Raw genomic sequence first — 90,052 nt, forward strand, 5'->3', positions numbered from 1 at the left:
CTTCATTTTATCCAATAGAAACAAGACGATCATAGCTGATCGCCTTTTCTAAACTGCCCTGGTGTAATGCCCTCATAGCGCTTAAACACGCGAATAAAGGTATTGCTGTTCGAGAACCCGACCTTTTGTGTAATATCCGTAATCGTGTCATCGGTGTCCATCATCAGCTTTTTCGACAATTGGACGCGCTGCTTATTGACGTAATCAATGAAGGTTTCGCCAGACTGCTCCTTGATGAAGCGTGACAAATACGGCGCATTCACTTCGAATTTTAACGACAGCGAAGTCAGACTCAAATCCAAATCTGCCAAATGCTCATCGATATAGCTCAGTACATGATCCTTCAGATTCGTATTATGGCTTTTCTTCTTGGAGTCCACATAATCGCAGACGGTTTTCAAAAATTTATAAATTTCATCTTCAATTTCCGCGAACGATTCACATTGTGTCAATTGTTTGATTAACGCATGCTTTTCAACCGCCAGCTCGTTCGGTCCCTGATCCAGATGCTCAATTGCTTTCAAAATCGTGCCGATCAGTTCAAACATAAGAAGCTTGCCTAGCTGCAGCGACAGCGTGCCGTCGGACACATTCGTGACGATCAACTCGCTAACCGCCTCCATGGCCTCCTCATACTGCCCTGTCCGTATATGATTGATAAGCTGACGCTCCATATCCAGCGGATAATACAGCTCATTCTTCGGCCGTTTAATCCGTTCAAAAGGGATGATTTGGCTCGGACCGATGACGAATTTGTATTCAAGCGCCTCCAGCGCCTCATCAAATCCGTGCGGAATTCCGGTCAGCGTTGGATGAATATCACTGATGCCAATCGTCAGCTGGATATAAAATTTCCCCTGAATAACTTCCTGAGCCTCTTGCGCAGCTTCGATAAGATCCTGCTTCGCCTGCGCTTCATCCTCATTTTGGATATTAACGAGGAAGGCAATCATGCCGTCCACTTCGGTCGTAAACACCGTATGCTTGCGGCCAAGCAGCTCTTCCGTGATGTTCGTCACAATGTAATACACATATTGCAGCTTGGATTCGCTATCCCGTGACCCGTTGTCATTAAACAAAGCGGTATAATCGCCGACATGAAAAAGCAGAACAGCAAAGCGGTTCGTTTCAAACCGCAGATCGAACGATGTCATCGACTGCACGAGGGCTGAGCCGCTCTCGACTCGGCCTTTGAGGAGTCGCGCAAGAAAGTGGCTGCGCAGCACGTCCTGCTGCTTCTGGATGGTCGTATTCGCCGTATCCTGAAAGGCGGCATTCTCCGACATGAAGGACTGCAGCAGCAGGAATTCGTCTTTACTGCCCTGCATGTTCGATTTAACCTTGGGCGACACCAAGTCCACCATGCGGCGAATCGGCATATAGTGCCTGCGCGTCAACCAAATGGACATCGGACCGCCGACGAAAATGCACATAAATAAGCCCGCATAAATCCAGCTGCGCAATTGGCTGACTTTCGCCGCATATATTTTCGTAGGTACGATAGAGACATATTTCCACTCATTTTCGACCGAGGAAACGTAGGAAACCGTCACCTCTTCCTTGTCCCATTTCTGGCTAAATGAGCCCTCAGCAGATGATGAAATCTGCGCCAAATCAAGGTCGGAAACATGCCCCGGCTCGCCTGCAATCATAATCGGCTTATTGCTGGAATCCAGAATCAGCACAATGCCGGCCTGGGCAAGCTGAATGTTCGAGATGGCTGCTTTCAGACGCTCCGCATTGAGCATGACCACAAGTGTCGCCGGTGCTTCATCGACATTCTGAATAGGCAGAGACTGCATATACACCATGTCATCTTCGGCTAATTGCAGAAAATTACCGAAATAGATCTTCTCCATGCTGTCGCTCCACTTCTTGAAAGTCATCCCTTTGTTACTTTCGTGAAGCAATTGGAACAGCAGGTCGTCCTGGTTCATCGTTGAGGTGGTTACACCGAAATGCTGCTTTTTCATATATACATACAAATCGTTGATATCCCCATTCGATGCCGCATAGGAACGAAGAGATGTGATAAGGTCGAGCGTGTCAATTTTCACTTGTGAGCTGTTGAATTCCGTTTGATTCACATATTTAATAACTTTTGGGTCCAAAGAGAGCTGCAAACCCATCCGTTTAATATCCTTAAATTGATTATCTAGAGATTGCTTCACCTGATTCAGCAGTGCTTTATTGGAACGGATGACCTCCGAGTGGAGCAAATGCTGCGATTGGAAGAGCACCAACATCGTGATGACAATAGGGATACAAAGTATGGTTAAGTTCGAATAAAGCCAAAAAAGAAATACGCTCCGCTTCATGAAAGAAGCCCCTCCCCTACTCATGCTGTATGCGCATTATCCCATCTTCTACCGCTGATGTACATCTACGATTCTTGCAGCATCATCATTTTTTACCGTTTTCGTGCTCATTAGGCTGAAAATCCAAATATCCCGCCCCCTTTTTCGAACATCCAAAAAGAGAACAGGCTCTGGTTTTTTTTATTCTTTGATTGCTCCGACCATAACACCTTTCACAAAGTATTTCTGTAAAAATGGGTAGGCAATGAGGATCGGTAACGTCGCAACCATGATCGTTGCATATTTAATGCTTTCTCCAATCGCTTGCGTGTCGTTCGCGTTACCCGTTCCTGTGGTCATCGAATCTGTGCTGTTCTGAACGAGAATCTCGCGAAGAATGAGCTGCAGCGGGAACTTCTCCCGATCATGAAGGAAAAGCATGGCATTAAACCAAGAATTCCAGTGCGCAACACCGTAGTATAGCACCATGACGGCAATAACCGGCATCGACAGAGGGACCACGATCTGGAACAAAATACGCCACTCGCCTGCGCCATCAATCTTGGCTGACTCCATCAGCCCTTCTGGGATCGCTTCGAACGATGTCCGCATGATAATTAAGTTCCAGGTGGATATAGCCACTGGCACGATCAGCGCGAGATAGCTGTTGCCCATGTGCAAGTAATTATTGATGAGCAAATAGGTCGGGATCAAGCCCCCGCTGAAATACATCGTGAAAACAATGCTGATCATTAGGAATTTACGCAAAGCAAACTTTCTGGACAGTGCGTAAGCACCAAGCGTTGTAAAAAACAAGTTAAACGCCGTACCCAGAATCAAGATGAAAAGCGTATTCCCATAACCGGTCAAAATGTTCGGATTCGCAATCACCTTTTCAAAGGCGCTCAGGTTAAAACCTAACGGCTTAAGAAGCAGCCCTGTATGCTGAATCAGCAAGTTCGAATCACTGATAGAAGCCATGAACACGTAGTAGAACGGGTACACGGTGCAAATAATTAGCAAGATCATAAGAATCGCATTACCGATATCGAATAGACGCTCAGATGCGCTTAATTTCATCGTTCGTTTCCTCCTGAGAGCTTCTCGTAAGAAAAGCTGACGTCGTAAGATTAGGCTACCACAATCGGCTGCCCGAGAATCGGCGGGATATGCTGTTAGCGCTAATAAGTAAGGCAAAGTTAATCATCGATTGGAACAGTCCTACAGCCGTCGTATAGCTGTAATCATTTCCTTGGGCAAGCCCTTCTCTGTAAACAAACGATGAGATCACATCCGCCGTTTCATACGTATTTGGATTATAAAGCAGCACAATCTTCTCAAAGCCGACCTCCATCAAGCCGCCAATCCGGAGAATGAGCAAGATCATGATCGTTGGGATGAGTCCTGGCAGCGTTACGCTCCAGATTTGACGGAATCTTCCCGCTCCGTCAACACGAACAGCTTCATACAGTTCAGGGTTGATGCCGCTAAGAGCAGCCAAATAAATAATGGATGACCAGCCAAGCTCTTGCCAAACCGATGTGGAAACGAAAATGGTGCGGAAATTTTCCGCATTATTCATGAGTGCTGAGTCCTGACCGCCAAAGAACATAATGATAGAATTCACAATGCCGCCGCGGTTTGTAAAATCTATAATCAACCCGGAGATAACGACAATCGAGATAAAATGCGGCAAATAGGAGATCGTCTGCACGATCGATTTGAACATCTTCTGGCGAATTTCATTGAGCAAAATCGCGAGAATAATCGGTGCCGGGAAGCCGAAAATCAGATTATAAAAGCTAATTAAGAACGTATTGCGCAGCACGCGAACAAAATAATAGCTTTGAAAAAAATCTTTGAAATGTGCAAAGCCGACCCAATCACTGCCCCAGATCCCTTTGGCCGGGCTGAAATCCTTGAAAGCGATCACCGCTCCGTACATCGGGAAATATTTAAAAATGAAGAAGTACAGCGCAACCGGCAATACCATCAGGTAGATGGCGCGATTTTTTCTAATGTCGTCGAGTAGACCCCGAATGGAATTCGCCATGTTCTCACTTCCTTACTGATGTGTTAAAAAAGGGGAGGCTGAGCTCCCCCTACTCCAGCCATATATTAACGTTTGTTATAACGATCCGTCGCTGTTTGATAAATCTCAACCGCACGGTCAATGTTCATCTTTTTCACTTGCTCCATCGTCTTGTCGTAGTCTTCTACTTTCGCAGCGCCCATCACGACTTTCGTGATTTGCTCCGTCAGCAGTGTGCTTACATCGTTAAGAATCTTCGCAGACTCTTTGGCTTCATCGGTCGAGAGGACAACTGGCGGAAGCATGACTTTATAAGCGTTGTTCGCATATTTGGCATATAGCTTCACTGCGTCTTTTTGTGCTTGCAATTGGTAGTACTGATCGTTGTAACGGTCATCATCCAAACCGGAGAAGCCGTAGTTGGCGATAAAATATTTGGCCATTGCCTGGGAAATCGGCAGGTTGTCCGGGTTCTTCAGAATCAAGTCCGTGTACTTCGGCTGACCGTCAGCTTTGGTATACGTTTGGCCTTCTACGCCAAAGTTTTTGAGCATAGCCCCTTCATCGCTGTATAGATAGTCGATGGCTTTTACCGTTTCAGCCGCATGTTTATTGGAACTTGTAATGACCGTTCCGATATTGTCATATTCCCATGACGCTTGCACGAACTTCGGCTCGTCGCCTTTTTTCAGAACCGGATACTGCACAGCCGCCAGCTTCGCTTTCGGGTCTGTTTTCTGCAGAGCCGGTGTGTACGTCCCGATGCTGCCGCCGATGAAGCCGTAGAATGCGCCTGCTTTACCAGACGTGATTTTGGCATCCATCGTTTTCGTATCATTCGAAGCGAAGTCTGGATCGATCAGACCTTCTTTGTACCATTTTTGCATCGTCGTCAAATATTGCTTAAACTCCGGCTGCGTAGGGCCGAATTTCACCTTGCCGCCATCGATATAGAAAGAACTTGCATTGGCAATCGTCGACATGCCCGCAACGCCGTATGCGCCTGCGAAATCAGCAAAGGAAAGCGGATAGCTTTTGTTCAGTGTGAAAGGAATTACGCCTTTCTTCTCTTTGAAAGCTCTTAGCACCGTTTCCCACTCATCAATCGTTTCCGGTGCCTGCAAACCAAGCTCCTCGAGCCAATCTTGACGGACGACCATACCGCTAAACGTCTTATATTGACCGTATTGACCGACCTTCAAGTGAGGCAGCGCATAAATGTCGCCGTTATCCGCTTTAATTTGCTTGGCGATTTGCGGATTAGCGTCCAAGATCTTTTTCAAATTTGGTGCATTTTTCTCAATTAAATCATTGAGTTTAATGATCGTGCCGTCTTTGAACATTTTCGCGGTGCCGCCCTGCACGCTATTCCAGTTCCAAAGCATCGAATCCGGCAAGTTGTTAGAAGCAACCATAACGCCGTACTGCTGTACATCGTCCTGTGGCGTGTTTCCGGAGGAATGCTGGAAGTCAAATGTCACATTTGTCTTTTTGGCCCATTCCTGGACCATAGGAAGCTCGTTCAAGCTTTTGACAACCGCTTTCGCATTCGGATTCATCGGTGTCCACAATGTTACTTTTACAGGATCTTTAGAAACGGATGCCGTTGCAGCTGGCGCTGCGCTTCCATTTGCTTCTTTGGTTGTACCTGAATTGCCGCAAGCTGTTACTAAGGATAGTACGAGCGCGGAGGCAAGTACAGGAAGCACCTTGAATGCTTTATTTCTTTTCATAGAAACACTCCCCTAGATGATTATTGATGACTTGGCGCTAATGCCGTAAGCGGATTAGCCTGTGAATGAAGTATACAGGGTGCAGAGGGAAGCCGTATATCGCTTATTTTTCAGTCGTATTGTTTTCTTAAGAAAGGGCGTCGCCGCTTTTTGTAACATCTTCATTTTATGAGAATTCCCCGAAAAACAAAGGAAAAATCGCCACCTCGCCGCTTTAAGCAAGCGGTTCAGTAGCGATTATGAGGTGACTCTGCGCTATTCGCTGATGAGCACGTCAATGCCCAGCGCTTCGATGGTATCGATCCATTCTTTCGGACAGCCTGAATCCGTGATCAGCATTGAGATTTCGTCCAGCTTGGCTACTCGGGCAAACGTAGACATGCCGAATTTGGAATGATCCGCAACCAGAATCGCCTCCTCCGCCCGCTGCATCATTTTTCGCGAAATGACCGCTTCGGCCAAATGAAAGTCGGTGATCCCATCGGCAAGCGATATGCCGCCAACTGAGATGAACGCTTTATTCACCTTAAATTGGTCCAGCATCTGATCCGTAAGGGAGCCCGTGGCAGCTTTGAGTTCCAGATTGACTTCTCCGCCCAAGAAAATAATTCTGCCGCCAAAGGTCTCCATCGCCAGATTAAGGACAGGGACAGAGTGCGTGATCAAGGTGACATTCGTATGATCCTTCAGATAGGGCAATATCTCGAGCGTTGTCGTGCTGTTATCCAGCATGATCGTTTCCCCGTCCTGAATGATGGAGGCAGCTGCCTTACCGATCGCTGTTTTCTCTTTCTTCATCATTTGCGTCCGTCTCAGAAAAGGCGGCTCGACAAGCTCCATACGCATTTTGACTGCGCCTCCGTACACTTTGCGAAGCTTGCCTTCCTTCTCCAAGCGATCGAGGTCCCTCCGGACCGTTTCGGTCGAAACGCTGAGGAGCTCAGACAAGTGAAGAACCTGGACTTTCCCTTCCATCTCCAAATGGTTCAGGATCTTCATTCTGCGATCCTCGAATGTTAATGACATAAATAACCTCCTGCCTATGACCGAAGATAGCAACATTGTGATGTTTCATGTTGTTTTCATCTAGTGTATAAGCAGGAGGTTAGCCTGTCAACGCGATGCTAGCAGACGATTGATCTTCTCGCGCTTCTCGATGATCCATTTCGGATCCTGTGAGTATTCACTGAAGGTAAGCGGCGTGTCGAGATCCTCTTCAATCAACGCGATTACGCTCTCCTTACCAATCAAACTCTCTAGCCCTTCCAGCGCCCTTAAGTCTTGCAGAGCTTCATAGAAGACGACCATCCTTATAGATTCGATTGGCCCTTCTTCCCCCGGATAGACGAGGAATGCATCCCCGGAAGGAAAAGCCCGGTTCGCATCTGTTTGGATGAACGGGTTCAACATTTTACGAGCGTATTGCGAATACCAGAAGTTATATCCCCAATGTAAAAATCCTTTGATATTAAACTTATACAACTGAAAGCCAATGATCCGATTCCGCTCGGAAGGAAAGACAAAGAAACGATTGGATACCTGTTTATACTGCGCACAGCAATAATAGGCCCATAGATTGTCGACGCCACGGCTGATGAATTCATCGATATGATTATTAGCCACGACAGGCGTATTCACCAGACCATGCGCATAAAATTCATAATCGGACAGCGCATCAAACGTCGGATAGCTGCCAAGGAACTTGCTGATTTTGCTGGCAGCCGTTCGGTACGATGCCAACTGATCCACAGTCGGTTCATCGGATACGTGGAAAAATACGCGATCCCCAAGCCCTCTCTCTTGAATAAATCGATCTAGCTCAGGCAGCAGTGCCTCCAGGAACTTTCCGTATGTATCTCCAGATGCATCTGTTTCCCAACCAAAAATCCGCTTCAACTGCCCCTGCTCAGTCGCCATAATTTTGGGAGCATACTTCGCACCCCACTGCGTAAATAAATGAGAAAACTCATAATAGTGAACCCCGCAGCGTTCCCCCAGAGAGATCCATCTCTCCAGCAAGCTAAAATCAAATCGGTATTCCTGCTCATCCCGTTCCACACTCACAAGCTGCACAGTCGTTCGCTCACCGCCAACTTCTGTATCCAGCGGTGGCGTGAACAGCGGTGTTAGCAGCATGTTCACACCTTGCTTGACCGCCGTTTGGACATACTGCTCAATCCTTCTCCAATGTTCCTCACTAAAGACGTCCACTTGATAATGATTGGCCAAGCAGTCCGTGTGAAACCATTCCGTCCGAATGAGCTTCTGTTTGGGCAAGGTAGCGTTTAAAATCTGCAAATGGATGCGCTGCGATCCAACTTGAACACCATCCACAGCCGACAGCGTAACATCAATCGGATGCGCCCCTTCCGGTTGAGGCTGATCCCGCAGATCGACGGTCACCCAGAAAGAACCCCAGCACTTGGGAAGCGCAATCTCGCCGCCAACCTCCAAAGGCAGCAAGGGATCTGGGTACAGCCCCGGTTGATCGCTGATTATGTATCCGTCATGATCCCCATACATCGTAAGTTCACTTGGAGCCAGCCCTACCTTCCGAATCGTGATGGAATCAGATAGTGGACTCGCAATCTCGAGGCGCAATCCTTTGACGAGCTGCTCAGATCGGTACGCGACCTGAAACGAGTACACCTCGCCTCTGAGAACTGTCGCGCTTTCTAGCGTATAGCGGGAATCGGGTTCCTGATGAGCAATCACTTTGGCTAATGAATTCAAACAGCGCAATTCAAACTTCGCATCTGGCACGTGGGGAGACTCCCTTCCTATCTAAAAATGTTGCGTATATCTTAAAGGTATGTGGATTCCGCCATTTAGTAAATCATCTTTTTTTACAGGCATGTTCAATTCTTATGATTGAGTGAAACGTAAATAAAATGTAAATTGCTCATTGACAGTTCAAGCATACCAGATATACAATTGTCAACAAACAACAACATATTAATAAAAAACCACATGAAAACAACAACCCCAAGAACATGGAGGGCTACATTTATGCAGCATCAACTTTTCTTTCGTGAGGATCAGACCTTTACGATTACCCAATTTACAGATTTACATTGGAAAGATGGCGGTACCCTCGATCAGCAGACGCGAAAGTTGATGGAAGATGTGCTGGATGAGGAGCAGCCTGATCTGGTCGTATTTACAGGCGACGTCATCTACACCGGGTATGTGACTCCCGGCGAACCCGTTTGCGAACAGCCGCTGGACGCGTTTCGGGAAGCCGTCCAGGCTGCAGAAAAGCGTGGCATTCCATGGGCGGTTGTATTCGGCAACCACGATACGGAAACAATGATTACGCGCGAGGACCTCATGCGAACTGTGCTCAAACAACCGCATACCGTAACACAACGCGGCCCGCATGACATTCATGGCGTAGGCAACTATACGTTATACATTCAAAGTTCTGGCGGGGAAGCCGCTGCGGCACTGCATTTTTTTGACTCGGGCAACCAATCCCCCGTACCCCATATCCAAGGATATGATTGGATTCGCAGCAACCAAGTCGCTTGGTACGTAGAAACCTCGAGAAATCTGTACGCCGAAAATGGTGAGATAACCTTGCCTGCACTGGCTTTCTTCCATATCCCGCTCCCGGAATATAAGCAGGTCTGGGATACAGAAACCTGCTATGGCAGCAAGCATGAGAATGTGTGCTGCGCGCCTGTTAACTCTGGCCTCTTCGCAGCCATGGTAGAAGTCGGCGATGTCATCGGCACCTTCTGCGGCCACGATCATGTCAACGACTATCGTGGCAAGCTGCATGGCATCGAGCTTTGTTATGGCCGTGCCACTGGCTATAACACGTACGGTAAAGAAGGCTTCCCACGCGGCGCACGGATAATCCGACTCCGCCAAGGGGAGCGTAATTTCGAAACCTGGCTGCGTTTAGCCGACGGCATGGTAGTAAGCGAGCAGCCTGCGCACACGCCTGGCGATTAATTTTACCGAAATTGTTTGGAGATGATGGCTTGGTTATTGTATCAATCTTACTTGTCATAGCTTCCGGCTTAACCCATGCCATCTGGAGCTTATTCACCAAAAGCAGCCACAACAAAAGTGTCTTCCTCTGGTCGATCATTATGGTCACCACCGTGGTCCTGCTTCCTTTTTTGATCAGAGAATTATGGCTTCATCCTTTATCTTTATCTTCTTACGGACTTCTACTCTTGTCAGCGGCTTTTCAGAGCGTCTATGCGCTACTACTAGCACGCACCTACAATATGGGCGATTTGTCTCAAATATATCCAATTATGCGAGGCACCAGCACCTTATTCATTCCCATCGTCGGCGTTCTGTTCCTAAGAGAATCCTTATCGATATTCGGCTGGCTTGGGCTTCTCTTCATGGTCACCGGCTTCATGGCACTCAGCGGCATCTTCACGGGTAAAAGGTCAGGAGCAGCCTCGCGTTCAAATATTAAGCCTTTCCTGATGGCTCTTTGCGTAGGCTTATGCACAACCTGCTACGTCTTCGTCGATAAGCTGAATCTGCAGCACATTTCGGCGATCTCCTTGCTCGAGGTGACGAATATCGGTTTCGTTGCGGCGCTGACGCCGATTGTCATCGCCTCTAAGCAGCTGCGGCTTGAATGGAAAATGAACTATCGAATTATTTTGCTCGGAGCCGTACTGAATCCGGGGTCCTATTTGTTGTTTTTATTCGCCATGAAACATGCCCCTGTCGCCCATATCTCACCAATTCGGGAAGTAGGCACTGTTTTTGCCACCATCTTGGGCATTGTCATCCTCAAAGAAAAGCAAGGCAAGAAGCGGATCACCTGCTCCATTCTCATCACAATTGGTATTCTGCTCATTGGATTCTTCGGTTGACTTTCTCATCGACGTCCCTTAAGATAATGTCAGTGAGTACTGACATTGTTTCGGAAGAGGGATGGCCATGAACAGCACCAGCAGCAAGATTGGCAGCAGCGATAAACTGCTTTTATCAGCGCTCAATTTGATTGCAGAAAAGGGCTACAACGGGGTAACCACCCTCGAAATTGCCACCGCGGCAGGCCTCAGCGAGAAAACTTTATTTCGTCATTTCGGCAGCAAGCAGAAGCTGCTTGAAGCTGCTTATGACCGCTATCATTATGCGGAAGAAATGAAGAAGCTGTTCGCCGAAAAGCTGGTATGGGAGCTTGAAACCGACTTGCTGCTCATTACGAAGACCTACCACGAGATCATGAACCGCAATCGGACAATGATTCAGATCTCGCTCAAAGAAGACGGGCAGCTGCCGGGATTCCGCGAGCGCACCCAGAAGCACCCACAGCAACTTCTCGAATTTCTAACCGATTATTTCACAACGATGGCCGAGAAAGGCAAAATAATCCCCGATAACCCGGAGCTTCACGCCTTCTCTTACATGATGATGCAATTCGGCGCATTCATGAACGATCTTGACAGCCGTACGAATTACTCCAATATTAGACTAGAACCCTTTGTACATGAGAGTGTAAAAGTTTTTACTAGGGCATTGCGGCCCTAGTTTTTTTATCACGTGTGTGTCAGTCAGTACTGACAGTCATTTATTTTAGAAAAGGACGTGATTATCGCATGATTAACTCTCCTGCAACAGCATCTGCGAATGCGGCCGAAACGCAGCCAAACAGCAACAGCAAAAGCAAAAGCAATAGCAATAGCAATAGCAATAACAACAGCAACAGCAACAAATTAATGCGTGTTCTGATGTTCACTTTGACGATTTCCATGATGACCGGCATCATGTTCAATATTGCTCTGCCGAAAATCAGCGAGCAATTCTCGCTGAGCCTCTCCCAAGTAAGCTGGCTGTCCTCGGCTTATATTCTCATCTACGCGATCGGCGCTGTCACTTACGGTAAGCTGGCTGACCGCTTCACCCTGAAAAGCATCGTCACCTTCGGGCTTCTCCTGTTCGCGGCCGGCTCACTTATCGGGCTAGCCTCGCAAACCTTCGCGATGGCGCTCATCGGCCGATGCCTCCAGGCCGCAGGAGCCGCCGTCATTCCCGCGATTGCGATGATCATCCCGCTGCGTTACTTCGCTCCCGAGCGCAGAGGTGCCGCGCTGGGCATGACGGCCGTTGGGCTAGCCTTCGGCAACGCGCTGGGCCCTGTGGTAGCTGCTTTGATTATCAGCACCGTCCATTGGCGGTGGCTGTTCGCGGTGCCGCTTCTGGTTCTAGCGGTACTCCCTTTGTACCGCAAATACTTGCGCGATGAGCAGCCTAGGGGAACTGGCGCGTTTGATTGGCTTGGCGGCGTAATGCTCGCCGTTGCCATTGCTTTGCTTTTGATGAGCGTATCCAAAGGATTATGGCTTGCTCTTGGTGCTTTGCTCGCTTTGGCGTTGTTCCTTGTTCGAATCAACAAGACGGAGGAACCCTTTATTGCGCCGAGGCTTTTTAGGAATGCCAAATACACATTGGGGCTTACGATTTCCTTCCTTGTGAATGGCACCTGCTGCTCCCTCTACGTGCTCAGCCCACTGTTGTTGGCCAACGTTCACAAGCTGCCTTCCATATGGATCGGTTTCGTGATGATCCCGGCCGCCGCTGCTGCGGCTATATTCGGGCGCAAAGGCGGCAAGCTTGCGGATGCCAAAGGCAACTCCTTCGTCGCTTATTTGGCTGCCGGTTTATTAGTGAGCTGCTTCCTGCTGCTCTCCACTTTCACAGGCAGCTCTCCGCTGCTCATCGCCGGTTTCCTAATTCTCGGCAACGTGGGACAGTCCTTCCTCGTCATCGCTGTGTCCAACTCCGTTTCCAGAACCTTGCAGGCGGAGCAGGTTGGCGTCGGCATGGGCATGCTCGCCATGGTTAACTTCATTGCGCAAGGCATCGCAATTAGCGTTTACAGCAAAACCGTTGATCTGGGTAGTCTACTGGGCTGGAACCCGCTGTACCGTTATTCCTCAGGCTTTGTTTTCAGCAATATTAATCTAGTGCTGGCTGGTTTGTCGTTTGTGATTTGGGTTGTGTTTTACTTGGTGTTTGGTAGGGTGCGTGGGGTGGATAAAGCTATACTTGCTGCGGCTAATGCTCAGAGGGCTTCGAGCTCTGTTTCGACTGGATGAGCTTACTAGAAGCTAGCTCCACACAGTGGGTATTCGCGTATATTACACCGATTAAGGTTGCTTAATCTGCTTCCTGCCACTAAACAGCGCAGAATAACGGTAGATTTTCCAGCAATTTCAGCTAAACCTCCTAAATGGTGCGTCCCCCTGAAACTGGGCACCTGAGTAGCTAGATGACTTGGAATTAACGCCGATTCCTCCTGCTATTTTCCGCTGCTGATCCATTTTTTCGCAATTAACTGGATTTTATACCACTAATATTGAATTATCTAGCAAATTATAGGTAGATGCTAGCGATTTAGATGGAGTTTCTACCGTTAATCTGCTTCCTGCCACCTAGCAGCGCAGAATAACGGTAGATTTTCCATTTATTTCAGCTGGCAGTTTAATAGCCCGAACCCTTGGAACATGATGAGGAGTTAGCGTTGATAAACAACGTTAACTCCTGCAGGTTGAAGAAACTAGCTACTGTAAGGATGTTTTTCATCGTTAAAGTGGCAGTGGTGCGTGAAACGGTTGTGTGCCGAGGAGTTAGCGTTGATAAACAACGTTAACTCCTGCAGGTTGAAGAAACTAGCTATTGTAAGGATGTTTTTCAGCGTTAAAGTGGCAGTGGTGCGTGAAACGGTTGTGTGCCGAGGAGGTTAGCACTCCGCAGCTCCGCAACCTCCAAAAAAACAAGGACCTCCCAGAGGTCCTTGTCTCATTCCCTGCACGCTACTCCGTTCCGCTCCCAGCCGAAGCCGCCTCCCGCATCGCGGACAGCGCCTCATCCAGCGAGTCGTTCCCCGCCGAAGCGGAAACCGCGCTCGCCATCTCAGCGCTGTACGCCCACCAGCGCACGCGCACATTCGACGGCTCGGACGTTTGCTGCACCTTCACACCGATCCGGAAGGTACCCTTCTGCGGATAAGCGATCGTGCCGATCTTCACTTCCGGCGCGTCCGGCTCGAACTCCGTGCCCTTGAACACATCGGATGCTCCGCCATACACTCGCTCCCCGCTGGACAGTATGTCGGAGAAAGCATCCGAGCTGCTCTCTTCCAGGCTCGTGATGATCAACACGTTACCCTCGCCAAGTCCGTGCAAGATCTCGCCGGAGAAGAAGCTCTTGGTCGCCTTCCCGAACGGCGACACCGAAATCTTCGTGAACGGCTCCACCGGAATGTTCACGACGCCGCTCACGATGCCGGCAATGCCGCTTCCGCCGCCTGCCGGAATCCCCAAATCAAACGAAAGCTCGCTAATCGCTTTATTGAAATTGACCTTAAACTCCGGAGGCTGCCCCGGCGCCAATGTTTTCACTTTGGACTTCGTCACAAACTGACCCGACGTTTCGTCGCGGTACTCGTTCGTTCTAGCCAGTCGATACATCACCGATGAATTGTACACATACTCGCCAAACGGCACTTGCTCAACACTCTCAATGACATAAGTCGGCCCCACTTGAATGAGGCAGATTTTGGCCAAATATATGCAAGGTTCCGACGGAGCCTCCAAGGATGCTTCCAACGATTGTTTCACGAAATCCATCATCAAACGTTCCCGAACGGCATCGCCAATAACTTGAATTTCGCCGACAGATTGCGGCTGCAGTTCAAGCTGCTTGTCGTCAAGTTTCAAGACAGCTGTACTGCCCACCACGCCGATCGTCGCCTTCACGCCAACACTGCTGTCCGCACGCAAAAGCACGCTCATTTCGTATTCGCTCTCTTGCAGGTCCTGCGGCTCTTCGAACGAGATCGAATTGCCGTCAATCGCTTCAACACGATCAGCTGCAAGCTCATACTGGAAAGAAATCCGCCCTACTCGCAGCGTCTTCTCAAAACGCAGCTTCATCTCAAACAGCTCACCCGGATTCACATAACGAGGCGTTGTCTGAAGCACGCGCACATGCGCATCCTGATAGAGCACAATCGTTTGGTCCGTCAAATTCGCCAAAGGCAGCTTCGCAGGTTCAGGCGCATCCTCACGAATGAATAGCCGATAGCTCTCGAGCACGCGGTTATAATCATTAATTTCATCCGAACGAACGGAGGAGTTGGCTACGGCGTGAACGGGTTCTTTTTCCTTTTCGTCATAGGCAATGCAGAGGTATACGTTCTTCGCGTACTCGTTGTTGCTGAACCCGTCCATCATCGAAAGCTTCAATGTCATGGGGGAAGGGACGACAATTTCTCGGCCAAGCGCATCGATGGCAGCTCCCATTTCAACCGAAACCGACTTCTCATCAACAGCGACAACTTGCAGGCCCGTAAGCACACCAGACCCATGCAGGAGACGATTCATCATTCTGCGCTTGTCATTGAAATACTTTTGCTCAGACTCAAAATCCCTGACCGTCAGCAGCTTTCCATAGAAATACCGATTGCGCTCAAACGGGTAATAGCGTGTTTTTTTCATAAGTATCCCCTCACCTTCCAAGGCTCATTTCGTTTATTCGATTTCGGAATCCAGTTCCAACCGGGTATGTATATCCATGCGTTTATCGCGATCCACATCGATCAGCACCGTGTTGTAAGGCATCGAGGAACGCTGGTCGAGCGTTAATAACGTAGGCTCAGATAAGTAAGTGTTAATCCCCAGATACGTGTGCATATCCGCGTACATCCACGGCTGTAGAACGATCAGTTTGCCTTCGGTGTAGGCAGGTTTTTGATCTTCAATGATTTGCTCTATCGTGAGCCGCTGTGCGTCGGTACGCACCACTTCGGGCTTCAGCATAATGCAGAAGCAGTAAGGATTATCCCCGTATAATTGGGCAAAAAGCTGCCGCAACTCCGACGTCTCCTGCATCTGTTTGAATTGAAAATACTCCAGCAAAAAAGGTTCCGTGCCCGTATAAATCTTCAGCATGTTAATCAAGCCCTCGCGAGTGCCACGCAGTTTATACAGCTCAGGCGCCTGCTTCATCAATTCCCTTAGCTTCTTCTCGCCCCATGCCTCATGATCGGTAATCGCCAGCCAGCGGCCCAGCCATTCGAGATAAGTGCCTGTTACCGCATCTGGATCAAAGTGAGCGGAAATATGATCGATTTTATCCTCCATATCATCGAAAAACGTGCTGAACATCGCCAGAAAACGCTCTAGAAAAGGGCTATGCTCCTCATCCTGCTGATAGATCGGTGGCAGATAGTCAATCAGGGATGCTCTGGGGTAGTAAACGCGCAGCTTGCGAATGTACGGCGACTTTTGCTCGCTGCCGATCAATTCCATTTTGAACCAGAGATAACGGCCCCTCGCTCTCAGCAGCGCATCTTTCGGATTGAGAAGCGGTTCTGACCACAAATCGCGAGTAGCTGCCAGCTTTTCACGCACCCCAATATCCGGATCCGTCAGGTAGCTTGTATAATTCACATAGTCGCCATCTACCAGCCCTTCACTTTCATCTGAGGCAAAATAGGAAAAGCGAACCTGTGTCTCCTCTGGAATGTCGGCTTCGAGCCGTATTTTGTGCCACTGCGTTTCGGTTTCTGTCGTATCCAGGTCTCCCGAGAAATACACCGCCTCCGGCAGCTGAGTACCCTCAAGCAGCATCGTCCGAGCACGAAGATCAAGCAAGCTAATCTGACCGCTGATCCGGTCAAACACATACAGCCGATTCCGGCTGTCATGCACCAGCGTGTCCGCTCGACCGCGGAAATTCGTAACTTTATCGAATAACTCGCCATTTCCGCGATATTTGAGAATAAACCGCTCGGTAACTCCCTCTTGCTGTGCGTATCCGCTGTCCCCTATATAGAGATTATGATTCGTATCAATGGAAATGCCAGCAAAGCGTCCTTCCTGCTCCAGTTTAAAATGTATCGGCTCCCGGCCATCCTCATGGAAAACTGTAACGGTTCTGAGGTGCGCATCCAGTAAAGCCAAAGTGCCATCTGCCGCAGCGGTGAAATACCGCCCCTTCAGGGCAGAAACATCAACCGCTTCTTCCATACGGTGCCTGTCATGCTCATATACGCGCACGACCTCGCCTGCAGAGCTCCACTGAAGGATGCCAATCCTGCCGCCCTTAGGAACTTCTGGACTTCCATTCATACCAACCGCAATATCCAAAGGAACTGTTGTAAAAAACGTATGCTTCGCTGCTAATTTGGAATTGACCGAGAGCGGAAACAACTCCAGCCCCTGCCACGCATCAACCGCCCACATGGTCTGTCCATTGGAGAGAGAATACACAGCAATTCTTCTTTCAGTCGCTTGCTCGCTATCCGCAATCACCAGAAGATCCGACATGGATGCCAGCATCGCTTGGTGGCTGAACAGCCCATGCCCGTGCCGAAATAACGACTCGAGATGGCGGCTTTGATCATCATAGATCCACACATTCGAGGCCTCATCCAGCAAAATCAGCTTCCGTCCAGCGCCAACCGTCATCTCATGAACCGGATGAATGCCTTCCAGCTCGTTTGTGCGAACGATGCGATGAATGCTGTACTTCTCTGTTTGCCGAATCGAAAAGCCCTTCTCCCGCATGTCGATGTTGGCTTCATAGCCCTGCTCCCAATCGAGCGGTTTGTTCAATGAAAAAAACGTTTGTCCATCCTGCATCGTTCGTCACCTCTTTTCTGTCGTAAGACCTTAAACCTCGCCTTCGCACGGCAAAAGCAGCCAACACCCTTCAAACTCGCCGCCCGAGCAGCATAAGGGAACTACGGTACGCTATTACTCGCATGCCGATCTTTTTCGGCTATCAATGGGAACTACAGTCCGCTATTTGTCCGCTAGCGCTCAATTTAGTCCGCTCCGGGTCCAAATAAGACCCTGTAGTTCCGCTTACTGTCCCATTTCGCAGCAAATCGCATAAATAAGGGATCACAGTTCCCACTCAAGCGCCCAGTGCCGTATTTGCACTTGCTCATGCACTTGCTGGAACTGCTCCTACACCCAACAAGGCGCCCAGCAGCTATAAATCCGTCTGGCTAATCGTCTCCACCTCATGATTGCCGGAGTAGACCAATGCATAAGGCGGAATATGAATATCACCGGCGCCATCCTTCTGAAAACCAGTACCTTCGGCGTCCAGCCAAAGATCCTGCACATAGACCACGCCTTTGATCCGGGAAATAACCCCGTATATATCGCCTTTGTACACCGTCCGGCCGAAACGCCAGCCCTCCGAGCCCTGACCATGATCCATGGGCTGGAGCAGCATTCTCAGCTCTTGTGTAATGCGGCGCTGCTCGTTTTTGTACTTTGGCTCCATGACAACCACGGCGTGAACCGTGATTTTGATATATTCCGCTGGAATCACGTGGAGCTCTGTCGTCAAAAGCCGATGCCGATCCAGATGCCCCTTGATCGTTTGCAAAAAGCCCTTGCCCGCCTTCGGCTTATCGCTCTCGCTATAAGGCACAACCGCGACGGTCATCTGCGCCGGCGCCTTGACCTTGGGATAATCCCGCATCCCCGGCTTGTACAGCGGAATCGCCTTCACCCGCGCGACGCGCAGACCCGGCGTCGCCTTGGCGATGCGCTCGTAGTCCTCGCCGGTCACCGCTCTTGTCGGCGTGTCCAGCTCGCGCCGCACGCGCAGCTTCGCCTGCGTGAGCGTCTCCGCTTCCAGGCCGCCCCGCGCCGGGAACGGATTCGACACGCTCACGCCGGGCTCTTCCGTGAAGCCGGTCACGAGGCCGTCCTTCACGTTGCCCCGCTCGCCCCCGCCCGCCTGCAGCGCCAGGAACCGAATATTCGGTTCCACCGACTTGGGCGGGACAAGCCCCGCTTCGTTATTGCCGAAGCGGATCGTTCCAGCCTCAGCGTCGTAGACGTAATGCCGGTCCGTGGACTTCGAATTGTCGAAGTCATCCACGGACTGCCAGTCGTCCCACAAGACGCTGCCTCCCCCACGCGGCCAGTAGCCCACCTGCAGCAGCATGCTGCTAGGTTTGAACGTGCGGCCGCGAGCGACCTCAAAGGTCTGCCCCGGCAGACCTTTGCTGCCTCCAATATAACGGCCGTAGTCGAACTCGGCCGTGTAGGCAATGAGCCGCACCCGCTGCGCGCCTTGCGGCGGGATGCTGCCGTTCACCCCGTCGCCGAAGCGCAGACGGGTTATGCGGCGGGCCGAATCTTGCAGCAGCTGACAGACGAGATCGTCCGGTCCGTGGTCCTTCAGCTCAGCGACGATGTGCCAGTCTCGCCAGCGGCCCTGCTCATTCTGCACCTGCACGGTGTGCAGCCCGCCAAAGGCGAGATAAGAGCTGACCTCGAAACGCTGATTAGGCTCTCCCGTACTGCTAATTGCGGTCACTTCACTGAAAGTTTCCTGCTCCGCCGCCTGCACGCTGTTCAGGCTGACCTTCTCGATTTTTGGCGGAAGCTCGTAACCGTCCTCCTCCAGTGTACAGCAGATCCAATATCGGCTGCGGTCATCGGCTGGATAAAGTGCCATTGGCTTCATCTCAGATGTAATGCGGAAACGCACTTCACCGCTCTGAGACAGGTGAACCGTCGTGTCGCTTACCGCCTCGACCGGCAACCAGCTTTCGCTTGGTCCATGCTGACCCTGTCCCGCAATTTGTCCTGCTCCAGCGAACGTCCAGCCCACCTTCGCAGATGAAATGATTGGCTCTGCCGCATCCTGCCGATGACTCACACGGACTGGATAACGATCATACAGCTGAAAAGCCAAGGAAACCTCTGTTTCCACCGGCAGCGCTCGATCGAACCCTAGATACAGATGAGCTCCTTTGATCGCATCTGACCCAAAAGCGTAATAGGCAATCTTCGCCTGGTTATTGGATGTAAAATCCCCAGCCGCCGTCTCCGTGCGCACCAGCACCTTCTCCAGCGTCGAAGGTACGAGCTGTACCGTGCGAGTCGTCTCGAAGCGCTGATCCATCGCTTGCAGTGGAGTCCCCTTCGGAAGCACAAGCGGCTGATCCACGTTGGAGAATGCCACATCACAAACAGCCGACACCGCTTCTCGCGGACGAATGCCGAGCAGCTTCAGAAACTTCCGCTCATTTTTCTCCGTTACACGGTTTAAGTAATACTGCTGCATCTCGGTCATCCATGACATCAACTCCAGCAGCGTAATCCCGGGGTCATGTTCATTCTCATCCGTCCACTCGGGAAACAGCTTCGGAATCGACTTCCGCGCCTCCATCACCATCTGTTCAAACATTCGGTCATCCAAATTAGGGATTGGCAGCACTTGTGCTCACCTCCTTCGATAATTATTACAAAGCGTTCACGACCACTTTATGCTTGCCGCTCACAATAATGCCGTGCGGGAGCGCCGGGAGTCGGTTCACATCCAGCTCGACGCGCTCGCCATCCTCCAGCTTATATACTGTCATGTAGAGCTTCTCTACATGGCTAATTGTTCTGATCGTTTTAAGCAGCGCATAAAAGACAGATGGGTGAATTTGCTGGCCGATGGCCCAGCCCTTGCCGTCGAAATTACCTGTCAATGGGTCCAAGAAACGGTTCAGCTTGTCCATTGCCTGTATTTCCGTCGTGACGACAGCATCCATACTTTCTACAGCCACGATGGCCGAAACGGAAATTTCCATATATACGGGCTCGATCACTTGAAGCCGCTCCGGGAAAGCCACGAGACTCGATGCGCGCTCGATGATATAACGCTCAACTTGCTTCTTAAGCATAGGAAACGCAAGGCTTCCCTGCTGGCCTTCTTTTGGCAAAATGACAAGTGTCATGGCGCCGATCTCTTTTTGCATATAAGCGTTCCGATTGGCGATACAGCTCACTTTGGCGATGTTCGGGTAGGCTTCGCGCGCGAGCCATTCGTAATCTTTGGCAGAAACCGCACGGTTTCTGTGCTTTAGCATTTCAGGCCCGCGCTCTAGGGCAGACTCCAACTTCTCGGCTTGGCAGCCGCCAGAGGCCGGCTCCGGATTATACACTTCGCCGACAAATGCAATAGAATCCTGCATCTGATTAATTTCACGCGCACCTACATTGCCTACTTGCCCCGAAGTCACTTGATACGTAACTTTGAGCTGCGCCAATCCGCCTTTTGGCGGATGCATGCCATGAACGCCGTCGCCAACACGAATGCGGCCAAACGTACGGTCGATCATGTAATGGCGATCCTTATTGCCTGAATCAGCCATTTGCCCTACGGCCATCCAGCGAACCCATAGCTGCAGCAGATTACCTTCCGAATCTCGGCTAATTTCCATCAGCGGTGTGCCAGCTCGTTCGTACTCGGCAATCTCTTCTTCCGTCACGAACTCCGTCTCATCGACCCATACTTCTTCCGATACGATACCGTTTCGGCTCAGCTGGTATTCGAGTTCCTCCAGCCCCTTGGCTTCAGGAACTTCTCCGATAATCGTCTCCTGTTGGAGAACTTGAACGGTATTCATATAGAGCCCATGAAGAGTAGGAATCTGAATCCTTCCTGTCGTATCATCATATTTATCGTCGCGATTCACGGCACGAATCCAGAATCCCTCTTTGCCAAACAAGGATTCGCCTGCAAAGTCAGAAGGGCCAACAAACTGCACGGTCCCGCTCTGCGTCAAGCCGTTTGTATCGTCGATCACTTTAAGCGCTGCCCATTCGGAAGCATGTCCATGCATTAAACCAGCACGCAAATATTCCCACTCTAGCAGTGGCAAATCCTGCTCTGCAAACCGCTGCTGCTTCACCGAAACATAAAGCGAGATTGGGCCTTTGACAGGCGGCGAATCAAAACATAGATGCAGAGCCGGATGACTGCCCGCTAACGGCTGAAACGGCTCAAAGCCCCCTTCGAGCTGCTTGCTGTGCCGCGTCCGATCCTCGAACACCGTATTATTCAGCGCCAAACAACGCTCAGCAGGGTAAAGACGATCCTCGTATTCATAAGTCATAGAGACCTCATCGATCCAAGGCGATAAGTAAAGCGCCTGCGCCACATACGCATTCTCGATATGCAAAATCCTTGCCCTTATCCAATGGTTTTCGTTGCCGTTCACATAAGTAGCTTCGAGATCAAGCGGACAGCGGAAGCGGATGTCTTTGCGCACTTTCTCTTCCTTCGGATAATAAAATAGCTTCTCCGCTTCTTTGCCTACCTCTAAACGCACCCAAGTTGTGCCATTCCAATACTCCCAAGCGACCTGCAGCACCGTAATATGGATGACAGGAGGCTTATCGAATTTGGACTTTTTCATCACCATTTTCCAGTCGATATTTTCCGCTAGTTCCGCTCCAAAACGGTTCTCAATGGCTTGCAGCCCAAAGCTCAGCTTAATATCGCCGTCTTTTTTCGTGAACACCTCTTGGCTCCCGATATAAAAAGAACCATACAGCGCAAACTGGTCGCCAAACGGATAGAAGCCACTCGGGTCCGCAGCAATATCATTGTAAAACATGAGATCCGGCTGAATCCCGCCTTGTTCAAGCGAATCCGTGTAATCGGTTTTGAACGAGATATGGTCCATGGACAGCTGGCTGTCCGCCAATGTTTTCCCGCCAGGCAGAAGAGGCTTCAGACGACACTGAATCCATCGGCCTTCTCTTCCGTTTACTTCCTTCTCGGCAAGTTCCCCCTCGTGCGCTTTCGAAAGGATAACCCGATTCCCCTTAGCTGCTACTTGGTCAAAAGGCATCCATCCGTCCGCTGTGGCATACAGCCACTCGGTTAATTGCGGGTCAGCCAGTTGGCTGGACAGCGCAAGCTCTTCAAACCGTCGTTTGGAGTTGCGGAATTCAATCTCAATCCGCGCCGTGCTAGACAAGGTGAAGAGAGCGCTGTGCTCCAAGAAAATCGCATGCTCCTGCAAATTGTCGCCCTGCAGCCGGAAAAGCACTGTCGGGGCTGCCAAGCCTTGCCGGGATGCGGTCAGAAACTCCTCCGCGATGCGAATAATCTTGTCCTGCTTACGGCTTGTTACGTATGCATCCGTCAGCAGGGCAGGCGTTAACAGCGCGCTGCGGGCCGTTTCATACAGAATATTACTGCCTTCGGCTGCAGCAGCAACCTGCGTACCCGCCGATATAAACACGGACTCCTTCGTCCCCTCGTTCAACGCGAAAGTCAAATAACTGCTGGCTGGTCTTGCCGGAAGCAGCGTAACATCGAACATGTTGAGGAACGAAATGAGGTTTTTCGTAGGCACTCGGTTCAAACGTTTGATGTTGTCATGAAACATGTCCGCGAACATGAGGAATAACGCCGAACCCGGGTCCGGGTTCTCAGGCGTAAAACGCCATTCCGGCGTATAATAAGGCGCCATTTCCTTCATTTGCGCTATGAGATCTGGTATATCTCTAGGATCAATTTTGGGAGGTTGCATCGCTCAGCTCCACCTCCTCTCTTGCACGTATCATCATCGTTTCCGCTGCCTCTTTCTATTTAGAACCTTCATATAAGTAAAAAGGATACACTTGGTTAAACAAGTTATTCGTCGTACGCACTAGATACGAGATGCGAATCATCACTTTACCCGGATCATCTGCTTCCGGCACAGCCTTCACGTCCACCTCATGGACCCTCGGCTCCCAATTGCGAATCGCCTCTTGAATATTGCTTTCTAGCAGATGCAGCGATGTATCGTCCGTTAGGCCAAAAATAAACTCTTGCACGCCGCACCCAAAGCTCGGTCGCATAACCCGTTCTCCCTGTGTGGTGCCCAAAATAACGCGGATCGCTTCAGCGATGTCTTCCTCATATTCGGACATCCGAATTCGCCCTGTTGCAGGGTCGACCTGAATCGGGAATTTCCAGCCTCGCCCCAAAAATGCTTCCGACATCCGTCCACGCTCCTTCGTTAGTTGATTTTGACCATACTGCCTTTAATATTAATGATGCCGTCCGATTTCAAATCCAGCGTGGCCCCTGCCTTAAGCGCCATCGTCGCTGATGCTTCTATGTTAATTTGCGTTGATTTAATTTTGATTTCTTTCGAGCTTTCAATGGCTACATCGCCTTTGGCATTCAGGGTGATCTTCGACGTTTGGCTGACGACCGAAATCTCATTAGCTGATCCGCCTTTGATCATGATCTTATTGTTCCCGCTTTGATCGGCAATCGAAATGCTATCGTCTTTATCCTTCAACTCGATAATTTGACCTTTTTTAGTCTTTATCGTGATGCTCTCGTCACCGCTTTTATCATTGAACGATAATTCATGGCCTGAACGCGATTTGATCATTCGCAGATCGTTCTTCTCGGCTGGTGCCGGCGGCTTGTTCTTCGGATTCCACAGCATGCCGATCACGAAAGGCTGACGCAGCTCACCGAGATGGAAAGCGACTAACACCTCATCATTCACTTCCGGGATAAAAAGACTGCCCATTTCCTTGCCGCCCATCATCGTGGCAATGCGGACCCAGTCCGTTTCGGTCTCCGTCTCTTGCAGTGGCAGCTTCAGCTTCACCCGCCCGAGCTTATCGGGGTCGTTATTGTTGGTCACAACTGCGACCATAACCCCGCCGATTTTCTGGGAAGCGAAGTTGGCAACACCGCCTAGGGTGATATCAGGAAGTTTGAACATTATACCGCATTCCCTCCTATCTGAAAGCGCGTCGTATAACCGTCATCATTAATCAGGTGCGTAGCGCCTGTCACATAATAGGGCTGATCAAACTTTTTGCCAACACCATCAAGCTTGATGTACCGTCCAGCCCTAATTTCCGGAATACCGATGCATTCTCCGGAACCGCTGACCAGCTTCATCGCCCGTCTGTTCAACAAGGCACTGGCATACGTTTTGGCTTCCTCCACAGAGGTAACATTCGTATAAACATGTTCCACGAAATCCCCTTTGGATGCGAGTATATCTTTACCAGTCTTGGAATTACCGCCAAGCTTCGAAATGGTGGCCGACTCTCCTTCGATCACTTTCAACTCTTTGTTATCCCATGCCCGCACTTTCACGCTAGTGATTTGCTCGGCAAGATTCATGTCGAGTGTTAGATTACGGAGCGTTTTTCCCATTTCCAGCGTCAATACAGGCGACATATCGGTAAGCGGCTTGCGGAAATACAAGTTCTTCCCTACAACAAAGAAATCATAGTTAACCAAATTGGCCAAATTTTGAATAAAATGAAAGTCATTAATCTGGCTTTGGGCAATCACCGGATATTCCGTCGTCGTCGCATCCACATGAACTTTGGCGCCGTAGGTTTTGGAGATTTCCTCTACAATATCGCTATATTTCTTTTTGTTCCACGAGCGGGACTTCGTTCCCTTCATCATCAAATACGAGAAATCCATCCCTCGTACAATGAGACCAGGCGCCCCATCCTCAGGGAAATCGACGACGACAGATGTGATAAATCCAGTAAATACTGGCGTGAATTTATCCACGTAGCCGAGACTGATGTCGATGGCTTTTCCCAAAGTAAATTCAGTAAGCCACTGAAAATCGTTTTTCGTCACATCGTAAGCGTTCGTAACTCGGAATGAAAAAGAGTCCGCTGTTCCATCAATCGAGGTCTCCACGCGTATCGTGGAAATGGCCATATTATCAGAAAGCTTCGCCCCATCAACCGTAATTAAGTAAGCTGGCGCGAAAAATTCTTTGTACTTCTTAGCTAAATCATCATAAGTGAATGTGCTTGATTCCAAGCTTAAAGTTGCCATCCGATCAGTCCAATCTTGGGACAGCAATACGTCGTCCCGTTACGACTTTAAGCGGATTATCGATCTGATTGGCTTTGGCGATTTCCCGCCATAAGCTTGGATCTTCATATTCATGAGCAGCAATCATCCAGAGCTGCTCCCCTTGCTTCAGCATCTTCTGCTTCGTTCGGTCCGCCGAGTGGCGGGGAATGGTCTGCAGCTGCTCTTTCTTCGTATGCCAGGAGCGAAAGGTCACTTTCAGCTTGGCACGAACCGGCACTCCTGTATCGAGAAACATTGTGAACTGTTGATTCACTTTTTCGACAACGCCTTTGAAGTCTAGGGAACCCCAGACAAATCGGCAAATCGGAGGCGCATGCAGTTCCTTCTCTACATCCAGAAGGCCGGATATTTTCTTCGTATATTCACGGACGTCCGTCCCTTTTTCGTAGGTGTCAAAATAAAAATCCATGGAGAGCGTGGTCGTCCCACCACTCACGAATTGACCGATAGGCATGGACAGACCCGGCACCGTATTCCAAGAATAGCTATTGGTCGTATCAAGTGTATACTCACCCGGATTAAACAAAACTTGCACATTCTCTTTGCTGTTTCCCTTGTCTACGATAATCATGGCTTTCTTGAGTGCCACAGGTGTCAGTCCTTTCCTCTTCATCTATGTAAAAAGTTAAAATCCACGTCGCTGCTGCTCGAACTTCATTCTTTTCTCGATTTCGCGGAATACCTTATCCGCAATCTTGGAGACATCCAGCTGCGGAATCTGCTTCATGAGCTCCTGCAGCTGCTCGCTAGTCAGTTCCGGCGGCGCTTGTGGAACCGGCGCTGCTGGGGTTTGGGCCTCGTCTGCGCCGGCTTTGGCGCGCAGCCAGTCCATTTCCAGCGGGGCATCCGCCAACGCGCTGTTTGGTATTGCAGCCTGTGGAGCCTGCTTGTGCTCCAGCGTTGGCAGCTGCGAGGCTAAGTGCTCCTGTCTCGCGGATGTAATGCTGCTGCCTAGATTAGGAGGCAGCGTGCTGTTGCTCATGCTGGCGCTGCGCTGAGCATGTGTGGCGGCGGCTCTGCCAATGGCAGCCGCCTGTGTGAAGCTGCCCGTCCCGTGGGCGGGCAGCAGGTGTACCGCTGCGGCAGGCGAAGCCGCAGCGGTTCCCGCAGGAGCAGCGATGCGCGCTCCTGCGCTGCTCGCCAGCAGCGGCATGACACGCGGTGTCATGCTGGCGGGCTGGCGAGCCATTGACGCGCGGGTCATGCGCGCGTCTGCTCTTGCCGCTGCCCGCGAATCGGCAGCGGGCTCATCTTGAGCGCGCGCTTCTTCCAGCGCGCTCAGGGCCCTGGTGGTTCGCTCTGCGGAATCAGATTGGAAGCCGGCGGCTTCCGACTGATTGAGCGAACCAGACCTCGCGCGAAGCGCGAGTTCGCTTTTGGCGGCGATGTTGTGCCGCTGAATATGCTCCACTTGCGCACCGCGCCTAGTTCCCATGGCAGGCTGCTTCCGCGATTGCATAGCGCTCCCTGCCTGTAGTTGAAGCCTCGCGCGTGCCTCAGTCTCTATTAACCGATGAACTTCAGTTGATCTACTTGCATCAATTAGATGCGAACCTAGCACCCCTACTTGGCCTGAACTAGCTGAAGCTCCCTCACTTGGAAAGGCCTTGGTCGCTCTACTTACCATTGGAACTGAAGTTGCTATTCCTCTAGCGGTGCTGGAAGGCCTACTCTGAGCGATTCCAGAAGACGACCCACTTACAGATGCGGCCGATTCTGTTAATTCTTTAACGTATCCTGTACGGATACTGCTTTCCGGTTCCAATTTTCTATCCCGAGAAGACAGTTCCTCTCTTTGTCTCCAAATGGAAGTCACTGGCGACTGCTTTCGCAGCACTGTATCTGCTTGCCTATTCCGCAGCATCCCGATTTCTGCTGCTGCCGGTGCAAGGCTTGGCCCCATGCTTTTCAAGCTGTTCTCCGCTATTTTCGAAGCAATCTCAGCTGCAAAACCTCCCGAAGACAGGCTGCTTTGAGTCCAATTATTCGATCCTTTTTCACTCGTGTCTGTTGTTAAGTGGTTTCGGTTTTGTCCAGCTTGTTCCTTAAGTACGGCTGAATCGGGTAACTGCTCCGTCGGTTTGCGAAAAATCGTTTCAACCATCCGACCAAAAGAATTCGATCCTCTTGCCCGATTTGCACTAGTACCTTCAGGGGATCGTACTGAATTTTCATTGACCATGTGCCCATTCGGTCTATTTTCGTCATTCATTGCAGACATCACGGTAAAAATAGAGCCTATTTTTGCGATACTGGATTCTGCAATTTTTGCAGATATCTCAGAAGCTAAGTCAGCAGGCGGTAGAGTGCTTTGCACGACATCAGCATCCCGCTCAACCAGTTGGCTTGCAACCTGTTGTTCGTGATTAACGCCGCTTCGTTCCTTGCTTGCTGGAGTGCGGAATATACGCTCTGCCTCTTGAAGTCTTGCGCTTGCTTTTAGACTAGCATGGTACCCGTAGAAGGGACTTGCCGAAACTAAATTTGCTAAGCCGTTTTCAGCTTTTCTAGCTATATTTGCAGATATCTCAGAAGTTATGTTTGAGGGTTGGTGTACGCCTTGTACGGAGGACACGATATTCCCCGCTTCAGGTCGACTTCCCACTGCTTGATTCTCTGATTTAGCAATGGACCGAAATACCCGCTGAGCGTTATGCACGACAGAACTTGCCTGTAGACCGGCTCGAAAACCTTCCATTTGCCTACCTATTGGGCTTTGCAGACTTATCGGCTGTATGTTCTCAACATGATTCATCTCATGAAGATTACCTTTTAGTGCGTTAGTTGCATCGCTACTTCTATTCGATAGATTCTGTTGTTTCCCCCGCAGCATTCGCGGTTTGGGCATCGTCATAGCTGAATTTGTATATGTACTTCCAACATGTGAATCATTAGAAGATTGCTGTCTTTGTTTTTGAAGGAGCTGCTGCAGCAATTGTTCATTGCTTTGAATTTTCATGGCAGCTTCTACACCATTTTCCATGATGCTGGGCTTTCTATAAATAAGCTTGGAAGCTCTGGACGCATTTTCATAACTTGGAAAAGCAGGGATCCCCTGTCCACTCGCACGATTTGCGACAGACTGCACAGGATGCTCCATGACGGAACTCTGTTCCAGAGTGCTGGCTGTTCGCATATTTTGACGAGCTTCGCTTGCAACACCAGTGAGTTTTCCGTCATTGGAAATTGCTCCTGCATATCCTGACTCACCGTTCTTCCGCCTATCTGCCGGATGATCTGTTGTATGACCCACCTCTTGCCTAGGCTGCTGCATGTTTCCTTGCTGAACTTCCGTCTGAACATCCATCAGCACTAGATTTTGGGCTTTTTCTCGCTCTCCCTGTTGCTCTTGCGCTTTCTGCTGCTCTCGCATTCTCTCTTGCTCTTGCACTCTCTGTTGCTCTTGCACTCTCTGTTGCTCTTGCGCTTTCTGCTGCTCTCGCATTCTCTCTTGCTCTTGCACTCGCTGTTGCTCTTGCGCGCTCTCTTGCTCTTGCACTCTCTGCTGTTCTTGCGTTCTTTCTTGCTCTTGCACTCTCTCTTGCTCTTGCGTTCTTTCTTGCTCTTGCGCTAGTTGCTGCTCCTGCACGACAGCCTGCTCTTGACCGCTTACGTTAGCTTGCCAACGAGTTTCGGCCTGATCATGCTGCTTCTGAGCTTCATCCCCTTGATTCTCCATTCGCTCTTGCAATATTTGCAATTGCTCTTGGAGCTGTGCGGTATGCTGATTAAGCACACTCTCCTGGGCACGCGCTCTCTCTTGTTCCTTAGCCCGTTCTTGCTCCTGCTCTTGTTGTTGCAGCTCTTGCAGCTCTTGCTCCTGCACCCTCACTCTCTCGCGTTCAAGCAATTGCATGTCCAATCGTTCCTGCATGCGAGTTTGCTCTTGCGCTTGAACTTCTGCATCCATACGCGCTTGCTCTTGACCTTGTGGCTTTCGCCACACACGTGGCGAATTCAGCGTGCCTCCCCAGGCTTCGGTGCTTGCATTCACATTAGTCGTTGCATGCATAGCAAAGGGAACGGTTGATGTTAAGCGAGACGCATTAATCGCAACCGGGACCTTACTCGCTGCCAAGAAACCTCTGGATGTAGAAGCCTCAGGTTTGCGATCCACTCTCATATCGTCTACACGATATGTCGGCATTGAATCTATTGTAGCTGCCGCCTCCTGAGAAGCGTTTCTTACTAGCAAGCTATTGATAAACTGCACTGTGGCCGGCGCCGTCCCTGTCGAAAAAGGGCCTTCGCCAAGCTTTGGCAGCGATTTGGGAGATGACGTCGGCGAGCCAATGGTTGCCACATTTTCCTCAAATACCTGTTGATGCTGCATCTTATTAACCAACCGAGGTTGAACTACGTCATTCAAATATAGCTTGGCTACCTGCAAAACAGTAGGCTGACCTGAACTTGCACGTTTACCTGTACTTATATTTGTATTTGTAATTGCACTTGTACTCGCACTTAAACTTACCCTTGCATTCGATACAGTAGAAGACCCCGAGCCTTGTTTTTCCAAAGCTCCTAAAGATGACTTGCCTTCTTGGAACTGTTCGAGTAAACGCGATGTTTGTTGAATAGCCTCCACATGATTAGCCACGATAATATGACTAGTCTTAGCTGATCTATTCAAGTCAGTGCGAGTTGCAAACAGATCTCCTTTTTCACGGATGATATTCCTATGAAAAAGCTGAATGTTTTTAAGCTGTATGTTTACATTTTGAGTTGTATGTTGATGTCTGCTCACCGTTTGTGACTGCTGTTCCGGCATCGAGCGCCGGCTGCTGCCAACCATCCCTATCGATGCAGCAATCTGCCCAATCGAGCGGTTGATTAACGGTAAGCTTCCTTTATTAACGTGATTAAATATTGCGTGTTTGACCCTTTTCTCACTAGGGGATTCAGGGGTCATCTCTGGATGATTCGTATGGTTAACGGATGACTCGGCTTCGAGCTGCTTCTTGCTTTTGCGCCCTCTTTTCTTAACCGGCTTCTCAGCTGGCTGTTGCGCTTGTAGATGAGCCGAAGTTGCATCCGATGGACTTGAAGATTTATGCGATAATGCTTGGGCTGCCGGAACCTTATACCCGGCATTCGTCATAAGCTGCTCAATCTGACGAATGGTTTGTTGCTTCGTGATGAGCGGTGCTGATTCCGGATGCTGCAAGCTTTGCAAAAGCAATTCCAATTGAATAACCCATGCTCGATCACTCGGATCTGTTAATGCCGCTAATTGTTTACGGCTGCGCATGCCATTTTGCTTAAAAATAAGGGCTAGCAATCCTAAATAGTTGTTTCGCCAAAAACCATATTTGCCCAAAATGTCTGTCGCAAATAGATTTGATTCCCTTGCTGTGCGTCCTGCGGAACTGCTGCTTGTCACCGAAGTCTGCCAAACAGCTTTCTTGGCCTTCTTCCTCTTCGACTGGGGTTTATTTGATTGTCGAGATTTCATAAACAATCCCCCTAAGAGTAATAGCGTTAACTTCCTTGTTGCTTACTTTTTAAAAATCGTCTTCAAACCTTCATGTACCAGCTCGATAGACTCAATTGCTACACTTCCGCTGGTGGCGTTCAAATCCGGTCCATTCCATTTCACAGGAAATGCTCCAAAGAAGTTCCAACGGCACATCTCCGTCCCCGCCTGATTATGCAGGATAATGGAACCGTTTTTTCGTTTGATTTTACCTTGAGTAACGCTATCGTACCATTCCCATAGCTCACTGGAATTGGAGATGCCTCTTTTGAGCACAATGTTCGGGTATTTCGTATGTTCGATCATGTAGTGGGGGTGCGAATTGACACCGCCTTCCCATAACGGCTTCACCTCAGTCTCCGACTTCATGCCGGTCACCTCAGAAAAACCTCCAACGATCAGCCCGTCAAGCTCTACCACGAATCGAAATACGCCGCCAATATTATGCGGTTTGGATATTTTCACTTGTTACTCACCTCTTACCGAACACATCAAACGGGTTGTCAGGTTGCTTTTTACCATCTTCATTCAGATTGCGGTTGATGCGGGAAATTTCCTCACACCACGTTCGGCGTTCCTTGTGTTCCATTGACATGATTTCATCATGCGTCCAATGAAAATAGTAAGCAATAAAGCCCGCTTCCTCATAGATCTTGTCAATGGGATATCCCGTTATGCCCCCGCCATCTCGTCCAAAAAAGACACGTCCACATCGAACTCATGCTCACATTTCGGACAGCTAGTGTGCACTCTCGGCACTTCCATTTCATTAATTTGACGATAAAAGTTTTGCAGGAATGCGAGATCCGCTGTAAAAAATTTCTCAACTACTCTTGTGTCAATCGCACGCAGATCACCAAGGTTCGTAATGACACGCGTTAATAAGATAATTGTCAGATAGCCAGGGTTTTGCTGAACGCGTTGATCACGCATAGGCAGGATTTCGTCTGCAGCTGTTGCTAACCGCATAACGCCTCTTTTGTGCAGGTTACCATTCTCATCGACATATCCTCTAGGCAGTTCGAATTCGTATTCTGTTTTGAAAGCCATGATGGTTTCCTCCTTATGCTTTAAGCTGAAAAAAAGAAGAAATAGGAACCGGAGACTGCTGCTCCGGCGCCTACTCTAACAATCGTTACTTCGTACGTGTCATACCTTCGTGAGCAAGCTCTAAGCTCTCAATAGCAACTTCATTGCCTGTACCTTTGAAGCTTGGTGCTGAGTACTTAGACGGCCATGCTTCAATAACCTGCCAAGTTGCTACGTCGCCGCCTTCTTCGTTGATCGCGATGATCGTAACGGTTTTGCGGGAAACTTTGCCCTGAATGGACTCGGCCATCCAGTTGTACATATCCATGGAGTCTGTAACTCCCCATTTAAGTGAGATATTGCCGTATTTCGCAAGCCCCGGAAGCTTCCGGGGTGTAATGGTTTCATTGCCTTCACGGTATTCAATTACCGAAAGGGAAGCGTCAAATCCGGAGATTTCGCTGAATCCAGCTTGCTGAATACCTTCTACTTCAATTCTAAATCTAAAATTGCGGTATGGATCCCTACGTTCGCCAGCCATGTTATACCCCTTTCCTAATTTAAGAAATATCTAACGTTTCAACTATTCTTCTCTTGTTTTCTGAGTAATGCGGAAGATCACGAACTCGGCAGGTTTCACCGGCGCTACCCCGATCACACAAATGAGTCGGCCATTATCAATGTCATCCTGTGTCATTGTGCTGCGGCCAATGTTAATGTAGAACGCCTCAGACGTACTTCCACCCATTAAGGCGCCATCTCTCCAAACACGCGTTAAGAACGCATCAATGGTACGTTGTACACGAGCCCAAAGCTGTTCATCATTCGGTTCGAAAACGACCCAGTTCGTGCCATTCTTGATGGACTCTTCAATAAAGATGAACAAACGTCTAACATTAACATATTTCCATAAACCGTTAGAGGACGTTGTACGAGCACCCCATACACGAATTCCTTGTCCGGCAAAAGCACGAATCAAGTTAACGCCTTGCGGGTTCAAAATATCTTGCTCGCCTTTGTTATATTGGCAGTCTAGACCAACGGCACCGCGAACGACTTCGTTAGCAGGCGCTTTTTGTACGCCACGCGTTTGGTCGGAACGGGAGTAAATACCGATGACAGACCCTGATGGCGGGATAGAGATATTTCTTTTGTCTAATGGATCGAACACTTGAAGCCACGGATTGTACATCGCTGCGTAAGAGCTGTCAAAAATGTTGCGGTGCGTCATTACGTCAGCAACTTTTGTTTTCTCGCGCGGAATGTCCAGAACAGCGAAACGGCTGCCTAGGTTTTCACAGTGAGCAACCAGAGAAAGTTGAACGGTAGGCTCAGTCACACCAGGAATTGCCATGATGCTGACAACATCGTTATCGATGAAAGACTGAATCCCTGTACGTTTACCAGGTCCACGATCTACACCCATGAAGATATCAGGCGTTACTTGCGCGATGGAACCGTTGCTTCCGCCTGACAAGGCGATTTGGAATTTCAGAGCGGCTTCATCCTCGCCGGAAAGCACCTCAAAAGGAGCGATAGGGCCAAGATCTTTACCTTCTGTCAAATCCTTCACCGTAATGATGTTCGAACGGGAAACGATTTTCTCAATATGGTTAGCTGCTGAGATGTTCAAGGATACTTTCTCGTAAGTCTCAGCTTCATCGCCGTAGAATACATGCAACGTGAACTCGCAAGTCGTCAAAACCTTAGCAGGAAGCAGACCAGCGTCTACAACATCGCCATCCAGTTCTACGGAAAGCTCAATGATGTTATCTTGAGATGCGATGACTTTACTGTATTGCTTTTTGCCAGCTGCTTCGAAAGCAACGACGTCGCCTACGTTAAAACCAGCGTTATTTTTCACACGGTATTGCGTTTCGTTAAGCACTTCGTAAATTTGTGTTTTGGCTTTGCTGGACGGCACAACGACAACACGAACTTGGTTGCCCCATGTTCCAGGGTTTTTGGAAGCAATTTGGAGAACAGCGGATTCTTTGTTGCTTTCCGCTTTGTTCGTTGCTACTTTCGCGTCAGTTGGCGCTACACGCATAACGTAACAGCGAGAACCTCCGTTTAAGTAAAAATGCTCAACAGCGTAAGAAAGAAAGCGATACTCGCCGAATTCGTTCTCGGACAAGTAGCTGCCGAATAAACGATGAAAATCAGCTACGCTCGTAACCAATTGAGGGACACCTTCAATTTCCCCTCTTTGCGCAAGCCCTATAAACCCGGCCGTACTTGTGCTTGCACCTTCAAGCGGTTGCGCACCGCTGTCAAACTCTTCCACATAGACTCCAGGTGATAAATAGTCAGCCATTGTTCCCCAGTTCCGTCAATATGGCACTAAATCTAATTGCACGGCCATAGACGTGAAACCAGTTCTCTCCTTTCTGCTTGTCATTTTTGTATAGAAGATGGACGTGTCCATTCTACTAATTAGGGTTAGATCAGACGAATAACGCCAAGATTGGTGGTCGTTCCTTCAGTTACCAGAACTTCCTTCGTCAAATGCTTATTAGAACCATATGTAATGACCAATTCTGTCTGAAAAGCCGAAATCCGATTGCCACGAAAAGCAATCACAGCCTCTCCGCGTTCTGTAACTCGTGTTTCTTGGACAGGCAGCACAAGAGAGCCTCTAGTAAACGCTTTAGTCAGTTTGTTCCTCAACCGAAAGCGCTTCTGATGCTCAATAACTTCCGCAATTTGGATTTGCTCCTCTGCGGCTTTAGCACCTCGTCCTCGAAGTATGTATGTATCCCCTGCAGAAATAACACCTGTAAACGCCCCTAGTGTTATCTCTTCCGCTCCCTTGTCCAGTTGATCTGCCATAACGCGAGCCCGGGTGCACTCTTCGGTTAGAATCGTGGCCTGCAGGCTGGCATTGCGCACTGGAGCTCCAGCCGCATCCTGAAGCATGGCTCGGATGAGTCCAGCACCTTGGGAAAACGGATAGGAGGGCAGCGGTTTTAACTGAACAACCTCTATTAAATTGTCGGTTCCTATAGTGATTAGAGTCTGTTCTTGAAAATAGTGCTCGCCCTTTACCATAAGGCGGTACTCACCGGGCGGTAAATCATTAAATATATAGGAACCATTCGATTTACTAATTGCTTTCGAACGGGTGCCTTCCAAAAATACGGTGGTCGTGTTGCCAAGAGGTGATTGTGAGGTCATTGCATCGATTACGCAGACAACTAAGGATACACGGGTTTTCAATCGTGATACGCGAATATGTTCCACAACCCTGCCCCCTAACCTTGTATGCGAAAATCGGTTTCAGAAACTCTTTTGGTGGTCTTGATGCGGGTTGAATCAATATTGACTGGCCCCACTGTATAGCTGACAGAAAGTCTATATGGGGTGTCTGCGAAGTTCCACATATTCAGGATGCTTTCGCCTTTGTAGGGCTCCATCACGATGCGAACTTCTTCGTCTTTCTCAGCAAGCGTTCCTACGGTCATAGAGCCTCTGAGTATGGAATGATCATAGAGCACTTGCATCGCTCGCCCCAAAATCCGATGCTCATCGAGCGCTCTGGATTGAAGCTCAGCCGGTGAATGTACCGTCAGCAAATAGCTGAGATCTACCACCATAGGAGGATATTGAATCTGAGTCGTCCCACGGGCAATCATGTGGGTCTGGCGATTATCGCCACTTTCACGAACGTTGTACAAATAAAGAGATAAGTAGAAATCCCCTTTATCGACAGGCGAAGCAAGCCCAATCATTTCTGGCTGCGGAATGGGATCTGGTGTCATATTTTCTCTAAGCAGCTTCACTAAAGATGCGCTTACATCGGCAATTACTGAATAATCACCAATAGGAATCACTTCCTGCCTCATTATACCTATATAATGTGTTGAAATGGTAGGGAATATGTCGCTTTCTGTACCTTTTTCTATTATAATTGCAAATCGCTAGACTGACTACAGAAAGTTATATTAATTTCTAATAATCCTCCCATTCCTGTCTGGCCAAGATTTTACCCGACTTTTGAAGCTCATGGCGAATGGATTTAATAATGTGCTGCATCCGGATCGGCTCGCCCGCTTCTGCGGCAAGAAAGGCGGAGGAAAGGACGACATTTTTAATGTTTCCTCCAGCAATTTCATACCGCTGCGCCAAATATCGGAAATCGACATCATCACAGAGAGGCGCTGCCGGCGGGAACATGGATTGCCAGATTTTCTCGCGATACTCGCTATCGGGAAAAGGGAATTTAATGACGTAATTGATCCGACGCAGGAACGCTTCATCAATATTATTTAATAGATTCGTAGCCAGCACCGTGATGCCTTGATACTCTTCCATCTTCTGCAACAGATAGGCCGTTTCAATGTTGGCATATTTATCATGCGAATCTTTCACTTCCGACCGTTTGCCGAAAAGAGCGTCGGTTTCATCGAAGAACAACACCGCATTACTAAGCTGCGCCTCTTCGAAAATCTCGTGCAGATTCTTCTCTGTCTCGCCAATATATTTGCTGATTACCTGCGACAGATCGACCTTGTAAAGTTCAAGCTGCAGGTCGCCAGCCACTACCTGCGCAGACATCGTCTTCCCGGTGCCCGGAGGTCCGGCGAACAGCATGCTAAGCCCTTTGCCGTAGGCCAGCTTCTTCTCGAACCCCCAGTCGTTGTACACGACGCCACGGTATTTGACTTGATTGCACGCATTGCGGAGCTGATCCTTCTGCTCAGGGGCGAGAATGATATCCGCCCACTGATAGCGAGGCTCAATGCGCGTCGCTTTGCGCTCCAGCTTGTGCTGCACCTGCTGGTAGCACGCCTTATAGAGCGCATCGGTGCGCAGCGCATTGGCTTCCGCCTGCGGCTCATGCTGCCAGGCGGAGTACCCGCGCGCAAGCGTCAGCGCGCGGTGAATTTGCCCCGGGGTGAAGCGGAATTTCCCGCTCATCACCCGGGCATCCACGCCCGCGCTCACGCCAAGCTCGCGCGCGAATACCGTCCAAAGGCGCTCGCGCTCGCCTTCGTCCGGCACTTGCAGTTCATGCTCAAGGAGCAGCCGCTCCTTGGGCTTCCAGTTCAGCCGGCTATATTTGCCGGCTAGCAGAAAGATCATGCCGCCGTAGCCGTCCAGCAGCTCATGAAACCGCCCGAGCCGCTGCTGCGCCGCAAGATCCGGCTCTTCGGGGTAGAGCTCTTCCAGCCGTGTGAAGCACAGCACGGCTTGATGCAGAATCGCCTCGCGCACGATGGCGCTCACCTGCTCCTCAAAGCTTGCGGCGTGCAGCAGCACATCCGCAAGATTAGCGATCAGCAGCGGCTTGGAGAAATGGCTGCTGAAATGCTTGACCTGCAGCTTCTTGCCTGCGCCTGCATTCCCCCATAGGTGGAATGCGAGCCTTTTGCGCTCAGCTGCCGGAGCCTGATGCTCCTCGTGGATGAAACCTCGGAGCCGTCGCTGAAAATCCTCCTGAACGAGCAAGGGGGCAAGCTCGTCGTCCGGGTACACCATCTCGACCGCCGGCTTCAGCTTCGGGTCGACTTCTCCGGAATCGAGCAGGAACGCAACGATTCGTTTGTCCAGAAGCAGCGGCTTAGAGAGCAGCGACTGGCCTCTGAAGTCCTGCTCCTCACGCTGCAGCATGTACCGCGCCAGACGGCCCTCGGGAGCAACGAAGGTTGTTCGCGCTGCCCTCATGTCCTCCGGATTGCTGCACGCAACTTGCAGCGCCAAAGAGATATTAGGCGTCTTGCTGGTTAGATCGTCTTGCAAGAAGCCGAAAATGCGTTCATATTTGCGATCCAATTCCACCGCTAGCGCGAGCATGACGAACCGCTCCTCAATCGCGGAAAGCCCAAATACGGAGGCTGCATACGACAAAGGCAGAAACACACCTTTATTACGGCTTTCTTCAAGCCGACCAGCGATGTAGGCTTCCATCACTTGAATGTCCTCCAAGAGAGCTATTTCCTCCTCTTGGAGTTCCTTATCTATTTCCTGTTCGCCGATAAGGCGAATGAATTCATCTTCGGACACAAACATTCCGCGAAACGAATCTGTTTGCGGATCGGGGGTAAGCTTCTGCCGACGCTTGTAGAGAAGCTCCAGCTTTTTATCCAGCAAAACGAGCTCGTCTTTATAATGTTCCCATGCGTGTACGTAACCTTGAGCTGCCATAGCCCTCCTGATGTTTCTATTTATAATTTTCATCGCTTGCTTAATCGGGTGGTTATTCTTTACAATGGTCTCACAAGGCACAAAAAATATTTCCACTATTTGCTAGCATGAAAGGAAAGTGGCCTTTTTCTGATGGAACAGCTTCCGGAAAATGATCATACTTGGAACCGAAAACTCATCCATCTTCTATGGTGGATCTTGCTTATCTATGAAGTAGCAGCTATGATCGGTTTTCTCTTTGATATCTATGAACAGCCTACCCAGTGGCTTCATAGCTTCCTGCAATTCCAAGTCATTCCGACTAGCTTGCAGCTTTCCCTTATGGGTGCCGGTTATCTGGCCATTCATTATCTCAAAAGATACAGTGATTTTATCATGATTATATGGACCATGACCATGGTTTGTATCTATATTACGTGTATCCCTGAGCTGATGAGCTCTTATGAATTAGTTAGCATTCCGATTATTTTATCCTCTGTTTATTTTCAAAAGAAGTATATTATTTTCGCTTATAGTTTAGGTATTGCAAGTTTAACGGCGCTAGTGCTTAGCCAGGTGTACAAAGGTTATCTCATTACGCCTTCTGAAATCATCGTTACGCTCACAGTTCTATCCGCTACAGCCCTTGTCTGCTTCGCCATTATGACGAAAGGTCGCAGCCTGCATGCGGAGCTTGGAGCCTCCATTGTGCGTGAGCAGGATCTGTTGATTCGCAACGTCATGATTGATCGGCTTTCCAAAGTAGATGCACTCACGGAGTTGTTCAACCACCGCTCCTTTCAAGAGCATACGGACCATCTCATTTCGCATATGCCCTATGATACGCCACTGGAGCTTGCCCTGATGGATATCGATAACTTCAAAAATATCAATGACACCTACGGACACTGGGTTGGGGACGTGGTGCTCAAAACGATCGGCGGACTGCTCAAGGATGTGCTGGGGCCTGATGATATGTCTTTCCGGTATGGCGGCGAGGAATTTGCCGTGCTGTTTGTAGGCAAGACCCACGATGAAGTGCTGGCGGTGTGCGAATCCTTCATGCAGATCGTCCGTGAAACCGAAATCCCGGAGATGCCGGGGCGGCCGCTAACGATGAGCATCGGGCTCGCGCCTTATAACCGCAACACGATGAAGAAAGCCTGGTTTCAGCAGGTGGATGAATGTTTATATATCGCCAAGAGAAATGGAAAAAATTGCATTCATACGTATTTATCCGAACCCTACACGGGGTAGCTGAGGGCGTAAAGCTCTCAGTTTTTTTATTTCCTCATACATGATTTTGGCGGAATAGGAAAATAATAACCAAAATCAAATGAGGTGAATAATTGTGTGTCATTCCGTATCTATTCTAGCTGACGTCAATGACGTCATGAAACAATTCCGTATCGACCGCCTGCTGTCCTATACCGCTAATCGCTATGAGGTCGTGCCGACTGAATCGATTTCCGCTGTCATGATCAATCGAAAGGGTGAGCGCCTTCTGGATGAGTTCCGTTGGGGGCTTATGCCTTTTTGGGCTAAGGACGCTGTTTGCGGGGAACGCGATTCGATCTTTACGAACACAGCCTTCGAGCGTATTATCAAAAAACAACGCTGCATCCTTCCCTGCAGTAGCTTCTATGTCCGTGTAACTGAGGGCAAGGAGACCCAGTGGGTGAAGTTCAAAATGCGCAGCGGCACTTTCGGCATCGCGGGCTTATACGATGTCTGGCGGGCGCCGAGCGGTGAGGAGGAGCTTCGCACCTGCATGATGCTGATGACAGAAGCGAACCCGCTGGTCTCTCCTTATCATGGCAGCATGCCTGCCATTCTTGATCAAGAGCAGGCCGAAAAGTGGTTGGATCCAGACATGAAGGACAGCCGCCTGCTCCGTTCTTTCCTTCGCCCCGTCGATGATCTGCTGATGGTAGCAAATGTTTTGTCTTCCCCGGCCGAAAAGCTCGAGACTGGCTCGGACGTCAGCGTATTTGTCTAGATGAAAAAGCGATACAAGAAGGGATTCTTGTATCGCTTTTTTGTGTGTTGTGACAGCTGAAGCCTTGCTGGCTAGAAAGGGAACTACAGGGCGCTATTTCAGCGAAATGCGCCCATTTGCATACAGAAGGGGAACTATGAGCCGCTATTTCAAGGTATTTGGCAGAATTCCGCCAAATCGAGTGAAATAGCGACCTGTAGTTCCCCAGCATCAACCCCATTCGCCGCTTACAGCGAATTAGCGGAACGTAGTTCCCTCCGCAAGGTGGAGGAGACCGCCACCTTAACTCATTCTTGAGGCTGAGCGCCCCTCGACGCTTCTCTTGATCGCTGATTTCATCAGCGTTCACACGCTCACCCCTCCAAAAGTCGCACATAGCTCGCTCTTAAACTAGCCTAACCATTGAGGGGACGATTGCCCCTCTCAGTTACCCCCATCGGTCAAGCGTCACCGCTGATGGGAACTACAGGGCGCTATTTCTGCGAAATGCGCCCCATTTTCATAGAGAAGGGAACTATGAGCGCTTTTCGAGAAAATAGCGGACCACAGTTCCTCTAACTCGCGGTTGCGGTTGCGGTCTTAGTTCTGTTCCTTGTCAAAGCAGGAACCAGAGCAGAAACTGAGCCGAGGAACCCCTTATTTCGGAGCGACTGGCGGCAGCTCGCCGCCCTCCCCGATCAAACGCACGCCTTCGGCACATACGCCATAAGGCTCCCATCGGCAGGTGGCGCACAAGTTGCCGATATCCTCCGGCTTCACATAACCGGCTACTTTTGAGCATATATCGGCCCAGCTTAGCTCCGTCCCGACTTGCAAGCCAAGCTTGGCTACGATTTCCGCATCGCGATCATAGACGGTTCTATTCTCGCAATGCGGCACCTCATCTGTCGGATAGGCTGCGCACAGATCATCGGGACCAAGGACGACACGAATGATTGTTGCCGGCTGCTCTCGCAGCGTCTCGTACACACTCGTCATATTTTCACAGAATTCCTTGGAATATCCCATTCCCCGGTACCCTAATAAACAAAGCAGGTGATGCCCTCGCAGGCCAATCGGCTTCGTCATGCTTGGACCTTGGGGATGCGGTACAATCCGTATCCGTCCATTTTCACAATAGGTTCTTTATCTTCAACAAGACCAACTGTTGTCGAGTGCAAAGCAACATCGATCAACCAGCGTGTGAAATCCGCAACCGGCATCATTTCCATCTCTTGAAGGCTATAAAAACCCGCAGCGTCCACCTCTACCCCATCGGGCACAGGCTCGCCACTGACATAATCCAATTCAAAAGCTATGTACACATTATGGATGCTTCTAGGTAAATCCCGCACAGCGACCAGTCGAGTGACTTTGGCTGTGACACCGCTCTCCTCGAGCACTTCTCGCTCAATGGTATCTTGAATCAGCTCATGCTGCTCAATATAGCCGCCGGGATTCGTCCATCTCCCTTTGCCGGGCTCTTGTGCTCTACGAACAAGTAATATTTTCTCATCCTTGGTTACGAGTGCGCCTACACCAATACTGTAGTTGCCCCAGTGTACAAAGCTGCACGCCGTGCAAGCTCTTCTTACCGTACCATCCACATCGCGCGTCTCCATAGGAGCTCCGCAAGTCATACAAAACTTTGCTTCCATTCGTCTCATCTCCAAATTCATGTAGTCATCTGTATGTAAGCTTACTGCTTCAGATGGAAGATAGGCAAATCCGAATCCGTTCGTTTTGAGTTCATTGCAACCGCTTTAGGAGATACTATCCTATCCTATCTGCGCTAGTCTTGTGATATCGCCCAATTGGACGGATTCAGCGGTGTCATAAAGCAGAAAAAGAGCCCCACCTGGAGGCTCTTGCTGTCATCTACACCAAAAACATCGCCACGACCGTCGTCACCGCGAGGCCGATCAGCACGGGCAAGAGATTCCGCCTCGCCAGCTCGAACGGACTGACGCCGCAGATAGCCGCTGCCGGAATGAGCGCCCACGGAATCAAGGTGCCGCCGCCGACCCAGATGGCGGCCACTTGCCCGAGCGCGGTCAGCACCGCCGCACCGGAACCGATGGCGGTTGCGAAGAGCTGCGCAATCGAGCCCGCGAGGGAGATTCCGGAGAAGCCGGAGCCGTCGAGGCCGGTAATTGCGCCCACGACGGTAAGCGTCACGGCGCCGACCGCGCCGTTCAGCGGAACGACGCCTGCTAGCGCGACGCCGAGGTCGTTCACGATGCCGTGCGAGCCCTCCGGCAGTATTTTGCCGAACAGGTCCGTGAAAGCAGCGTCGCCGAGATAGAAGAAGGCAGCGATTGGAATCACGGGACCGAAGACTTTGAACCCGAAGACGAAGCCCTCGATGAGGTAGGCCGTCGTTTGCTCCAGCCCTTGGCTGCGGTGGGCCAGCAGCGTAACGCCGATGAGAATGAACACGGCGGTTCCGCCGACAAGCGCAGTCGCGTCGCCACCCTGCAGATTGAGGACGAACATCGCAATCACATCTAACGCGAACAGGATCGGTATGACAACCGCGAGTGTTTTTCTCATTTTCGAAGACAGATTGGACTTGGCATCTTGCTCGGAGGAGAGCAGCGAATCCTTATCCCCTGTACCGCTCGTGACAAGACCGTCGCGCCATGTACCATTTTTGATATCCCGCCGCATCATCCAGAAAGCGGTTACCGTTGTAACAAGCCCCATAACGATAACCAGCGGTACACTTGCCTCCATCACCGAGGCTACTGGCAATCCAGCGGCATCCGCTGTTAATTTTGGCGCCCCTTGAATAATGTAATCCCCTGACAGCGCGATCCCATGCCCGAACAAGTTCATCGCCATCGCTGCACCTAATGCAGGTAATCCCACACGTACCGCCACAGGCAGCAGTACCGCCCCGATGAGCGCAACCCCGGGAGACGGCCAGAAGAACCAGGAAGTTACCATCATGATGATCCCGATGCCCCAGAAAGCAAGCGCCGGCGTCCTCAGAAAATGGGTCAGTGGAGCGACCATCGTTTCATTGATGCCCGTGCGAATAAGCACACGGCTCATCGCCACGATGATCGAGATAATCATGATCGTCCCCATCAACTCTTTGGTCGCATAAATAAAGCTGTTGAACACCCCTGATACTGAACCGCTTAAAGTTTCTGTTGCTAACAAACCCAGCGCAAAAATCCCAACCACACAAATCATCGTGGTGTCTCTACGCTTGATTAGAAGTGTAAGAATAAAACCAATAAATACCAGATAAACCCAATGAATCGGTAGTAATTGAATGTCCATCGGGATCACACATCCTCTCTGCCCATGCCGCATTTGGGAGTCTATTTCTTCGGTAACAAGAAATAGATTCTTTGGTGCTACATTGTATGCTGGGCGAAGAGTAGGCGTTCGTGGAGAACGGGAGATTGTTGGCGCCTTGTGGTACAATTGAAGAACTAATTTACACAGGCAAGGAGAATGCTGAGTATGGCTGGTAACCAACGTTTAGTGACGGATTCCGACTTCCAAGAGGCTGTGGAAAAAGGAGCTCTTGTCCGTGTTTTCAAAGACGATCACATTGTCGATTCGAATGCGATCGTCCTTCGTTTCAGCGAAACGACCGTGGTTGTGCAGTCGCGTGTTGCTGATTTGGCTTACTATGATCGAGATGAGTGCGAGTTTTTTGAGATGAAAAAAAGGTGATATGCACTAGAATCGTCTTCGGGAGCTCCCTGAGGGCGATTTGTGCATGTATCAGGCATGGCTGTCTCCAGCTTTTACAGTTGTGAGCTCTTAATGGGTCGTACCGGTGGAACAACACCGCCGATTTCTCCTGTTATTTCTCACATTTGTACCTCTTTTAGGCAGATAACTGGATTTTCTACCGCTAATTTCGGCAATTCTAGCCAATTTCGTCGAGCTACCGTCGAATTAGCTGGAGCTTCTACCACTATTTCATTTCCTACCCCTGAGCAGCGCAGATTAACGGGAGGAATTCCATCTATTTCACTCTACGGGATATGCCGACAGCAGAACGAATCGAAAGCCCGCCTTCTGCATAACGGGTATGGCCTTCATGACGCCTTCAGCCGTGTCTTTCTCTGGATGGTTCATATGCGCCAAAACGATGGAACCGCTCCGAGCCTTTGTAAGTGCATTGTACACCTGCTCCGTGTTAAATGTAGCTCCAGCGTCGCCAAGCACGTTATAACCCGCCAGCTGGAAACCCAAGTCGTGGGCAATGTCGACAGCGATATCGTCGTAGAAGGCCGTGCCTGAGCGGAAAAATAAAGGCCGCTTTCCCGTCCGCTTCTCGATCTCATCCGCGTTCTCCGTTACTTCGCGAATCGCATCGCTCACATCTTTGGTTCCCGCGATGCCATAGGCGGCTTTGCCGTTCACGGAGAGCGGCCTATGTTCGTTCCCGTGGTTTTCGATCTCAAACAGCGGATCCCCCGCCAGCTTGGCAAATATATCCGGATTGGCACTAAGCCATCTCGCATTGACAAATAAGGTGGCTGGTATCTGCTCCTTGATCAAGTAATCGATCAGCTTCTCATCGTATCCGCTGCCTTCTGTGCCGCCGCAAGCGTCAAAGGTAAGGGCGATCACCTTATCCTGCGTTACAAGATGCGTCCGTACGCCGGGGATGTTCTCGCCCCATTTGTGAGGGGTGGCTATTTTGTACCTTTCTGCTAATGAAAGGGATCGTGTGGATCGTGTTGAAGATGCGAGCGCTGGCACAACTGCGGACGAGTCTGTTGTTGTATCCGATGGTGTCTCACCTGCTCTCTCTGGTGATGTCGCTGTCGGTTTCTCTGGTGCCACTTTGGGAACAGACGACGGTGAAAGCACCGGGCTGACGGTTGCCTCTACAACCGGCGTCGCAACTCCCTCTACCCCGCAACCTGAAAGCGCTATCACTACGCTTAAAAGAAAAAGGAAGCACACCAAGCGCTTCCTCATTTGTGTTTTCTCCAATCGAGCTTGCTCTTCTCCAGCAAGTGGCCAAAATCATTCTCCAGCCGTTTCTCCTCCGCCTTGCGCGCAGCCTCCGCTTCAGCCCTGGCAGCATCCTTACGAGCCTGTTCCTCTGCTTTCATCGCATCAGCTTGAGCTTTCAGGCCCGCTACGATATCAGGACGCAGCAAATCTTTGAGTGTCGCAGGTTTATCTTGCGCGCTAGGTTCAGCGATTGTGGTTGACGATTTCTTTTTTGCCATAAAGGGTCACCTCTGTTCCATTTCAACATCCGTTTTACCCTTTTATTGTACACCTCTACTCATGCAAATGATAGGGCACCGTCGCAACGACGATATCTTTATCGGCTTGCAGCTTCGAGCGTATACGTGCGGCAGACTGGTTGTGGAGCAGGCGGTGCCACCATTTTTTGGGCATGAACTGGGGCAGGATCACCATGATCGATTGCTTTTCCGATACATGCGTATCGACTCTTTCAATAAACTCTGCCAGTGGCTTCAAAATGGTGCGGTAACGGGATTTGAATACAACAAGCCGAACACCCGGGTCCCACTTATCCCATTTCTCCTGCATCGCTTCTTCATCCTCATCCGAAAATGATACGTAGAAAGCAATGACATTTGGAGATAAAGATTTCGCATAATTCAATGACTGCGCCACCACTCGGTGAATGCCTGCTACAGGCACTATGATCACAGGCTCTTTGGTGCATACGCGTTCTTGCGTGATATCAATGCGCAGCTGTTTGGCCACATCATCGTAGTGATTGCTAATTTTGGTTATTCCCCAAAGTAAAATCGGCGTCACAATAATAACAATCCAAGCACCTTCACTAAATTTGGTGATACAGAAAATAATCAGAACGGCAAGGGAAACGATTCCCCCTAAACCATTAATAACGAACTTGCCGATCCAGCCGGCCGGACGTTCTCTGAACCATTTGCGAACCAAACCGCTTTGGGCAAGAGTAAAAGATAAAAAGACGCCAATCGCATAAAGTGGAATGAGTGCATCGGTTTTTCCTTTGAAAATGACGAGCAAAATACTTGCCAAAACACCTAACGTTACAATCCCGTAGTGGAACGACAACCGATCTCCCCGGTACGAGAACATGCGCGGGAAGTTTTTATCCTGAGCCATAATGCTTGCCAAGATCGGAAATCCGTTGAAGCTCGTATTCGCAGCCAATACCAGGATCAGCATGGTGCCAATCTGTGTTGCATAATACATGGTTCCACGCCCGAATGCTTGCTCCGTAACCATCGACAAGACCGAGGTATGCCCGTGCGGATCAGGTGCAATCCCATAACCCAAGCTCAGCAAGGTGACGCCGCCAAAGACAATCGCCAGCAGAGTTCCGAGGGAAGCCAGGGTTCTCTTGGCATTTTTGACAGATGGCGTACGGAAATGCGGTACCGCATCGGAAATCGCCTCAATGCCTGTCACGGCCGAGCAGCCGGATGAAAAGGCTTTAAGGATGACAAACAATGTCAATGAGCTCGTCATGGAGCTGGGAACAACCTGGAATTCATGCGTGTTCATGGAACCTGTCAGCATATCGAAGATCCCTTTACCAATCAGGAGCAGTATGCACAGGATAAAAAAGTACGTTGGAATCGCAAACACGGTTCCGGACTCAGAAGTACCCCGCAAATTCAGCCACACCATCACCCAGACAAGCACTAAGGCTATGGGGACAATATAAGGCACTGTAACTGGGAAAGCGGACGTTATCGCCTGCACACCTGCCGAAATCGAAACCGCAACGGTTAACGTGTAATCAATCAGCAGTGAAACCCCAGTCAGTCTTCCCGACATCATGCCCAAATTTTCCTTGGCCACCATGTAGGCTCCGCCGCCCATCGGATAGGCCTCAATCACTTGGCGATAGCTTAAAACAAGAAGCATGATTAAAGCAATAATCGAGATTGCAATCGGCAATGAGAAAGCAAAAGCAGCAATTCCAACAGTCGCAAGCTCTAGCAAAATCTGCTCCGTGCCATAGGCCACTGAAGACAGGGCATCCGAAGATAGGATGGGCAGAGCCTTCCATACCTGCATTTTCTCAGATTCCAGCTCCGCCGATTTCAGCGGTTTACCGAATACAATCTTTTTCAATGAGTCACTTGTCATGCTGTGAAATTCCTCCAAATAACCTAGTTTTCAGCTTGATTTCCCATTTTTGAGCGCAAAAAAACACAAGGATAGACCTTGTGCTTAGCCACATGTTCTCCTTTCTCACGACCGCTTACGAGGTTAGCTGACGGGTTCGGGCTGCGAGAAATCTGCCCTAAAGGTAGCTGCCGCATGCGACAAGACGCACCTTACTCACCCCGTTGAAACCTATGGTTCCCCCGCTTTTCTGAATAGAAAATTAAGCGAAATATTCAACTGTTAACGTACGAGTTGATACTACTCTCTTATTGGCTCATAGTAAAGGAGAGAAAAATCTTAAAAAAGATTATTCCCTCCCCGCATTCTTTCGATAATCCGCTTACAATGGCATAATACTTTCGGTATCTCCCTTTTACTAGCTTATTGTCTGATTAAGTGGATTTTAGGGTATTTTGGCAAAATTAATTTCTCACATGACGCTTTCTTGTGGCTTGTTTTTGCTTAAAAATCATCTTTTTGCAGATGAGAGGGATGCCGCCGATGAGAAATAAATAGCGGGCATCGATCATTTTTTTGAGGAATGCGGCCAGCTTGCCTTTCACTTTTTTGACCCTCAGGATGCCAATAGCTTCTCCGCGACCAAGCGAGGCAACCGTCCCTTTGTAATCATAGGCAAAAGGTCGCAAGGGTTTCCCCCTCAGGGTATAGAGCAAGTTTGTTGCCGTATTATAGCCCTGCTGGACCGCGATTTGGGCATTGGCGGGGTATGGCGTGCCGTCTGGGCTCATGACAATCGAGCAATCTCCCGTAATAAAAACATCAGGGTGCTGCAAGGAACGCAAGTAGTCATCCACTTTGACCCTCCCGCGTTGGACGTGGAAGCCCGCATCCTGCAGCAAGGAATTCCCCCGAACACCGCCCGACCAAATGACAGTGCCGGCAGGAATGAATTGGCCATCCCCCAGGAGGACGCCTCCGGGCTCGCATGCCTTAATTGCGGTAGATAATTTATATTGAACCCCTTTGCGGCGCATCACTTCCATGCCGTATTCCACGAGGTCATTCGGCAGTCCTGGCGGCAAAGCGGTAGGCGACGCTTCGATATTAATGATCTGAACAAGTGAAGGATCGACGTCAAACATCTGGCAAAGATCAGGAATCCGATCCGCTAATTCTCCTACAAACTCCGTACCTGTGAAACCGGCGCCTCCAACGACAATGGTCAAGTACTCTGCATGCTTGGAATCCAATTTATATTTAGCGAACATGTACTGCGTATGCTGACGTATGAAACGAACACTGTTAATGCTATTAATCGTCATGGCGTGTTCACGCAGTCCCGGAATGCCAAAGGTCTCTGTCTCACTTCCAAGCCCCACAACCAGATAATCGTAAGCGAGGACTTCATCCGCCAGAACAACCTTCTTTTCCTCAGGCAAAATCTGCTGAACCGTCGCTTTGATGAAATGAATTTTCCGCTCATCGATCAGTTCCTTAATGGCAACACGCGCATTTTCATGATGATCAGTACCAGCTGCCGGCATATGCAAATGCGTCGTCATGTAGTGATAGTCGTGCTTATTCACCAGTGTGACAGCTATTTCATCTGCTTTGATCAGCTTCTGCAGCCTTATTGCGGTTACAAGCCCACCATAGCCAGCGCCTAGAATAACCACCTTCGGTTTACTCATTCGAATCCTCTCCTCCGATGAAATCATCTTTTTTCTATATGAAAAAGATCGACCAAACCATTCAAGGTTGTCATGTGAAAAAAATCACATAGTTATTCAGGGAATGCACATGGTTTGCTCATTTTTAGTATATGTGCCTCCTTGCGGAAAATCACTGGAATATTGCCCAGCTTGGTCAAAAAAGGCTGCGATGCTTGGTGGCTTTGTATGTGGCAGGCGGATTGAGTAGCAATTCGATGGTGTAAACGAACGATTGGAAAATAGCACTAGCGCGGCTCAGGTGAAGGAGCAGCGATTCAGCTGAGCGCGCACAAGGCCGTCTCACTGGGTGGAACGTAGCCGGGTGGGGTCGAGACGGCCTACTAGGCTGTCTCAGGCGAAGACAGTGCCCGTGCGGCAGCAAAAGCTAGCTGAGCGCGCACAAAAGGCCGTCTCACTGGGTAGAACTTAGCCGGGTGGGGTCGAGACGGCCGATTAGGCTGTCTCGAGTGAAGACGGTGCCCGTGCGGCAGCAAAAGCTAGCTGAGCGCGCACAAAAGGCCGTCTCACTGGGTGGAACTTAGCCGGGTGGGATCGAGACGGCCTACTAGGCTGTCTCGAGTGAAGACGGTGCCTGTGCGGCAGCAAAAGCTAGCTGAGCGCGCACAAAAGGCCGTCTCACTGGGTGGAACTTAGCCGGGTGGCGCCGAGACGGCCTACTAGGCTGTCTCGGGAGAAGACGGTGCCCGTGCGGCAGTACTGACTCACCCCACATTGGATGAAATCCAACGGCAGCACCCTCCTGAGGCGTAATCCCCGCGTTTCGTTGGACGAAATCCAACGAGACGCTTTGAAATCAGCCTAAAGGGCTGCCAATTCCCCCTACGGATTGGATTTCATCCAACAAAACCAACATTTTAGCGGGCAAATTCGCATTCCCATTGGATTTGCTCCAACGGGACTCGACTCACTCACTCACTCACTCACTCACTCACTCACTCACTCACTCACTCACTCACTCACTCACTCACTGCTCTGCTCACCCTCAGCATCCAACCTCGCTTTATCCTCCAAACGGCGAATGCGAAAGCTGTTCATGCCTGCCACGCCTAACTCTTCGAGCAGGCCGAAATTCGCCCACGCACCCACGACAGCACCGATGCCGGGTACAAGCTGCAGCATTTTACGGAAATCAATTGTATCCCGATACTCCTGCTGGAGCTGCAGCCAATTCACTTGATCCATATAGGCATCAGCTGGTGGAAAACCGCTTGCGATCTCGTGCCAATTTTTGATCGTGTCCAGTAGAGCCGGCTTCTTGGTCGGACTGGAGAACGCGATTTGAAACACATATAAGATGAATAGGCGCTCTCTATAATCCTTCGTGGAGTAGCCATAGGCGTGTGCAAGCTCGAACAGGAATTTCAACTTGATTCCGATCAGAATCGGGAAGTCCGCCAGTCCGAGCAGAATCCCACCAGCTCCCGTACCCGCTCCCTCGGCAGCCGCAATCTTTTTGTAAAGCGATAGCAATTCCTCCGCTTTAGCATCACTTTCAGCCAAAGTAGCGCCTACAAGCGGGTCATTCTGAGGGATATAATTCATCCCGAACAGAGTCGTCTGAAACATCCCTCTGACGGTGGCCGTGATCGTTTTGTGCACTTTTTCCGGGATGAGCTTGTTGATGTTCGTGGAGACCGATTTCGAGGCTTTTTCAATCCTATTTGGAGCCTTCTGTTGGCGAATTTCCCAGAGCTTCACTTTACGCAGCGTTTGCTGCTCATAGATACTGTAATCCGAAAACTTCATGTTTGGCACCGCCGTCCACGTTTCTTATTCAAAGTATAGTATACGGGTTTTGCATGCTCAAGATTCCCCATATTCGCGACAACTGCCAAGCAAAAAGAGCAGCCCCTCCAAAAGAGCTGCTCCCCCTACTCCATTATTAATGACGCATAAGCATCAGCACACCAAAAACAACTAGGCTCCAAATAACAAGCAGCGTATCCTTAGCTTGCCAGCTTAACGTGCTTTTTTTCAGCAGTTGCTGCTTACCGTCGATTTTTTTCATTTCCATCGCTATGGTCATTTGCTCAGCTTTGTGAAACATGGCCAGCAGGAGCGGCACGACCAGCGCCGGAATATCCCGCATTCGTACCATGCCGGGCCTGATCGCCGCTTTGCCTCTAGCCCTCACAATCGCCGAGAAGCGCTGCCACTCCCGCAAAATAAGCGGGATGAACCGAAACAAGAGCGAGACCGCCAAGGCGAAGGATTCCACTGGCAGCTTCATTTTGCGGAAAAAGGACAGCGCCCAGTTCAGTCCCTGAACAAGCTGACCATACGGTGTAGACACAGCTAACCAGTAGCCGGCCATCAAGATCAAGAACAGACGCGTGAGGACGAAAGCTGCGCTCCATGCGCGCTCAAGCGCGAAGCCAAGCGGGAACTGCCCCTCGGCTGCGCTCCACGATAGGCCAGCCAGCGCGATCGACATGAACATGAAGATCAAGAACGGCACGGCGATCTTCCAGCTGCCGCGAATCGCGGCACGCGGTAGGCCGAGGCACGATAGGCCGAGGAGCACCGCAGAAGCCGCGAGGCCGCTCCACACCTGCAGCTGCATCGTTCCGATGACAAGCAGCAGGTAGAGCAGCCACTTCGCGCGCGGATCACGCGCTAGCCACGCGGCTGGCGCAGCCGCTGGCGCTACGCGAGCTTCGCGCGCGTGCTTCGGCGCTGCCGCTTGCGGCGCCGGCGCCGGACTTGCGCTGCTGCGTTCGCGCAGCGCCTGCAAGATCGCCGGAGCAGCCAGCTCCGGCGTGAGCAGATCCGGCGCGACGGCGATGCCGTGCCGCGCCAAGGCTTGAGCGGCCTCCACGCTGCTCGGGAGGCCAACGCCCGCGCGCGCGAGCAGCTCCGGCGCGCGGCATAGCGCTTCCGGCGAGCCGTCGAAGGCGAGCTCGCCGCGGTCTAGAACGAGGACACGGTCTGCTATCGGCAGGAACGTGTCCAGGTCGTGCGTGGCGATGAGGAAGCCGCCACGCTCGCTCGCGCGAATGATGCGCAGCAATTCGCGGACGGCCGCCGCCTCGAGGCCGGCGGTTGGCTCATCCATGAGGAGCCAATCCGGCGCCGTGGCGAAGGTTGTCGCCAGCGCGAGCCGGCGCTGCTCGCCGCCGCTTAAGGCAAACGGCGACCGCTCCAGGGCGAAGACGCCGCGGGGGTCAAGATCTGCGCAGGCCGCGCGGATGCGGCGCTCGCGCTCGTCCGCCGTGAGCCGATATGGGCGCAGCGAGTAGGCGAATTCCCCGCGAATGCTGCTGGCAAACAGCTGCTGCTCCGGGAATTGAAAGATCAGGCCGAGCCGCAAGAGGTGAGCTTGGTCTACCTTTCTTTTATCCCACAAAGGCTGCTGATCAAGCGTTATTCCTCCTGCCGCTGGCTCCAAAATGCCCGCCATCACCTGAAGGAGCGTCGACTTGCCCGAACCTGAATGACCGATTAATAGGGTAACTGAACCGTCTGAAAGCTCAAAACTGATATCTTTCAGCAGCTGCTGATTAGGATCATCCGGGACATTGATCTGTATGTTTTGCAGCGCTATAGACATGTATTGGCCACCGCCTCTGCCAGCTCATCCATATCCAGCGGAAGCAAGCGAAGTTTACAGCCATGATTCAGCAAGCCGAAGGCTGTTTTCACCACATAGGGAGAGTCGAGCCCTAGCTCCGAACAAGGTGATCTTTCCAGCGATTTATCTTCCTCTTCCCCATAAAAGAAAGCCCTCGGTCCCCCATCAAACGTGATCCGCCTTTCGCCAAACCCAATGACACGCGTCGCATCCGCCACTTCTTCCAGCCGATGTGTAATCCATACAATGGTTGTACCTCGTTGATGAGCTTCGCGTACAGCTTGGCGGACTCCCTGTCTTGCTGCGGGGTCTAGCATCGCCGTCGGCTCGTCCAGCACTAGGATTTCGGGTTGTTGAGCAAGCGCGGCCGCTAGATTAACCAACTGCTTTTGCCCCCCTGATAAGGTAGTAAGCGTTCGTTCGAGCGGTAACGACAAGCCCACAGCTGACAGGCTCTGGAGATACCATGCATTGCGTTCTTCCCCTGTTAAATCCGGCTTGCCCGGCAGGTAATCAAATTCCTCCTGAATAGTTTCTCCAACGAACTGGGCATCCGGCAATTGAAGCACGCCCCTAATCTGCCTAGGTTCCTTGCGTACTATTTCTCCGCTAGAGAGTGGACTTAAGCCCAAGAGGCAGCTAGCTAGGGTGCTTTTGCCGCTCCCGTTTGGCCCGATTACAACCATCCATTCCCCTTTATAAATATCTAAAGAGACGTCCGACCATACGCGCCGTCCCTCTTCTGATTGTGTGCGATAAACGACGGAGGCACTCTGCAAAGAAGCCACAATTTCTCGATTTGCCATATATAAAATGTCCTTCCACTTTCATAAAAGATATGCTATGATCTGAATGATTTATTGTTAACCATTGTTATAAATTGAAGTTGACAATACATAAACAATACCAGAAACAGGAGCGATGAACAATATGAAACTCACTTTGCGCGGCATTGTTTTCAGTGCACTTTTTGCAGCAATCCTTGTCTTATTCAGCTTTGCAAGCATCTCACTGCCTTTTACACCTGTACCCATTACTCTGCAAACGCTAGCGGTTATGCTTGCCGGCGGCTTGCTCGGAGCACGTTACGGCTTCTTCAGTATGGCTCTCGTTGTGATCTTGACAGCTGTTGGCTTTCCACTGCTTCACGGCAATGGCGGTTTAGGCATCGTGCTTGGACCTACGGGCGGTTTTATTATGATCTGGCCGATCTCCGCCATGTTGATTGGTATGATCTTGCCGCGTATTCGTGTGAAGGGCGTTATGGGCTACATAGCCGCCTTCCTCGTGATTGAAATCTTCGGTTCGCTCGTCCTTTATCTTGCGGGAGTTCCATGGTTGATGAACAAAATTCCGTCTTATACGTTTGAAAAAGCGATGATTGCGGCCTGTTACCCCTTCCTCTTAGGGGATGCGATCAAAGCTGTTGTTGCTGTGCTTATCATTGTGCCGGTTCGGCAAGTGTTTTCTCCAGAACGGCTTACGGGGTCCTCTTCGCATAGCGTTGTGCAGCGTACGGATGTCCGTATGTAAATAAGAGATTTATCGTACTACAGATCGTTAAAATTCAGCCTTACTGCTCATTCCTTGGAGCGGTAAGGCTTTTTTTTGCTTGCTGACAGGTGCCAGGCGATTTTTACGTTTTTGTAATGTGCAGGTCTGATTTTTTATTCGATTGTAATGCTCTGGCGTGTAAGCTTGATCTTGTAAGCAAGCACGACGCAAGACACACGATGCAGATATCTCGCACACAGCATAAGGCAACTTTGTAAACCTAGCAACCCCATTATATCGAACAGGAGTGTTATAGATGAAAAATAACAAAAAAATAATTGCCGCTTTAACCCTTACAGCAACTGTAGGTTTGTCCGCCATTCTTCCTTACAATGCCATGGCCGCGAACCCTTTCGCTGATGCCGCAAACTCTGCCAAAGTACAAACAGCCATTGAAAAATTGGCTGAGCAACAAGTACTATCCGGTTATGAGGATCACAGCTTCCTTCCCAATCAAGCGGTAACTCGCGCAGAAATCGCCAAAATGGCCGCACTCGCTCTGCACATCAACATGGACACAGCGGCAACAACTACATTTAGCGATGTAGCAAAAGGAGATTGGTTCTACTCCTTCGCGGCAGCCCTTGAATCAGTAGGAGCTATTCCTTCCACAAATGGTCAATTCCAAGGCGGCCTTACAATCTCTTCCGAGCAACTGACAGGTATCATTGCGAAAATGTTAAAAGTTGATGCAGCTGCGGTACAGCAATTGCCGAGTTACGCTTCTTTAACTAGCAGCCAAGTGACGCGCGGTGAGGCCGCTCTTCTCATTTTCGAAGCGCAGCAATTAGCTCCAATCCATGTGACAAAGCTGGAGGTTTTGAACGCAATTACTTTGCAAGTCACCTTCTCAGCACCGATTCCTACGGCAGATTTAGAACTTGAACCTGCGTCCAAAAACTTTGTTTTTGACAACGGCCTAGCCATCAACAACGTTCCACGGTTAAAAACCGGATCTACTTCAACTTACATTGTGCCAGTTCCAACTCAAAAAGCCGGAACCACCTACACGCTAACTTATAAAGGTGAGCCTGCCGGGACTTTCACTGCGAGCACTGAGAAGATTGCTTTGGCTTCCACGCAGCAAGTAGCTAATGATGTTTTTGAGGTGGAATCCCACTTGGCTGATGGTGTAGCGGACTATGGTTATGTCATTGCAGCCTATGCCAAAGGCCGTCCAGGTTCTTTTATCGTAAATGAGAAGAACCAATATAATGGTACGACGTATCAAATTCTTTCTTCGATGCGTAACCGTGAGGTGCAAATCACTCCTGAGGGCGGCACGCCGATGACTGCTAAATATTTGCTATTCACGCAAGCAACCGATGGCCGCCAAGCGCCTAAATTCCTTCTGCCTAACGGCGAAACATTGAAGCCAGTTGTGACTTACACCGTTTCTGCGGACTGGGCTACTTTGAAAAATGCTACATTCACAGCGAAAGACATCGCGCCGCTGACGATTCAATCCGCTTCCGCAGTGGATGCGAAAACGATTAACGTGACCCTTTCCCAGGATCCAAAGGATGAAATCTTCGTTTCACGCCGCGTTACTTTGACGGGTACAGACGGTGCTGTTCTGACAGCAGAATACACGCTGACTACGCGTAAAGGTGCGGTAGGTACTTTCGCTTTGCTTAATAATGGCCAACTTGTGCCAGGTATGACGTACACTGTCGCTCCAGAAGGCAAGTGGGCTACGGCTTCGGCTGCGGGAGTAACTTTGACTGTTGCGAAATAAAGTAAGAGCTAAGGAAAGGAGTGCCTTGTATGAGGTGCTCCTTTTGTTCTACCATCCATTCCAATGAGGTGAATGATATGCTGTCCAAAAATCGTGCGTTATTCGCTATGGTGACGCTCGCTCTTATCGTGGTTGGCTGCAGTTCGCGCCCGGCACCTGCGCCTGTAGCTGTGCCAGCTGCAACTCCAAGCGCAACCACCGCAACACCTACTGCTCCACCAGCACCAACAACTGTGCCTGTGGCGGAAACATTGCTTGTTACTCACTCTAAGAGTGATTATATGTCATTTCTTGACCCGGCTACGGGACAATTCGCAAAGCTGACGGTTGGCAAGGCGCCTTTTGCCATTGCCGAAGGTCCTAATCATCGCGCCTATATATCTACCGCGGAAGGCGTCGCTGTCGTGGATACACAGCAGCGCAAACGTATTGCGTTAGTTCCTTATCAGGCGGCAGATGCTATTGGCAAGCCACAATACGGCGAGTACCGTCCCGGTGGGATGGGAATTGCCGTATCTCCTGACGGCAATTCCGTCTATGTCGGCGTGTACTTGACCGGTCGCGGCGGTAGCGTGAAAAGCCAACTGGAGATCATGGACGAGAAGCAACTCGCTATGAAAGGCAGTGTCGCTGTAGGCGTGCGGCCGTTCGATGTGGTGACTAGCTCGGACGGCCGCGAGGTCTACAGCATCGATCACGACTCCTACTCCGTGACGGCTGTCGATCCTGTGCAGCTCGAGGCTCGCACCCTTGAGGTGGCTCCCTTCGGCAAAGGCGGCTTCGAGAAGCCGCATTACGCGGCGGTTCGTGCCGACGGCCGCCTGCTCTTGCCGTATCAGGGGCGTGGCCTCGTCGTGCTCGACCCTGCTAGCGGCAAGTACGAGACGAAGCCGCTGACGGGCAACACGCACCAAGAAGGCGTGGCCCTGACGGCCGATGGCAAGCAGCTGCTCATCGTTGGCATTGGCGCAGCGGGAAGTGCTACCGGCAAGCCTAACTTGACTGTGCTTGACGTCGCAACGTATGTCGAGAAGATTTTCCCGCTGGAGCGTATTCACCAGATGGTCGCCACTAGTGCGGATGGACGTTATGCTTACCTCACCGGCGGAGTCACTTATGCAGATACTGGCTGGAATGGGATGACTGTGGTGGACCTGGTCTCTGGGGCTGTCCGCGACTTCGAGGTGCCGGACTATCCGCTGGATGTGCAGCTGCTTTCGGAGTGAAATTATCACACTATCGAGGTGGCTATTTCTTGGGGATTCCATACTTTTCGGGATGATTTAAATAATCTGCATAATTAAATGTATTCACATATTTAAAATTTTTAGTGTCTTTTTCATATTCAAACAGGAGTAATTGCTCGGGATTACCAGTAGCACTTCCAGGGTCTTTTATACCAATCGTATTCACGTCAATTTGAATGAAGGCGGGAGAATTCAATCTTATTTCCGTAGGAGGGCTTGTTGATGCACCTTGCAATTTAATTACGGGTTGTGGTTTAACAGCAATTACAATAAGACAACAGAGTATGCCTGCCAATATTAATTTTGTATACTTATCAATCATCATCAATAATCTCCTTTTTTTGTATAATAATATATTATATATAAAAATTTCGGTAGTTAAAACAAAAGAATAGAAATTACTTCTTTCGTCAATTTCTTTGTTTTCAACAATTAAATAATACTTAAATGTCGAAAAGCATTAAATTTATTTTATAACTTTTAAATAAAACACTTATAAATATTCTCCTAAAATATGGTATATTTTCTATGAAATTAAAATAACTCATAGAGAGTAGGTATTTAAATGAAATTTACCAAAATGCTAAAGTCATTAATTTGTGCAGGGGTTTTATTAACATTGAGCACGAATTCTTTGGCTCTGGCAAAAGAAAACCCAAAGGAAGTTTTGAAAGTCTACCAAGGCAAAGGTCTAGAAGCGATTTATCAAATTAACGTTCCAGATCAACTCAAAGCAAGAGAAAGTTTTGATGAGGAACTCAAAGGGCTGCTTAGTGATTATGATATTACTTCAGAAACATCTCTAACTTCACTAAAAGAAGATGAGCCATTGTATTTGGCTACGATCAGATAAATGATGAAGTAGCACAACTAGTTCAAGGCGGTCATGAGGTATATATTGTGGGCGACGAAATAAGACTAAAAGACCTTTATAAAGAACTAGGTTTGAATATCCCATTAGATGAAAAGACAAAAACAGAAAAAAGTGATAAAGCTTCAACTAAACAAATAGATGAAAAATGGTCAGTAGTAGGTTTTAAAAACGGAAAAGAACAGTTTAATTCTAATATTAAATCTGTTGACATTGCTGAAAAGCCAATTACAGTAACCTTCGACCTCGCCGTCCAAGATATTCTTAGTTTTAAAAAGAAGTTAAAAACGAAAGGTGACAATACAAAAATAGCTGACGTTTCAAAGAAAGGAACAGACTCCGAAGTTACTGCATTAGGATATAATGATGACACAACGGTTTGGGCAGAATATAGTGTAAATTCAACTTATTATGCCCAAAATAGTTCAGGCACTTCAATTTTAAGAGCAAAACTAAATGCTGACTTCATATTAAAGAGAAATACTACTGCAGATACTGATCCAACCTATGATTATTTCTACCTTAGAGAGAACTTAGAAGTTTCATGTCCAAATGGTTCTAGCTGTGGTACTTTTCAAGATATTAATGCCGAACACTATACAGTATACAGTTCAGATAACCTAGTTGACTGGGGTCCCGATGGAACAAGTAATGTAAATGGAACTGAAGTACAAATCGGCCTGCCCTGGGGGGTATCATGGACTTTTGTTCCAAATAGTAGTAGCGGCGATAGTGTCGATATTGATCAAAGTGGTGGTCAAACTACAGACCACATTACCTGGAGAGCTTATAATAAAGTATGAAACGGACTTGAATACGATATAGACAACCCGACGAAGTTTCAACCTGGTACAGGTTGGGCTTCAACTGGTACATATGCTGTGTTGCAAACAGAAGCTTCGACACATTTCAGATATGGTTCAACAAGTAGTGTCTTGGTAATTGGAAAGCAAATAAACTATGACTACTAATCGGTACAAAGCCTAATAGTGGCGTTATGTTTAGGATATAACGCGCCTTAGTTGGCTTTAATAACGTCTTGCACTGCATTATAGGACACTATTTCGGAAAGCAAACTGAGTTCCTATCCGTGCTGAAAAATTGACTTAACATCTGCGCCCCACAAACAAAAAATCCCCCTCATCTGATAAACATCAGACAAGGGGGATTTTCACAATCACACCTTCTTCGCCATGTAACCTACCCCCGGGTAGGTTACGATTAGCTCCGCAGCAGCGCCTTCCGCTGCGCTTTTGATCTTCTGCCGGATGCGGGCGATGGTAACCCGCAAGTACTCGACCTCATCGCGGTATTCGCTTCCCCAAACCTCGCTGAGCAGCTGCTCATGGGTCATAACTTTCCCCGCATGCTGCAAAAGCAGTGCAAACAAGTTGTACTCGGTCTCCGTGAACTTCACCTCGGTATTGCCCAGCCAGATACGGCGCTGGGCAAGGTTCGCGGTCACAGGGCCGAGCGTGATTTCGCTCGTGGTGACCGGAGGGGCCATGCGGCCATCCATGCGCCGCAGCACAGCATTCACTCGGGCGAATAACTCGTCCAAGGAGAAAGGCTTCGTCAAATAGTCGTCCGCTCCGAGGTTGAGCCCCTGCACTTTGTCCGCTCCATTGCTGCGTGCAGTCAGCATAATGACCGGAACGCTGGAGTAGGAGCGCAGTCTTTTTAACACATCGAACCCGTCCATACCCGGCATCATCAGATCAAGCAAGATTAAATCCGGATCGAACTCTTCGGCTTTCTCGAGCGCCTCTGCCCCGCTTTGACAGGTCAACGTTTCAAAATCCAACGATTTAAGATTCGCCGCGACGAAACGCACAATTTTCGGTTCATCATCGACGATCATGATTTTCTTCTTGTTCATGTCCGTTCTCCTCCCCTACAAACCTCGGTATGGAGAGAGTAAATGTGCTGCCCTCACCAAGTTTACTTGACACATGTACCTCACCGCCGTGCGCATGCATGATGCCTTTACAGATCGCCAGACCCAGCCCTGTCCCCCCGGATTGACTTCTCGAAGAAACATCTACCCGGTAGAACCGGTCAAAGAGCTTGTCAATGTGCTCCTCAGCGATGCCGATGCCGTTATCCTTCACATCTATCCTCACAAAATGCTCATCAGCATGAGCTGTAACCTGGATAATCGGATGCTGCCTATTATACCGAACAGCATTCGTGAACAAGTTCACGAGTACCTGCTCCATCCGCAGTTTATCTGCATAAATGAACGGCGTATTCTCCGCCACATGCACCTCGAACTGCGTATGCATGTCATTCGCCTGCTGCGGAAGTCTTCGCCTGGCACTTTCGACAACGGCTTCCACACGAAGGGGCTGCGGGTTGATCCGCATGGCGCCAGAATCGATTTTGGAAATATCCAGCCAGTCGTCGATCAGATCCTGAATGCGCCCGATATCCTCATGAATCCCTTGGAGCAGCTCCTGCTTGAAGCTTTCTTCCCACTGCGCATCAACTCGAAGCAGCGTCTCTACGCTGCCGCGTATGCTGGTGATGGGCGTTTTGAACTCATGGGAGGCAAGTGAGATCAGATCATTTTTCAAAGCATCGATTTCATGCTCCTTCGTCATATCACGCCACACATAGCCACGGCCAAAAACTCGCCCTTCTCTCGCCACCTGAAAAGCTGAAACCATCATAAAACGTTCCTTGCCCAGACCACTTTTCACTATAAAAGTCCCCTGAACCCTCGGCCCCGCTGTCAATTTCTCCAGTTCATCCTGACGTTCAGGAAGCAGCAGTGCGATACGTTCGAACAACGCCGATTCCTGCATACTCGCCAGTTGAGGCATCGGAATAGCGAAAATTTCAGCCATCCGATGATTGGCATACACCACTTGATGTTCCATATCGATCAATACAACGGCATCGGACATGCTCTCCAGCACCGCATTTAAAGTTGCATGCTCGTCCTGCAGCCGCTGAGTCCTCTCTTCGACACGATCCTCCAGCTCACTGTTGAGCTGAAGCAGCGCGCCTTGATTCTCCTTGATCTGCTCCGCCATCTTGAAGAAATGATCCGCCAGCAATTGCAGCTCCAGCGGTGCCCCTTTCGGAATGACTTTGCCGCCTGGCTCCATGAAAGTGCCGCCTGCCAAACGCTGCGTGTATCCGACTAAAGCGTGAATCGTACCGTTCAGCCTTTTGGCCAAAAGACTGCCCAGCAGCACTGTCAAAATAAGCGTAACCACCAACAGCAAGAGGGTAATGCTCAGCGATTCGGTAAAAGCGGCATTAACCGCTGCCTTGGACTTGCTCACCCAAACGATCCAATCGATATCAGGGATGGCTTTGTAAGTAATCAGCTCTTTTTGCTTAGAGTTGCTTAGTTCGTAAGTTCCTTCCCCTTGCTTCTGAGCCCGTGCGTCTGCAACGACTGGCTCCTGAGATAAATCCGCCAACTTTTCAGTCAACGCGCTATTAGGATGATAGATGGGCTTGCCCCCATGATCCAGCACAACGGGATACGCTTCTTTGCCGTAATCGTATTTCGTCACAAGCTCCTTGATCGGCGTAAGCTCCAGCACAGCGAGCACGAAACCATCAGGCTGCTTATTTCCTTTATAGATGGGTACCGCAATCGCAACAGCCGGCTGATTCAACCCCTCAGGACCAAGGAACAGTGACGAGATAATCGTATTTTGCGCGGTTTGCACCCGTTTGGTGTAGTCCCGATCCTTCACATCAGTACCTATCAGCGAATCATTCGCTGTGTTATGCGTAGCCTTGATCAGGCTATTAGGGTCAACCACATATATGCCTGAGAAACCCGCCAAATTCTGCTGCAGCGACTGGAGCTTCAACGTCAAGCTCTCGCGCGTCCGAAAGGCCGCATCCGAGGCTGAAATCGTGGCCGCCAGCGTTTCAACCGCGTTGCGGTGGTAGTACATATAATCCTGCACGGCGTCACCTAGCCGGTAAGTCGTCAACTGCTGATTCCGATTGGACTCCTGCGTAATATGTGTGATTTGGGAGACCTGAAAGGAGCCAAGAATCAGGATCGGAATCATCGCCATGATGGCAAACGTTACTGTCAAATGTGATCGCATGGAATAATGCTTCAAAACCGTTCCCCCGCCCTTCCTTGATCTCTCTATTTTATCATTAGAAAAAATGTAATGAAAATGAAATGTGTTTTTCATCTGCTTTTAATGAACTAGGCCTATAATAAGTCTCAACCCCCCTTTAAAATATATATACTTAGACCCGCAGCCCGTTGCTGTGGGTCTCTTTTTTTTACCCGTGAGGTGCTTGGATCCCAGGGTCGACCTTGCTATAATGTATAGATACTAAACAAAAAGGGCGGCTAAACCATGGATAAGGATCTCCTCATCACGTACAAATTTCGCGAAATCAAGAATGCTCTCTCTTCCTATTTGACGCAAGTGCTTCCCCCTTTTCACGTTTCACCGATCATGATGTATGCGCTCGAGTTTCTGCGCAAGCATCCCGATTGCATTGCCGTCGATATTGCGAATGAATTCGGGCTGACCCGTGGAGCGATTACGCAGCTGCTGGATAAATTAGAAGAGCAGGAGCTTGTGATTCGTAAGCCCCATCCTACTAGCCGCAGAAGCCTGTTGCTGCAAGTTACGGATAAAGGAAATGCGCTGATAAACGACATCCTAGAGGCGTATAATAACAAAATTGAACAGCTCTTCACGCCTTATACCGAAGATGAGCTAGCGCAGCTCAAGAAGCTTTTGGAGAAGCTGCCGCTATAGCGCGAAGATCCCGACCTTACCCACGTTGGGATTTTTTTAATGACTTGACTATTCTGTTGAATCAACATACTGTATAGTTATTAAATAGTTTATGACATTAACATTTGGAGTGATTAACTATGAGCAAAAGCAAAGTTATCGCGATTACCGGCGCATCGTCAGGCATTGGTCTTGCGACGGCCCTGAAATTTGCAGAATTAGGCTGGACGGTTTATGCGGGAACGCGATATGTCGAACGTGATCAGGAGCAGCATGGGCACCATGCGAATCTTCATTTTTTGGAGATGGAGGTTACGAGCCCTGAGTCGCTGGAGAAAGCTTTTGCTGTGATTGACAATCATCACGGTTACTTGGACGTTCTGTTCTGTAATGCTGGTTTTGGTTATTTAAGAGCATTAGGACAAGCAGCGATGGAAGATATTCATCGTGTTTTTGATACGAATGTGTATGGAGTTATGCATACGATCCGCGCTGGATTGCCGCTTTTGCGTAAATCGGATGCTGGTCATTTGGTAGCAACAACAAGCGTTGGCGGTCTAGTTGGACAACCCTTCAACGAAATTTACTGCTCAGCTAAATTTGCCGTTGAAGGCTTATTAGAAAGCTTAGCTACTTACTACAAGCCAACATTCAACATTGATGTAACACTGCTTGAGCCTGGTGCGATTGCAACTAATTTTAACCAGACCGTCCTTGGACATGTTCAACAAACCGGAGGCATTCTGGAGGATGAATATAAGCCGATTATCACGCAATATTTGGACGCCTTCTCCAAACGGAACTCCGTGCCTCAAACGTCAGAATCGGTTGCCGAAGTCATGGTGAAGCTGATGGACATGGAGCCTAAACCTCTGCGCATTCGCACTTCGGAGGCCGCGGAAGCTTTTGTCCAGTATAAAGTGAGCCAAGACCCTACCGGTTTGGATGGTATGCTGAACACACGTAAGCTGCATTTGAATTTATAAAATAAATCAGGACCCGCCCTAACCGTTCAACGGATCAGGCAGGTCCTTTTCTTTTTGCACATTTTACACATGCGCAATTAGCTGGCCTTCTTTGACGACAACGTCATAGGCGGTTAGGCTTTTGGTCGGCACGTTCAGGCATGCCCCAGAGTGGAGATCAAACGTCCAGCCGTGCATCGAACATACGAACTCCCCTTTTTCAGCCTCCACAATAGCGCCGGCATGCGGGCATCGGCTTGACACGAGCCGGTATGTAACTTCATCTTCGGCTTGTATTAACCAATACAAGTTTTTATCGAATACGACTTCTGCGGGCAGCTTGGTGAAGCTTTCCTCTGGCCCGAGCAGGACTTCTTTCATGTAGACACCCCCCTGTTCATTATTGTTCCAACATACAGTTTACTACATTTTCGACCTTACATTTATCATCACGTTGGACGAAATCCAACGAACTGGCCGATTAAGCGGCAAAATCCCGCTTCCCATTGGATGATTTCCAACGGGATCACCTGATTTCTCGTGAACTTGCCCCCTTTTTTGACATCTCATTGGAATCCATCCAACGTGATGATCAAACGGACCCGCTTTATGCCTATTTGGTTGGAAAACGTCCAATGAAACTCATAACACCCACACACGCTCCACCTCAAACTCCGGCAATCTTCCACTCACACACATAATTTCCCACAATGTTACGATAGGATGTCCATAATCTTGCGGTACATTTAGGTTGTAAGGGAGAGACACTCACCTACATACCCCAAAATTGAGAGGAGTTTTCTACTATGAAAACACAATGGAAACGTCGCGCAAGCCAAGCTAGTCTGCTAGCTTTTATGGTAACAATGGCTTTCGGAGCTGTCGGCGGCGCATCAGCGGCTGACGCTACTACAACGGATACCAAAGCAAGTATCGCTGTCACATCAGCAACTCCGGTGATGGCAACCAGAGCGGTTCAGCTGCACACAAGCTCAGGCCTACTGCTGCAACCAGCTCACGAGCGCAATTATTTGAAGCTGCTGGTGAGCACCTACGCTCCAGAGAGCTTGGCTGAATGGAAGCAAGCGTTAGAGGATCGGAAACAAGCTGAGAGCGAGATGCCGAAGCCTGCATTTGCCAAAACAATGGTGATCAAAGGCACTGCTGCTGCAATTCCGACCTCACCGGGTACTTTTGAGAATAAAATCTTCAAACTTGATCCTGCTCAGCCGGCTCCAACTTTACCTGATGGTGAAGCAGCTCAACTAGTTCCAAGCAAAGAAGCAAAGATGCTCACTATTATCAAAGACGGCGTGGAAGCTGCAACCACTATCCAAGCACTACCACTTGAGGGAACAGCTATCTCTGGTGATATAATTAAAGCAGAACCATCCGAAGCATTCAAACGCCAGCAAAAGCTAACCGAAGCTGTAGAAGCTGACGATGCAGCTGCCATTCAAAGCCTGCTGCCTGAGCTGCTCACGGATTACAAAAAAGAAACGGAATCGCTGCGCAACCTTGCCAAAACACTGAAAGAACATGCTGCAAAAGCAGACGAGAAAACAGAAGAGAGAGCTGAAGAATCTAAATAACCTTTTAAATAGATAAAAAGCAAGTTGACCTTCCGGTGGACCGAACGCAAAATGCTGCGAACGGCTCCACCTTTTCCCCATAGCTGAGTAGAAAGAAGGAGAATTATATATGTATCGCATTTATTTAGTGGAAGATGAAGAGCATCTGAGGGGCGTTCTCGCTGCCTATTTGGAGAAAGAGGGGTGGCAAGTGCGTTCGTTCGCTGACGGGACCTCGGCAAGATCCGCCATATCCGAGCGGCCGGACTTGTGGGTCCTCGATATCATGCTCCCGGGGGTAGACGGCTATCAACTCATGCGCGAGATTAAGGCGGATCAGCCAGCGCAGCCCGTTATTTTCATATCAGCGCGAGACGCGGATATCGATCGGATCATTGGCCTAGAAATGGGGAGCGACGACTATTTGGCCAAGCCTTTTTTACCTCGCGAGCTCGTCATTCGCACTCGCAAGCTGCTGGAACGCGTATACGGCGGGCATCCTGCCGGCATGATACCAGCAGGGCTGGAACGCCGCACGAAGCTGAACATAGCTCCCTATCTCATCGATGAGCAAGCGCGCACAGTAACAGCAGAGGATGGCAGCAAACTGGAGCTTACCTCCAAGGAATTTGAGCTGCTGCTATATTTAGTTGGCCATCATGGCCAAGTGCTAGAGCGTGAACAAGTGCTCCGAGCTGTTTGGGGGATCGACTACTTCGGAACTGACCGGGTCGTGGATGATTTGGTACGCAGGCTTCGCCGCAAGCTGCCAGAGCTGCGATTAGAAACCGTATACGGATACGGATATAGGATGGTGAAAGCATGACGCTTCGATTAGGACAATGGCCGCTTGCTATGAAGCTATGGGGGGCATTCGCGGCTTTAACGCTGCTCATTTTCACGCTGCTTGCCGTTCTGCTGCCTTGGACGTTGAAGGGATTTTTTACAGAGCAGCTGTACGATATTCTACTAGATACGCAAAGTGGGCTTCGGATGGAAGCAACGACGTTGACATCGCCTACCCTAACACTGGCTACAAAAGGGATAACCGGGGTAAAAACAGATATCATGACGGATATAAAAACATTAACCCCTGCCGATACGCTACCACTCAGTGTCTCTAAAATTGAAGCCTTACCGGCAACGGCAACGCTGCAGACTAGCGGCACAATCCCTGGCATCCCTCTGGAAGCCTCAATTGCAACGAAGGTGATGTCTCCCTTTACAGCAAATCTGAGCGCGCCAGCCATCCGGCATTTTACGATTATCGGAACCCAAGAGGCACAGACACTTAACAATGCTTTCACAAGCGGGGAGCCCTTCATACAAGCCATGGAGCAGGATGCTTATGCCCAAAAGCTGCCCGTTGCCAAGTACACAACCAGCATTGATAAGAAAAGTATCTTTTATGTGATTCGAAAAGAGGTCGTCCAGGGCCAGCCCGGCTTTATCGTCTCATATGCCTGGGGCAATTACCGCAATGACCTAGTCATGACCATGTTCGGCAGACTTATGTTGATGATGGTTGGCCTCATCGTGATTTCATGGCTGCCCTGTCTCATCATCGCCCGCTACTTCACACGTCCACTCGTGCAGATGGAACGTCACGTTGGACGCATGGCTGAGCGTGATTGGCATGATCCGATTGAAACCGGGCGCAAGGATGAAGTGGGACGTCTTGCCAAAGCCATCGAAGCGATGCGGCAGCGTCTCGTGCGCCAGGACCGCGCGCAGCAATTTTTCCTGCAGCACACTTCTCACGAGCTAAAAACCCCTGTCATGGTTATCCGCAGCTATGCGCAGTCCATCCTCGACGGGGTTTTCCCGAAAGGGACCTTGAACGAAAGCTTAGGCGTCATTCTGAAAGAAGGCGAGCGCCTGGAGAAGCGTATTCGCGACCTGCTGCTGCTCAATAAGCTGAATTATGTCACTGCTCGCGAGAAGCCTTTCCGCTCCTTTAAGCTCCATGAGGTCATCGAAGATGTGGTTGAAAGGCTGCGCTATCGCCGGCCCGAAATCGAGTGGGAGATGGAGCTCCCCCCTGCCACCTTGCATGGCGACCCCGACCAATGGAAGATTGCCTTGGAGAATATGCTCGATAATCAACTCCGCTATGCCAAAAGCGGCATCCGGATTATCCTCACATCGCCAGCAAGTGGCGAGGCCAAGCAAGCTGCAGCCCATTTCTCGCAGCTGCAGATCAGTAACGATGGTCCGCCGCTCGATCAAACGATCGCGGACAGCCTCTTTGAGCCCTTCCGCTCTGGCGGGGACGGCCAGTTCGGGCTCGGTCTTGCCATCGTGAAGCAGATCATGGACCATCACGGCATGACCGTGCGTGCCGCGAACGAGCGGAACGGGGTTTCCTTTTATCTGGAGCCTGGGGGAGCGGCGCAAAAGGATGGTAAGCCCAAGGTGCCGAAGGTTTCCTGAGGCTGCTTGGGGGCTGCTGCTGCGAGAAGCTGGTGGTGATACCGGCGTCGAGAGGCTGGCAAGCAAATAAAGAGGCTCTCCCAAGGTCATCATGTGACAGAGGGAGAGCCTCTTTATTGAGTTTTTGAGACAGCCTCTTCAGATTAACGGGAAATACTACCGCTATTTCGTGAAGTAACGCCAGCTAAAACAAGAATAACTGGAATTTCTCCTGTTAATGGTGGCGATTATGCTAGAAAGCGGAGCTGTCGGAGAAAAATAACGGTTATTTTTCCAGTTAATTGGATTTTCAGACGAGAATTGATTGAAATAACGGGAGAATTTCCCGTTAGGAATCCAATCAAGCTTAACATGGCAAGTTCCTCCCACGTGAAAGGTTCAGCAAAGGGGTCTGAAGCTTAATAACAGCACTTTAAGCCGCTGCTTTGCTCTGATTGCGGCTCATTACCCAGAGTGTCAGCCAAATCACGATGAAGCCAGCGAGCTGGCCTACGGTTAGCTTTTGCCCAAATACAAGCCAGTTCACACAGACGCCAACCGCCGGGAAGGCCAACTCAGCCAAAGTTGCAAAGAATGCCTTGGTCGAGGTCAGCCCCTTATAATAGAGGAGCATGGAGAGCAGGCCCGGGAAAAACGCCTGGAACAGCAGGTTCACAGCTATTAGTGTCAGACCACCGCTCGTTCCGGTTACGTGCCAAGCATCGCCGCTTGCAATAAGGACAACCGTCAGCAATGGAATAGCGAGCAGGAATCTGAGCGAAGTAACGATGGGGAAATCCAGCTTTTTCTGTAATAAGAACTTGCCCATGACGGTCGATCCGCCCCATAATCCAGCTGCAAGGATCGAGAATAAGCAGCTTATCGTCCCCAAATCTTTGAGACCCATCTCTGGCGACGAAAAGCCGAATGTCAGCAAATACGTACCAAGCAGCGCCACTGCAATATAGGTAAAAAATTTAGAAGGCAGCGTCTCTTTGAGCATCACGCGAGCCAGAATGATAGCGAACAAGGGCTGTAATTTCTGTAATAGCAGTATCGCGTTCGCATTGCCGTGCGAGAATGCAGCTGTAAATAAGATGGTCGCAATCGCCGAACCGCCCCATGAGATGAACAGCAAAGCGCCGATGACTCCTAGCGATAGCTTGCCGATCAAGGTTTTACGGTACTTCACCAGTACCGGCAGCGCATAGCAGGCAAGAAGCAAATGCTCAATAAACACGATTTGCGCTGAAGTAAAGCTTTTTAACAGTAAGATCCTGAAGAGTGGGTCGAGCCCCCAGAGCGTAGCTCCAAGTGCCACATACCAAACCCCGCTGATGCCGCCTGAGCGCGTTGAGATCACATTCGCGCCCTTTGTTCCTAGCTTAAATACATTTTCCAATTCAAAAACCTCCCACAATTGAGAGACTTTGAGCCTAGCTCAAAGATCCCTATATGATGTTTTGAATTGAACCTCCTGAAAGAGACAATGCCCCCGCTCTTATACGCAGCGGGGGCATTGACAAACAGACCTGCCAAAACCTAAGTTTTGAACAAGCTGTTATTCATCTTCTCCCATCCGGACTATAACCGTCGGCCTTGGATTCTCACCAAGTCAGTCCCAGCCTGCTTAACAGGCCGGGAGTCGCGGGCTTGAGATACATACGCACGTATCCTCACCGCCGGTAGGGAATTGCACCCTGCCCCGAAGATTCAATTATGAAACTTTATGTTTCACAAGTGTCCTACCAACAGTTCACTTACAAAACATAAGTAATATTATTCATGAATATTAGCACCATAAAATGAAAAAAGCAAGGATTTTTCATTCCCGCTTAAGCTAAGAAATTCCTACTCATTTTCCGATAAATAAAATGTTAGCTTATCATTCATAATCATTCATAGAGGAGGAGACTCATGGACATCTCTGCGCTTTCAATGCCCATAGCCCAGAACAACTTAGCTCAAGCTGTGCAAATACGTGTTCTTGACATGGCTAAAGACCAATCAACACAACAAGCTCAGCAAATGGTTCAAATGATGCAACAAAGTGTTCAACCCAATTTGGGTGGGAATCTGGACATTAGTGGCTAGTTTTACATGTAGGAGAAGGAGAATTAATGATTAATTCTCCTTCTTTTTCTTGTTGCTGCTGACCACAAACTTACTATTGATTCATCTACTTCATTTTAGAAATCGGAATATGGAAATACAGAATCAAGAAAACCACTCCCGTAAAACATAGCAACCACGACCATAACGGTCTCGTAAAATGCAGGCGCAGTCCAATGAACATGAAAACCCAGACGGCAATAGACCACCCAAAATTCCAGTTATTATCATATTCAAGCAAATTTATTAGTAGGAATAGTCCTTCAATGCAGGCAAAAATAGCCGACCAAATGGCGATATAAACGACTTGTTTCAGCGGTCGCGACTTAAAAGGATATTTGTGGAGGTACACCATCACAATGCAGGGAAGATTAGTAAACGCAATTAGAAAATCCGCGATTGTATGATTAGGCGTTACAGCGGTTTTATGAAAAACCCAAAGCGAATAATTATAACTTAGAAGGCTAACGAGAAAATCCACGCAGATGGCAAAAAGAATAGTTGGATAGTAGGTCTTCCAATTTCTCCAATCCCCGAAAAACCAAGCTGCAATTAAGCATAACAAGGCAATGATTACAGGCAGATATGAACCAATCAACTCTGTTATGTGACCCATCACTTAGCTCCATTCCATCAAACTTGCGCTGCCTGCGTTCAAATAGGTGCTCCTGCGGTTATTATTTCTATAATTGTTGATTCATATGAAACAGATACCAATTAACTTACAAATCTGTTTATTTACGCCGTTTTTCGTCTTAGCATCAGCTGTTTCAGGCTGTCCAGATTCGCACAAATCGTACCAGCGATGACGATTATCACGCCCACAGCCGTAACCCAAGTGATGGTTTCCCCATAAAATAGGACCCCCACGGCCAGGGCAATCAGCGGAGAAATGTACAGCCATGTAGCTGGAAAAACCGGATTCGTTTTCGCCACTAACCAATAGAACAGACTGTGTCCCACCATGGAGCCAATCACGATTAAATAGAGCAGCGAGCCTGCCGCCTTTGGAGAGAATAGACTTTGAACTTCCACATGCTCGGTAAACAATGAAAGAATCAGGAGCAGCAACCCTCCGCAGATCATCTGTGCCGCGTTCAGCGCAATCGGCGATGCCTCCGGGAATTGCTGAATGACCTTCTTGGAGTATAGGGCTCCCATACAATAGAACAGTTCTCCGACCAGAATCGCCACGCTCCCGATCACCCAAACGAGGTTCGCGGATACGGCAAGTTGTGGCAGCAATAGGATGATAATCCCTGCAAAGCCGAGTATGCAGCCAAATACCGAAAGCATTGTCGCCTTCAGTCGCAACACGAACGTTTGCAATATGAGAATCATAATGGGTCCAGTAGCCGATAATACAGCCGCAATCCCGGAAGACACATATTGCTCCGCCCAATACAAGGTTGAGAATGTGACAAATGTGAGACCGATGCCCGTAAGCAGCATCTCTTTGCGAAATAAAAGAGCTACGGTAGCTTTTTTGCGCCATAATAACCAACAGAACACAAGCAAGCCTGCAATGAAAAACCTCAAGCCTGCTGAGAAAAATGGCGGTGCTGAGGCATCTACCCCTACCTTGATCGCCAAAAATGTCGTGCCGAAAATTAGACATACAAGCAAATAATTAAAAATAATCATGACTGTTCCCCCTCTTGGTATGTATCATACTAGGTAAGTAACAGAACAGATGTATGATACTAGAACAGTTTTCCAAGGTATGCTTTATGATAGAGTAAACAGAGGGGGGATATGGGATGAAAGCTCCGGGATCATCTGGAAAAGAAGCTAACCTGCTTTTCAGACAGGCTTACGAATATATTGTAACCCGCATGGATCGCGGCGAGTGGCAAGCTCATGACAAGCTCCCCTCCATCCGGCTGCTTGCCCAAGAGCTGAAGGTGCACAGGCTAACCGTTTTTCGCGCCTATCAGCTGCTGAAACAAAATGAGAGAGCTTACGTCAAAGAGAAATCCGGTTACTACGTAAGTCCCAGCAAGACGGAGAAGCAAGTCTCTACGGTGCACGCGGAAAGCAATCGTTCGCTCACAACGTACAGCGCTCTAAAAAACTCCTTGTCAGAAATTCAGCAAATACCTGTCACGTACCAATTCTCGCAAGCATTGATTGATCCCAACTTGCTGCCGAATCTCTTTTTGTCCGAACATGTGAAGAAGGTTTTCGACATCTACCCCAAACTCATGGGCACCTACTCCAGCGCCCAGGGGGATGAGGAGCTTCGCGAGTATCTCTGCCGTTACATGGTTCGGCATCATAACCTCCAGCTCACTGTCAGCGATCTGTTGATTACCACTGGGGGTCAGCAGGCCATTGACCTCATCTCGCGGATCTACATCCGGCCTATGGATCCGGTCCTGGTTGAGCGGCCGACGTACAGCGCTGCACTTGATATTTTCCGCCAGCAGGGGGCGCGGTTCATTCCTGTCGAAATCACCCCGGACGGCTATGATCTGGCGAATCTTGAGAGGCTTATGGAGAAGCATAAACCGCGACTTTTTTATATGAATCCTACCTTTCATAATCCGACGGGCTACACGGTTCCAGCCGCACAGCGCAAGCAGCTCGTTGAACTGGCTGAACGCTACCGCTGCTTGCTGATTGAAGATGACGCCATTCATGAGATGTACTTAGACCAGCCTCCTCCTCCGCCCATGCTGACTTATGATACGGAAGGATGGGTCGTGTATCTCCGCAGCTTTAGCAAATATATCGCGCCCGGACTTCGTATTTGTGCCGTTATGGGTGGCCAGCACGTCATCAAATCGCTCATCACCGCCAAATCATTAGCTGACAACGGCACACCGCTCGTCAATCAGAAAATGTTCCTGCATTACTTCGAATCACCTCGGATGCAGCAGCATCTAGAGAAACTGCGCATCGCCCTGCTGATTCGCAAAGAAATTGTAGAACAGGAGCTAGCCTCCACTGGATGGCGCTGGGTTAGCCCCCAAGGAGGCTTCAATCTGTGGCTCCAGCTCCCGGACCACATCCCAGTCGACCAGCTGCTGGAGGAGTGCCTTCGGCAATCTGTCTCCTTCATTCCTGGAGTGATCTGCGATCCGCTCAAAGAGATGCGCTCTTGGATCCGTTTGAGCTATTCCTTCGTGAATGAAGAGCATTTGCGCGATGGCGTTAGACGGTTGATTGGAATTGCAGGGAGCTATACGATTTGAATAGCGGGAAAATCTCAGGCTGTCGGGAAAGTGCCCTTTTTTTATATACGCTAAGAATGTTAGGTGCATGGGTAGCGGATTTTTCTTACTCTAAGCAAATGTCCTTTAAGCGTCATTAGCGATCATCTGCCAGTCCCAAAACGGCTTGTTATTCCGCTATTGCCGTCTGGAACGTGCGTGCTCTAAGCATTAAAACCGTCAAGGAGTGGCTCCCAGACGATGGATAACTTATCTCAATAATCAATTTTTCGAAAGAATAACACGGAATATGAAATGCGAGACTCCCTGGTAATGAACCAACTTTATACTTAAGCATCCTTTAGGCGCATGTAAGCGATACCGTTGGTTTGACTCCGTGGGCGCTCCTGATCATGGCTTCCAGCAGTGACTATAATTGTACCGCAGCAGCTAAGCCAAACTACAGATTGTGCCTCTTTCAAGGCAAGTCTGTTCATATTCTATTGTTTTCATATATTCACTTTCACGGATTTAGGTATTTATTAACAATAACTTCCTAACTATATTAATCTGGGATAATATAATATATATTGTATTATTATGGAAACTATTGTATACTCAATTTGTAACTATTTACATATTATCCCAAAAATAGGAGGTGAACGAAAATGGTAATATCAAATAGAAAAGGTATTATGCTTTGGACTGTAGCAGGTCTTGCGGCTTGCTTAGCCTTCATACTTACTCAAGGTATTCTTTTCCAACTATATGGATACGTAAGTTGGACTGGGGTAGGGTATGCTGCTGTTAGTCAGATTTTAAACATTATTTTGACTGGCTCATCCATTTATTCTGCCGTCGTTGCAATTGTTGGTGTGTTCTTGGGTGGTCCATGCTGTTGTATCCCTATAAGTATTTATGATAAGTATAGGGTTACATGTCCTGCAATTTTCAGGACATGTAACCCTATTATTAGGATGAAGGAAGTGTTCCAATATAGCTAAATTTTTGAAGTTAAGAAATTGTCTATACCTTTCTATTCTTGTATACGTGACTGGTTGTATAATAGGTAGCCTTATTACTCTGATCCTACATATGGATATCGGCAATCTATCTTTTATCAAAAAAGATTCCACTTGGACAACTCTTTTTTTACACAATTTGTATGTGAATGGATTATTAGTACTAGGGGGTGTTTTACTAGGTTTTCCTACACTGATCATTCTTTTCGTAAACAGTATAATTACTGGATTTCAATTTTCTCAATCATTCCTCACAGGACAAATTTCTGAATTGCTTTTTGGCATCATGCCGCATGGCATTTTTGAAATCCCTGCCTCTATACTTAGCGCAGCTCTCGGATTTCAAATATTCGGCTTTATTTACACCCGAATATTTGGTAAGAATAGCGCCTCTTGGGATTTCTTCAAATTTGCAAAGAAATGCGTTCTTATCATTTTATTAACCTGCATTGCGGCTATGATGGAAGTATTTGTACAGCTTTATAGTACAACCTAAATTGATTAGAAGGTGAATTCATTAATATGCAGACTGAGTTAGTCAACCAAGAAACAAGTCCAAATCAATCTCCAAATCTAATAGGGTTTCTACATAGTCCTGTTGAACACATAAAGCGGTTAAAACATAAGGCTCCTATTTTTAAACCGTTTATTATCATTTGCATAATCAGTATGGTCTATACTGGTGTCATTTCATACTTAAGTGTCCCCGATCAGTCACTGATTGAAGCTTCAAATGCAATCCATTCCTCACTGCCAAGATTAAAGCTGACAACTAGCATCTTAGCGGGACTATTTTCCATAATTCCATTATTTTTTTCTTTGTTGATTATGGCCATTCTACTGAAATTATTTCTTGTATTTACTCATAAAGAGTTATCATTTAAAACGATTTTTTCACTTAATATCCATATGAGTGCAGTTACTCTTCTGGCAAGCACAATAAATCTGCTTATCAATGGAATTACATGGAGTGGGCAATATTTATCCTATACCAATCTAGGCAGACTATTTATTAATAATTCAATATGGTATGTATTATTTATGGCATTAGATCCTTTTGCGATTTGGGTAAATGTCTTATTGGCAATAGGACTACATTATCTTGCAGGATCGACTAAAGTACAAATTGTGATCGTAATTTCCATTGTTTTTCTATTTTCTATCGCTGCAAATACAATTTCACTAATAAAACTATAGAAATCACCTGCAGGAGATGAATGCAACTGATGATACCAATTCTGACCTCCTACATAAAAATTCGGTTATTATATTATACTTCCCATAGATTTCATTTCCTTACCCAATTGATGCATCAATGGTTTGGAATTAATTTAACAAGAAATGCGACCATCGCCTCCATGATCCTGCTGACACTTTTGAAATATGGTTTAATTGGTGTCGGATTATTTATTTTCATCCAGAAAGGCAAAGTATATCTCAGTAACTGGGAGCTTGTGTGCACTACTTATCTTTTACTGTTTTTATCACCTGTAATAGGAAATCTAGGATTGGTAAAAAGAGTGCTCGCCCCTGTTGATGAAATCTTGCTAAGTACTAGTCCTTTAAGTAATAGACAAATATTTTTATTTAATTATACGGTATCTTTTGTAACTAAAAAGCTACCGGAGATTCCCTTCATGATTATGCTGACGTTTGTTGTATGGTATAACGTGGATGTCCTGTCATGGAGTTTTTGGATATTTTCGATACTTTTCTACGTGACAGCACAAGTTATATCATTCTGTCTAATGATATCGCTGTGCCTCCTTCAAGTTAATCGTTATCGCAAAGGGTATAGATGGGGTACATTCTTATACGTTATGTTTTGTGGAATGCTCATGTTTTTCATTAGTTTTTTTATCTCAAAAACGATTTTCAGTTGGTTAACTTCGACACCGGATATTAGGGATGTTTTTTCTATGCCGCTCTTTTTAAAACACTTTTTTCAAACGGTTCGGGTTATCCTTCAATTCAAACAAAGTCTGTTAACACCTGATCTTGTAGCAGCTAAAGCATCAATTTATTCTCTAGATATATCTTTATTATTGTACTTAATTTTGTATATAGGTATTGTTGCACTTATGTTTGCTATATTGTTTTATTATCGTGCAGGCTTCTGGTATCGAACATCGTGGCGCATCGAAGTTTCCCAACACAAAGATTGGTTATGGTTGCTTGAAAGGATCTTTCTACTTTTAGCCCGTGATATTCATACACGAATTCAAATCAAACAATTGTTAAGAAATCGCCTGCAAATCGCATCAGATTATGCGTTTTTTTTCTTTAACTATTTTAATTATCTGTGGATTGGAATTGCTGCCGGACTATACCAAATTGATTTCACCGAATACCCTCTAATCAGACTTATTTCCTTATTTATGCTTTTCAATATTGTTGCTCGGGATTCCTTCGGCGGTGGTGTGATTTGGTTTCCGGGAATGATGAAATTTGATAGCGATGGAAGAGCCTTGCAGCTTTATCGTATTTCAGGCGAAAATTTAATTCATGTATATAAAGCAAAGATTAAAGTTCAGCGTTGGCTTGGGTCCCTGGATTTTTTGATCATGTTTTCCGTGCTTGTCTATATATTAAAACCCAGTTTAGTCGAATGGCCATTTATTATTAGTCTATGCGCAATGAATTTTTTCTGCATTCCTCATCTTAAGACAGTACCCAGTCTCATGTTTCCACGCCTTACACGTCAGCATTACACTGAGAATGAAGATTACTTGGAAGCAACGCTTTGGCAAGAAAATATTGAGAAGAAAACGCAACAAATATTTTTTCTTATCGGGCTATTGTCTTTAGTTGCTTTATTAATTCTACATGTAGATACAACTCTTGTTTACTGGATTGGCTCTCTCATCTATACGCTCTGCTTGATATGTGGTTTATTGGTTTTCCATGTCCTGCTCGAAAGGCAAAAAATAAAAAGCAACGAATTCCCTATGTAATAAAAATCAGAGGTGAGACATGCTTGTCATTCGTGATGTAAACAAATCATTTAATAATAAACTTATTCTACAGCACATAAATTTATCAATTGCTCCAAGAGAAAAGGTCGCCATCATTGGTAGAAATGGTGCAGGCAAGACCACATTATTCAAGATGATTGTCGAATCCTTGAAATCTCGCAAATTACCCAAATTGATTCTTTTTTAGATAAAAATGTTGCCGATCTTTCAAGCGGTATGAAAAAGAAATTATCGCTCACAGCTGCAATTATCCATCGACCGAAACTAATTATCATGGATGAGCCATTCAACGCGTTAGATGTAGCCTCACATTCATTATTTTACAAAATTCTACTCAACTCTGAGAGTGCTTGTTTATTTACAAGCCATATTCCGGAAACGATTTATGAACTTGCTGAGCGTATTTATGTGCTACGAGATGGTCAAATATGCCCCGAGGCTACCTTTAAACATCAATTCACACAGTTCGAACAATTCAAGGATTGGTTTATATATCAAATAGAAGACTAATGTAATCCTATGGAGGTCAGTTCATGAAACTTTTTTTTGCATTCTTTAAAAAAAAATTAATTCAGGATATGCTTGACCCAAAAAAATTGATATTGTTGGTAATTGTTTTTCTTACCACTTTCATCACTTTTAATACCTCTCCTGTAGGTTTATCTAAGGGAACAATAGTTAGCATCTACATTATTGTACTTATGCTTTTTTATACTCTGACAGCTTGGATAAAGTATAAAAAATCCCGCAAACAAAAATGATAGCCTTGAGGATAACGGAATGAAAAAAAATACATTTCTTATTGTAGGAATACTAACAATCGCAGCTATAATTACAATTAATCTAGTTGTATCAAATAAAAAGAAGTCATCTTTATCAAATTCTCCTTCGGTGAAGATAACACAAGTAAAAAAAGAGCGAATTTCAGATACATTGATAGCTTCTGGTATCATTATTCAGAAAGAAGAAGAAAAAATTAATTATGATGAATCAAAAGGAAATATCACACATTGGTATGTTCAAGAAGGACAACAAGTACAAAAAGGTACAGCATTATTTCAATACGACGGCGAGGATTTAAAAAACCAAAAACAGCGGCTTGAAATTACTGGATCACGTTTAGCTCTTCAAATAGAACAAACCCGGAGCCAAATAAAACAATTAAATGCTCAATTTAAAGAGAGTGTAAAAGATTCTACTGATTTGAATAAGACTATTAATAAATCACTAGAACAACAAGAAAGTTTAGAGAGAGAATTAAAGCTATCAGAACTAGAAATACAGCAAAACGAAATGGAAAAGGATGTATTAAACAAAAAGTTAGATCAGTTAGTGGTAAAAAGCACGATTTCAGGAATAGTTAAAAAAATCACTCTGCCAAGAACAGAACAATCTGGTTTAAATCAACAACTAAGTATCTATATAGTCTCCAGTAATCCATTTCAGGTTCAAGGAAATATATCTGAATTTGACTCTGTTTACGTCAAGGAGGGTCAACAGGTCGTGGTGAAACCAAAAGTATTATCTAATCAGGACTGGAAAGGCATTATAAAACATATCGATTTAACCCCGATAACAGACAGCTCGATAAGTACGCTAAACAAGAGTAATCCCGTTGTTACCTCTTATCCCTTTATTGTTGAATTATCAGATACTCAAGAAGGGCTTCAAGATGGTTATCATGTTGCATTAGAAATTCACATCAAGGACAAAGAAAACGTCCTCACCATACCGAATGATGCTGTTCTGATTCAAGATCAAAAAGAATTTGTCTACATCGTTGAAAATGGAAAATTATATAAGAAAACGATAGAAACAGGCCTTACGAATGATTTGATTAAAGAAGTAACGACTGGAGTTCATGAAGGCGATATGGTTGTTCACAATCCCCTTCCTGGGTGGAAGGACGGAATGGAAGTGCTGACGGATGATACAGCTTCTTAATATATATAAAGGTTACCAACTCCATTCAACTGAAGTACCTGTTTTGAAGGATATTTCTCTTACAATTGAAAAGGGAGAATTTGTATCTATTATGGGTCCGTCAGGTTCGGGCAAATCGACACTTATGAATATAATAGGGCTGCTCGATAGAATAAATTCCGGTATATATAAATTGAACAATCAAGATGTATCATTCTCTACTGATTACGAGCTTGCCTGGTTTCGAAACCGTTACATCGGATTTGTATTTCAACAATTTCAGCTTCTGCCAAGATTAAGTGCACTTGCTAATGTCGAGCTTCCTCTCATTTATGCAGGTGAGAAAAAAAGAGTTCGTTTAGAAAAGGCACACGCAGCTTTAGAAAAAATGGGGCTAGCCGAGCGAAAAACCCATTATCCCAATCAACTGTCCGGCGGACAAAAACAGCGCGTTGCTATCGCCCGCGCAATTGTTCATCAACCAGAGGTAATTCTTGCAGATGAACCGACCGGTTCTCTTGATTCAAAAACGGGAGAACAAATCATGGAGCTATTAACTTTACTTAATAAAGAAGGAAAAACGATTATACTTATAACCCATGAAAAGGAGATTGCCAACTTCGCGTTCCGACAAATCCATGTACGAGATGGTGAAGTAGTCGAAGACCGGAGGAACAATTCATTATGAACCTAGTTGAATGCACTAAGATGGCGTTAACTTCGCTGTATGCGCATAAGTTAAGATCACTTCTTACAATGCTAGGTATTGTCATCGGTGTCGCTTCTATAATCGCTATTGTTGCCATTGGAAAAGGCGGAGAGGCCGTTCTGAAATCCAGGTTCTCCGGATCAGGAAACAATACGCTAGAAATCCTTTATCGCAAGAAAAATATGGAGGACGGATTGGAACAATTAAGCCTGGAGAATCAATCTTTTTTCTTTACCAGCGATATCTCCGACCTCCGAAGATTACCAAATATTAGTAAGGTCATAACCTACAATTCATCAAATGCACCTATTTACTATTACAACCAAAAAGTAAACTCACAACTGATTGGGATTAGTGATGGTTACTATGATGTGAATCCTATAGAAATCATCGACGGCAGGGCCATAACAAGCAAGGAGATTGAACAAGGTCGGAAGGTCGTACTGATCAGCCAAGATTTGGATGTAAAGCTAAAAAAAAGAGGGCATGCTGTCGGAGAGATCATTGAAATGGAAGGAGCATCTTTTAAAGTTATCGGTGTCTATAAGGATGCGAAGAAAGGCTTGTTCGACTTTGGGTTAAAAAAAGTGATGGTCCCACTGACGGTTTGGCCTTCGCTTTATGGCACTGACGATATTCAATCATTAACTATTCAATCAACTGATGTAAATAGTCTGAGACAAACTGGAGAACATGCTGTGAATTTATTAAATATGAAACATAATCAGCTTAATAAAACCGATGGCGAATATTATATATTGAATCTTGAACAGATCCAACAATCTATATCGACAATCACCAATATCATGACAGGGATTATTGCCGGCATTGCATCCATCTCTTTAATCGTTGGGGGCATTGGGGTTATGAATATCATGCTTGTATCTGTGACGGAAAGAACAAGAGAAATTGGTATCCGCAAAGCCCTTGGTGCTACAAGAAAAAATATTCTAACCCAATTTCTCATTGAATCCATAGCACTTACCACTCTTGGAGGAAGTATTGGAATATTAATAGGAGTAGCCGGAGCTTATTCCGTATCCTTTTTTAGCAAGTGGCCTCCGCTCGTTTCGTGGCAAGTTATCGTTGGCGGCGTATTATTTTCCATGTTCATAGGCATTTTATTTGGTATGATCCCCGCAAACAAAGCTTCAAAATGGGAACCTATCGAATCGCTCCGATATGAGTAAAATTATGTTTCTTCTGTCTGTGGTGGAACTATAGGCCTCGTGCGCCATCCGGTATTCGAAAGGGATAACCCGCTCTAGCAATCAAGGATAACGACTTCGTCGTCCTTTTAGAACATACGCGTTGGTCAAAAGGGGTGTCCCGCAGGTCTGTAAAAAGACCATCCAGGCACCCCTTATTTTTATTAAGCTTTCACTTTTGCTTTAATTTCTTCAAGCGGCTTATGATTGCCGTATTTCGGATATTCACGTGTTGACGGTGCAGCCCACTGAACCGCATTGGAGATAACGCGGCGGATTTGCTCATTATAGTAAGTGCGGTAAGTCTCGTGACCTGGACGGAAGTAGAAAATTTTCCCGTTTCCGCGATTGAACGTACAGCCGCTGCGGAATACTTCTCCGCCTTCGAACCAGGAAACCATGATCAACTCATCTGGCTGCGGGATATCGAAGTGCTCCCCGTACATTTCCTCAGCTTCAAGATCGATGTACTCCCCAATGCCTTCCACAATTGGATGGCCTGGTGAGACAACCCAAATGCGTTCTTTTTCGTCCGCTTCACGCCATTTAAGGTCACAAGATGTCCCCATCAGCGTTTTGAACACTTTGGAGAAATGTCCGGAGTGCAGCACGATTAGCCCCATACCTTGCCACACACGTTTTTGAACGCGCTCTACGATTGCATCTTGCACTTCGTCATGCGCTTTATGTCCCCACCAGATAAGAACATCGGTGTTATTCAAAACCTCTTCAGTCAAACCGTGCTCAGCATCGTCAAGAGTCGCATAAGTGACATCTACATTCCCGCTGATGCCTTCGCCAATCGCTGTATGAATCCCGTCTGGGTAGGCAGCGCGTACTTTTTCATTTTCTTTTTCATGACGGTACTCGTTCCAAACCGTTACTTTAAGCTTCTGAGTCATCTTCTTATTCCCTCCAAGATAGCGTATTCATTCATACTGTGAGTATAGTCCGTCCATTCCCAGAATGAAAGGCAAGATTGTGCCTATTTATTATTCAATAGTGTCATCAGGAAGTAAACAATGTTATACTTTTTCTTGATAAACCTTACCTGCAACGACGATTTACATATTCAAAAATGTCCTACCCCATAGCGAGGTATACGTAACCATGGAACCCACACATAGTACTTTTTCCGAAATCGTGAACGAAGAAGTTATTTATCAGAACCCGCTGCTCTTCCTAAAAATATGGGAGCTAGGCTCCGACTCCGCTCACTTCGGTCCCCCAACGCCTTGGCGCTGGCATTCACATAGGCAGGTTGAATTCCTTGTCGTCACAGAAGGCTTCCTGGCTATTCAAACGAAGCATGAACATACCGTGTTATCCGCAGGAGATGTGATCGTATTAGGTTCCTCTCAGCCCCATCGGACATACAAGTACTCCGCTGGCTCCTTGCGGCAGATTGTTTTCCAAATTGATCTCAAGCAGCATTTTGACCTAAGTACGATGCCTTATCTGCACTGCTTCTCGGAGCTGACTCATCCGCTTGAGCAGTTCAACGAGCTTTTCCGAGGCAATCCGGCCGTTAAGCAAGCCGCTTATGAACTTATTCTGCAGATTTTCGAAGAGTCGCAATCCCGTAAAATTGGTTACGAGCTTGCCATCAGCGCGGCGATCAAGAACTTGCTGCTGCTTATGTTGCGCAATGACAACCGTGATCTGTCCGCACATGCGGAGGATTCAGGCATCGCCCGCTTACGCCCTGCGCTCGATTATATCGATAAGCATCTTGGCGAACGAATTACAGTTGAAGACGTCTGCTCCTTGCTCAATTTAAGCTATCATTACTTTATTAAGTATTTCAAAAAAGTGATGGGGATATCCTTCGTGGATTACGTGAATTACAAGCGCATCAAAAAAGCCGAGCGTCTCCTGCTAACAGGCGACCTCAGCATGATGGAAGTAAGCTTTGAGGTTGGCATCCTCAATATGGCGCAGTTCTACAAGCTGTTCAAGCGGCATAATCAGTGCTCGCCCAAAGAATTCAAACAACGCATGCGCAGCCAAACGGGGGTCGCCCCCCTCCTGGCGCAAGCGGATTAACCATCAGCCAGGCAGGAAGCCCTGCTGGCTGACAAACACACGCTCCTGCGGGAAATGCCGCAGGAGCTGTTCGTGCACGCGCTTATATGCATCCGGACTGTACCAGTCCGCAAGCCCCAGCGCGTCATAGATAGCGCGCACGCCGATGCGTGCCGTGCGCCGGCCCCCACTGCCATCGCCCATGAAGTAATCGTCGATGCACACCCGCTCCACGATGCCCGCAAGAAGCTCGGCGAACTGCTCCGAGCTTGGCAGCGCTGGCGCTATCGTGGCCTGCACGGGAATACCGCGAGCTGCCAGCTCGCGAAGGGCCTCTAGCCGCGCCGGGATCGGCGGCGCGGACGGGGTGAACGCTCGGCGGACATCCTCGCGGTCCGTCTCTACCGTCATGCTGACTCGGACACGGTCGCCGAGCAGCTCTAGCAAGTCCGCATCCCGCTTCACCAGCGGGCTGCGGGTCTGAAGGAACAAGAAGTCCGGCGGCTGCACGGACATCACCTCCAGGAGCGAGCGGGTGATCCGCTCCTTATGCTCGCTCGGCTGGTACGGGTCCGTCGCCGAGGACATGAAGATCGCGACCCGGCCTTTGCGCTTTGCTTTGGCCAGCTCTTGCTCCAGAAGAGCGGCGGCGTTGGCCTTCACATCGACCCAGGAGCCCCAGGCCTCCGTGCGGAACAGGGCCACCGGCATCTGTCTCACATAGCAATAGGAGCACGCAAAAGCGCAGCCGGTGTACGGGTTAAGCGTATGTGAATATCCCTCTAGAAAGCCGCTGGCTTTCGTGAGCAGCGTCTTCGCTAACTTGTGGTTCACCTCGGTCCGCATATTCGCACCTCCTCCCTTTTCTTCTGCTTACAAGCCGACCTTTTCCAGCACCAACAGTTTCTCTTTATTCGTAAGTCCGCCGCGATAGCCGGTTAACGCCCCATTCTTCCCGACCACGCGATGGCACGGCACCATGATAAGAACCGGATTGGCACCAATAGCTGTACCGACAGCTCTTACTGCGCTAGCTTTATCCAACTTCTGAGCGATATGTGAATAAGTTACCGTTTCACCATGCGGTATTTCATTTAATGCGCGCCACACGGTTTGTTGAAAATCGGTTCCACGTAGATCGAGTGGCAGTGTGAACGTTGTGCGCATGCCTTGCAGGTACTCCTCAAGCTGCTCTACATAAGGCTCTAATATGGCCTTATTCTCCGTCCAGCTATAATCAGGGAAACGATTTTTGGCCCACTTGGTTAAATCAGACCACGCTTCTGGATCCGCTGCGCCTTGCTCAGCATCTCCCGCCTGATATTGCAGGTAGATCAGCCCGTCGTCCGTTGCTGCGATCAAAAAATTGTTATCCAATAAACGAGCTACGCCCCAATAAATGGGTTTAGCCGATGTCTTCGCTTCTATTGTTTGCATCCAAGAACCCTCCTCGGTTATGGTTAGATGGTGGAAGATTGACGAAATTCGGATGGAGTGACACCTGTCTTTTTCTGAAACACGGTGGCAAAATGAGCCGCATTCGCAATTCCTACCTGCGCACCGACGACATTCACAGGTCTATCTGTTTCTATTAAAAGCCGCTTAGCTGCTTCGATCCGTAGTTGTTGAAGGTAAGTAAGTGGCGTAACGCCCTTTACCCGTTTGAAAGTCCTTTGCAAATGATATACGCTGGCATAGAACTGCTCGGCCAGTACCGATAGCGTAATTGGCTCGGCGTAGCTTTCCTTGATGTGGTCGGCTATCAGCTCGATCCACTCTTCATCAGGCAGCCGCATGCCGTCTGGTCTGCACCTTTTACAAGGACGAAAATGTTCCGCAACTGCGGTCTGACGATCATGAAAAACCCGGACATTTTCCCGCTTCGGCACCCTCGATTTGCAGGAAGGCCTGCAGAAGATACCTGTTGTCTTGACCGCATAATAAAACGTGCCATCATAACTCGCATCATTCGCTACAATCGCTTGCCAGTACCTGTCTTGCATGGCTTCGCTCCTCTCAGTGCCTTTTCTCTACTAGCTCAGTATACCCAAACGGGTGCTCTCTTGTAAGGGCTGCGAGATGAGAAAGCAAGATTACGAAAGCCGCCTTCAGCGATAATAGAGGAAGCCCAATTACTGATTACAGGAGAACTGACTATGCCGTCTTTTGACCCTTCACTTCTAACATGGAACGAGCAGACAAGCTCTTTTACACTACCGCTGCCTGAACCTTTTCGATATGAGCAAAATCTAGGCTATTTGACTCGCTCCACCAATGAATGTCTATTCCATGTGGATAACTCAGATATTTATAAGCTGCTTCTCATTGGGGATAACCGTGTGCTGCTCGCTGTCAACAGTGAGGATAACTTACAACTGCGCATTCGCATTTTATCTAGCACAGATACCCCTGTAACTCCAAGCCTTCTTGAAAACGTCGCACGTTATGTGTGGGAGTGGTTTGATCTCGGCACGAATCTTACGCCGTTTTATGAGTTGGCTGTTCACGACACTATGCTGAACCAAGTTTCTCAGGACTTTTACGGACTTCGCCTGCTAGGGATTCCGGATCTTTTTGAAGCGATGAGCTGGGGCATTATCGGACAACAGATCAATCTCACTTTTGCCTATACACTCAAAAGACGTCTCGTGGAAACTTTCGGCACCCGGTTGGACTGGGAAGGACGCACGAATTGGGCGTTCCCTGCGCCTGAGCGGATTGCCGAGCTTGCCCCGGAAGCTTTGACAGTTCTGCAATTCACGGGTAAAAAGGCCGAGTACTTAATCGGCGTTGCCCAAATGATGGCGGATGGCAGGCTGGTCAAGGAGCAGCTGCTGGAGATGAACGATTTTGCTGCTATCGAGAAAGAACTGCTGAGCATTCGTGGCATCGGCCCATGGACGGCCAATTATGTCCTTATGCGCTGTTTGCGCAACGCCGCCGCTTTCCCGATTGCAGATGTTGGATTGCACAACGCGCTGAAGCATGTGCTTGGCTTAGACGAGAAGCCGACACTTCCCCATATTCGCCAGCTTGCTGAAGGTTGGAAAGGCTGGGAGGCTTATGCTACCTTTTATTTATGGCGTGTCCTCTACTAGAGCATGAGAGAGAAGGAGCGAACTCACTGTGAAATTTCTAGGGTTAATCGAACAACTATTTGCTCAGTACGGTTACTTGGTCCTGCTGCTTGGGCTGCCACTTGACGTCATCGCGCTTCCGATCCCTCCAGGCAACACAACCATGACCTATACAGGGTATTTATCTTATAAAGGGGTGCTGCGATGGGCGCCGGCGATGATATCCGCTTGGGTCGGATCGATAATTGGCATGACGATCACCTATTGGATTGGATACAAGCTGGGGACGCCGATTATCGAGCGTTTTGGCAAGATGCTGTTTCTAAAACCCAGCCATTTGGACAAAACAAGAAGCTATTATGAGAAGTTTGGCAATAAATTGCTGCTTTTCAGTTTCTTTTTACCTGGGATCAGGCAGTTCATCTTCTACTTTGTAGGCATCATTCGCATTCCATTCCGCATTTTTGCGGTGTATGCTTTCACAGGCTCTGCCTTATGGGTCGTCGCTTTTTTTAGCATTGGCTACCTGTTCGGCGATCAGTGGCAGGCGATTTTCACGTGGGTGGAACAGTTTTTGATTTATGCGATGATTGGCGTGTGCGCTGTGCTGGCGGGGGTCATTTTGTTTAAATGGCGGAACCGCTTGAAGACGGGGATATAAAGGGACATTAGGTGATATAAGGCTCAAAAAAGGTTGCCCCATCGGTCACAGAGATCGATAAAGGCAACCTTTATTCCATTTATTGTGGTGTTGCTGGTGGCTCTGGTGCCGCTGCCCGTTCTGGCGCTCCTGGATGACCAGACTTTCCTTTGAATTTAAAACCTTCATGACCCTGACCCGGTTTCATCGGGGGCACTCCGCCTTTGCGTTCAACGAAACTTTTCAGCTCATCCGTTAAATTGTCTTTCAGCTTGGTAATCAGTTGATCTTCTGTGATGCCTTTATCCTGGGCGATGTCGGCAAGAGACTTTCCTGCTTTGCGCTGCGCCGCAAGCTCGTCTTCCGTGATTCCGAGGATCGTTGCGATTTCAGCGTTGTTACCGAACATACCGCCAGGCATCATGCCACCACGTGGTTGCATGCCTTTGAAATCGCCTTTGAAATCCATAACATGCGGTTTCGACTCCACCATTTTTTTCAAGCGATCCGCTAGACCCGATTTCATCTTATCGGCCTGCTCCTGCTTCAATTTTCCGGCTGCGAGTGCGTCATCGATTTTCTTCGTCTCGGCTTCCGTTATTTTGGCTAGAAGTGCCTCTTCTGTTAGATTCGCTTTCTCTTGAGCGATTTGCACCCATGTTTTTCCTTGCTTGATCTCATCTTTCAACACGGCTGGATCAATCCCAAGAATAGCAGCGAAATCGAAAGAGCCACCTTTGCCGAAGTCAAAACCGCCTTTGACTGGCCCGTGACCTTGGTTATGGGAACCTCCGCGAAAATCTCTATGATGGTTATCCTTGAATTTGTCCTTCTGAGGTGCAGGGGTTGTCGTGCTCGTCTCATCTGCGAATACTTGGTTATGCTGAAGCACGAGGCCACCGCCAATGAGTAGTCCTGCTGAGAGCGCTCCGACCAGCACTTTCCTATGAATAAGCTTCATCCTGTAACTCCACCTTTTTCATGAATTGGTCTATTTGGCTTCAGTATACAGGGTAATTGTGAATAAAATTAGAACTGCTGCTCATCCAGCAAAAAAGTTTACGCCGTTTTTCTGCCCCTTGTCATTCCTACGAAACAGAGAATTGCCCCTATCTCCATCAAAGCAATGATGATGCCTAGCGGAACTGCGGTGTGGCTGCCCCCGAGACCAACAAGCGGAGCAATCAGGCCCCCGATGATAAAAGAAAGCAGTCCCAGCAGCGCTGCTGCGCTCCCCGCCGTTTTCCCTTGACTCTGCAGAGCAAGTGAAGAAGTAGCCACGGAGACAGGGCCCACACTGGAAACAATGAAGAAAAAAGCGACAAGGATGGCTGGAAGCCCTGTCCCGATAAGAACGGCGATGAGAAGCAGCAGGCCGCCAAAAACAGCCATCGTTAGCCCACCTGCCAGCAAGCGATGGTCGCTTACTTTGCCTGCGAGCTTGCCCGTGACTTGACCGGCAATAATGACGCCAAGCCCGTTCACTGCGAAGCAAACGCTGAATATTTGCGGGGAAACGCCGTAAATCTCCTGCAGTACGAACGGCGAGCCGGAAATATAGGCGAACATACCGGCAAAGACGAGCCCTTGCGTTAGCGCGTAGCCCATGAACATGCGGTCTGTGAGAAGGCCGCGAAATGTTCGCAGCGTGTTGGCGAGCCCGCCCTTGGAACGACGTTCCAGCGCATGCGTTTCCTTCACGCCCCACGTTGCGGCTAGAAGCATCAGCACGCCAATGGCACCTAGAACAAGGAACACGCCGCGCCATGATGTGAACTGCAGAATCTGCCCCCCTGCGATCGGCGCAAGAATGGGCGCTGCCCCGTTAACCAGCATGAGCAGTGCGATAAACTTCGTCAGCTCTACGCCTTCGTACATATCGCGAACAATTGCTCGGGAAATGACGATCCCTGCCGCGCCAGCTAAGCCTTGCACGAATCGCAAGCCTAGGAAAACGCCGATGGACGGCGCGAACATGCATAGGATTGAAGAGATCGCATAGAGGATCAATCCGATCAGCAGTGGCGTGCGCCTACCGCGCACATCGCTTACAGCCCCTGCGATGAGCTGCCCGATGGACAGGCCGAGCATGCAGGCGGTGAGGCTCATTTGCGCCAAGGAAGTGCTCGTATGTAGATCGCTAGCCAGATCAGGCAGCGCCGGCAAGTACATATCCAGCGAGAGCGGACCGAAGGACGCAAGTGAACCGAGCACGAGCACGATCCACAATCGGCTGTAGCGGCCTCCGGACAGGCCAGCTTGAGAAGCCAGTTGGTTGGACATCTTGATCACAACTTTCATTTAGTAGTTCAATTAAGCTAACACTGTGCTTTGATTTTGTCTAGTGTGAATAGCCAAAGCACTGCCCTCTCCGCTATAATGAGAGCTAACGCGACGAAGAACGTCCCTGTTCATCCTTTACGATGGATTAGGGGCGTTTTTTATTATTGCGAACAGGACAGGAGGCTGCGCTATGAATTCTTTCCTTTTTCATGAAAAACATCAGGCTTTCATTGCCTCCCACGCTGCTCGAAGGTCAGGAGAACGCAAGGGCCGACTCGAGCGTGGGCATCTGCATGCGGAAACATTGTTTTTGGAAAACGTGTGGTTTCCGATGCATGGACATTTCGATCATTTGCACCCGGAGTATGAAATTTTGGATTGGCGAGGACGCTCTTACTTTGGCGACTTCGCCTATTTGCCGGGAGAGCTCAAATTCATTTGGGAAATCAAGGGCTTCGGCCCCCATGTGCAGGACATGGACCGCAAACGCTACTGCGAAGAACTAAAGCGCGAAACCTTCCTCCACGCACTTGGCTTCCGTGTCATCTCGTTCGCTTATGATGACGTTGCTCATCGTCCCGAATTATGTATGACCTTACTTCGCATGCTGCTCAGCCGCTACCAATCTGCCCCCTCTCCTGTTCATCGAGCCCATCTGGCTGAAAAAGAGGTCATCCGCCTACTCCATCAGTTAGCACGACCTCTTCGCCCCAAAGATGTTGAATGGCATTTCGAGATCAACCATAGAACAGCCTTAAAACTGCTCCACTCCCTGTGCCAAAAAGGTTGGCTGCAGCCAATCCGCCGCACCCCAAATGGAAAAATCGTTCAATATGGGCTCACTCGCGGAATTATGGACTATCTGGACTAGCTGGACTATCAGATGATGCTAAAATCATGCAAAAAGTACATGTAATTCGGCGTACACCCCCATTTCCGAGAGACAACGTGTAAAAAGTACAGTTAATTTCACGATTCTGACCTCTCTTGACGGTGTAAAATTGTTTGTGTACCAAGATTTGGAGCCTAGCCAGGCAGCAAAAAAGTAGGGTATTCTCGGGATTGCGACACCACCAAGAAAGGAACCCTACTCATGCCTA

Annotated in this window: 79 protein-coding genes and 2 riboswitches; of the genes, 33 read left to right on the forward strand and 46 right to left on the reverse strand. The window is 48.6% G+C overall.

All coding sequences use genetic code 11. From position 1 onward, the window contains the following. Nucleotides 1-29: 29 nt before the first annotated feature. The 6 genes from AC58UW_RS16365 to AC58UW_RS16390 all read right to left on the reverse strand — a co-directional run bounded on the left by AC58UW_RS16365 (nucleotide 30) and on the right by AC58UW_RS16390 (nucleotide 8,825). Nucleotides 30-2,318 (reverse strand): helix-turn-helix domain-containing protein, encoded by a 2,289-nt coding sequence (locus AC58UW_RS16365; protein WP_497421707.1) that lies wholly within the window; start codon nucleotides 2,316-2,318, stop codon nucleotides 30-32. Between the two features lie 180 nt (nucleotides 2,319-2,498). Then, the gene (locus AC58UW_RS16370) at nucleotides 2,499-3,377 is read right to left on the reverse strand and encodes a carbohydrate ABC transporter permease (protein WP_497421708.1); all 879 of its coding nucleotides are present in this window, start codon (nucleotides 3,375-3,377) and stop codon (nucleotides 2,499-2,501) included. Nucleotides 3,378-3,432: 55 nt separating this feature from the next. Beyond that, nucleotides 3,433-4,350 carry an ABC transporter permease gene (locus AC58UW_RS16375; protein WP_161408053.1) on the reverse strand — a complete coding sequence of 306 codons (918 nt, stop codon included), beginning with the start codon at nucleotides 4,348-4,350 and terminating at the stop codon, nucleotides 3,433-3,435. 65 nt (nucleotides 4,351-4,415) lie between these two features. Next, complete coding sequence (locus tag AC58UW_RS16380; RefSeq protein WP_497421709.1) at nucleotides 4,416-6,062, reverse strand: type 2 periplasmic-binding domain-containing protein; 1,647 nt, start codon at nucleotides 6,060-6,062, stop codon at nucleotides 4,416-4,418. Nucleotides 6,063-6,317: 255 nt separating this feature from the next. Beyond that, nucleotides 6,318-7,088 carry a DeoR/GlpR family DNA-binding transcription regulator gene (locus tag AC58UW_RS16385; protein WP_497421710.1) on the reverse strand — a complete coding sequence of 257 codons (771 nt, stop codon included), beginning with the start codon at nucleotides 7,086-7,088 and terminating at the stop codon, nucleotides 6,318-6,320. Between the two features lie 87 nt (nucleotides 7,089-7,175). Further along, nucleotides 7,176-8,825: a DUF4091 domain-containing protein gene (locus AC58UW_RS16390; protein ID WP_497421711.1), complete on the reverse strand. Its 1,650-nt coding sequence runs from the start codon at nucleotides 8,823-8,825 to the stop codon at nucleotides 7,176-7,178. A gap of 246 nt (nucleotides 8,826-9,071) precedes the next feature. Here AC58UW_RS16390 and AC58UW_RS16395 point away from each other — a divergent pair, with 246 nt between their 5' ends. The 4 genes from AC58UW_RS16395 to AC58UW_RS16410 all read left to right on the forward strand — a co-directional run bounded on the left by AC58UW_RS16395 (nucleotide 9,072) and on the right by AC58UW_RS16410 (nucleotide 13,141). Beyond that, on the forward strand, nucleotides 9,072-10,022 hold the full coding sequence (locus AC58UW_RS16395) for a metallophosphoesterase (RefSeq protein WP_497421712.1): 951 nt from the start codon (nucleotides 9,072-9,074) through the stop codon (nucleotides 10,020-10,022). A gap of 29 nt (nucleotides 10,023-10,051) precedes the next feature. Beyond that, on the forward strand, nucleotides 10,052-10,912 hold the full coding sequence (locus tag AC58UW_RS16400; RefSeq protein ID WP_497421713.1) for a GRP family sugar transporter: 861 nt from the start codon (nucleotides 10,052-10,054) through the stop codon (nucleotides 10,910-10,912). A 67-nt stretch (nucleotides 10,913-10,979) separates the two neighbouring features. Beyond that, entirely contained in the window at nucleotides 10,980-11,573 is a 594-nt protein-coding gene (locus AC58UW_RS16405; RefSeq protein ID WP_497421714.1) for a TetR/AcrR family transcriptional regulator, read from the forward strand. Between the two features lie 14 nt (nucleotides 11,574-11,587). Beyond that, nucleotides 11,588-13,141, forward strand: coding sequence for an MFS transporter (locus AC58UW_RS16410; protein ID WP_497421715.1), 1,554 nt, complete (start codon nucleotides 11,588-11,590; stop codon nucleotides 13,139-13,141). 717 nt (nucleotides 13,142-13,858) lie between these two features. Here the strand turns inward: AC58UW_RS16410 and AC58UW_RS16415 are convergent. From AC58UW_RS16415 to AC58UW_RS16495, 17 genes are all read right to left on the reverse strand, one after another. Further along, on the reverse strand, nucleotides 13,859-15,544 hold the full coding sequence (locus AC58UW_RS16415) for a hypothetical protein (RefSeq protein WP_497421716.1): 1,686 nt from the start codon (nucleotides 15,542-15,544) through the stop codon (nucleotides 13,859-13,861). Between the two features lie 33 nt (nucleotides 15,545-15,577). Then, on the reverse strand, nucleotides 15,578-17,692 hold the full coding sequence (locus AC58UW_RS16420) for a phage tail protein (protein WP_497421717.1): 2,115 nt from the start codon (nucleotides 17,690-17,692) through the stop codon (nucleotides 15,578-15,580). A 355-nt stretch (nucleotides 17,693-18,047) separates the two neighbouring features. Continuing rightward, nucleotides 18,048-20,300, reverse strand: a complete 2,253-nt coding sequence (locus AC58UW_RS16425; RefSeq protein ID WP_497421718.1) for a putative baseplate assembly protein — start codon at nucleotides 20,298-20,300, stop codon at nucleotides 18,048-18,050. A 25-nt stretch (nucleotides 20,301-20,325) separates the two neighbouring features. Continuing rightward, nucleotides 20,326-23,397, reverse strand: coding sequence for a baseplate J/gp47 family protein (locus AC58UW_RS16430; RefSeq protein WP_497421719.1), 3,072 nt, complete (start codon nucleotides 23,395-23,397; stop codon nucleotides 20,326-20,328). A gap of 55 nt (nucleotides 23,398-23,452) precedes the next feature. Next, nucleotides 23,453-23,854 carry a GPW/gp25 family protein gene (locus AC58UW_RS16435; protein WP_079410475.1) on the reverse strand — a complete coding sequence of 134 codons (402 nt, stop codon included), beginning with the start codon at nucleotides 23,852-23,854 and terminating at the stop codon, nucleotides 23,453-23,455. A 17-nt stretch (nucleotides 23,855-23,871) separates the two neighbouring features. Continuing rightward, a complete protein-coding gene (locus AC58UW_RS16440; protein WP_497421720.1) occupies nucleotides 23,872-24,597 on the reverse strand; it encodes a phage baseplate assembly protein V in 726 nt (241 codons plus the stop codon). After that, complete coding sequence (locus tag AC58UW_RS16445) at nucleotides 24,597-25,688, reverse strand: phage late control D family protein (protein ID WP_497421721.1); 1,092 nt, start codon at nucleotides 25,686-25,688, stop codon at nucleotides 24,597-24,599. The genes AC58UW_RS16440 and AC58UW_RS16445 overlap by 1 nt, the downstream gene beginning before the upstream one ends. 4 nt (nucleotides 25,689-25,692) lie before the next feature. Continuing rightward, nucleotides 25,693-26,319 (reverse strand): CIS tube protein, encoded by a 627-nt coding sequence (locus AC58UW_RS16450; protein WP_186456340.1) that lies wholly within the window; start codon nucleotides 26,317-26,319, stop codon nucleotides 25,693-25,695. A 36-nt stretch (nucleotides 26,320-26,355) separates the two neighbouring features. Then, nucleotides 26,356-31,185 (reverse strand): hypothetical protein, encoded by a 4,830-nt coding sequence (locus tag AC58UW_RS16455; RefSeq protein ID WP_497421722.1) that lies wholly within the window; start codon nucleotides 31,183-31,185, stop codon nucleotides 26,356-26,358. 42 nt (nucleotides 31,186-31,227) lie between these two features. Beyond that, on the reverse strand, nucleotides 31,228-31,671 hold the full coding sequence (locus AC58UW_RS16460; protein ID WP_497421723.1) for a phage tail protein: 444 nt from the start codon (nucleotides 31,669-31,671) through the stop codon (nucleotides 31,228-31,230). A 7-nt stretch (nucleotides 31,672-31,678) separates the two neighbouring features. Next, on the reverse strand, nucleotides 31,679-31,882 hold the full coding sequence (locus tag AC58UW_RS16465) for a DUF6760 family protein (RefSeq protein WP_497421784.1): 204 nt from the start codon (nucleotides 31,880-31,882) through the stop codon (nucleotides 31,679-31,681). Beyond that, nucleotides 31,879-32,256 carry a phage tail assembly protein gene (locus AC58UW_RS16470; RefSeq protein WP_127458507.1) on the reverse strand — a complete coding sequence of 126 codons (378 nt, stop codon included), beginning with the start codon at nucleotides 32,254-32,256 and terminating at the stop codon, nucleotides 31,879-31,881. Before AC58UW_RS16470 ends, AC58UW_RS16465 begins: the two co-directional genes overlap by 4 nt. 85 nt (nucleotides 32,257-32,341) lie before the next feature. Further along, nucleotides 32,342-32,776 (reverse strand): phage tail protein, encoded by a 435-nt coding sequence (locus AC58UW_RS16475; RefSeq protein ID WP_497421724.1) that lies wholly within the window; start codon nucleotides 32,774-32,776, stop codon nucleotides 32,342-32,344. Nucleotides 32,777-32,818: 42 nt separating this feature from the next. Further along, nucleotides 32,819-34,552 (reverse strand): phage tail sheath family protein, encoded by a 1,734-nt coding sequence (locus tag AC58UW_RS16480; protein WP_497421725.1) that lies wholly within the window; start codon nucleotides 34,550-34,552, stop codon nucleotides 32,819-32,821. 125 nt (nucleotides 34,553-34,677) lie between these two features. After that, complete coding sequence (locus AC58UW_RS16485; protein WP_497421726.1) at nucleotides 34,678-35,478, reverse strand: peptidase associated/transthyretin-like domain-containing protein; 801 nt, start codon at nucleotides 35,476-35,478, stop codon at nucleotides 34,678-34,680. A gap of 11 nt (nucleotides 35,479-35,489) precedes the next feature. Continuing rightward, nucleotides 35,490-36,068, reverse strand: a complete 579-nt coding sequence (locus tag AC58UW_RS16490) for a Pvc16 family protein (RefSeq protein WP_497421727.1) — start codon at nucleotides 36,066-36,068, stop codon at nucleotides 35,490-35,492. A gap of 118 nt (nucleotides 36,069-36,186) precedes the next feature. Next, complete coding sequence (locus AC58UW_RS16495) at nucleotides 36,187-38,415, reverse strand: ATP-binding protein (RefSeq protein ID WP_497421728.1); 2,229 nt, start codon at nucleotides 38,413-38,415, stop codon at nucleotides 36,187-36,189. 99 nt (nucleotides 38,416-38,514) lie between these two features. Here AC58UW_RS16495 and AC58UW_RS16500 point away from each other — a divergent pair, with 99 nt between their 5' ends. Continuing rightward, nucleotides 38,515-39,618 (forward strand): GGDEF domain-containing protein, encoded by a 1,104-nt coding sequence (locus tag AC58UW_RS16500; RefSeq protein WP_497421729.1) that lies wholly within the window; start codon nucleotides 38,515-38,517, stop codon nucleotides 39,616-39,618. Nucleotides 39,619-39,712: 94 nt separating this feature from the next. After that, nucleotides 39,713-40,360, forward strand: coding sequence for an SOS response-associated peptidase (locus tag AC58UW_RS16505; RefSeq protein WP_497421730.1), 648 nt, complete (start codon nucleotides 39,713-39,715; stop codon nucleotides 40,358-40,360). Nucleotides 40,361-40,996: 636 nt separating this feature from the next. Here AC58UW_RS16505 and AC58UW_RS16510 read toward each other — a convergent pair. From AC58UW_RS16510 to AC58UW_RS16520, 3 genes are all read right to left on the reverse strand, one after another. Next, entirely contained in the window at nucleotides 40,997-41,428 is a 432-nt protein-coding gene (locus tag AC58UW_RS16510; RefSeq protein ID WP_497421731.1) for a DUF1284 domain-containing protein, read from the reverse strand. Further along, nucleotides 41,425-41,997, reverse strand: a complete 573-nt coding sequence (locus tag AC58UW_RS16515) for an NUDIX domain-containing protein (protein WP_497421732.1) — start codon at nucleotides 41,995-41,997, stop codon at nucleotides 41,425-41,427. Before AC58UW_RS16515 ends, AC58UW_RS16510 begins: the two co-directional genes overlap by 4 nt. A 220-nt stretch (nucleotides 41,998-42,217) precedes the next feature. Further along, entirely contained in the window at nucleotides 42,218-43,630 is a 1,413-nt protein-coding gene (locus AC58UW_RS16520; protein WP_497421733.1) for a hypothetical protein, read from the reverse strand. Nucleotides 43,631-43,816: 186 nt separating this feature from the next. Between AC58UW_RS16520 and AC58UW_RS16525 the strand changes: the two genes are divergently transcribed. Further along, nucleotides 43,817-44,032 carry a hypothetical protein gene (locus AC58UW_RS16525; RefSeq protein ID WP_497421734.1) on the forward strand — a complete coding sequence of 72 codons (216 nt, stop codon included), beginning with the start codon at nucleotides 43,817-43,819 and terminating at the stop codon, nucleotides 44,030-44,032. A gap of 303 nt (nucleotides 44,033-44,335) precedes the next feature. Here the strand turns inward: AC58UW_RS16525 and AC58UW_RS16530 are convergent, their stop codons facing one another. The 7 genes from AC58UW_RS16530 to AC58UW_RS16560 form a co-directional block, all read right to left on the reverse strand. Then, entirely contained in the window at nucleotides 44,336-45,295 is a 960-nt protein-coding gene (locus AC58UW_RS16530) for a polysaccharide deacetylase family protein (RefSeq protein ID WP_497421735.1), read from the reverse strand. Continuing rightward, nucleotides 45,292-45,552, reverse strand: a complete 261-nt coding sequence (locus AC58UW_RS16535; protein ID WP_497421736.1) for a YqkE family protein — start codon at nucleotides 45,550-45,552, stop codon at nucleotides 45,292-45,294. The genes AC58UW_RS16530 and AC58UW_RS16535 overlap by 4 nt, the downstream gene beginning before the upstream one ends. Before the next feature lie 55 nt (nucleotides 45,553-45,607). Further along, nucleotides 45,608-47,443, reverse strand: a complete 1,836-nt coding sequence (locus AC58UW_RS16540) for an APC family permease (RefSeq protein ID WP_497421737.1) — start codon at nucleotides 47,441-47,443, stop codon at nucleotides 45,608-45,610. A gap of 97 nt (nucleotides 47,444-47,540) precedes the next feature. After that, nucleotides 47,541-47,701, reverse strand: a riboswitch (cyclic di-AMP (ydaO/yuaA leader). A gap of 185 nt (nucleotides 47,702-47,886) precedes the next feature. Continuing rightward, on the reverse strand, nucleotides 47,887-49,116 hold the full coding sequence (locus tag AC58UW_RS16545; RefSeq protein ID WP_497421738.1) for an NAD(P)/FAD-dependent oxidoreductase: 1,230 nt from the start codon (nucleotides 49,114-49,116) through the stop codon (nucleotides 47,887-47,889). A gap of 1,002 nt (nucleotides 49,117-50,118) precedes the next feature. Next, complete coding sequence (locus AC58UW_RS16550) at nucleotides 50,119-50,904, reverse strand: EcsC family protein (RefSeq protein WP_497421739.1); 786 nt, start codon at nucleotides 50,902-50,904, stop codon at nucleotides 50,119-50,121. A 136-nt stretch (nucleotides 50,905-51,040) separates the two neighbouring features. Further along, nucleotides 51,041-52,708, reverse strand: a complete 1,668-nt coding sequence (locus AC58UW_RS16555; protein ID WP_497421740.1) for an ATP-binding cassette domain-containing protein — start codon at nucleotides 52,706-52,708, stop codon at nucleotides 51,041-51,043. Continuing rightward, on the reverse strand, nucleotides 52,699-53,535 hold the full coding sequence (locus AC58UW_RS16560) for an energy-coupling factor ABC transporter ATP-binding protein (protein ID WP_497421741.1): 837 nt from the start codon (nucleotides 53,533-53,535) through the stop codon (nucleotides 52,699-52,701). The genes AC58UW_RS16555 and AC58UW_RS16560 overlap by 10 nt, the downstream gene beginning before the upstream one ends. Nucleotides 53,536-53,659: 124 nt before the next feature. Here AC58UW_RS16560 and AC58UW_RS16565 point away from each other — a divergent pair, with 124 nt between their 5' ends. From AC58UW_RS16565 to AC58UW_RS16575, 3 genes are all read left to right on the forward strand, one after another. Continuing rightward, nucleotides 53,660-54,262: a biotin transporter BioY gene (locus AC58UW_RS16565; RefSeq protein WP_497421742.1), complete on the forward strand. Its 603-nt coding sequence runs from the start codon at nucleotides 53,660-53,662 to the stop codon at nucleotides 54,260-54,262. 277 nt (nucleotides 54,263-54,539) lie between these two features. Further along, nucleotides 54,540-56,021 carry an S-layer homology domain-containing protein gene (locus AC58UW_RS16570; protein WP_497421743.1) on the forward strand — a complete coding sequence of 494 codons (1,482 nt, stop codon included), beginning with the start codon at nucleotides 54,540-54,542 and terminating at the stop codon, nucleotides 56,019-56,021. Between the two features lie 77 nt (nucleotides 56,022-56,098). Continuing rightward, the gene (locus AC58UW_RS16575) at nucleotides 56,099-57,247 is read left to right on the forward strand and encodes a YncE family protein (protein WP_497421744.1); all 1,149 of its coding nucleotides are present in this window, start codon (nucleotides 56,099-56,101) and stop codon (nucleotides 57,245-57,247) included. Nucleotides 57,248-57,269: 22 nt separating this feature from the next. On the opposite strand, the gene AC58UW_RS16580 is transcribed toward AC58UW_RS16575, so the two are convergent. Then, the gene (locus AC58UW_RS16580) at nucleotides 57,270-57,593 is read right to left on the reverse strand and encodes a hypothetical protein (protein ID WP_497421745.1); all 324 of its coding nucleotides are present in this window, start codon (nucleotides 57,591-57,593) and stop codon (nucleotides 57,270-57,272) included. 240 nt (nucleotides 57,594-57,833) lie between these two features. Between AC58UW_RS16580 and AC58UW_RS16585 the strand changes: the two genes are divergently transcribed. Beyond that, nucleotides 57,834-58,121, forward strand: a complete 288-nt coding sequence (locus AC58UW_RS16585; RefSeq protein ID WP_497421746.1) for a hypothetical protein — start codon at nucleotides 57,834-57,836, stop codon at nucleotides 58,119-58,121. Between the two features lie 47 nt (nucleotides 58,122-58,168). Continuing rightward, a complete protein-coding gene (locus AC58UW_RS16590) occupies nucleotides 58,169-58,942 on the forward strand; it encodes a hypothetical protein (protein ID WP_497421747.1) in 774 nt (257 codons plus the stop codon). A 374-nt stretch (nucleotides 58,943-59,316) separates the two neighbouring features. On the opposite strand, the gene AC58UW_RS16595 is transcribed toward AC58UW_RS16590, so the two are convergent. Both AC58UW_RS16595 and AC58UW_RS16600 read right to left on the reverse strand, forming a co-directional pair. Continuing rightward, on the reverse strand, nucleotides 59,317-60,018 hold the full coding sequence (locus tag AC58UW_RS16595) for a response regulator transcription factor (protein WP_497421748.1): 702 nt from the start codon (nucleotides 60,016-60,018) through the stop codon (nucleotides 59,317-59,319). Beyond that, nucleotides 59,987-62,221: a sensor histidine kinase gene (locus tag AC58UW_RS16600; protein WP_497421749.1), complete on the reverse strand. Its 2,235-nt coding sequence runs from the start codon at nucleotides 62,219-62,221 to the stop codon at nucleotides 59,987-59,989. The genes AC58UW_RS16595 and AC58UW_RS16600 overlap by 32 nt, the downstream gene beginning before the upstream one ends. 264 nt (nucleotides 62,222-62,485) lie before the next feature. Between AC58UW_RS16600 and AC58UW_RS16605 the strand changes: the two genes are divergently transcribed. Together AC58UW_RS16605 and AC58UW_RS16610 are read left to right on the forward strand one after the other, a co-directional pair. Further along, nucleotides 62,486-62,896 carry a MarR family winged helix-turn-helix transcriptional regulator gene (locus AC58UW_RS16605; protein WP_497421750.1) on the forward strand — a complete coding sequence of 137 codons (411 nt, stop codon included), beginning with the start codon at nucleotides 62,486-62,488 and terminating at the stop codon, nucleotides 62,894-62,896. A gap of 119 nt (nucleotides 62,897-63,015) precedes the next feature. Beyond that, nucleotides 63,016-63,861 carry an SDR family oxidoreductase gene (locus AC58UW_RS16610; RefSeq protein ID WP_497421751.1) on the forward strand — a complete coding sequence of 282 codons (846 nt, stop codon included), beginning with the start codon at nucleotides 63,016-63,018 and terminating at the stop codon, nucleotides 63,859-63,861. 63 nt (nucleotides 63,862-63,924) lie between these two features. Here the strand turns inward: AC58UW_RS16610 and AC58UW_RS16615 are convergent, their stop codons facing one another. Further along, entirely contained in the window at nucleotides 63,925-64,221 is a 297-nt protein-coding gene (locus AC58UW_RS16615; protein ID WP_497421752.1) for a Rieske (2Fe-2S) protein, read from the reverse strand. Nucleotides 64,222-64,646: 425 nt separating this feature from the next. Here AC58UW_RS16615 and AC58UW_RS16620 point away from each other — a divergent pair, with 425 nt between their 5' ends. The 3 genes from AC58UW_RS16620 to AC58UW_RS16630 all read left to right on the forward strand — a co-directional run bounded on the left by AC58UW_RS16620 (nucleotide 64,647) and on the right by AC58UW_RS16630 (nucleotide 67,844). Next, nucleotides 64,647-65,432: a hypothetical protein gene (locus AC58UW_RS16620; protein WP_497421753.1), complete on the forward strand. Its 786-nt coding sequence runs from the start codon at nucleotides 64,647-64,649 to the stop codon at nucleotides 65,430-65,432. A gap of 109 nt (nucleotides 65,433-65,541) precedes the next feature. After that, a complete protein-coding gene (locus tag AC58UW_RS16625) occupies nucleotides 65,542-66,237 on the forward strand; it encodes a response regulator transcription factor (protein WP_477503860.1) in 696 nt (231 codons plus the stop codon). Next, entirely contained in the window at nucleotides 66,234-67,844 is a 1,611-nt protein-coding gene (locus AC58UW_RS16630; protein ID WP_497421754.1) for a HAMP domain-containing sensor histidine kinase, read from the forward strand. The genes AC58UW_RS16625 and AC58UW_RS16630 overlap by 4 nt, the downstream gene beginning before the upstream one ends. A 412-nt stretch (nucleotides 67,845-68,256) precedes the next feature. Here the strand turns inward: AC58UW_RS16630 and AC58UW_RS16635 are convergent, their stop codons facing one another. After that, nucleotides 68,257-69,186 carry a DMT family transporter gene (locus AC58UW_RS16635; protein WP_497421785.1) on the reverse strand — a complete coding sequence of 310 codons (930 nt, stop codon included), beginning with the start codon at nucleotides 69,184-69,186 and terminating at the stop codon, nucleotides 68,257-68,259. A 200-nt stretch (nucleotides 69,187-69,386) separates the two neighbouring features. Beyond that, nucleotides 69,387-69,540: riboswitch (FMN riboswitch) on the reverse strand. Between the two features lie 200 nt (nucleotides 69,541-69,740). On the opposite strand from AC58UW_RS16635, the gene AC58UW_RS16640 reads away from it, so the two are divergent. Continuing rightward, nucleotides 69,741-69,917, forward strand: a complete 177-nt coding sequence (locus AC58UW_RS16640) for a YjfB family protein (RefSeq protein WP_497421755.1) — start codon at nucleotides 69,741-69,743, stop codon at nucleotides 69,915-69,917. Between the two features lie 85 nt (nucleotides 69,918-70,002). Here the strand turns inward: AC58UW_RS16640 and AC58UW_RS16645 are convergent, their stop codons facing one another. Continuing rightward, nucleotides 70,003-70,551, reverse strand: a complete 549-nt coding sequence (locus AC58UW_RS16645; RefSeq protein ID WP_497421756.1) for a CBO0543 family protein — start codon at nucleotides 70,549-70,551, stop codon at nucleotides 70,003-70,005. 122 nt (nucleotides 70,552-70,673) lie between these two features. Then, a complete protein-coding gene (locus AC58UW_RS16650) occupies nucleotides 70,674-71,579 on the reverse strand; it encodes a DMT family transporter (protein ID WP_497421757.1) in 906 nt (301 codons plus the stop codon). A gap of 116 nt (nucleotides 71,580-71,695) precedes the next feature. Here AC58UW_RS16650 and AC58UW_RS16655 point away from each other — a divergent pair, with 116 nt between their 5' ends. From AC58UW_RS16655 to AC58UW_RS16705, 11 genes are all read left to right on the forward strand, one after another. After that, nucleotides 71,696-73,132, forward strand: coding sequence for an aminotransferase-like domain-containing protein (locus AC58UW_RS16655; RefSeq protein WP_497421758.1), 1,437 nt, complete (start codon nucleotides 71,696-71,698; stop codon nucleotides 73,130-73,132). A gap of 626 nt (nucleotides 73,133-73,758) precedes the next feature. After that, nucleotides 73,759-74,094 carry a putative cyclic bacteriocin gene (locus AC58UW_RS16660; RefSeq protein WP_497421759.1) on the forward strand — a complete coding sequence of 112 codons (336 nt, stop codon included), beginning with the start codon at nucleotides 73,759-73,761 and terminating at the stop codon, nucleotides 74,092-74,094. Between the two features lie 46 nt (nucleotides 74,095-74,140). After that, the gene (locus AC58UW_RS16665; protein ID WP_497421760.1) at nucleotides 74,141-74,608 is read left to right on the forward strand and encodes a stage II sporulation protein M; all 468 of its coding nucleotides are present in this window, start codon (nucleotides 74,141-74,143) and stop codon (nucleotides 74,606-74,608) included. Between the two features lie 26 nt (nucleotides 74,609-74,634). Continuing rightward, nucleotides 74,635-75,309: a YknW family membrane protein gene (gene yknW, locus AC58UW_RS16670; protein ID WP_497421761.1), complete on the forward strand. Its 675-nt coding sequence runs from the start codon at nucleotides 74,635-74,637 to the stop codon at nucleotides 75,307-75,309. Nucleotides 75,310-75,419: 110 nt separating this feature from the next. After that, nucleotides 75,420-77,066, forward strand: coding sequence for a hypothetical protein (locus tag AC58UW_RS16675; protein ID WP_497421762.1), 1,647 nt, complete (start codon nucleotides 75,420-75,422; stop codon nucleotides 77,064-77,066). A gap of 19 nt (nucleotides 77,067-77,085) precedes the next feature. Beyond that, nucleotides 77,086-77,274, forward strand: coding sequence for an ATP-binding cassette domain-containing protein (locus AC58UW_RS16680; RefSeq protein WP_497421763.1), 189 nt, complete (start codon nucleotides 77,086-77,088; stop codon nucleotides 77,272-77,274). Then, a complete protein-coding gene (locus AC58UW_RS16685; RefSeq protein WP_497421786.1) occupies nucleotides 77,241-77,597 on the forward strand; it encodes an ATP-binding cassette domain-containing protein in 357 nt (118 codons plus the stop codon). The genes AC58UW_RS16680 and AC58UW_RS16685 overlap by 34 nt, the downstream gene beginning before the upstream one ends. A 23-nt stretch (nucleotides 77,598-77,620) precedes the next feature. Beyond that, complete coding sequence (locus AC58UW_RS16690) at nucleotides 77,621-77,848, forward strand: hypothetical protein (protein WP_497421764.1); 228 nt, start codon at nucleotides 77,621-77,623, stop codon at nucleotides 77,846-77,848. Between the two features lie 19 nt (nucleotides 77,849-77,867). Beyond that, a complete protein-coding gene (locus tag AC58UW_RS16695; protein ID WP_497421765.1) occupies nucleotides 77,868-79,031 on the forward strand; it encodes an efflux RND transporter periplasmic adaptor subunit in 1,164 nt (387 codons plus the stop codon). Next, nucleotides 79,015-79,698 carry an ABC transporter ATP-binding protein gene (locus tag AC58UW_RS16700; RefSeq protein WP_497421766.1) on the forward strand — a complete coding sequence of 228 codons (684 nt, stop codon included), beginning with the start codon at nucleotides 79,015-79,017 and terminating at the stop codon, nucleotides 79,696-79,698. Before AC58UW_RS16695 ends, AC58UW_RS16700 begins: the two co-directional genes overlap by 17 nt. Next, the gene (locus AC58UW_RS16705) at nucleotides 79,695-80,909 is read left to right on the forward strand and encodes an ABC transporter permease (RefSeq protein ID WP_497421767.1); all 1,215 of its coding nucleotides are present in this window, start codon (nucleotides 79,695-79,697) and stop codon (nucleotides 80,907-80,909) included. The genes AC58UW_RS16700 and AC58UW_RS16705 overlap by 4 nt, the downstream gene beginning before the upstream one ends. A 182-nt stretch (nucleotides 80,910-81,091) precedes the next feature. Here the strand turns inward: AC58UW_RS16705 and AC58UW_RS16710 are convergent, their stop codons facing one another. Next, a complete protein-coding gene (locus AC58UW_RS16710) occupies nucleotides 81,092-81,829 on the reverse strand; it encodes a ThuA domain-containing protein (protein WP_497421768.1) in 738 nt (245 codons plus the stop codon). 208 nt (nucleotides 81,830-82,037) lie between these two features. Between AC58UW_RS16710 and AC58UW_RS16715 the strand changes: the two genes are divergently transcribed. After that, a complete protein-coding gene (locus AC58UW_RS16715) occupies nucleotides 82,038-82,973 on the forward strand; it encodes a helix-turn-helix domain-containing protein (protein ID WP_497421769.1) in 936 nt (311 codons plus the stop codon). A gap of 3 nt (nucleotides 82,974-82,976) precedes the next feature. Here the strand turns inward: AC58UW_RS16715 and AC58UW_RS16720 are convergent, their stop codons facing one another. The 3 genes from AC58UW_RS16720 to AC58UW_RS16730 are packed head-to-tail and all read right to left on the reverse strand — an operon-like array spanning nucleotide 82,977 to nucleotide 84,955. Continuing rightward, the gene (locus AC58UW_RS16720; protein WP_497421770.1) at nucleotides 82,977-83,798 is read right to left on the reverse strand and encodes an SPL family radical SAM protein; all 822 of its coding nucleotides are present in this window, start codon (nucleotides 83,796-83,798) and stop codon (nucleotides 82,977-82,979) included. A gap of 27 nt (nucleotides 83,799-83,825) precedes the next feature. Continuing rightward, on the reverse strand, nucleotides 83,826-84,389 hold the full coding sequence (locus AC58UW_RS16725) for a methylated-DNA--[protein]-cysteine S-methyltransferase (RefSeq protein WP_497421771.1): 564 nt from the start codon (nucleotides 84,387-84,389) through the stop codon (nucleotides 83,826-83,828). Between the two features lie 23 nt (nucleotides 84,390-84,412). After that, nucleotides 84,413-84,955 carry a bifunctional transcriptional activator/DNA repair enzyme AdaA gene (locus AC58UW_RS16730; RefSeq protein WP_497421772.1) on the reverse strand — a complete coding sequence of 181 codons (543 nt, stop codon included), beginning with the start codon at nucleotides 84,953-84,955 and terminating at the stop codon, nucleotides 84,413-84,415. A gap of 153 nt (nucleotides 84,956-85,108) precedes the next feature. On the opposite strand from AC58UW_RS16730, the gene AC58UW_RS16735 reads away from it, so the two are divergent. Together AC58UW_RS16735 and AC58UW_RS16740 are read left to right on the forward strand one after the other, a co-directional pair. After that, on the forward strand, nucleotides 85,109-86,050 hold the full coding sequence (locus AC58UW_RS16735) for a DNA-3-methyladenine glycosylase family protein (RefSeq protein ID WP_497421773.1): 942 nt from the start codon (nucleotides 85,109-85,111) through the stop codon (nucleotides 86,048-86,050). A 28-nt stretch (nucleotides 86,051-86,078) separates the two neighbouring features. Then, nucleotides 86,079-86,690: a DedA family protein gene (locus AC58UW_RS16740; RefSeq protein ID WP_497421774.1), complete on the forward strand. Its 612-nt coding sequence runs from the start codon at nucleotides 86,079-86,081 to the stop codon at nucleotides 86,688-86,690. Nucleotides 86,691-86,769: 79 nt separating this feature from the next. On the opposite strand, the gene AC58UW_RS16745 is transcribed toward AC58UW_RS16740, so the two are convergent. Beyond that, nucleotides 86,770-87,630, reverse strand: a complete 861-nt coding sequence (locus tag AC58UW_RS16745; protein ID WP_497421775.1) for a hypothetical protein — start codon at nucleotides 87,628-87,630, stop codon at nucleotides 86,770-86,772. A 98-nt stretch (nucleotides 87,631-87,728) separates the two neighbouring features. Continuing rightward, nucleotides 87,729-88,952, reverse strand: coding sequence for a multidrug effflux MFS transporter (locus AC58UW_RS16750; protein WP_497421776.1), 1,224 nt, complete (start codon nucleotides 88,950-88,952; stop codon nucleotides 87,729-87,731). A 190-nt stretch (nucleotides 88,953-89,142) separates the two neighbouring features. On the opposite strand from AC58UW_RS16750, the gene AC58UW_RS16755 reads away from it, so the two are divergent. Beyond that, nucleotides 89,143-89,823 (forward strand): hypothetical protein, encoded by a 681-nt coding sequence (locus AC58UW_RS16755; RefSeq protein WP_497421777.1) that lies wholly within the window; start codon nucleotides 89,143-89,145, stop codon nucleotides 89,821-89,823. The last annotated feature ends 229 nt before the right edge of the window (nucleotides 89,824-90,052 follow it).

Source organism: Paenibacillus sp. J22R160 (genome assembly GCF_059692135.1).

Coding starts and splice junctions, on each gene's coding strand:
- AC58UW_RS16365 (WP_497421707.1), bottom strand. CDS start 2,318: ATGAAGCGGAGCGTATTTCTTTTTTGGCTTTATTCGAACTTAACCATA.
- AC58UW_RS16370 (WP_497421708.1), bottom strand. CDS start 3,377: ATGAAATTAAGCGCATCTGAGCGTCTATTCGATATCGGTAATGCGATT.
- AC58UW_RS16375 (WP_161408053.1), bottom strand. CDS start 4,350: ATGGCGAATTCCATTCGGGGTCTACTCGACGACATTAGAAAAAATCGC.
- AC58UW_RS16380 (WP_497421709.1), bottom strand. CDS start 6,062: ATGAAAAGAAATAAAGCATTCAAGGTGCTTCCTGTACTTGCCTCCGCG.
- AC58UW_RS16385 (WP_497421710.1), bottom strand. CDS start 7,088: ATGTCATTAACATTCGAGGATCGCAGAATGAAGATCCTGAACCATTTG.
- AC58UW_RS16395 (WP_497421712.1), top strand. CDS start 9,072: ATGCAGCATCAACTTTTCTTTCGTGAGGATCAGACCTTTACGATTACC.
- AC58UW_RS16405 (WP_497421714.1), top strand. CDS start 10,980: ATGAACAGCACCAGCAGCAAGATTGGCAGCAGCGATAAACTGCTTTTA.
- AC58UW_RS16415 (WP_497421716.1), bottom strand. CDS start 15,544: ATGAAAAAAACACGCTATTACCCGTTTGAGCGCAATCGGTATTTCTAT.
- AC58UW_RS16420 (WP_497421717.1), bottom strand. CDS start 17,692: ATGCAGGATGGACAAACGTTTTTTTCATTGAACAAACCGCTCGATTGG.
- AC58UW_RS16430 (WP_497421719.1), bottom strand. CDS start 23,397: ATGCAACCTCCCAAAATTGATCCTAGAGATATACCAGATCTCATAGCG.
- AC58UW_RS16435 (WP_079410475.1), bottom strand. CDS start 23,854: ATGTCGGAAGCATTTTTGGGGCGAGGCTGGAAATTCCCGATTCAGGTC.
- AC58UW_RS16440 (WP_497421720.1), bottom strand. CDS start 24,597: ATGTTCAAACTTCCTGATATCACCCTAGGCGGTGTTGCCAACTTCGCT.
- AC58UW_RS16445 (WP_497421721.1), bottom strand. CDS start 25,688: ATGGCAACTTTAAGCTTGGAATCAAGCACATTCACTTATGATGATTTA.
- AC58UW_RS16455 (WP_497421722.1), bottom strand. CDS start 31,185: ATGAAATCTCGACAATCAAATAAACCCCAGTCGAAGAGGAAGAAGGCC.
- AC58UW_RS16470 (WP_127458507.1), bottom strand. CDS start 32,256: ATGGCTTTCAAAACAGAATACGAATTCGAACTGCCTAGAGGATATGTC.
- AC58UW_RS16475 (WP_497421724.1), bottom strand. CDS start 32,776: ATGGCTGGCGAACGTAGGGATCCATACCGCAATTTTAGATTTAGAATT.
- AC58UW_RS16480 (WP_497421725.1), bottom strand. CDS start 34,552: ATGGCTGACTATTTATCACCTGGAGTCTATGTGGAAGAGTTTGACAGC.
- AC58UW_RS16495 (WP_497421728.1), bottom strand. CDS start 38,415: ATGAAAATTATAAATAGAAACATCAGGAGGGCTATGGCAGCTCAAGGT.
- AC58UW_RS16500 (WP_497421729.1), top strand. CDS start 38,515: ATGGAACAGCTTCCGGAAAATGATCATACTTGGAACCGAAAACTCATC.
- AC58UW_RS16510 (WP_497421731.1), bottom strand. CDS start 41,428: ATGACGAAGCCGATTGGCCTGCGAGGGCATCACCTGCTTTGTTTATTA.
- AC58UW_RS16515 (WP_497421732.1), bottom strand. CDS start 41,997: ATGGAAGCAAAGTTTTGTATGACTTGCGGAGCTCCTATGGAGACGCGC.
- AC58UW_RS16520 (WP_497421733.1), bottom strand. CDS start 43,630: ATGGACATTCAATTACTACCGATTCATTGGGTTTATCTGGTATTTATT.
- AC58UW_RS16525 (WP_497421734.1), top strand. CDS start 43,817: ATGGCTGGTAACCAACGTTTAGTGACGGATTCCGACTTCCAAGAGGCT.
- AC58UW_RS16530 (WP_497421735.1), bottom strand. CDS start 45,295: ATGAGGAAGCGCTTGGTGTGCTTCCTTTTTCTTTTAAGCGTAGTGATA.
- AC58UW_RS16535 (WP_497421736.1), bottom strand. CDS start 45,552: ATGGCAAAAAAGAAATCGTCAACCACAATCGCTGAACCTAGCGCGCAA.
- AC58UW_RS16540 (WP_497421737.1), bottom strand. CDS start 47,443: ATGACAAGTGACTCATTGAAAAAGATTGTATTCGGTAAACCGCTGAAA.
- AC58UW_RS16545 (WP_497421738.1), bottom strand. CDS start 49,116: ATGAGTAAACCGAAGGTGGTTATTCTAGGCGCTGGCTATGGTGGGCTT.
- AC58UW_RS16550 (WP_497421739.1), bottom strand. CDS start 50,904: ATGAAGTTTTCGGATTACAGTATCTATGAGCAGCAAACGCTGCGTAAA.
- AC58UW_RS16555 (WP_497421740.1), bottom strand. CDS start 52,708: ATGTCTATAGCGCTGCAAAACATACAGATCAATGTCCCGGATGATCCT.
- AC58UW_RS16560 (WP_497421741.1), bottom strand. CDS start 53,535: ATGGCAAATCGAGAAATTGTGGCTTCTTTGCAGAGTGCCTCCGTCGTT.
- AC58UW_RS16565 (WP_497421742.1), top strand. CDS start 53,660: ATGAAACTCACTTTGCGCGGCATTGTTTTCAGTGCACTTTTTGCAGCA.
- AC58UW_RS16570 (WP_497421743.1), top strand. CDS start 54,540: ATGAAAAATAACAAAAAAATAATTGCCGCTTTAACCCTTACAGCAACT.
- AC58UW_RS16575 (WP_497421744.1), top strand. CDS start 56,099: ATGCTGTCCAAAAATCGTGCGTTATTCGCTATGGTGACGCTCGCTCTT.
- AC58UW_RS16580 (WP_497421745.1), bottom strand. CDS start 57,593: ATGATGATTGATAAGTATACAAAATTAATATTGGCAGGCATACTCTGT.
- AC58UW_RS16585 (WP_497421746.1), top strand. CDS start 57,834: ATGAAATTTACCAAAATGCTAAAGTCATTAATTTGTGCAGGGGTTTTA.
- AC58UW_RS16595 (WP_497421748.1), bottom strand. CDS start 60,018: ATGAACAAGAAGAAAATCATGATCGTCGATGATGAACCGAAAATTGTG.
- AC58UW_RS16600 (WP_497421749.1), bottom strand. CDS start 62,221: ATGCGATCACATTTGACAGTAACGTTTGCCATCATGGCGATGATTCCG.
- AC58UW_RS16605 (WP_497421750.1), top strand. CDS start 62,486: ATGGATAAGGATCTCCTCATCACGTACAAATTTCGCGAAATCAAGAAT.
- AC58UW_RS16610 (WP_497421751.1), top strand. CDS start 63,016: ATGAGCAAAAGCAAAGTTATCGCGATTACCGGCGCATCGTCAGGCATT.
- AC58UW_RS16615 (WP_497421752.1), bottom strand. CDS start 64,221: ATGAAAGAAGTCCTGCTCGGGCCAGAGGAAAGCTTCACCAAGCTGCCC.
- AC58UW_RS16620 (WP_497421753.1), top strand. CDS start 64,647: ATGAAAACACAATGGAAACGTCGCGCAAGCCAAGCTAGTCTGCTAGCT.
- AC58UW_RS16625 (WP_477503860.1), top strand. CDS start 65,542: ATGTATCGCATTTATTTAGTGGAAGATGAAGAGCATCTGAGGGGCGTT.
- AC58UW_RS16630 (WP_497421754.1), top strand. CDS start 66,234: ATGACGCTTCGATTAGGACAATGGCCGCTTGCTATGAAGCTATGGGGG.
- AC58UW_RS16640 (WP_497421755.1), top strand. CDS start 69,741: ATGGACATCTCTGCGCTTTCAATGCCCATAGCCCAGAACAACTTAGCT.
- AC58UW_RS16645 (WP_497421756.1), bottom strand. CDS start 70,551: ATGGGTCACATAACAGAGTTGATTGGTTCATATCTGCCTGTAATCATT.
- AC58UW_RS16650 (WP_497421757.1), bottom strand. CDS start 71,579: ATGATTATTTTTAATTATTTGCTTGTATGTCTAATTTTCGGCACGACA.
- AC58UW_RS16655 (WP_497421758.1), top strand. CDS start 71,696: ATGAAAGCTCCGGGATCATCTGGAAAAGAAGCTAACCTGCTTTTCAGA.
- AC58UW_RS16660 (WP_497421759.1), top strand. CDS start 73,759: ATGGTAATATCAAATAGAAAAGGTATTATGCTTTGGACTGTAGCAGGT.
- yknW (WP_497421761.1), top strand. CDS start 74,635: ATGCAGACTGAGTTAGTCAACCAAGAAACAAGTCCAAATCAATCTCCA.
- AC58UW_RS16675 (WP_497421762.1), top strand. CDS start 75,420: ATGCATCAATGGTTTGGAATTAATTTAACAAGAAATGCGACCATCGCC.
- AC58UW_RS16680 (WP_497421763.1), top strand. CDS start 77,086: ATGCTTGTCATTCGTGATGTAAACAAATCATTTAATAATAAACTTATT.
- AC58UW_RS16690 (WP_497421764.1), top strand. CDS start 77,621: ATGAAACTTTTTTTTGCATTCTTTAAAAAAAAATTAATTCAGGATATG.
- AC58UW_RS16695 (WP_497421765.1), top strand. CDS start 77,868: ATGAAAAAAAATACATTTCTTATTGTAGGAATACTAACAATCGCAGCT.
- AC58UW_RS16700 (WP_497421766.1), top strand. CDS start 79,015: ATGATACAGCTTCTTAATATATATAAAGGTTACCAACTCCATTCAACT.
- AC58UW_RS16705 (WP_497421767.1), top strand. CDS start 79,695: ATGAACCTAGTTGAATGCACTAAGATGGCGTTAACTTCGCTGTATGCG.
- AC58UW_RS16710 (WP_497421768.1), bottom strand. CDS start 81,829: ATGACTCAGAAGCTTAAAGTAACGGTTTGGAACGAGTACCGTCATGAA.
- AC58UW_RS16715 (WP_497421769.1), top strand. CDS start 82,038: ATGGAACCCACACATAGTACTTTTTCCGAAATCGTGAACGAAGAAGTT.
- AC58UW_RS16720 (WP_497421770.1), bottom strand. CDS start 83,798: ATGCGGACCGAGGTGAACCACAAGTTAGCGAAGACGCTGCTCACGAAA.
- AC58UW_RS16725 (WP_497421771.1), bottom strand. CDS start 84,389: ATGCAAACAATAGAAGCGAAGACATCGGCTAAACCCATTTATTGGGGC.
- AC58UW_RS16730 (WP_497421772.1), bottom strand. CDS start 84,955: ATGCAAGACAGGTACTGGCAAGCGATTGTAGCGAATGATGCGAGTTAT.
- AC58UW_RS16735 (WP_497421773.1), top strand. CDS start 85,109: ATGCCGTCTTTTGACCCTTCACTTCTAACATGGAACGAGCAGACAAGC.
- AC58UW_RS16745 (WP_497421775.1), bottom strand. CDS start 87,630: ATGAAGCTTATTCATAGGAAAGTGCTGGTCGGAGCGCTCTCAGCAGGA.
- AC58UW_RS16750 (WP_497421776.1), bottom strand. CDS start 88,952: ATGTCCAACCAACTGGCTTCTCAAGCTGGCCTGTCCGGAGGCCGCTAC.
- AC58UW_RS16755 (WP_497421777.1), top strand. CDS start 89,143: ATGAATTCTTTCCTTTTTCATGAAAAACATCAGGCTTTCATTGCCTCC.